At 72.1% G+C, this 112,063-nt stretch carries 103 protein-coding genes and 1 pseudogene (1 of these 104 cut by a window edge); 46 read left to right on the forward strand and 58 right to left on the reverse strand.

The annotated features are described in order from the left end of the window. Positions 1-213: 213 nt before the first annotated feature. Positions 214-1,830 (reverse strand): FAD-dependent oxidoreductase, encoded by a 1,617-nt coding sequence (locus ACLBYG_RS04170; RefSeq protein WP_447680690.1) that lies wholly within the window; start codon positions 1,828-1,830, stop codon positions 214-216. A gap of 127 nt (positions 1,831-1,957) precedes the next feature. Between ACLBYG_RS04170 and ACLBYG_RS04175 the strand changes: the two are divergent. Continuing rightward, a pseudogene (locus ACLBYG_RS04175) lies at positions 1,958-2,392 on the forward strand (IS481 family transposase); the annotation flags it as partial. A gap of 461 nt (positions 2,393-2,853) precedes the next feature. Here the strand turns inward: ACLBYG_RS04175 and ACLBYG_RS04180 are convergent. Next, complete coding sequence (locus tag ACLBYG_RS04180; protein ID WP_020091093.1) at positions 2,854-2,988, reverse strand: hypothetical protein; 135 nt, start codon at positions 2,986-2,988, stop codon at positions 2,854-2,856. A gap of 118 nt (positions 2,989-3,106) precedes the next feature. Beyond that, the gene (locus tag ACLBYG_RS04185) at positions 3,107-3,373 is read right to left on the reverse strand and encodes a hypothetical protein (RefSeq protein ID WP_056532273.1); all 267 of its coding nucleotides are present in this window, start codon (positions 3,371-3,373) and stop codon (positions 3,107-3,109) included. 984 nt (positions 3,374-4,357) lie between these two features. Between ACLBYG_RS04185 and ACLBYG_RS04190 the strand changes: the two genes are divergently transcribed. Continuing rightward, positions 4,358-4,582 (forward strand): hypothetical protein, encoded by a 225-nt coding sequence (locus ACLBYG_RS04190; protein ID WP_020091090.1) that lies wholly within the window; start codon positions 4,358-4,360, stop codon positions 4,580-4,582. A 488-nt stretch (positions 4,583-5,070) separates the two neighbouring features. Here ACLBYG_RS04190 and ACLBYG_RS04195 read toward each other — a convergent pair whose 3' ends face one another. The 3 genes from ACLBYG_RS04195 to ACLBYG_RS04205 all read right to left on the reverse strand — a co-directional run bounded on the left by ACLBYG_RS04195 (position 5,071) and on the right by ACLBYG_RS04205 (position 10,835). Further along, on the reverse strand, positions 5,071-6,399 hold the full coding sequence (locus ACLBYG_RS04195) for an HlyD family type I secretion periplasmic adaptor subunit (RefSeq protein ID WP_132368515.1): 1,329 nt from the start codon (positions 6,397-6,399) through the stop codon (positions 5,071-5,073). Beyond that, on the reverse strand, positions 6,396-8,120 hold the full coding sequence (locus ACLBYG_RS04200; RefSeq protein WP_100251533.1) for a type I secretion system permease/ATPase: 1,725 nt from the start codon (positions 8,118-8,120) through the stop codon (positions 6,396-6,398). Before ACLBYG_RS04200 ends, ACLBYG_RS04195 begins: the two co-directional genes overlap by 4 nt. 105 nt (positions 8,121-8,225) lie before the next feature. Further along, the gene (locus ACLBYG_RS04205) at positions 8,226-10,835 is read right to left on the reverse strand and encodes a beta strand repeat-containing protein (protein ID WP_447680691.1); all 2,610 of its coding nucleotides are present in this window, start codon (positions 10,833-10,835) and stop codon (positions 8,226-8,228) included. 483 nt (positions 10,836-11,318) lie between these two features. Between ACLBYG_RS04205 and ACLBYG_RS04210 the strand changes: the two genes are divergently transcribed. Then, positions 11,319-12,599, forward strand: a complete 1,281-nt coding sequence (locus ACLBYG_RS04210; RefSeq protein WP_447680692.1) for a family 16 glycosylhydrolase — start codon at positions 11,319-11,321, stop codon at positions 12,597-12,599. A gap of 179 nt (positions 12,600-12,778) precedes the next feature. On the opposite strand, the gene ACLBYG_RS04215 is transcribed toward ACLBYG_RS04210, so the two are convergent. The 7 genes from ACLBYG_RS04215 to ACLBYG_RS04245 all read right to left on the reverse strand — a co-directional run bounded on the left by ACLBYG_RS04215 (position 12,779) and on the right by ACLBYG_RS04245 (position 22,435). Then, positions 12,779-13,726 (reverse strand): hypothetical protein, encoded by a 948-nt coding sequence (locus ACLBYG_RS04215; protein WP_447680693.1) that lies wholly within the window; start codon positions 13,724-13,726, stop codon positions 12,779-12,781. 211 nt (positions 13,727-13,937) lie between these two features. Then, positions 13,938-17,126, reverse strand: a complete 3,189-nt coding sequence (locus tag ACLBYG_RS04220) for an efflux RND transporter permease subunit (RefSeq protein ID WP_447680694.1) — start codon at positions 17,124-17,126, stop codon at positions 13,938-13,940. A gap of 131 nt (positions 17,127-17,257) precedes the next feature. Then, positions 17,258-18,430: an efflux RND transporter periplasmic adaptor subunit gene (locus tag ACLBYG_RS04225; protein WP_042672342.1), complete on the reverse strand. Its 1,173-nt coding sequence runs from the start codon at positions 18,428-18,430 to the stop codon at positions 17,258-17,260. 64 nt (positions 18,431-18,494) lie between these two features. Then, positions 18,495-18,773, reverse strand: coding sequence for a hypothetical protein (locus ACLBYG_RS04230; RefSeq protein WP_234081793.1), 279 nt, complete (start codon positions 18,771-18,773; stop codon positions 18,495-18,497). Positions 18,774-19,340: 567 nt separating this feature from the next. Next, positions 19,341-19,616: a CsbD family protein gene (locus tag ACLBYG_RS04235; RefSeq protein WP_020091080.1), complete on the reverse strand. Its 276-nt coding sequence runs from the start codon at positions 19,614-19,616 to the stop codon at positions 19,341-19,343. 175 nt (positions 19,617-19,791) lie between these two features. Next, the gene (locus tag ACLBYG_RS04240) at positions 19,792-20,307 is read right to left on the reverse strand and encodes a hypothetical protein (RefSeq protein ID WP_091927770.1); all 516 of its coding nucleotides are present in this window, start codon (positions 20,305-20,307) and stop codon (positions 19,792-19,794) included. Positions 20,308-20,314: 7 nt separating this feature from the next. Continuing rightward, a complete protein-coding gene (locus tag ACLBYG_RS04245) occupies positions 20,315-22,435 on the reverse strand; it encodes a M48 family metalloprotease (RefSeq protein ID WP_447680695.1) in 2,121 nt (706 codons plus the stop codon). Positions 22,436-22,900: 465 nt separating this feature from the next. On the opposite strand from ACLBYG_RS04245, the gene ACLBYG_RS04250 reads away from it, so the two are divergent. Then, the gene (locus tag ACLBYG_RS04250) at positions 22,901-23,995 is read left to right on the forward strand and encodes a DUF4272 domain-containing protein (protein ID WP_447680696.1); all 1,095 of its coding nucleotides are present in this window, start codon (positions 22,901-22,903) and stop codon (positions 23,993-23,995) included. Between the two features lie 12 nt (positions 23,996-24,007). On the opposite strand, the gene ACLBYG_RS04255 is transcribed toward ACLBYG_RS04250, so the two are convergent. Then, positions 24,008-25,396 carry an FAD-binding oxidoreductase gene (locus ACLBYG_RS04255; RefSeq protein ID WP_447680697.1) on the reverse strand — a complete coding sequence of 463 codons (1,389 nt, stop codon included), beginning with the start codon at positions 25,394-25,396 and terminating at the stop codon, positions 24,008-24,010. Between the two features lie 87 nt (positions 25,397-25,483). Next, entirely contained in the window at positions 25,484-25,966 is a 483-nt protein-coding gene (locus tag ACLBYG_RS04260; RefSeq protein WP_012321704.1) for a nucleoside deaminase, read from the reverse strand. 1,150 nt (positions 25,967-27,116) lie between these two features. Here ACLBYG_RS04260 and ACLBYG_RS04265 point away from each other — a divergent pair. Together ACLBYG_RS04265 and ACLBYG_RS04270 are read left to right on the forward strand one after the other, a co-directional pair. Next, positions 27,117-28,073, forward strand: a complete 957-nt coding sequence (locus ACLBYG_RS04265) for an antibiotic biosynthesis monooxygenase (protein WP_020091074.1) — start codon at positions 27,117-27,119, stop codon at positions 28,071-28,073. 77 nt (positions 28,074-28,150) lie between these two features. After that, positions 28,151-29,275, forward strand: a complete 1,125-nt coding sequence (locus ACLBYG_RS04270) for a hypothetical protein (protein ID WP_447680698.1) — start codon at positions 28,151-28,153, stop codon at positions 29,273-29,275. Positions 29,276-29,350: 75 nt separating this feature from the next. On the opposite strand, the gene ACLBYG_RS04275 is transcribed toward ACLBYG_RS04270, so the two are convergent. Beyond that, positions 29,351-29,716: a response regulator gene (locus ACLBYG_RS04275; RefSeq protein WP_020091072.1), complete on the reverse strand. Its 366-nt coding sequence runs from the start codon at positions 29,714-29,716 to the stop codon at positions 29,351-29,353. Positions 29,717-29,749: 33 nt separating this feature from the next. Next, on the reverse strand, positions 29,750-30,031 hold the full coding sequence (locus tag ACLBYG_RS04280; protein ID WP_447680699.1) for an STAS domain-containing protein: 282 nt from the start codon (positions 30,029-30,031) through the stop codon (positions 29,750-29,752). 319 nt (positions 30,032-30,350) lie between these two features. Here ACLBYG_RS04280 and ACLBYG_RS04285 point away from each other — a divergent pair, with 319 nt between their 5' ends. The 7 genes from ACLBYG_RS04285 (at position 30,351) to ACLBYG_RS04315 (ending at position 39,619) form a co-directional block, all read left to right on the forward strand. Then, positions 30,351-31,598: a methyl-accepting chemotaxis protein gene (locus ACLBYG_RS04285; protein WP_447680700.1), complete on the forward strand. Its 1,248-nt coding sequence runs from the start codon at positions 30,351-30,353 to the stop codon at positions 31,596-31,598. Positions 31,599-32,208: 610 nt separating this feature from the next. After that, positions 32,209-34,308: a chemotaxis protein CheA gene (locus ACLBYG_RS04290; protein WP_447680701.1), complete on the forward strand. Its 2,100-nt coding sequence runs from the start codon at positions 32,209-32,211 to the stop codon at positions 34,306-34,308. Continuing rightward, complete coding sequence (locus ACLBYG_RS04295; RefSeq protein WP_020091068.1) at positions 34,308-34,817, forward strand: chemotaxis protein CheW; 510 nt, start codon at positions 34,308-34,310, stop codon at positions 34,815-34,817. Before ACLBYG_RS04290 ends, ACLBYG_RS04295 begins: the two co-directional genes overlap by 1 nt. Before the next feature lie 63 nt (positions 34,818-34,880). Beyond that, positions 34,881-37,073: a HAMP domain-containing methyl-accepting chemotaxis protein gene (locus tag ACLBYG_RS04300; RefSeq protein ID WP_447680702.1), complete on the forward strand. Its 2,193-nt coding sequence runs from the start codon at positions 34,881-34,883 to the stop codon at positions 37,071-37,073. A 128-nt stretch (positions 37,074-37,201) separates the two neighbouring features. Beyond that, a complete protein-coding gene (locus tag ACLBYG_RS04305; RefSeq protein WP_091927762.1) occupies positions 37,202-37,675 on the forward strand; it encodes a chemotaxis protein CheW in 474 nt (157 codons plus the stop codon). Between the two features lie 13 nt (positions 37,676-37,688). Beyond that, positions 37,689-38,537: a CheR family methyltransferase gene (locus ACLBYG_RS04310; RefSeq protein WP_354453730.1), complete on the forward strand. Its 849-nt coding sequence runs from the start codon at positions 37,689-37,691 to the stop codon at positions 38,535-38,537. Next, entirely contained in the window at positions 38,534-39,619 is a 1,086-nt protein-coding gene (locus ACLBYG_RS04315; protein ID WP_020091064.1) for a protein-glutamate methylesterase/protein-glutamine glutaminase, read from the forward strand. Before ACLBYG_RS04310 ends, ACLBYG_RS04315 begins: the two co-directional genes overlap by 4 nt. Positions 39,620-39,645: 26 nt before the next feature. Here ACLBYG_RS04315 and ACLBYG_RS04320 read toward each other — a convergent pair whose 3' ends face one another. From ACLBYG_RS04320 to alr, 3 genes are all read right to left on the reverse strand, one after another. Further along, on the reverse strand, positions 39,646-39,981 hold the full coding sequence (locus ACLBYG_RS04320) for a hypothetical protein (protein ID WP_447680703.1): 336 nt from the start codon (positions 39,979-39,981) through the stop codon (positions 39,646-39,648). 343 nt (positions 39,982-40,324) lie between these two features. Then, positions 40,325-41,584, reverse strand: a complete 1,260-nt coding sequence (locus ACLBYG_RS04325; protein WP_447680704.1) for a D-amino acid dehydrogenase — start codon at positions 41,582-41,584, stop codon at positions 40,325-40,327. Positions 41,585-41,592: 8 nt separating this feature from the next. Then, the gene (gene alr, locus ACLBYG_RS04330) at positions 41,593-42,726 is read right to left on the reverse strand and encodes an alanine racemase (RefSeq protein ID WP_447680705.1); all 1,134 of its coding nucleotides are present in this window, start codon (positions 42,724-42,726) and stop codon (positions 41,593-41,595) included. A gap of 147 nt (positions 42,727-42,873) precedes the next feature. Here alr and ACLBYG_RS04335 point away from each other — a divergent pair, with 147 nt between their 5' ends. The 7 genes from ACLBYG_RS04335 to ACLBYG_RS04365 all read left to right on the forward strand — a co-directional run bounded on the left by ACLBYG_RS04335 (position 42,874) and on the right by ACLBYG_RS04365 (position 50,948). Beyond that, positions 42,874-43,323 carry an Lrp/AsnC family transcriptional regulator gene (locus tag ACLBYG_RS04335; RefSeq protein ID WP_447680706.1) on the forward strand — a complete coding sequence of 150 codons (450 nt, stop codon included), beginning with the start codon at positions 42,874-42,876 and terminating at the stop codon, positions 43,321-43,323. Positions 43,324-43,336: 13 nt separating this feature from the next. Beyond that, positions 43,337-44,578 (forward strand): amidohydrolase, encoded by a 1,242-nt coding sequence (locus ACLBYG_RS04340; protein WP_447680707.1) that lies wholly within the window; start codon positions 43,337-43,339, stop codon positions 44,576-44,578. Further along, positions 44,575-45,486, forward strand: coding sequence for a LysR family transcriptional regulator (locus ACLBYG_RS04345; RefSeq protein ID WP_020091058.1), 912 nt, complete (start codon positions 44,575-44,577; stop codon positions 45,484-45,486). Before ACLBYG_RS04340 ends, ACLBYG_RS04345 begins: the two co-directional genes overlap by 4 nt. Before the next feature lie 101 nt (positions 45,487-45,587). Further along, positions 45,588-46,472 (forward strand): NAD(P)-dependent oxidoreductase, encoded by an 885-nt coding sequence (locus ACLBYG_RS04350; RefSeq protein WP_091977931.1) that lies wholly within the window; start codon positions 45,588-45,590, stop codon positions 46,470-46,472. Then, positions 46,472-48,010, forward strand: coding sequence for an aldehyde dehydrogenase family protein (locus tag ACLBYG_RS04355; RefSeq protein WP_447680708.1), 1,539 nt, complete (start codon positions 46,472-46,474; stop codon positions 48,008-48,010). The genes ACLBYG_RS04350 and ACLBYG_RS04355 overlap by 1 nt, the downstream gene beginning before the upstream one ends. 328 nt (positions 48,011-48,338) lie before the next feature. Then, entirely contained in the window at positions 48,339-49,715 is a 1,377-nt protein-coding gene (locus ACLBYG_RS04360; RefSeq protein ID WP_447680709.1) for a DUF3100 domain-containing protein, read from the forward strand. Positions 49,716-49,793: 78 nt separating this feature from the next. Continuing rightward, complete coding sequence (locus tag ACLBYG_RS04365) at positions 49,794-50,948, forward strand: M20 aminoacylase family protein (protein ID WP_020091054.1); 1,155 nt, start codon at positions 49,794-49,796, stop codon at positions 50,946-50,948. Positions 50,949-51,009: 61 nt separating this feature from the next. On the opposite strand, the gene katG is transcribed toward ACLBYG_RS04365, so the two are convergent. Both katG and ACLBYG_RS04375 read right to left on the reverse strand, forming a co-directional pair. Further along, on the reverse strand, positions 51,010-53,328 hold the full coding sequence (gene katG / locus ACLBYG_RS04370) for a catalase/peroxidase HPI (RefSeq protein ID WP_447680710.1): 2,319 nt from the start codon (positions 53,326-53,328) through the stop codon (positions 51,010-51,012). A 398-nt stretch (positions 53,329-53,726) separates the two neighbouring features. Further along, positions 53,727-53,906, reverse strand: a complete 180-nt coding sequence (locus ACLBYG_RS04375) for a hypothetical protein (protein ID WP_331300160.1) — start codon at positions 53,904-53,906, stop codon at positions 53,727-53,729. 223 nt (positions 53,907-54,129) lie between these two features. On the opposite strand from ACLBYG_RS04375, the gene ACLBYG_RS04380 reads away from it, so the two are divergent. From ACLBYG_RS04380 to ACLBYG_RS04395, 4 genes are all read left to right on the forward strand, one after another. Further along, on the forward strand, positions 54,130-54,870 hold the full coding sequence (locus ACLBYG_RS04380; RefSeq protein WP_447680711.1) for a GntR family transcriptional regulator: 741 nt from the start codon (positions 54,130-54,132) through the stop codon (positions 54,868-54,870). 86 nt (positions 54,871-54,956) lie between these two features. After that, positions 54,957-56,192 carry an MFS transporter gene (locus ACLBYG_RS04385; protein ID WP_447680712.1) on the forward strand — a complete coding sequence of 412 codons (1,236 nt, stop codon included), beginning with the start codon at positions 54,957-54,959 and terminating at the stop codon, positions 56,190-56,192. Between the two features lie 4 nt (positions 56,193-56,196). Further along, a complete protein-coding gene (locus ACLBYG_RS04390; protein ID WP_447680713.1) occupies positions 56,197-57,102 on the forward strand; it encodes an amidohydrolase family protein in 906 nt (301 codons plus the stop codon). A gap of 40 nt (positions 57,103-57,142) precedes the next feature. After that, positions 57,143-58,501 carry an MFS transporter gene (locus tag ACLBYG_RS04395; RefSeq protein ID WP_056522792.1) on the forward strand — a complete coding sequence of 453 codons (1,359 nt, stop codon included), beginning with the start codon at positions 57,143-57,145 and terminating at the stop codon, positions 58,499-58,501. 12 nt (positions 58,502-58,513) lie between these two features. Here ACLBYG_RS04395 and ACLBYG_RS04400 read toward each other — a convergent pair whose 3' ends face one another. The 3 genes from ACLBYG_RS04400 to ACLBYG_RS04410 are packed head-to-tail and all read right to left on the reverse strand — an operon-like array spanning position 58,514 to position 61,412. Then, a complete protein-coding gene (locus ACLBYG_RS04400) occupies positions 58,514-59,305 on the reverse strand; it encodes an ABC transporter ATP-binding protein (protein WP_447680714.1) in 792 nt (263 codons plus the stop codon). Then, complete coding sequence (locus ACLBYG_RS04405) at positions 59,299-60,303, reverse strand: ABC transporter permease (RefSeq protein ID WP_091977921.1); 1,005 nt, start codon at positions 60,301-60,303, stop codon at positions 59,299-59,301. Before ACLBYG_RS04405 ends, ACLBYG_RS04400 begins: the two co-directional genes overlap by 7 nt. A gap of 8 nt (positions 60,304-60,311) precedes the next feature. Next, positions 60,312-61,412, reverse strand: coding sequence for an ABC transporter substrate-binding protein (locus tag ACLBYG_RS04410; RefSeq protein WP_447680715.1), 1,101 nt, complete (start codon positions 61,410-61,412; stop codon positions 60,312-60,314). A gap of 488 nt (positions 61,413-61,900) precedes the next feature. Here ACLBYG_RS04410 and ACLBYG_RS04415 point away from each other — a divergent pair, with 488 nt between their 5' ends. The 6 genes from ACLBYG_RS04415 to ACLBYG_RS04440 all read left to right on the forward strand — a co-directional run bounded on the left by ACLBYG_RS04415 (position 61,901) and on the right by ACLBYG_RS04440 (position 67,543). After that, complete coding sequence (locus tag ACLBYG_RS04415) at positions 61,901-63,046, forward strand: acyl-CoA dehydrogenase family protein (RefSeq protein WP_447680716.1); 1,146 nt, start codon at positions 61,901-61,903, stop codon at positions 63,044-63,046. A 27-nt stretch (positions 63,047-63,073) separates the two neighbouring features. Beyond that, positions 63,074-64,168, forward strand: coding sequence for an LLM class flavin-dependent oxidoreductase (locus ACLBYG_RS04420; protein ID WP_447680717.1), 1,095 nt, complete (start codon positions 63,074-63,076; stop codon positions 64,166-64,168). Then, positions 64,168-65,106, forward strand: coding sequence for an ABC transporter substrate-binding protein (locus ACLBYG_RS04425; RefSeq protein WP_447680718.1), 939 nt, complete (start codon positions 64,168-64,170; stop codon positions 65,104-65,106). Before ACLBYG_RS04420 ends, ACLBYG_RS04425 begins: the two co-directional genes overlap by 1 nt. A 19-nt stretch (positions 65,107-65,125) precedes the next feature. Next, positions 65,126-65,650 carry a cupin domain-containing protein gene (locus tag ACLBYG_RS04430; protein WP_447680719.1) on the forward strand — a complete coding sequence of 175 codons (525 nt, stop codon included), beginning with the start codon at positions 65,126-65,128 and terminating at the stop codon, positions 65,648-65,650. Positions 65,651-65,669: 19 nt separating this feature from the next. Beyond that, entirely contained in the window at positions 65,670-67,034 is a 1,365-nt protein-coding gene (locus tag ACLBYG_RS04435; RefSeq protein WP_447680720.1) for an LLM class flavin-dependent oxidoreductase, read from the forward strand. Between the two features lie 128 nt (positions 67,035-67,162). Continuing rightward, positions 67,163-67,543, forward strand: a complete 381-nt coding sequence (locus tag ACLBYG_RS04440) for a response regulator (RefSeq protein ID WP_447680721.1) — start codon at positions 67,163-67,165, stop codon at positions 67,541-67,543. Between the two features lie 15 nt (positions 67,544-67,558). Here the strand turns inward: ACLBYG_RS04440 and ACLBYG_RS04445 are convergent, their stop codons facing one another. Then, on the reverse strand, positions 67,559-68,419 hold the full coding sequence (locus ACLBYG_RS04445) for a hypothetical protein (protein ID WP_020091038.1): 861 nt from the start codon (positions 68,417-68,419) through the stop codon (positions 67,559-67,561). 57 nt (positions 68,420-68,476) lie between these two features. Then, complete coding sequence (locus tag ACLBYG_RS04450) at positions 68,477-68,752, reverse strand: hypothetical protein (protein ID WP_447680722.1); 276 nt, start codon at positions 68,750-68,752, stop codon at positions 68,477-68,479. Between the two features lie 154 nt (positions 68,753-68,906). Here ACLBYG_RS04450 and ppk2 point away from each other — a divergent pair, with 154 nt between their 5' ends. The 4 genes from ppk2 (at position 68,907) to ACLBYG_RS04470 (ending at position 70,981) form a co-directional block, all read left to right on the forward strand. Further along, entirely contained in the window at positions 68,907-69,854 is a 948-nt protein-coding gene (gene ppk2, locus ACLBYG_RS04455) for a polyphosphate kinase 2 (RefSeq protein ID WP_447680723.1), read from the forward strand. A 78-nt stretch (positions 69,855-69,932) separates the two neighbouring features. Then, a complete protein-coding gene (locus ACLBYG_RS04460; RefSeq protein ID WP_128083267.1) occupies positions 69,933-70,181 on the forward strand; it encodes a hypothetical protein in 249 nt (82 codons plus the stop codon). A gap of 351 nt (positions 70,182-70,532) precedes the next feature. Further along, positions 70,533-70,679 carry a hypothetical protein gene (locus ACLBYG_RS04465; protein WP_447680724.1) on the forward strand — a complete coding sequence of 49 codons (147 nt, stop codon included), beginning with the start codon at positions 70,533-70,535 and terminating at the stop codon, positions 70,677-70,679. Positions 70,680-70,753: 74 nt separating this feature from the next. Then, complete coding sequence (locus tag ACLBYG_RS04470) at positions 70,754-70,981, forward strand: hypothetical protein (protein WP_020091033.1); 228 nt, start codon at positions 70,754-70,756, stop codon at positions 70,979-70,981. 7 nt (positions 70,982-70,988) lie between these two features. Here the strand turns inward: ACLBYG_RS04470 and ACLBYG_RS04475 are convergent, their stop codons facing one another. Then, the gene (locus tag ACLBYG_RS04475) at positions 70,989-71,957 is read right to left on the reverse strand and encodes a helix-turn-helix domain-containing protein (RefSeq protein WP_447680725.1); all 969 of its coding nucleotides are present in this window, start codon (positions 71,955-71,957) and stop codon (positions 70,989-70,991) included. A 121-nt stretch (positions 71,958-72,078) separates the two neighbouring features. Here ACLBYG_RS04475 and ACLBYG_RS04480 point away from each other — a divergent pair, with 121 nt between their 5' ends. Then, positions 72,079-72,522, forward strand: coding sequence for a MucR family transcriptional regulator (locus ACLBYG_RS04480; protein WP_447680726.1), 444 nt, complete (start codon positions 72,079-72,081; stop codon positions 72,520-72,522). 51 nt (positions 72,523-72,573) lie between these two features. Here the strand turns inward: ACLBYG_RS04480 and ACLBYG_RS04485 are convergent, their stop codons facing one another. The 14 genes from ACLBYG_RS04485 to ACLBYG_RS04550 all read right to left on the reverse strand — a co-directional run bounded on the left by ACLBYG_RS04485 (position 72,574) and on the right by ACLBYG_RS04550 (position 88,568). After that, positions 72,574-73,092, reverse strand: a complete 519-nt coding sequence (locus ACLBYG_RS04485) for a hypothetical protein (protein WP_447680727.1) — start codon at positions 73,090-73,092, stop codon at positions 72,574-72,576. Between the two features lie 31 nt (positions 73,093-73,123). Next, a complete protein-coding gene (locus tag ACLBYG_RS04490) occupies positions 73,124-73,660 on the reverse strand; it encodes a hypothetical protein (RefSeq protein ID WP_447680728.1) in 537 nt (178 codons plus the stop codon). A gap of 165 nt (positions 73,661-73,825) precedes the next feature. Continuing rightward, the gene (locus ACLBYG_RS04495) at positions 73,826-74,764 is read right to left on the reverse strand and encodes a pirin family protein (RefSeq protein WP_020091028.1); all 939 of its coding nucleotides are present in this window, start codon (positions 74,762-74,764) and stop codon (positions 73,826-73,828) included. A gap of 135 nt (positions 74,765-74,899) precedes the next feature. After that, on the reverse strand, positions 74,900-75,931 hold the full coding sequence (locus ACLBYG_RS04500; RefSeq protein WP_447680729.1) for an aldo/keto reductase: 1,032 nt from the start codon (positions 75,929-75,931) through the stop codon (positions 74,900-74,902). A 92-nt stretch (positions 75,932-76,023) separates the two neighbouring features. Then, positions 76,024-77,019, reverse strand: a complete 996-nt coding sequence (locus ACLBYG_RS04505) for an HlyD family secretion protein (protein ID WP_447680730.1) — start codon at positions 77,017-77,019, stop codon at positions 76,024-76,026. Between the two features lies 1 nt (position 77,020). Then, positions 77,021-77,245, reverse strand: a complete 225-nt coding sequence (locus ACLBYG_RS04510; RefSeq protein ID WP_020091025.1) for a DUF1656 domain-containing protein — start codon at positions 77,243-77,245, stop codon at positions 77,021-77,023. Beyond that, the gene (locus ACLBYG_RS04515) at positions 77,242-79,098 is read right to left on the reverse strand and encodes an FUSC family protein (protein WP_447680731.1); all 1,857 of its coding nucleotides are present in this window, start codon (positions 79,096-79,098) and stop codon (positions 77,242-77,244) included. The genes ACLBYG_RS04510 and ACLBYG_RS04515 overlap by 4 nt, the downstream gene beginning before the upstream one ends. A gap of 47 nt (positions 79,099-79,145) precedes the next feature. After that, entirely contained in the window at positions 79,146-80,132 is a 987-nt protein-coding gene (cydB, locus tag ACLBYG_RS04520; protein WP_447680732.1) for a cytochrome d ubiquinol oxidase subunit II, read from the reverse strand. A gap of 6 nt (positions 80,133-80,138) precedes the next feature. Further along, entirely contained in the window at positions 80,139-81,551 is a 1,413-nt protein-coding gene (locus tag ACLBYG_RS04525) for a cytochrome ubiquinol oxidase subunit I (protein WP_447680733.1), read from the reverse strand. A gap of 107 nt (positions 81,552-81,658) precedes the next feature. Then, positions 81,659-83,170, reverse strand: coding sequence for a malate dehydrogenase (quinone) (gene mqo / locus ACLBYG_RS04530; protein WP_447680734.1), 1,512 nt, complete (start codon positions 83,168-83,170; stop codon positions 81,659-81,661). Between the two features lie 11 nt (positions 83,171-83,181). Then, a complete protein-coding gene (locus tag ACLBYG_RS04535; RefSeq protein ID WP_020091020.1) occupies positions 83,182-83,580 on the reverse strand; it encodes a hypothetical protein in 399 nt (132 codons plus the stop codon). A 30-nt stretch (positions 83,581-83,610) separates the two neighbouring features. Next, positions 83,611-85,338 (reverse strand): ubiquinone-dependent pyruvate dehydrogenase, encoded by a 1,728-nt coding sequence (gene poxB, locus ACLBYG_RS04540; RefSeq protein ID WP_091676006.1) that lies wholly within the window; start codon positions 85,336-85,338, stop codon positions 83,611-83,613. Positions 85,339-85,386: 48 nt separating this feature from the next. After that, positions 85,387-86,844, reverse strand: a complete 1,458-nt coding sequence (gene fumC / locus ACLBYG_RS04545; RefSeq protein WP_447680735.1) for a class II fumarate hydratase — start codon at positions 86,842-86,844, stop codon at positions 85,387-85,389. A gap of 269 nt (positions 86,845-87,113) precedes the next feature. After that, positions 87,114-88,568, reverse strand: coding sequence for a CoA transferase (locus tag ACLBYG_RS04550; protein WP_447680736.1), 1,455 nt, complete (start codon positions 88,566-88,568; stop codon positions 87,114-87,116). Positions 88,569-88,643: 75 nt separating this feature from the next. Between ACLBYG_RS04550 and ACLBYG_RS04555 the strand changes: the two genes are divergently transcribed. Continuing rightward, positions 88,644-89,777, forward strand: a complete 1,134-nt coding sequence (locus ACLBYG_RS04555; protein ID WP_447681030.1) for a citrate/2-methylcitrate synthase — start codon at positions 88,644-88,646, stop codon at positions 89,775-89,777. Positions 89,778-89,844: 67 nt separating this feature from the next. Here the strand turns inward: ACLBYG_RS04555 and ACLBYG_RS04560 are convergent, their stop codons facing one another. Further along, a complete protein-coding gene (locus ACLBYG_RS04560; protein ID WP_091926402.1) occupies positions 89,845-90,708 on the reverse strand; it encodes a class II aldolase/adducin family protein in 864 nt (287 codons plus the stop codon). Positions 90,709-90,837: 129 nt separating this feature from the next. On the opposite strand from ACLBYG_RS04560, the gene ACLBYG_RS04565 reads away from it, so the two are divergent. Further along, the gene (locus tag ACLBYG_RS04565) at positions 90,838-91,746 is read left to right on the forward strand and encodes a LysR substrate-binding domain-containing protein (protein ID WP_447680737.1); all 909 of its coding nucleotides are present in this window, start codon (positions 90,838-90,840) and stop codon (positions 91,744-91,746) included. A 218-nt stretch (positions 91,747-91,964) separates the two neighbouring features. Continuing rightward, positions 91,965-93,326: an NAD(P)H-dependent oxidoreductase gene (locus ACLBYG_RS04570; RefSeq protein ID WP_447680738.1), complete on the forward strand. Its 1,362-nt coding sequence runs from the start codon at positions 91,965-91,967 to the stop codon at positions 93,324-93,326. A gap of 4 nt (positions 93,327-93,330) precedes the next feature. Here ACLBYG_RS04570 and ACLBYG_RS04575 read toward each other — a convergent pair whose 3' ends face one another. Together ACLBYG_RS04575 and ACLBYG_RS04580 are read right to left on the reverse strand one after the other, a co-directional pair. Then, positions 93,331-94,245, reverse strand: coding sequence for an AraC family transcriptional regulator (locus ACLBYG_RS04575; RefSeq protein WP_056522847.1), 915 nt, complete (start codon positions 94,243-94,245; stop codon positions 93,331-93,333). An 85-nt stretch (positions 94,246-94,330) separates the two neighbouring features. Beyond that, positions 94,331-94,561 (reverse strand): hypothetical protein, encoded by a 231-nt coding sequence (locus ACLBYG_RS04580; RefSeq protein ID WP_012321783.1) that lies wholly within the window; start codon positions 94,559-94,561, stop codon positions 94,331-94,333. 552 nt (positions 94,562-95,113) lie between these two features. Here ACLBYG_RS04580 and ACLBYG_RS04585 point away from each other — a divergent pair. Together ACLBYG_RS04585 and ACLBYG_RS04590 are read left to right on the forward strand one after the other, a co-directional pair. After that, positions 95,114-96,430, forward strand: coding sequence for an HlyD family secretion protein (locus tag ACLBYG_RS04585; RefSeq protein WP_427507194.1), 1,317 nt, complete (start codon positions 95,114-95,116; stop codon positions 96,428-96,430). After that, on the forward strand, positions 96,427-98,571 hold the full coding sequence (locus tag ACLBYG_RS04590; RefSeq protein ID WP_447680739.1) for a peptidase domain-containing ABC transporter: 2,145 nt from the start codon (positions 96,427-96,429) through the stop codon (positions 98,569-98,571). Before ACLBYG_RS04585 ends, ACLBYG_RS04590 begins: the two co-directional genes overlap by 4 nt. 19 nt (positions 98,572-98,590) lie before the next feature. Here ACLBYG_RS04590 and ACLBYG_RS04595 read toward each other — a convergent pair whose 3' ends face one another. Next, complete coding sequence (locus ACLBYG_RS04595; RefSeq protein ID WP_447680740.1) at positions 98,591-99,550, reverse strand: helix-turn-helix domain-containing protein; 960 nt, start codon at positions 99,548-99,550, stop codon at positions 98,591-98,593. A 134-nt stretch (positions 99,551-99,684) separates the two neighbouring features. Next, positions 99,685-101,082 (reverse strand): MFS transporter, encoded by a 1,398-nt coding sequence (locus ACLBYG_RS04600; protein ID WP_447680741.1) that lies wholly within the window; start codon positions 101,080-101,082, stop codon positions 99,685-99,687. A gap of 281 nt (positions 101,083-101,363) precedes the next feature. Here ACLBYG_RS04600 and ACLBYG_RS04605 point away from each other — a divergent pair, with 281 nt between their 5' ends. Beyond that, the gene (locus ACLBYG_RS04605; protein WP_447680742.1) at positions 101,364-101,825 is read left to right on the forward strand and encodes a GNAT family N-acetyltransferase; all 462 of its coding nucleotides are present in this window, start codon (positions 101,364-101,366) and stop codon (positions 101,823-101,825) included. Between the two features lie 160 nt (positions 101,826-101,985). Here the strand turns inward: ACLBYG_RS04605 and ACLBYG_RS04610 are convergent, their stop codons facing one another. From ACLBYG_RS04610 to ACLBYG_RS04625, 4 genes are all read right to left on the reverse strand, one after another. Then, positions 101,986-102,825 carry an alpha/beta fold hydrolase gene (locus ACLBYG_RS04610; RefSeq protein WP_447680743.1) on the reverse strand — a complete coding sequence of 280 codons (840 nt, stop codon included), beginning with the start codon at positions 102,823-102,825 and terminating at the stop codon, positions 101,986-101,988. Between the two features lie 223 nt (positions 102,826-103,048). Further along, entirely contained in the window at positions 103,049-103,291 is a 243-nt protein-coding gene (locus ACLBYG_RS04615) for a hypothetical protein (RefSeq protein ID WP_091676038.1), read from the reverse strand. A 151-nt stretch (positions 103,292-103,442) separates the two neighbouring features. Next, a complete protein-coding gene (locus tag ACLBYG_RS04620) occupies positions 103,443-103,856 on the reverse strand; it encodes a MucR family transcriptional regulator (protein ID WP_020091004.1) in 414 nt (137 codons plus the stop codon). A 70-nt stretch (positions 103,857-103,926) separates the two neighbouring features. After that, the gene (locus ACLBYG_RS04625) at positions 103,927-104,169 is read right to left on the reverse strand and encodes a hypothetical protein (protein WP_139257060.1); all 243 of its coding nucleotides are present in this window, start codon (positions 104,167-104,169) and stop codon (positions 103,927-103,929) included. A 73-nt stretch (positions 104,170-104,242) separates the two neighbouring features. On the opposite strand from ACLBYG_RS04625, the gene ACLBYG_RS04630 reads away from it, so the two are divergent. The 4 genes from ACLBYG_RS04630 (at position 104,243) to ACLBYG_RS04645 (ending at position 105,784) form a co-directional block, all read left to right on the forward strand. Beyond that, positions 104,243-104,593: a hypothetical protein gene (locus tag ACLBYG_RS04630; RefSeq protein WP_056522867.1), complete on the forward strand. Its 351-nt coding sequence runs from the start codon at positions 104,243-104,245 to the stop codon at positions 104,591-104,593. Positions 104,594-104,722: 129 nt separating this feature from the next. Continuing rightward, on the forward strand, positions 104,723-104,983 hold the full coding sequence (locus tag ACLBYG_RS04635; RefSeq protein ID WP_056523187.1) for a hypothetical protein: 261 nt from the start codon (positions 104,723-104,725) through the stop codon (positions 104,981-104,983). Next, positions 104,983-105,390 carry a hypothetical protein gene (locus tag ACLBYG_RS04640; protein WP_447680744.1) on the forward strand — a complete coding sequence of 136 codons (408 nt, stop codon included), beginning with the start codon at positions 104,983-104,985 and terminating at the stop codon, positions 105,388-105,390. Before ACLBYG_RS04635 ends, ACLBYG_RS04640 begins: the two co-directional genes overlap by 1 nt. An 82-nt stretch (positions 105,391-105,472) precedes the next feature. Then, positions 105,473-105,784, forward strand: a complete 312-nt coding sequence (locus ACLBYG_RS04645) for a hypothetical protein (RefSeq protein WP_447680745.1) — start codon at positions 105,473-105,475, stop codon at positions 105,782-105,784. Between the two features lie 16 nt (positions 105,785-105,800). On the opposite strand, the gene ACLBYG_RS04650 is transcribed toward ACLBYG_RS04645, so the two are convergent. The 6 genes from ACLBYG_RS04650 to osmF all read right to left on the reverse strand — a co-directional run bounded on the left by ACLBYG_RS04650 (position 105,801) and on the right by osmF (position 110,880). After that, positions 105,801-106,265 (reverse strand): hypothetical protein, encoded by a 465-nt coding sequence (locus ACLBYG_RS04650; RefSeq protein WP_020090999.1) that lies wholly within the window; start codon positions 106,263-106,265, stop codon positions 105,801-105,803. Positions 106,266-106,404: 139 nt separating this feature from the next. After that, positions 106,405-106,623 (reverse strand): hypothetical protein, encoded by a 219-nt coding sequence (locus ACLBYG_RS04655; RefSeq protein WP_020090998.1) that lies wholly within the window; start codon positions 106,621-106,623, stop codon positions 106,405-106,407. A gap of 257 nt (positions 106,624-106,880) precedes the next feature. Then, positions 106,881-107,624: an ABC transporter permease gene (locus ACLBYG_RS04660; protein ID WP_447680746.1), complete on the reverse strand. Its 744-nt coding sequence runs from the start codon at positions 107,622-107,624 to the stop codon at positions 106,881-106,883. Then, positions 107,621-108,553: an ABC transporter ATP-binding protein gene (locus ACLBYG_RS04665; protein WP_447680747.1), complete on the reverse strand. Its 933-nt coding sequence runs from the start codon at positions 108,551-108,553 to the stop codon at positions 107,621-107,623. The genes ACLBYG_RS04660 and ACLBYG_RS04665 overlap by 4 nt, the downstream gene beginning before the upstream one ends. Further along, positions 108,550-109,740 (reverse strand): ABC transporter permease, encoded by a 1,191-nt coding sequence (locus ACLBYG_RS04670; protein WP_447680748.1) that lies wholly within the window; start codon positions 109,738-109,740, stop codon positions 108,550-108,552. Before ACLBYG_RS04670 ends, ACLBYG_RS04665 begins: the two co-directional genes overlap by 4 nt. 207 nt (positions 109,741-109,947) lie before the next feature. Beyond that, positions 109,948-110,880, reverse strand: a complete 933-nt coding sequence (osmF, locus tag ACLBYG_RS04675) for a glycine betaine ABC transporter substrate-binding protein OsmF (RefSeq protein ID WP_091676054.1) — start codon at positions 110,878-110,880, stop codon at positions 109,948-109,950. Positions 110,881-111,323: 443 nt separating this feature from the next. On the opposite strand from osmF, the gene ACLBYG_RS04680 reads away from it, so the two are divergent. Further along, positions 111,324-111,539 (forward strand): hypothetical protein, encoded by a 216-nt coding sequence (locus ACLBYG_RS04680; protein ID WP_447680749.1) that lies wholly within the window; start codon positions 111,324-111,326, stop codon positions 111,537-111,539. Between the two features lie 16 nt (positions 111,540-111,555). Here ACLBYG_RS04680 and ACLBYG_RS04685 read toward each other — a convergent pair whose 3' ends face one another. Next, positions 111,556-112,063, reverse strand: the 3' end of a protein-coding gene (locus tag ACLBYG_RS04685; RefSeq protein WP_447680750.1) for a protein adenylyltransferase SelO. It continues 968 nt past the right edge of the window; 508 of the gene's 1,476 nt are visible here — the last part of the coding sequence; its start codon lies beyond the right edge, outside the window — the gene reads right to left on this strand; it ends in the stop codon at positions 111,556-111,558.

A 112,063-nucleotide genomic window follows, 5' to 3' on the forward strand; every position in this document is an offset into this window, starting at 1 on the left:
CGGCGATCCTCGGAACCGGAGCACTCCTCACCGCCCTGCGGGCGTGAGAGCACGCGACACCGCGCGCGCCATCACCGCTCAGCACCAACACACCAAACCACGTTCTCACACAGCCTCCACCCGAAACAGTCTGGCAGATAGTCAGCAGAGCTTCCCAGAAACGGCCGTTCGTCGATCCGGCGCTCCGATCGTGTGCGTCCCGGGCGGCGAACTCTACGACCGAACGTGCTCCCACACCTTGGAGATGACGACCGATCCCTCGCCGACCGAGGCTGCGACCCGCTTGACGGAGCTGGCGCGGACGTCGCCGACCGCGAAGATTCCCGGATGCGACGTCGCGTAAGGCGAATGCGCGCCGATCGCGTCTCCGGTCAGGACGAAGCCGTGTCCATCGAGCTCGACGAGCCCCGAGAGCCAGCCGGTATTGGGGGCGGCGCCCACCATGACGAACACGGCGCAGGTCGAGATCCTGCGCGTCGCTCCGTCGGCGACGGTGCGGATCGTCACCGCGTCGAGATGGTCGTCGCCGTGCAGGTCGGTGACTTCGGCCCCGTACTCGATCGTGATCGCCGGGTCTGCCTCGAGCCGGCTCGACAGGTACCTCGACATGGAGGTGGCGAGCGATTGCCCGCGCACCAGGAGGCGAACGTGTCGCGCTGAGCGGCTGAGATACATCGCAGCTTGGCCCGCCGAGTTGCCGCCGCCAATAATGATTGCCTCGGCATTCCGGCAGTAGCGCGCCTCGATCTCCGTCGCAGCGTAGTAGATGCCGGCGCCCTCGAACGCTTCGAGGCGGTCGATCGGCAACCTTCGGTACTGGACGCCGGTCGCGACGACGACGGCCTGTCCCCGAACGCGCCGGCCGTTGTCAAACGTCGCACAGAACGATCCGTCCTCGAGCTGCTCCAACTTCGCCACCCGTCGCGGCATCGCGAAGCGAGTGCCAAACTTCATCGCCTGGATCTCGCCGCGCCAGACGAGGTCGGCGCCCGAGATCCCGGTCGGGAAGCCCATGTAGTTCTCGATCCGGCTCGATGTGCCGGCCTGACCGCCGATCGCCACATCCTCGATGACCAACGCGCGCAGCCCCTCTGCACCCGCATAGACGCCCGCTGCCACCCCGGCCGGCCCGCCGCCCACGATGAGGACGTCGAAGGCCTCGTCGTCGACGAGGTTGTAGTCGAGGCCGAGCAGCCGCGCGACCTTGGCGGGCGTCGGCTCGGTCACGACCACGTCCCGGCCGAAGATGACCGCCGGTCGGTTTGCCGAGATCGAGCAGGCCGTTGCGACGCTTGCCGCCTCCGGGCTGCCCAACGGATAGGTCCTGTAGGGAAGCCGGTTGCGGCTCGCGAACTCGGCGATCCGCCGTACGCTCCGGTCGTCGTCCTCGCCGATGAGCACGAGCGTGCCGTCGTGCGAGTCGAGCTGCCGCCGCCGCCGTGCGGCGAGGACTGTGATGATGATGTCCGACATCTCCGGGATCTCGGACATCAGTCGCAGCATCTCGGGGCGCGGCACCTCGGTGACGACCGTATCTGCGCTCGCCCGCATGGGCATCGACCAAACGCCGCCGTTCAGGAACGAGATTTCGCCCATGAACTGGGTCGGACCGAGGGTGGATGGGAGATGGCGCTCGTCCGTGAAGGGATTCACGACTTCGATCTCGCCGGCCTCGACATACACGAAGCGATCGGCTGGATCACCGGCACGGACGAGAAAGACGCCTGCGGAGTAGTGCTTCTCGGCCCCGATCGCCCGCAATGCGGCGACATGCGATGCAGCGAGGGGTATGCGCTGCATCTCCCGCAGGTCACGGCCGATCGTTTCCAAGGGTCGCTCCCGTCGTAGGCCATCCGCTGCGGCGCAGCATCGATGGCTCGGCCGCTACAGGCAAGACCCTCGATGTTTGATCCCGCGGTGTGGTGGTACGGTCGATCGTCATGCTGCGAGGGATGCCCCGACGACAGTCCAGAAGTGGCGAACGCGGCAGATGACAGGTGATGCCGCTATGGGGCCGAAGCAGCCCCGTTCGACGGTTCTGACCCCAGCGGAGGAGGTCATCATCGTCGCCTTCCGCCGGCACACCCTGCTGCCGCTGGACGACTGCCTCTACGGCCTACAGCCCACGATCCCGCACCTGACCCGCTCGTCGCTGCACCGCTGCCTGGAGCGGCACGGCACCAGGCGCCTACCGGACGGAAGGCGACAAGCCCGAGAAGAAGCGCTTCGCCGATCACCCCATGGCTACATGCACATCGATATCGCCGAGGTCAGGACAGAAGAAGGCAAACTCGACCTGTTTGTGGCCATCGACCGAACCTCGAAGCTGGCTTTCGCCAAGCTGGAAGCAGAAGCGAACCGCTACACGGCATCGGACGTCCTGCGCGCGCTGACGAGACGGAGGGACTGGGTTGCCGCTGCGAAAGCGCAGCGATTCTGCTACCCTGCGCACAGCCGTCGCCGCTCGGTGGCGCACCTCAGCGCGAGGCAAGTCGATCATGCATAGCGCGGCGATCAGGTGGCTCGTTGTCGCGCTCGCGGGCTTCGTGAGCACCGAAGCTGTCGCGCGGCGTTCTCGAGCGAGCAGCCCCGCCCCGCGCGGCGCGACTGCGTTCTCCCCCTTCGCCTTCGCGCGGCCGCCCAATACCGCGCCGCGTCCCGCCGGCGACGGGATCATCCACTGGAACACGCCGAACAAGGACGGCAACCTCGGCGGACCCGGAACAGGGGGAGGGGGCGGCGGTGGAGGCTGACCCCGCTCAGCTTCGCCATCGGGCGCCCGTGGTCCCGCACCCCGTCGCGGAAGGGGCGGCTCGGAAGCAGTGGCGGCAAACCCTCAGGCAGGGACGCCTGTCAGACCGCACTCAGGCCCATCAGCACGACGGCCATTTGCCAGCCGACCACCAGCATCGCGGCGATCCACACCACCGTCGCCACGCCGCCCGCGACCATGATCATCGTGAGGAAGCGATCCATCCAGGGACGCATGGATTGATCCTGAACCGACACTGTCTCGATGTGAGCCATGATTCACCGTCGCATCAGCCTACCGAGGCGATGTTCGCAAGCTTGGTTCCTGCGGCGGAGCACACAGCCCGCCCGCCAGTCAGGCATACAGGAGGTAGAGCACGGTCGCCGGAGCGATCACGACATTGGCTGCGCCGAGGCACACGAGAATCGTCACGGCTGTCGCATGGAGGTTCGGCCTGTTCTTGAACATCCATTCCGCAGGGAACGCGAGTACTGTGATCGGCAGCATGCAGAGGACGATCGAGATCCACAGCAGTGCGCCCGGCACGAAAATGAGGAGACCGAGCCGGCTTCTGGGCAACCACTCCGTCCGTTGATCGCGTGCAAGGATGGCTTCCGACATCTGACGCGCCGCCCCCTCTTCCAGATGGCTAATGCAACTAAAAGTGGTATATGTCGGATTAGCGTCACCTCAACGGGAAATCCACCGGCGCCTCGGGTTCGGATTACGCAGAACCTGAGCAGCACCCGCTGTTGGGTTGCCCACCTGCCGATGGGCCTGTGAACACAGCAGGATGGCGGCGCCCGACAGAGTGACCGGTAACGCGTTCTCGCCTCAGCGGCGGCGTGCGACCCTCGCCGCGACCCAAGGTGAGGCGGGCGCGGGTCTCAGCAGCGCGTCTCCGGCCTCGAACCTCGCCACCTCATGGTCCGTGCCGCCCCCGGACCTGCTCTGAAGCGGGCTGTAGACCTCCTCAACACGGAGAAGCCCGATACCCGGAGACCGAAGACACGGAAGACCCGCGGAGGCCGCCTACGCTGCTGGGCACGAGGCCCGCGTCGGTGCTGAGCGGCAGACCGCTCCTTCAGCCTGTTCCGAGATGCGGCAGGGCTTGGCTGACGTCCCGGCGGTCGGCCTCTCGCGAAGGACCGCGATGAGAGCGATATCGCGAAGCGGGAGACCGGAATCCGAGCGCTCCGGCCGGCGCAGGTCGATCCTGCCAGCCTCATGCAACAATCGGAGCAATCCTCGCGACATCCAGCTTGACCATAAGGCCGCCTCGGAACAGCCGAGCTGACGGGGCCACGATGACCAAGCCGATCACCCTGACGAACCGTCTCGTCGACGCCGTCGTGACGGCCGCCATGGCGTTCAGTCTCGTCGTGCACGCCCAGGTCATGATCCTGCCGCCGCACTTCGTGTGACGGACGATCGAACGTGGAGGATGCCGAATGGTCTCACCCGCTGTCGCGCGCGTGAGAAGGGGCCGTCGGCCCCGGCTCGGCAGTGCCGAGCAGCTGATCCCTCGCGAACCCAGCAGTTTGCCACATTGAACCATCACCGTTTCATGCACGTATGCGTTGTATATGGAGCTTGGAGGTTGTGATGCAGGCATCCGAATGCTGCATCATCCGGGTATCTATCGCCGCGAGCCTCGGCTGGCTCATCGCGATTACCCTGATGTGGAAGCATGGCGTGCTGGCCGCGCTGATTGTCAGCCCCCTGTTCGGGACCGCGGCGGCGATCGCCGCCATGACCCTGTTCTGGTTCGTGAGCCTGTTCGTCTCCTGCGAACCCATCGGGCCGCGGGCGTCTGACACCAACCGGTAGCAGGATCGGAGAAGGTCGCAGCGCCGAGCCATGTGCACCGGGATCGGCACGGCGCCGGCCGGCGCCCGATCGGAGCCGGGCGCGTCGGGGCGTGTCAGGTCCGCATCCTGCGAGGAGCAGGCGCAGCTGCTAAGACGTGGCCATGAAGCGGAGACCGCCTGACCGACGCACGACGATCGCGATTCTCGCGGTCACCGCCGCGCTCGCAGCCGTGCTCGTTGTGAGGCTTCGTGACCCCACGCCTCCGCACCGTGGCCCCCTGCCCAGTGCGTCCGCCGCCAGGCGATGAAGCTCCACAGCCCGCGTTGAACAAATGCAGCGGGTGGAAGCGGAATACCTTTCCGCATGCGCGCCGCCCGCGAAGGCGGACGTGCGTTGCCCGTGCTCGGACCGGCGTTTCGCCGAGCGCGACACAGTCGGTCCTGTAGGGATCGGCTCCGCGATCTGGGCAGGTTCCGTGACCGTCCATGCGGGCGACCGGGCGGATCTCACTTCTCCCGGAACGCCCGCCGGGCTTGATCGACGAGCGGCTTGGTGAGGTAGGACAGCACCGTTCGGTCAGCCGTGCGGATGAAGGCCTCCACGGGCATGCCGGGCATCAACTTGGCCCCGTCCAGTCGCTTCATCTCCTCCTTCGTCACGCCCAGGCGAACGAGGTAGTAGAAGCTGCCGGTCCGCTTGTCCTCGCTCACATCGGCCGCGATCCGGGTCACGCGCGCGTTGAGCTCGGGTGTCGTCCGCTGGTCGAAGCTCGGGAAGCGCAACCCCGCGGCCTGACCGGTCTGCAACCGGTCGATGTCCTGCGGCGCCACACGAACCTCCGCGACGAGGGAATCCGCGGTCGGCACGATCAGCATGATCGGCTCGCCCGGGGAGATCACACCGCCGCGGGTGTGGACCGCGAGTTCGTGCACGTAGCCGGTCTGCGGCGCGCGGATCTCGATGCGCTGCAGCTGGTCGAAGGCCGTGATCCGCTGCTCGGTCAGCGTCGCCGCCTTGGCGCGGTTCTCGGCCAGCTCCTTCGCGACGTCGCTGCGGAGATTCTGCTCGAGCTGGATGATCTGCAGCTCGGTCTCCGAGACCTTGCCCTTGGTCTGCGCGATGTTGGCGACGAGGACGCCGCGCTCGCCTTTCAGGCGGGACATGTCGCGCTGGAGGCTCGTGAGCCGGGTCAGCTGGATGAGGTTCTTCCGCCAGAGATCCTCGACACCCTCGTACTCCCGCCCGATGATCGCGGTCTCCTGCTCCTTCGCGGCGGCCTGCTCGGACAGGCCTTTGATCTCCTCGTTCAGCTGCCCGACCCGCTCGCGGAGCTGCGCCTTCTGGCCCTGGAGCGCGTCCTGTCGGAAGCGGAACAGCTTGCGCTCGCCGTCGACGATCCGGGCCACATCCGGTCCGGCTCCCTCGAGTTCGGGGGCGATGGCGAGGCTCGCGCGGCCGTCGCGTTCGGCCTCCAGCCGGGCATTGCGCGCCGCGATCTCCCACAGGCTCTTGGTGACGCTGTCGTAGGTGGCCTTGGCGGTGGTCGCGTCCAGGCGGACCAGCAGGTCGCCCGCCTGGACGCGCGCGCCCTCCTGAACCGACAGTTCGGCGACGACGCCGCCGGTCGGATGCTGGACCTTCTTGATGTTGCTCTCGACCACCAGCGAGCCCGTGGCGATGATGGCGCCGGACAATTCCGTCGCCGCCGTCCAGGCCCCCGCGCCCGTGGCGACCACGATCACGGCGGCGACGCCGGCGACGTGCCGCCGCAAGGAGCGGCGCGTCTCGTAAGTCGGATCCGTAGCCGGCCCGTCAGGCGTGCGATCCGTCGTCATGCGACCCTCGTGGGCGTCTGCCGCGTCAGGGCGTTCAGCTTCGACAGAACTTCGTCGCGCGGGCCGTGCAGCTGCACGCGCCCGTCCCCGAGGACCAGGATGCGATCGACCGCCGCCAGGGCGCTCGGCCGGTGCGCGATCACCACGACGATGCCGCCGCGGGCGCGCACGCCCTGCACGGCGGCGGACAGGGCGCGATCGCCGTCGACGTCGAGATTCGAGTTCGGCTCGTCGAGGACCACGAGGAACGGATCGCCGTACAGCGCCCGCGCGAGCGCGATCCGCTGCCGCTGACCCCCGGAGAGGCCCAGGCCGCCGGTACCGACGCGGGCGTCGTAGCCGCCCGGCAGCCGGAGCACGACCTCGTGCACGCCGGCGGCCCGGGCAGCCGCCAGCAGGGCCTCGGGGTTGGGCTCGGGATCGAAGCGCGTGATGTTCTCGGTGATCGTGCCGTCGAACATCTCGATGTCCTGCGGCAGGTAGCCGACCGCGCGCCCGAGGGCATCGGGATCCCACTGATCGATCGCCGCGCCGTCGAGGCGGATCACGCCGCGGTTCGGGCGCGCCAGCCCGACGAGGGCACGGGCGAAGGTGGACTTGCCGGAGCCGCTGGCCCCGATCACCCCGAGGGCGCTTCCGGGCGCGAGGGCGACGTTGACGTCGTGGAGCACCAGGGTGTCGGTCCCGGGCGCCGCGATCGACAGGGCCGTCACGCGCACGCTCTCCCGCGGCGCCGGGAGCGGCGTGAGGGCGGCGGGCTCCCGCCGGGGCAGGAACGCGACGAGGCGGCCCCAGGCCTGCCGGGCGCCCGAGAACGACTTCCAGTTGGCGATCGCCAGGTCGACCGGGGCGAGGGCGCGCGCGGACAGGATCGTGGCGGCCAGCATCACGCCGGCCGTCGCCTCCTCGCGCACCACGAGGAAGGCGCCCAGGCCGAGGATGCCGGATTGCAGCACCGTGCGCAGCAGGCGCGCCGTCGTGCCGAAGCCGATGGCCAGGTCGTTCCCGTACGCCGCGACATCGAGGTTCCGCCGGGCCCGAACCTGCCAGAGCTCCGCGATGCGGGACCGCATCCCGAGCGCCGAGAGCAGCGGTGCCGTCCGGTGCGCCATGTCGGTGAAGGACCGGCGCTCACCGGCCGTTCGGACGGCCTCCTGGGTGGACGCGGACGAGGCCCAGTCCGTGAGGATCGTCAGCACGCACAGGAACAGGGCACCCCCGGCCACCGCCGCGCCGAGCCAGGGATGGAACAGGAAACAGACCGCGACGTAGAGCGGCACCCAGGGCAGGTCGAAGAAGGCGCTGACCGCCATGCTCGACACGAAGCCGCGGACGGTGTCGAGATCGCGCAGGGCCTGGGGCCCGTCATCGCTGCGCGGCATCTCGGCGCCGCGGACCAGCAGCGTCCGGAAGATCCGCGGACCGAGGCGCTCGTCGACGAGGCGCGCGAAGCGCGCCAGGATCCGGGCACGGAAGATCTCGAAGACGCTCTGGATCACGAGCAGCATCAGCGTGATGCCGGCGAGACCGACGAGTGTCGCGATGCTCCGGCTCGGCAGCACCCGGTCGTAGACCTGCAGCATGAAGATCGGGGCCGTGAGCATCAGCAGATTGATCAGACCGCTGACGATCATCACGGTGATCAGGCACGTGCGCCCGGCCCTGACGGCGGACCAGAACTCGCGCCGCTTCGCGACACGCAACACGCGTTCATCGGTCACAGGTCGATCCCTCGGCTTGGCACGTCAGCGGAGCGGTTCGGGCCGAAGCGGGTCGGGTCCCGGCGTCGCGGAAGCCCCCGCCGCGTCGGCGGCGGGGGCCGCGTTTCACAGGCCGAGCAGGTGCAGGCCGCTCGTGGCCGTGTGGGGAGTCGGGTCCGTGTGCTGGACCTCGGTGTGGCCGCCGAGATCGATCGTGGCGACGCCGAGATCGACGCTCACGCCCTGGGCGGCGCCCGCCTCGGCCGGCGCGGCGGAGGTTCCCGACACCGCGTCCACGAGGTGGCCGACGAGGGAGTCGGCACCGCCGCCCGTCTGCGGCAGGTGGATGCTGTCGCCGCTGAGCAGGTTCGCCGTGGCCAGACTCGGCTGATCGGCGCTCACCGCGACCGCGCTCACATCGACGGTGTGGGCCGGATCGGCGGCGGGCGTGAGCACGGCGACGTCCGCCACCGGCGTCGAGGTCGTCGGGCCCGCCGACACGTCGATCAACGGATGGGTCTCGGCTCCCGGCTCACCCGACGTGCCGCCGGTGAGCGTGCCGAGCAGGTTGCCGACGGCGCTCGCCGCCCCACCGGTCTCGCCCCCGCCCAGGACCGTGGTCACGGTCGCGACGACGCCGTCGACCGGGGAGCCCGCCTGATGGCCGTCCCCGCCGGCCGCGGGAAGGATCCCCGCCACCGAGCCCACGACGCCGCCGGCCGCCTCCGTCACGGACCCGAGATCGCTCGCGACCTGCGCCACCGCGGGACCTCCGTCGCCGTTCAGGACCGCGCCCGGCAGGTTGACGACATCGGTCACGAGATTGCTCGACCCGCCGAGCTCCCCCAGGCCGACCGTGGTTCCGAGGTTGATCACGGCGTGGAGCGGGTCGTTCAGGACCGGCACATCGTGGCCGACCTGTTCCAGGGCCGCATGGACGCCGTCGATCAGCGTATTGGCGACGTCTCCGACCGGCTGCAACGGCGCGTTCGTCCCGAGCAGCGCGCCGGCCGCGCCGGAACCCGGGCCTCCGTTCAGGCCGCCCAGGAGACCGTCGAGGGCTCCGGTACCCTGGTCCCCCGTCAAGCCGCCGAGGGCGGAGGTGACCGGTGCCAGGAGACCGCCGACCGGCAGGCCGGATCCGAGACCGCCGCCTGCCGAGTCGAGGAGGCCGGTCGCCGAGCCGACGACGCCGCCCAGCGCGCCCGCCACGTGCCCGAGGTCGTCGACGACCTGCGCCACGCCTCCGGGCGCGTTCCCGGTCAGGATCGCGCCGGGCAGGTTGATGGTGTCGGTGAGCAGGTTGTGGCTGTCGCCGAGTTCCCCCAGTCCGACCGTGTTGCCCAGCGCGATCACCGCGTGGAGCGGGTCGTTGAGGAGCGGCACGTCGTGTCCGACCTGCTCCAGCGCCCCGTGGACGGTGTCGATCAGCGTGTTGGCGACAGCGCCCACCGGCTGCAGCGGCGCGTTCGGCCCGAGCAGGGTGCCGGTTCCGTCCGGAGCGCCGCCGGTCACGGTGCCGAGCAGGCCATCCACCGCGGCGGTGACGGGGGTGAGGAGACTGCCCGCGCCCGGCGCGCCCGCTCCCCCCAGGTCGCCGACGATGCCGGTGACGCCGCCGAGCAGTCCGCCGGCCGCACCGGCCACCGCGCCGACATCGCCGAGGATCGGGGACAATGCGCCGAGCCCCTGGCCGCCCAGCAGGGCACCGGGCAGGGCCGCGGCGTCGGTCAGCAGGTTTCCGCCCTCGCCCAGATGGCCGAGACCGATGGTCTCGCCGAGATTGGTCAGGCCGTGGACAGCGCCGTTCAGCAGCGGGACCTCGTGCCCGAGATTCTCGAGGGTCATGTGGACGTCGAGGACGGCGGTGTTCGCGAGATTCGCGACCGGAGCGAGAAGGCCGCCCGACGCGAGCAGTCCGCCGGCCGTCGCGGCTCCGGTGACGGAGGTGATCAGCGTGTCGGTCGCTTCGAGGACGGAACCGAGATCCGCGAGGACCGGCGTGGCCGAGCCGAGGCCGCCGCCAGTGAGGAGCGATCCCGGCACGGCGAGCGTGTCGGTCAGGAGATTGCCCGCCTCGCCGATGCGACCGAGGCCGACCGTCTCGCCGAGGCCCGTGAGGGCGTGGATCGGCGCGTTGAGCACGGGGACCTGATGGCCGACATCCTCCAGCGTCGTGTGCAGGTCGAGGACGGCTTGGTTGAGAATCCCCACCGCCGGCGCGAGCGTGCCGCCGGAGCCGACAAGGCCGTTGCCGGCCACGGGCAATGCTGTGACAGTATTCAGCAAGGTTCCGGCAGCCTCGGCGACCTGCCCGGCATCGTTCAACACCGGGACGACGCTGCCGGCATCGGTCGGGTTGGCGACGGCGCCCGTCAGGTCCGTGATCAGGTTGCCGGCCTCGCCGATATGACCGAGCCCGACCGTCTCGCCGAGATTGGTCAGACCGTGGAGCGGGCCGTTCAGCGCCGCGACCTGATGACCCGCGTTCTCGAGCTGCGCATGGGTGTCGAGGACGATCTGGTTCGCGGTATCGGCCAGCGCGCCGGGAAGCAGTGATCCGCCCTCGTCCGCCGCACCGACGTCGACGGCACTCTCGATAAGCGAGGTAATCGGACCGAGACTCGTCAATTGGCCGGTCGACAGTGCGGTGGAGGACAGTAGCGCGCTGGACCCGACCAGCCACTCAAGCGAGCGTGACGACGGGTTGAGCGCGGCGAGAGGGGACGACGACATGGGCACCTCCGGTTTTGATGCGTAACCGGCAGTACAATTATGGGTTGCAGACCCGAGCGTCGGTAAAGAATACCGAGCCGGCGGCCTGCCGTTGCTGCGTGCGGCCGGTCACGACACCGCCGAGGGAGGAGGTCCAACCGCGTCGCGCTTCGGTCGCGGACAGCAATATGCGTCGCCGAAATGACGTGCTCGACGATCATTTGTATTAGTGTTGCGTATATAAAGTCAGCCAGAATGGCAATGTTCGTTGTAATCCTAAAATCTCGGAGGATGAAGGGAATATATTTTCAAATATTCGCTGTCGATCGGCTCCTCCGTATCGATCTGCTCGGATCGACGGCGGCATCCCGCGCGTCGTGCCATCGACCAGACGGTGCCCGGCAATCATCGTCGGGACCCAGGTGCCCTGTTTTCCGATGCAGCTTATGATTGTATCGTGCGGCGCGGCCACTTCAGTGCGTGGCGCGAATGGGCAGGTGATCCGTGGCCATTGATCCGAGGAATCTCGTCCAGACGGCGACACTCACCTACAGCCAGGACTTCGACACGCTGCAGCTCTGGGACGGCACTTCGGGTCTCGACACGTCCGGCGGCCCGCAGTGGAGCATCCACGTCACGTCGACCGGGACGCGGCCCTTCAATCAGGAGCAGCAATGGTATGTCCGCGCCGATCAACCCGACGGCAGCGCGCTCCCGAACCCGTTCCGCGTCCACGACGGCATCCTCACCATCACAGCCGCGCCGTCGGATCCGTCTCTGATCCAGGACCTGGGGGATCAGCCCTACACGTCGGGAATGGTCAATACCTTCCACAGTTTCAGCCAGACCTACGGCTATTTCGAGATGCGGGCCGAACTGCCCGCCGGTCAGGGCTTCTGGCCGGCGTTCTGGCTGCTCCCGGCGGACGGTTCCTGGCCGCCCGAGATCGACGTGATGGAGATGCTCGGGCACGATCCCGGCACGCTCTACACCACGGTGCACAGCCTGGCGCCCGGCCAGACACCCGGCAACCACACGATGAGCCAGGGGATCTCCGCAGTCGCCGACATGAGCGGCGGCTACCACACCTACGGCGTTGACTGGCAACCGGACACGCTGACCTTCTACTTCGACGGACAGGAGATCTATCGTACGCCGACGCCGGCCGGTCTGGACAAGCCCATGTACATGATCGCGAATCTCGCCGTCGGCGGCTCTTGGCCGGGCGACGCCGACGCGTCGACGCCATTTCCCGCGCAGATGAATATTGACTACATGCGGGCTTATCAGGCCAGTCCGGGTGCCGCGGCGCTTGAGCCGGTTTTTCACTTCTACGACGCCGCCTCAGGACGGCATTTCTACACGGCAAGCGCTGCAGAACGCGCGCAAATTGAGAGCACCCCGTCGGGCTACGCCTATCAGGGCGTGGGCTGGGCCGCGCCAGTGTCGTCGTCTGCCACGGCTGACGTCTTTCGATTCACCAACCCGACGACCGGCGACCACTTCTACACGACCAGCACCGCGGAGCGCGACGGGCTTCTCACGGGCGGTTCCGGCTACAACTATGACGGTGTTGCGTTCGACGCCTACGCGAGTTCGACCGCCGCGGGATCGCAAGCGTTGACCGTCGAGCGGTTCGTCAACACCGAGAGCGGACGGCACTACTACGCTTCCAGCGCCGATGAGATCAGCTACATCGAGCAAGGTCACGCCGGAAGCGGCTGGATTGATGAGGGTCATGCCTTCACGTTGCATGCTCCGACTGCGAACATGTTCGGCATGTAACGGCCTTTTCGGAAGACCTGCTCCGAGGCAGCCAGTCCCACTTCTCGTCTCGACCGGGCCGCTTCCCGCCCGTCGGCACCGGCGGTTCGGTCCCTCGACTGCTCCACCAGGGTCGCGTTCTCGGCGCCTGTCCGCCCACCCTGAGGCTCGCAGACCGCGGTGCGGCGACAGGGCCGCGATCAGAAGCTGTACCCGACGCGCAACCGCATCTGATGGCGGTCGAAGCTCGACAGGTCGAGCGGGCCGGGCTCGCCCGTGGCCTGGCCGGCGACCTGGAAGCTCCAGGTGAACGAGGCCCAGGCCTGTGGTGACAGGGTCATGTAGGCGGTCGGTCCGAGATACACGGCCTCGCCCGCGAGCCGGTCGAGCGCCACGCCGTCGTAGGTCCGGGCATAGCGTGCCTCGCCGCCGAGGAAGAGGCCGGGCCGGACGCAGTAGGCCAGCGCCCCCGCCACCTCGATCCCCGATCCGCGCACGGGCGCGTCCATCAGGGGCAGCCGCGTCGTCGAGAGCGCGAAGCCGACATTGACGGCGGCGATCAGCTTGCCGGGGATGATCTCGCGGTCCGCCAGCAGGCCGATCTCGGTGCCGAAGCTGCGCGCCGGCACGCCCGTCCCGCCGTCGACGGTTCCGTAGCCCGGCACGATGTTGAGGGTCAGGCCGAAGGGGGCCGTCCGGCGATCCATCAGGCGCACCCGGGTCTCGAGGAAGCCGCCGTTGAAGCCGCCCGTGGTCCGGGCCGGGGTTCCCGGCGCGCCAATGTCGTAGGCGTTGAAGGTGAGGCCCGGGGCCAGGCGGAAATCGTTGGTCAGCGGCACCTTCAGGGCCAGGGAACTGTCCACGGTCAGGAAGCGGGCGACGCGCCGGCCGAGGCGCCCGCTCGTCTCCCACTCCAACTCCGCCTCCCCGGGAACGCCGAGGTCGCTCCCCTCGGTGAAGCCGAACAGATGCTCGCTGTCGAGGTCGCCCGGCGTCAGGTTCTCGGCGGCGGTGGGCAGGGACTGGGCCAGTGCCGGCCCGAGCGCTGCGGCCACCCAGAGCGCGGCGGCCAACCCGAGCGCCGCGGCGAGGCCGCACAGGACCGATCCTGGAGCCGAGAGGCGACGCGGAGCGCCGATGTGCGTCATAGCCCTGACCCATCATTATAGCTAATGCTATATCTAATAGGATGGGCGATGTAAGGCCGTCAACGGTCGAGCATGCCGGACGCGTGGTCTTTGGAAGTCCGGTCGCGGATCCGGCGCCGCGCGTCGGAGGGAACGGCGTCGCGCGGTGACGGAGGCGCGGGGCGATACCCGCTGGGCGCGGAGCGGAACCGCGCCGCGTCCGCGCTCCGGCTCACGCCGGTCCGGTCTCGGGGGTTGGCCCGGCCGGGGGCGGGGACGCGACGGGCCCGGGCTGCCCCCGGCGCGCGCGGCGCTCCTCGATCCGCTGCAGGATCACGTAGAAGGACGGCACGAACAGGACCGCCAGGCAGGTCGAGGCGAGCATGCCGCTGAACACCGTGATGCCGATCGACTTGCGCGCCGCGGCCCCGGCCCCGGAGGCGGTGACGAGGGGCAGCACGCCGAGGATGAAGGCGAACGAGGTCATCAGGATCGGGCGGAAGCGCAGCCGCGCCGCCTCCACGGCGGCAGCCGCGATGTCGAGGCCGGCCTGCCGCTTCTCGCGGGCGACCTCGACGATCAGGATGGCGTTCTTGCTCGCCAGCGCGATCAGCAGGATCAGGCCGATCTGCGTGTAGAGGTTGTTGGCGACGCCGAGCAGCAGCAGCGCCCCGACCGTGCCCAGCAGCGCCAGCGGCACGCCGAGCAGGACCGCCAGCGGCAGGATCCAGCTCTCGTACTGGCCGGCCAGGACCAGGTAGACGAGGAGGATGGCGAGGGCGAACACGAGGTAGATCTGCGCGCCGACCGCCTTCTCCTGGTACGACATCGCCGTCCAGTCGTAGCCCGTGCCCGGCGGCAGCACCTTGGCGGCGATCTGCTGCATCAGGTCCAGCGCCTGCCCGGAGCTGAAGCCCGGCGCCGCCCCGCCCACGATCGTCGCCGTCGGGTAGAGGTTGTACAGGCTGATCAGGGACGGCCCCTGCACGGACTTGATCTCCACGACGGTGCCGAGCGGCACCATCACGCCGTTGCCGGCGCGCACCTTCAGGTTCTCGACGTCCTCGGGGCGGAGCCGGTAATCGGGCGCGGCCTGCACGTAGACCTGGAAGGTCCGGCCGAACTTGTTGAACTGCGTGACGTAGGACGACCCGACGTAGCTCGAGAGGGTCGAGAAGACCTGCCCGACCGTCACGCCGAGGGCCTCGGCCTTGACCCGGTCCACCGCGATCGCGATCTGCGGCACGCCGGCCCGGAACGAGGTGTTGAGCTTCCGCAGCCCGGATTGCGAGTTCCCGTCGGCGACGACCGTCCGGGCGAGGCTCTCCAGCAAGGGGTAGTCGAAGTCGCCGTTGCGCAGCTCGATCTGCATGGTGAAGCCGCTGGCGTTGCCGATACCCTGGATCGGCGGCGGGATCAGCACGAAGGTGTCGGCGTCCTCGACGCCCTCCAGCATCGTGTTGAAGCGCTCGTAGAGGCTGCGCAGATCCTGGCCTTTCTCCTTGGCCCGGACATCCCAGTTCTTGAGAACCACGTAGGCGACGCCGGCATTGGGCAGGCTGGCGCTCGAATCGAGGACCGAGATCCCGCTGATCGAGAGGACGTTGTCGACGCCCGGCGTCGCCTTCGCCTGGGCGCTGATCCGCTGCATCACCGCGTCGGTGCGCTCCTTCGAGGCCCCGTCCGGCAGCTGCGCACCGATGAGGACGTAGCCCTGGTCCTCGGTGGGCAGGAAGGCGGTCGGCAGGCGGGTCAGCCCCCATCCGGCGAGCCCGATCAGCAGGAGCGCCACGGCGACCATGAGGCCGCTGCGCCGGACCATGGTGGCGATCAGCCGGGCGTACCAGCCCTCGAGGACCCCGTAGACGCGGTTGAAGCCGCGGTAGAACACGTTCCGCTGCTCCGGCGGCACCGGCTTGCGCAGCCACAGGGCGCACTGGGTCGGCTTCAGGGTGGCGGCATTGATCGCGCTGATCAGCGCGGTGGCGGCGATCACCAGGGCGAACTGCTTGTAGAGCTGCCCGGTCAGGCCGGGCAGGAACGCGGCCGGCACGAACACCGACATGAGCACCAGGGTGATGCCGATGATCGGGCCGAACAGCTCCTCCATCGCCTTCTCGGCCGCCGCCCGGGGCGAGAGGCCCTCGTCGATGTGGTGGGAGACCCCCTCGACGATCACGATGGCGTCGTCCACCACGATGCCGATGGCCAGCACGATCGCGAACAGCGTCGAGAGGTTCACGCTGAAGCCCATCGCTGCCATGGCGGCGAAGGCGCCGATGATCGTCACCGGCACCGTCGTCGCCGGCACCAGCATGGCGCGCCAGTCCTGGACGAAGACCAGGATGACGATCAGGACCAGGACGGCCGCCTCGAACAGCGTCATGTAGACCTCGTGGATCGAGGCCTGCACGAACTCCGTCGTGTCGAACGGGATGGCGTAGACGAGGCCCGACGGGAAGGTCTTCGCGAGCTCGGCCATCCGGGTGCGGACCGCGTTCGCCACCGTCAGCGCGTTCGCCTCGGGCAGCTGGTAGATGCCGATGCCGGCGGCGGGCTGCCCGTTCAGCGTGAACGACTGGCTGTAGGTCTGCGCGCCGAGCTCGACGCGGCCGACGTCGCGCAGGCGGGTGATGCGGCCGCCGTCCTGCGCGTCCGCCTTGACGACGATGTTCTCGAAGTCCGGGGCATTGTTGAGCCGGCCGTTGACGTTGAGCGTGTACTGGAAATCCTGCCCGGCCGGGACCGGCGGCATCCCCACGGCGCCCGCGGTGACCTCCTGGCTCTGCTGCTGCACGATGTTGATGATGGCGTCGGGGGTGAGGCCCCGGGCCTGCACCAGGTCGGGATCCAGCCAGATCCGCATCGCGTACTGGCCGGCGCCGAAGACCGTGACGTTGCCGACGCCGGGCAGCCGGGCCAGCTCGTTCTGCACGTTGATGACGCCGTAATTCGACAGGAACAGGCTGTCGAACTTCCCATCGCTGGCCGACAGCGTGACGAATTGCAGGACCGCAGTGGATTTCTTCTGGGTCGTGACGCCCTGGACCTGGACCGCCTGCGGCAGCGACGACATCGCGATCGCGACCCGGTTCTGCACCAGCACCTGGGCCTGATCGCCGTCCGTCCCGATCGCGAAGGTGACCGTGAGGGTGTAGGTGCCGTCGCTCGCGCTGGTCGACTGCATGTAGAGCATGCCCTCGACGCCGTTGACCTGCTGCTCGATCGGGAGCGCCACCGTGTCGACCACCGTGCGGGCGCTCGCACCCGGGTAGCGGGTGGTGACCTGGACCGTCGGCGGCACGACGTTGGGATACTGCGACACCGGCAGGTTGAAGAGCGACACCGCGCCGATCAGTACCATGACCAGGGCCAGCACGTTGGCCAGGACCGGCCGCTCGATGAAGAAGCGCGAGATCATGCCGTTGGCCCTCGGTGCCGGCGTCTCAGGGGCGGCCCGCCGCCAGGGCGGGACGCGGGGTGGCGGAGATCACTGTCCGATCGTCGGGCGTGTCGGCCTCGTCGGCAGCGCCGGGACTTCCGGACGACGGCTCACCGCGGGAGTGGCGCCGGGTCGGGCAAGGCTTCGGCCACCGCCACCTTCTGGGGCGCGACCTTCGCCCCGGGGATTGCCCGCTGGATGCCGTCCGTGACGACCCAGTCGCCGGGTGCGAGCCCGGTCTCGATCACCCGGTAGCGCCCGTCCCGGGGCCCGAGCGTCACCACCCGCTGCGAGACCGTGTCGTCGGCGCCGACCGTGAGCACGTAGCTGCCCTGCTGGTTCGTCCCGATGGCGTCGTCGCGCACCAGCAGGGCCTTGTCCTGGCGCCCGACCGGGACCCGGACCCGAACGAACAGGCCCGGGAGGAGCGCGTGGTCGCCGTTCTCGATGAGCGCCCGCGCCATCAGCGTGCCGGTGGACGGGTCGACCTGCGGCGCGAGGTAGTCGAGCTTGCCGGCATGCGGATAGCCGGTCTCGGTCTGCAGGCCGATCTCCACGGGGATCCTGGATAGGTCGCCCAGCGTCCGATGCGTCGCGAGCAGGTGCTCCTTGACCAGCAGCACCTGCTGCTCGCTGATGTTGAAGTAGACGTAGAGCGGATCGATGCGCACGAGCTGCGCCAGCTTGGTCGGTCCGCTGATGCCGACGAGCGCCCCGACATCCGCGAGGTGGTTGGTGACCACGCCGTCGAACGGTGCGGAGACCTGCGTGTAGCCGAGATTGATGGCGGCGATGTCGAGGTTGGCCTGCGCCTCCATGACGGCGGCGCTGGCTTGGTCCTGCTTGGTCTTCGCGTCCTCGACGCGCGCCTGCGAGGCGAATTCCTGCCGGCCCAGCGTGGACTGGCGCTGATACTCGGACTGGGCATTCGCCAGGGCGGCCTGCTGCGCCGCCAGGGCGCCCTGCGCCTGCTTGAGCTGCGCCTCGTAGGTGTTGCGCTGGATCGAGAAGAGCGGCGTGCCCTTCTTCACGACGGCGCCGTCCTTGTAGGTGATCGCCTCTAGGAAGCCCTGGACCCGTGCCTCGAGCTCGACGGCCGCGAACGCCTTGGTGTTGCCGGTGAGCTCGAAGTAGCGCGTGACCGTGCGCACGAGCGGTTGCGCGACCGAGACCGTCGGCGGCGGTGGGGGAACGTACTGGTTCGCATCGCGGCAACCGGCGGCGAGGCCCGCGATGGCCGCCAAGGCGAGGAGACGGAGGGATCCGGGAAGCTGCAGCACGATCGGCACGGTCGACCCTCAACGTGAGAGCGTTACGGGACGGTCTTCGGTCACGGTCCTGACGTGGCTACTGATCGTCCTCGGCCTTGGCTTCCCGGGCGAGGGTCAGGCACTCCAGCAGATCGACGTAGCTGGGCAGGCCGTCGAGCTGGGCCTCCGCCGCGCAGCGCGTCCGGTCGACCGCCGGGAAGCTGGACCACTTCTTCGCCACCTCGGCACGGGCCGACCCCTCGTCCTGGAGGCAGAGCTTCTGCCGAACGGGATCGAGGGTCATCGCCGTCGTCGCCGCTCGGCAGCTGCCGTGAACGTCGAAGACCGGCATCTTGTCCGAGACCGGCGTCGTCAACGCCAGCTCCAACAGCAAGGCGGGGACAGCAAACATCATGATCGGCACACCCGCGCGTCGCGTCGACCGGACGGTCCGGTCGATCCTTGTTCTGGCGGCCCCGCACGGTTGCCGTGCCCTGCAGCAATACAGGTTCGATACTCAAGACCGGCCCGATTCGGTCGCCTATCCTGTATCGATAGCATATGTCGCGGTTAAGTTGTTGCAACAAAAATCGTTATCAACCACGGCGCACTACCTAAAGCGGTGGCGTCCGGCAGAGCGACCGTATGATTTCTGTGATGTCTGCCAAGTGAGTAAGATAGAATGAAAAATTGGAACGTTTGCTAAAATAATGAGAGCTTTCCCGCGTAATAGGTCGATTGAGCGAGTACGCAGGGCAACTGTACGATCGCTCGGGCCGCGGGCGCCGGCGCCAGCCTGGCGCTGTCCGTCGCGCCCGGCGCGGCCAGTGGCTCCGGCTCCGGGACAGGCCGAAGCGCTGACGGTGTCCGTCATGCCGGCCGGCGAGACCGTTTCGATCGGTGCGGCGGGCCCCGGCCGCGCCGCGGCCGGGGCCCCACCCGCCTACTTGTCGAGGGCGTTCTCGACGGCGTCCTTGGCCTTGCCGCGCTCCTGCTGGGCCTGGCCCCGGAGCTTCTGGTCGCGCCCCTCGGCCTTCAGCGCCTCGTCGTCCGTCAGGTTGCCGACGCCGCGCTTGGCGCCGCCGACCGCCTCGTTGGCGAGGCCCTTGAGCCGGTCGACCGCGCCCGCCGTCGTCGGCGTGTCGTCGGCCAGCGCCGGGCCTGCGAGGGCGAGGCCGAGGAGGGCGCCACGAAGCGCCGTCTTGCGGGTGCTGCTCATCCGGTTCTCCCGAGAGGTTCGAGGGAGCGCGGTCTGACCGACCGTCCGCGCCGGCGCAATGACGCACACGTACCGGATCGCCGGACCGGCAACCGGTACGGCACCGGTCCGCCGGTTCGGGCGTGTCCCGTGGCGCGGACGGCCCTGCGCGGCCGAGATCCCGGCGCGGGGCCGGTCAGGCGGCGGACCGGAACGCCGCGCGCCCGTTGCGGAGGATCGAGATCAGCGCACCGACGAGGCCGGCCAGGATCACCCCGTCGATCGTCAGGAGGGTGATCGCCCGGTTCCACAGCCGGTCGAGGCCGAGATCGGTGGTGACGGACTCGGGATGCGCCGGGTCGGCCATCACGCCGATCGTGTAGTCGCCCGCGTGCAGGCCGGTGAACACGTAGTTCACCCGGCGGGTCACGCTGCCCTGGGGCGTCCGCAGCGAGAGCGTCGCGTCGCAGATGTGGAACACGAGCTTGGTGCTGCACTTGCCGTCGCTCACGCGGGCGTTCGGGACGGGCCGGGCGGCCTCGCGGACCTGCCAATCCGAGATCAGCACGGGCGCCGTGTAGACGGCGCTGGCTGCCAGGAGGCCGCCGAACAGCACGAAGCCGAACAGCACGCCCAGGATGACGGTCCAGCTCGCTCGGTCGGGCGGCAGGCGCAGGGTCTCGGCGGTCTCGGGCTTGGCGGGCGATCCCATGCGATCCTCAAGCAGGCAGGGCTTCGGGAGAGGGGGTGTGGGCGGCGACGGTCGCGCGCGCGGCGCGCTCGGCCAGGGCGCGGCGGGCGTGGTGCGCGGCCTGGTAGCGGGCGATCAGGTCGGCGAAATCCTGCGGCTTCATCCCGCGCGGCAGTCCGACCGTGAGGGTCACGATGCGGCGCTTCGCGTCGAGCTTCACGGGGTGCCGCCCCGGGGCCCGCTCCGGCCAGTCCGCGCCCGGCGGCAGCAGCAGGCGGGTGACGATGCCGGCGCGGCTCAGCGACATGTCGAGATCGGCGACGGCCTCCCAGGGGATCACCCTGTCGAGACCGGGCGCCGTCAGCCCCGCGGGGCTCAGGATCAGGGCGATCGGCTCGCCCCGTGACAGGACGAAGGCGCCCGCCCCGCCGAAGGCGGCCGCGAGGGCCAGGGCCACGGCCGCCACGATCCGGGCCTCGTACGGCGACAGGCCCGGGATCCGGAACAGGGCGAGCGCGAGCGCCGCGGCGGCGAAGAGGCCGGCGCTGGCGGCCAGCGTGAGGCCGCGGGCGCGGTGGCTGGCGCGCAGCACCCGTTCCTCGGTTCCGATCTCCGCGGCGGTCGCCTCCAGATGTGCGCGGGCGGCGGTCTCCCGCGCGCGGACCGCGCCGAGGAAGTCCCGCGTCGCGGTCCGGCACAGGCCGTCGGGGTCGGCGAAGTAGGCGGCGAGCTGGTCGCGGGCCCGGGCCGGCGGCGCGGCTCCGGCCGCGGCCAGCAGGTCCGCGTCCATCGCCAGCCCGAGGGCGGCGACGCGGTCGCGGGTCGGCGGGTGGGTGTCGGTCGGGTGGGCCTGCTCGTCCTCGAGGCGCGCCGCGGGATCCTCGAGGCCGCGCGCGATCGCGCCGTCGAACGCCGCCGCCACGAGGTCGGCGGCGGCCGTCTCCGGCGCGTCGGTCGCGGCGTCCAGGGTCTCGACGACGCGCGGGCGCGCGGCGCCGTAGCGCAGGAGCGCCCGGGCCGAGGCGTCGGGGGAGGTCACGGCGGCGCCGGCCGCGTCGGCCGCGAACTCGCGCACCCGGCTCCAGTGGCGCACGGCGAGGTGGAACTGCTCCATCACGAACAGGCCGAGGCGGATCGACGGCCCGAGCACGCCGAGCGCGCCGCGCTCGCGCTCGGCCATCGCGTCGAGGGAGCGCCCGACGCCCGCGTAGATCGGCAGGAAGCGCTGGCTGTATGCGGTGTCCCCGCCGGCGTAGTGGGCGAGTTCGTGCCCGAGGATCGCCGCCGTCTCGTCGACGCGCAGCAGGGCGAGATAGGGCAGGGGCACGTAGAGGATCCGGCCGTCGAGCCGCGCGCCGCCGGGCTCGAGCACGGCCGGGCCGGCGCTGACGAAGAAGCCCTCGGTGAGGCCGACGACCAGGGCCTCGGGCTTCAGCGCGCCCATCCGGTCGGCGAGCGCCTCGACGAGGCGCCAGAGACCCGGCGCCTCGGCCGGCGCGATCCGCCGCCCGAGGATCGGCAGCGGGTCGGGCGCGAAGGCGACGAGGGCCCGGCGCAGGCCGATCAGGGCGCCGCACGCGGCGAGGATCGTGGCGCCGACCGCGCCGGCCGCGATCGCCAGGAGCTTCACGCCGCCGCCGCTGAGGCCGCCGTCGACGAGCAGCCCGGCCTCGAACAGGACCACCGCCACGAGGCCGGCGGTCGCCGCCACGATCTGGGCGGCGAGGGCGGGCGGAAGCAGCCGCCGCACCAGCGAGAAGCCGCGGACCAGGGCGTCGCGCGACCCGCGTCCCAGCTGCCCGAGCAGGCCGCCGACGAGCAGAACGAGCACGGAGAGCGCCGCCGCGATTCCGCCGCCCGCGACCGCGACCGCCGGCAGCCTGCGCCGCCAGTCCATCACGGCGGCGAGGGTCCCCGCGTGGTCGCGGATCTCGCGGGCCTTCACCGCGGCGTAGGGGCCGCCGTAGAGGCGGCCGTCGTGCCGGAACTGCAGGCTGAAATCGGGGCGCCCGTCCCGCGGAGACCGCGCCTCCAGATCCGCCACGACCGCGCCGAGGCGGTCGCGCTCGGCCGCGAAGGCCCGCCAGTCGTCGAGGCCGCGCTGGCCCTGCCAGAGCCCGATCAGCAGGATCGCGAGCGGCAGCAGCACGGTCGCTGCCAGGAGCCCGGCGAGGGCGCGCGGTCGCGAGCGGTCGCGCGGGGGCGCTGCTTCGGCGATGGTCGGCTCCTGATGGCGAGACGCGGGCGCGGCAGGGCGGGCGCGGCAGGATTGCGGTCGGGTCGGCGTCCCGGTATCGAGCCGGCGCAGCGAACAGTCTCGGTCCAGGAGGCTATAGATGCGGTCGAGCTACAGCTTCCGAGCGACAAAGATTGGGCGCAACCGGATCGATAACCGATTCGACGGCCGGTTTTCTAACCGGCCGAACGGCCACGTCAACCGAATGCTGCGATCCGGCCTCCGAGGGCTCCGGGCGCGGCGCGCCTTGCCCGGCCGGTGCGCCCGCCCCACTCTGGGCGCGCCCGCTTCCGCGCTCGCGCGCCCGGCGCGACCGGGCCCGGTGCGGATGCCGGCCTCGGAGGCGCCGCTCCGCGGGAAGACCGGAAGGGAGAGACCATGAATCTGCTGAAGCGGCTGTTCGGACGCGCCGATGCGGCACCGGCGGAGGCGGCGCCGGACGAACCGCTTCTCGTCAACGCCTACGCGACCGTGCGCGACCTGCCCGCGCTCCCCTTCGACCACGCGCTGAACGGCCGGCGGGACCTCTCCGACCCCGAATTGCAGCCGCATCTCGACGGGTTCATCGGCTACGTCATGGGACGGGGCGACGGGCAGATGACCGCCCTCCGCTACCATCTCTGGCGCCACTTGCAGCGCGTCCGCAACCACGTCAGCTTCGCGGTCGCCGCGTCCGACCTGCCGCGCGTGGAGACCTGGGCGCTCGCGGCGAACGCCGTCCTCTTCCTGCCCGACGGCTCCGTGCGCGCGCCCGACATGGCGCTCCTCCTGTCGGCCGCGGGCGAGACGGATCCGGCCGCGCGTCTGCCCTATCCGCCCGACGCCGTCGCGCGCCGCGCCCGGACCCTGGAGCGCCTGGAGGATCTGGACCCGAAGCCGCCGGCCGGCATGCCCCCCGCGCTCGGCGAGGCGGAACTCGCGCTGCGACCGCCGGCGGAGGTGCTCCGGCGGGCTCTGGCCCTGCTCTACATCGCGGCCTGGGGGCAGGCCTTCGGCGCCGGCACGACGCTGCGCGAGCCGGGGCAGAGGACGCTGAATCCCACCGGCTTCGCGGCCCTGTCGCCGGCCGAGCGCGCCCAGATCGAGGCGGCGGACCCGAAGGACGCCGCGGCGGCGTCCTGGCGCTACGAGGCCGCGAACACCCTGCTGTGGGCGCTCGGCGTGCGCGCGGCCCGGATCGCCGACAGCGACGCCACGGTCGACGTCGACGCGCTCTGGCGGGCGGTCGCGCCGCTCGCCCGGGACGCGGGCGCGGCCGACGCCGCGCGGCTGCGGCCGCCCGGCGAGATCCTGGAGGCGCTGGACCGCGCGTGGCGGGCGCACTGGGTCGTCCGGCAGGCGCGGCAGAAGGGGACAGCCCCCGCGGGGCTCAACGGCGACGTCGTGGCGGAGCGCCACGTCGCGCTGAACTGGCTGACCGGATTCCAGAACGACCGCGACACGCCCTGGGACGCGACCGACACGCCGACGTGACCGCGCCGCGGCTCAGCGGAGACCGTCGAAATAGTCGAAGAACACGCGGTCCGGATCGTGCGCGTCGCGCAGCGCGCACAGCCTCTGCCACTTCTCGGGCGTGAACGCCTGGGCGACGATCTCGGGCTGCTCGACCGTGTTGGTCTCGCCGATGTAGTAGCCGATGTTGAGCGGCTTCAGCGCGGCGATCACCGCCCGATGCCAGGCGGCGTTGGCCTGATCGTCGTCCGCCTCGTGCCACATGGTCCAGGGGCCGCCATAGACCTTCGAGGTCATGGAGCGGGCCATGTTCCGCTGCGGCCCCGGGACGTCGGGTCCGCAGAAGATCGTCGACAGGAACACCGAGGTCGCCGAAGGCGCCCGCTGCCACAGGGGCAGGATGGCCGCCATCACCGCGCCGGGGCTGTGATTGGAGAAGGTGGCCTCGACCCGGGATCGCACGCCCTCCGGGAAGAGCGCGCCGGACGCGTCGAACAGCTGCTCGAAGTCGAGGGGCGTCACCCGCGCGCTCGACAGGGGCGCGACCGGTGCGTCATCGAGCGGCGCCAGCGCGCGCCGGGCCGCCTCCGGGGTGTCCTCGAAGGCGGTGGCGGTGACCATGCAGACCCAGCCGTTCCGGTCCGCCGCCGCCTCGGCCAGCGCGGGCGGCGCCTTCACGAGGAACTGGGTCAGCTCGACGCTCGGCGCGATCGTGGGCGCCGCCTCGCCGAGCCACGTGCCGACGGCCGGCGCATCCTCGAGGCGATAGAAATACTCGCTCCCGTGAATGGCCTTCGGCAGCGCGTGGAGCTTGAGGAAATACTTCGTGACGATCCCGAAGAAGCCCGGGCCGGCGCCGCGCGCGGCCCAGAAGAAGTCCGGGTTCTCGGTCTCGCTGGCCCGGATCCGCTCGCCCTGGGCGGTGACGAGCTCGATCGCCTCGAGGCTCTCGGTGCCGTAGCCCCAGACCGTGGGGTTCCAGGCCATGCCGCCGCCGAGGAAGTAGCCGCTCGCCTTGACCTGGGGGCAGTGGCCGGTCGGGAAGGCGAGTCCGTGGGCGTTGAGCGCCTTCTGGATGTCGCGGTTGCTGACGATCGGCTGGATGACGGCCCGGCGCTGCGCGACATCGATCGCCAGGATTTTGTCGAGGCTCCCGAGGTCGATCAGGATCCCGCCGTTGCGCAGGGTCGGCTGGCACCAGTTGTGGCCTCCGCCGCGGACGACGACCTTGAGGCCGTGCGCGCGGGCGAACTTCACGGTGGCGACGATGTCGTCCTCGTCGGCGGCCCTGACGATCATCTGCGGCGCCCGGTCGGGGATCAGCCTGTTCCACAGGTTCCCGTGAAGCGCCTCCCGGAACTGCGGGTCGCCCGCGTCGATGACCGGGCCCTTGCAGGCCGTCCTCAAGGTCTCAGCATTCATGACTGGGCACTGCGCGGGCGTGGAGGCCCGCTCGGGCGACGCGGCCTGAGCGGGCGGAGCAGGACGGCCGGTCTCGCGATCCGACCCTCAGTAGGGGACGCGGTCCGCCTTCTGGGCGTACTTCTTCCAGACCTCGACGGCCTCCTCGCGCATGATCTGCTGGGTCGGGATGGAGCGCTCGCCGACGTCCTTCTTGAGCTCGGCGTAGATCATGCTGTCGTCGAAGCCGCCGTATTCCAGCGCGTCCTCGACCTGCGCCGCGTAGTAGACGTTCTTGACGCCGGCCCAGTAGGCGGCCGCCATGCACATCGGGCAGGGTTCGGCGCTGGTGTAGAGCGTCGCGTTCCGGAGCTTGAAGCTGCCCTGCGCCTTGCAGGCCTTCCGGATCGCCTCGATCTCGCCGTGCCAGGTCGGGTCGTTCTCGGCGACGACCCGGTTGGCGCCCTCGGCGATGATCTCGCCGTCCTGGACGATCACGCAGCCGAACACGCCGCCGGCACTGTCGACCAGCGACGTCTTCTCCGACAGGGCGATCGCCCGGGCCATGAATTTTTCGTGGTTGTCAGACATTGGAACCTCTGTCGTCGCGAAAAGGGTCGGTTGGTCGAGACTATGAACCGCGGAGATTTCTTAATCGAGGGGCGGTCCCGATTGTTGTGTCGGACCGCACTAGACTTCGCGCGGCGTGCTTAACAACTCCGGGTCGGACGACCGGCATTGGCTTCGAGTTGAGCGATGTCGCCGCGCGGTCCGGCCGAGCGGTGCGGGGTGTCACGGAGCGCGACCGCCGTCGAGCCGCGCGGGCAGGATCGGCGACGGGGCCGCGCGCGGATCGGGACGTTCCGCTGAAACCGTGCGTCCTGCGAACGCATGTTCGTCAGCCAGTAACGAGCGGCTACCCGCGGCTTGGCGACAGAATAGACAGGGGCGGAAGTGCCGCGTCAACGCCGGCCCGCGATCGTCGGCAGTCGAATTGTAAATATAGGGAAATGCAATAAAACGACCGTGAAGAGATGATCGATCAGGCTCTCCGGCCCGATCCGAGCAGCACATATGGCGTGTCGCGGTCTCGGCGGCGGCTCCTGATCGGGACGGCGGCGCCCCGCCTGAGACGGACGGACAAGAAATAATCCGTCCCGTCATGGCAGGGCGCCCCGACCCTGCGCCCCGACCCTGCGCCACACCCGGCGCCACACCCTCCGCCGCGCCCGGCGACGATCGTCTCCGCCCCGTCTTTTCATTGTCGCTCCGTCCCAGCTCGGCGGGGCTCGGGCGGAGCGGGCGCCGAAAAAGTCCGGCCTTCCGGGCCGCGCGCGCGGAAGATAAATATCGTGCAAGCGTTTCCGCTAAAAAGACGATCGCCGTAGAGAACGTGCTGTATTTACAATTAAAATATTCGACCTCCGCGCCGAGGTCTTGACTCCGGTCGTAGATTGCCCGCTGATACAGGCATGCAGAGCAGTGCTGCCAATGGAGTGGCGGGCGCTCGATGCAAGATCAATTTTCGGTTGTTTATCCTCGTGTTCCGCGGCGCGGCAGATCCCTGCGGGTCCGCCGCCGCCTCGGTGCCGCGGTCCACGGACCGGCCGTCCGGGTCGCCGGAGGTGGCGCCTCTCGGCACCGCCCCGGACCCGCCGGGCGGTGACCGGGCGCGGCGCCGGGGGCCGGGCGAAGCCAACGCGCGAGTGCAGGCAGCCGTGCAACGGAAGCGCGTCGGTTCATGAGCGGTGCCACATCGTCCGTCAGCATCGTGACGCAGACGACCATCCGGCCGGAGAGCGCGGACGCCTTCGCCCGCTGGCAGGTCGACACCAGCGCCGTCGTCGCGGCCTTCCCGGGCTTCATCGAGCAGCAGCTGATCCCGCCGCGCCCGCCGCTGCAGGTGGACTGGGTGATCGTGCAGCGGTTCCACAGCCTGGAGCAGGCCAAGACCTGGATGGCCTCCCCCGAGCGGCAGGCCCGCATCCAGGGCGCCACGCCGATGCTCGTCGGCCGCGACGACGTCCACATCGTCAAGGACGACGCCGGCGCGGCCCGGACCTCGCCGGTCAGCGCGGTGATCAGCACCCGCGTGAAGCCCGGCATGGAGGCCGCCTACCTCCGGTGGGAGCAGAAGATCGCGGCCGCGCAGTCGCGGGCGCCCGGCATGCAGGGCTACCGGTTCGAGCCGGCCGTGCCGGGGGTGCAGGAGGACTACGTCGCGATCCTGCGCTTCGACAGCGAGGCGAACCTGCGCACCTGGATGGACTCGCCCGAGCGGCGGGCCCTGGTCGCCGAGGCGGCGCCGATGACCGCGGAATTCCACACGCGGACGGTGCAGAGCGGCTTCGAGCAGTGGTTCCGCAACGTCGCGCCGCCCGGAGAGGGCGCGCCCGCGGCGTGGAAGATGAACATGATCGTCGTGCTGACCCTCTACCCGACCGTGTTCCTGTGGGGCGTCCTGGTCGGCGCGCCGATCCTGGCCGGCATGCTGAAGGTGGATTTCCCGGTCGCCCTGTTCATCGGCAACGTGTTCAGCGTCCTGCTCACCTCGGTGATGGTGCCCTGGACGGCCAAGCGGCTGGGCTGGTGGCTGACGCCGGATCCGGCGCGGCGGACCCGGGTTAACCTGCAGGGCGCCGCGCTGCTGATCGCCGCCTACGGGCTCATGATCCTCGTGTTCTGGAAGCTGTTTTGACCGGCGGCGCGCCCGGGCGGTCGCGGCCCGCGCGGCGCCGTCGCGGGCAGGGGCCGGGCGCGGGGACAGGGCGCGCGATGCTCCGGTCGGTGTCCCGGGCGAGCCCGCGCCCGGCGGCCGGCCTGCTGATCCTGGCCTGCGGGGTCGGTCTGGCCGGGTTCGCCCGCGCCGAGCCGGCGCCCGCTCCGGCCACGGCCGCGGCCAGTTCCTCGACCACGTCGGGGGCGGGTGCGGCCGACGGGACGCCCGTCGCGGCCGCGGCCCGCGCGCGGCGCCAGGAGGCCGCCGTTGCCGTCGCGGCCGCCACCGTGATGGCGGCGCCGCCGCCGTCCTTCTTCAACTTCTCCGACACTGTGGTGAGCTACCGCTTCCAGGGACCCTCGGCGGAGCCCGGCCTCCGGGTCCAGCGTCCCGACGGCCAGTTCGTGGGGCGCGAGGTCCCCAAGACCGTCATCAACCTGTTCCACGCCAACGCGTGGGCCTACGGCACCAACCTGCTCTCCCTCGACATCCTCCGGTCCGGATCCCAGGATCCGGCCGGCAATCAGGTTGGCCGGTTCGAGGGCGTCGGCGCCACCGAGTTCTACCTGATCTACCGGGGCGTCCTGAGCCTCAACAAGGTCTTCGACACGCAGGCTCTGGCCATCCCCGGCTTCGTGAAGGATGTCGGCCTGTCGTTCGGGGCCGACGTCAACACCAAGGACACGACCTTCGATTCCGAGAAGCGCGCGGGGACCTTCGGGCTGAGCTTCGCCTTCGACGTGCCGGCCGGGTTCGTGAACCTGAAGGTCCAGGGCTACAAGGAGTTCTCCCGCAACGGCTTCGCCGGATACGGGCCGGTGCCGGGCTTCGACTACGCGCACTTCCGCAGCGTCGAGTTCAAGATGACGCCGGAATTCGAGATCACCTACACGATCCCGCTGCCGTTCACCGGGCTGCCGCTGTCGCTCGCCGGCTTCAACACGATCGTGCTGCCCAAGGGGCGCTACGGTCGATTCAACGAGAACGACACCCAGCTGGAATTCGTCTCCCAGACCAACCTCGTGCTCGATGTCGGGCAGCTCGTCGCCGGCACGCCCAACCGGGTCGAGGTCTTCGCCGGGTTCCAGTACTGGCACAACAAGTTCGGGGGCGACCCGCGGCGCACGCTCAACACCGAGGAGAAGGCGCTGATCGCCGGGGTGGCCTACCACCTGAAATGAGCCCGCCGGATCGGCGCGGTCGGGGACATGACGGGCCCGGTGTCGGGCCCGACGAAGGCGGCCTCAGGCGCGGCCTCAGGCGCGGACGAGCTTGCCCACGACGGCGAGCAGCTGCTCGGGCTTGAACGGCTTGGTGATCCAGCCGGTCGCCCCGGCCGCCTTCGCCTGCTGCTTGATCGCCTCGTCGGATTCCGTGCTCAGGAAGAGGATCGGCACGCCGGTGCAGCTCGGCAGCGTCCGCAGCTGCTTGATCATCTCCAGCCCGTTCATCACCGGCATGTTGAGATCGGTGATGACGAGGTTGACGCTCTCGCTCCTGGCCTTCGCGAGGCCTTCGGCGCCGTCGCCGGCCTCGATCACCGTGTGGCCGGCCGGGCCGAGCACCACCTTGATCATCTGCCGGATGCTGGGCGAATCGTCGACGGCGAGGACAGTGGCCATGACACGGATTCCGTTCTTGTGCCTGACGCGCGCCTAGAGGTGCGGCGCGCTGGGGTGTTCGATCGCGGCGCGCCGGAACGCGGCCTCGACCGCCGGGGGGACGTTGACCAGCGCGATCCCGGCGGCCCGACCCCGCGCCGTCCGGTCGGCCGCGAGAACGATCTGGACGAAGGTGACGTCCGCGCGCTCGACCGCCGCGCAGTCGAGGGTGAGGCGCGCCCCGCCGGCGAGCGCCGCCGCCAGCGTGTCCTGCAGCGCCCGGACGGTCCGGATGGTGCAGTCGGGACCGAGCGTGAGGACGGGAGCCTCGGACATGCGGGTTCGTGACCTCGACGACGGACGTGCGGGGCGACGCGCCGCCGCGCCCGAGTCAACACCGCGGCGGGTAAATTCTTCCTGAAGGTTCGGCCAATCGCGGACGGACGACGCGGCCGCGGGCCCAGCACAGGACGGAGGTCTGCCCGGCCTCGGACAGTGTTGATTGGCTAATACTGTGATCTGTGCCGGCCGTTGCGGCCATCGGCCGGGCGATAACGTTTTCTTCAACGGCGTTCCTTAGCCTCGGTCGGGTGCCGACCGTGGGATTGTTGCATGACCCGCGCGCGTCGGACGACGCCGAGAGACCCGCCCGCCGATGGCCTTCCAAGTCGCCCACGACATCCTCAGGCAGGTCCCGGACCGGTTCCGCCGGCCCGGGATGCGGCCCGAGGTGGGGTCCGAGGTGGGGCTCGATGACCGGCGCGGATCGGGCGCGGCGATCCCGGCCGCGCCGCTCCCGGAGGCGGCCGCGTCGTCCAGCGAGCCCGCGCCGCTGCCCGCCGCGATCGTGGCCGAGCCGGCGCCCGCCGCGCAGGCGGCCGACCTGCTCCAGGCCTGGCTCGGCCTCTCGGCGCAGCAGCGGACGCTGCTCGACGCCCTCGTCGCCGAGCTCGGGATCGTCTCCACCGACGTGGAGGCCAACGTCCACGGCCTGTCCAACCGCTTCCAGAGCATCGCCGCCACGACCTGCGAGCAGTCGGAGATCGTCCGGGGGCTCGTCGCCTCGGTCCAGACCGTCCGGATCGACGACCGGACCCTGCAGCTCGGCGACGTCGCCGCCGGTCTCGGCGAGACGCTCACCGCCCTGATCGAGCGGATCACCCTGATGTCGTCCCGCGGGTCGACCCTCGCGCAGGGTCTGGCCGGGGTGCTCGAGGGCCTGTCGTCGGTCGAGGGGAGCGTCGCGCAGATCGAGCGGATCAACCGACAGACCAACCTGCTCGCCCTGAACGCCAAGATCGAGGCGGCCCGGGCCGGCGCCAGCGGCGCGGCCTTCGCGGTGGTCGCCGACGAGGTGCGCGGCCTCGCCACGACGATCAACGCCCTGTCGGACGTGATCAAGCAGCAGATCGGCACGATGGCGGCCGGCCTGCGCGGCAGCCATGCCCTGCTGGGCGACATCGCGGCGATCGACATGTCCGAGGAGAGCCGGACCGCCGAGACGCGCGTCCGCATGGTGATGCGGGCGCTGGTCGAGCAGAACGCGCAGGTCGCGGGCATCCTGCAGCAGACCGCCGAGACCACGCAGGCCATCACGCAGGACGTGTCGGCGGCGATCGTGGCGATGCAGTTCCAGGACCGGGCCAAGCAGCGCGTCCAGAACGTCGAGGGCCTGCTGCGCTCGGCCGGCGCGGAGCTCGGGCGGCTCGCCGACCACAGCGCGGACCGCGTCGCGGCGCCGGATGCCGCGGCCGATCCGGCCTGGATCGCGGCGGCGATCGCCGGCTGCACCCTGGGGGAGGTTCGCGCGCGCCTGACCGAGCGCCTGCTCGGGGGGGCTCCGGCCTCCGAGACGCCGGCCGCCGACGCCGCCGACGATCCGGACGGCATCGACCTGTTCTGAGCGCGCCGGCGCGCGCCGAGGGCAGCCCGTTCGGGCCCGGTCGGCGGTCGCGCCGCGGCCGGGCCTTCCCGCGCCGGACCGGCCGCGTCCGGCCCCGTTCCCGGTTCCAGTCCCGTCGCGATCCGCGCGCCGCCCGCAGGGACCTGCCGTGGCCCGCATCCGCGCGGCTGCGCGCCGGTGGACGTCGATGTCCGCACACGTCCGTTCACGTCCGACCGAGTCCATCGACGTTCGGCGACGCGCGTCGATGCGCCGTGATGGCCGGAGCCGTGCCGCACCGCGCGCCCGAGATCCTGTGATCCGCGTGTCACACGATCGCAGTATCCGATAATCAATATCTTCGAACCCGATGTAGATATACTTCCCGTTCAGGGCTCAAATCTGTTCGTTAACCGAAAATTTCTGGTCCGATTATATACAACACACGAAGTCAGGCGGTGGCTTCGCGTCGTGTCCCGTCACCGCGCGGTCGCCGCGCGCCGGGACAGTCTGTTCGACTGCCTGATCGCGAAGGGCGCGGCCGGTCTCCGGTATCGGCGCGTCCGTTCGCGCTCGGGATCGGGCGGTTGGTTCTGTATCTGCGTTCTGTGTCCGGGGGTCCGTTCGTCCCATGACTGCTCTCGATCCCGCGGAGATCTTCCGCGCCGAGGCCGCCGAGCTGCTCGCCCGCCTGGAGACGACGCTGCTCGATCTCGGCGACCGGCCCGAGGACCGGGCCCTGATCGACACGGCCTTCCGGGCCCTGCACACCATCAAGGGCTCGGGCGCCATGTTCGGCTTCGAGCAGGTCGCCGCCTTCACCCACGATTTCGAGACCGCCTTCGACCGCGTCCGGCGCGGCGAGGTCCCGGTCGGCCGCGACCTCGTCAACGTCTCCCTCTCGGCCAAGGACTACATCCGCGGCCTCATCGAGGAGCCCGAGGCGAGCGCCCCGATCATCGGCGAGGCCATCCTGGCCGAACTCGAGCAGCTGCTCGGCGCCGCGTCCCGCCCGGCCACCCCGTCCGCGCTCCTCCCGGAGCCGGCCGCCGAGCCCGCTGCGGCGGGGGAGGGCGGCTGGCAGATCGGCATCGCGTTCGCGCCCGAGATCCTCCGCAACGGGACCAATCCCCTGGCGCTCCTCGACGAGCTGCGCGACCTCGGCGCCTGCACGATCGTGCCGCGCCTCGACGCGCTGCCCGAGCTGCCGGCCCTCGACCCCGAGAGCCTCGCCATCGGCTGGGACGTCACGCTGCGCGCGGCCGTGCCCCGCGAGGCGATCGAGGACGTCTTCCTGTTCGTGCGGGACGAGATGACCCTGACGCTCGTCCCGGTCTCGGCCGCGCCACCGGTGGCCGCGCCCGAGCCGGCCGGGGCCGCACCGCCGCCGTCGGGGCCGCCGTCGGAGCCGCCGTCGGGGCTGCCGTCCGGCGCGGTTCCGGCCGCCGGCCTCGCCGTTCGCGCGTCCGGCGAGACCGGACCGGCCGGGCCGGGGGCGGTCGAGCCCGCGGCCCGGGCCGCCGAGCGCGTCCCGGCCCGGCGGGCCGAGGAGCGGCCGGCCAGCAGCGTCCGGGTCGAGGCCGAGCGGCTCGACGAGCTGATGGACCGGGTCGGCGAGCTGGTCATCGCCCAGGCGCGGCTCAGCCAGCTCGCCGGCCTGCATGCCGATCCCGGCCTCAAGGCCATCGCCGAGGAGATCGAGCGCCTGTCCGCGCGGCTGCGCGACACCACGATGAGCATCCGCATGGTCGCCATCGGCGCCCTGTTCGGCCGCTTCCGCCGCCTCGTCCACGACCTCTCGCGCGATCTCGGCAAGCCGGTCGAGTTCGTCACCGCCGGCGAGGAGACCGAGCTCGACAAGACCGTGATCGAGCGCCTGGCCGACCCGCTCGTCCACCTGATCCGCAACGCGATCGACCACGGCATCGAGGCGCCCGAGCGCCGCGCGGCCGGCGGCAAGGCCGCCACCGGGCGGATCACGCTCACCGCCGAGCATGTCGGCGCGCAGGTGCTGGTGAGCGTGCGCGACGACGGCGCCGGGCTCGACGCGGCCCGCATCCGCGCCAAGGCCGAGGAGAAGGGCCTGTGCGCGCCGGGCGCGGTGCTCACCGACCAGCAGATCTACCAGTTCCTGTTCGCGCCGGGCTTCTCGACCGCGCAGGAGATCTCGGCCCTGTCGGGGCGCGGGGTCGGCATGGACGTCGTCAAGAAGACGATCGAGAGCCTGCGCGGCACGATCGACATCGCGACCGAGCCGGGCGGCGGCACCTGCGTGGCGCTGCGCCTGCCGCTGACGCTGGCGATCATCGAGGGGCTGCTGATCCGGGTGGGGGAGGGACGCTACGTCATCCCGCTGGCCGCGGTGGAGGAATGCGTCGAGCTGCCCGCCAGCGAGCGCGGCGGCCGCGGGCGGGACTTCCTCAACATCCGCGGCGCGCTGGTGCCGTTCCTGCGGCTGCGCAGCCTGTTCGGGGCCGCGGGCGAGCCGGACCTGCACCAGAAGGTGATCGTGGTGGCCGCCGGTGAGGCGCGGGTCGGCCTGGTGGCGGACCAGATCATCGGCAACCACCAGACCGTCATCAAGTCGCTGTCGAAGCTGCACGCGGACGTGGCGACCTTCTCCGGGGCGACGATCCTGGGTGACGGCACGGCCGCGCTGATCATCGATGTCGGCCGCCTCGTGAGCGGCGGGCGCGCCGAGGGCGTGCGCGAGTACCAGGAGGTGGCGTGATGAGCGGCGGCGTGGCGCGCGGAGTCGTCGAGCCCGGCCCGCAGGCGGCCGCCGACGGCGGCCAGCGGGACGGTCGGCAGGGCGGCCAGCAGGTGGTGATGTTCCGGATCGGCTCGGAGAGCTTCGCGCTGGAGGCCGGGATGGTGCGCGAGATCATCGATCCGATCCCGGCGACGCGGGTGGCGGGGGCGCGCCCGCATATCGATCGGATCGTGAACGTGCGCGGCAACGTCGTGCCTCTGGCCGACATCCGCGAGCGGTTCGGGATGCCGGCGGCGTCGGCGAGCCCGGACACGCGCTTCCTCGTCCTGGAGGTGCCGGTGGCGGGCGACCCCGTGGTCGTCGCGCTGGTGGCCGACAAGGTGTTCGCGGTCACGGAGGTCGATCCGGCGCAGTGCGAGGCGGTGCCGCCCGTCGGCACGACCTGGCGCCCGGAATACATCCGCTCGATCGTCAAGGCGGGGGACGAATTCATCATCGTCCCCGAACTCGAGCAGATCCTCGACTGAAGTCTTTCCGAAGTCTTTCCGAAGTCCCGTCAGAATCTCGTGTTTGCGTAGGGGTAAAGGGCGATGCGTTTCTCGATCAAGGCCAAGCTCGGGGTCGGCTTCGGCGCGATCCTCGTTCTCCTGGGGACGGCCAGCGGGGTCGGCTACCAGAGGCTCACGGCCGCCGACGCGACGATGAAGTACGTCCTGAGCCGCGCCGAGATCCAGAAGCAGGTCCTCGAGGGCAAGGCGCACGCCATCCGCAGCGCGTTCAACGTCCGCGGAGCCCTGATCAGCCCGGACGAGACGCAGATGACGGAGTTCGCCAAGCGCTCGGCGACCAACCACGGTGACGCCATGGCATCGCTGGCCAAGGTGAAGCCCCTGCTCATGACCGACGAGGGCAAGCGGCTCTACGAGGACCTGTCGGCCAAGTACGAGAAGCAGAACGCGCTGGGGAACCGGGCTCTGGAGCTGACCCGCGACAATTCCAACGGGAAGACCTGGGCCGAGATCAATGCGGCGGGTCGCCCGGCGCTGGCCGCCCTGCGCACGGACCTCGACGCCCTGATCAACACGGCGACCGACGCCCAGAGCCCCGCCGGAGAGCGGCTCGCCCGGGTCGCCGCGGTGTTCAAGAGCCGGGTCGAGCGGGCCTGGGGGCAGCTGACCTCGGCCACCGGGACCACGAGCGTCGACGCGCTCCAGCAGCGCGTGGCCCTCGCCAAGCAGTCGCGCGAGGAGATCAACCGGTCGGTCGACGAGCTCGCGGCGGCGGCCCAGGCGGCGGGAATCGCTGTGACGGCCGTCCGCGAGCGGTTCGGGACCTGGGCGTCCTCCTTCCAGCGGGCGCTCGCCCTCGTCGAGATCGGCAGCTCGGTGAAGGCGGCCGAAGTCGCCTCGGGCGAGTACGCGACGGTGAGCACGACGGCGATCAACGCGTTCGAGGCGCTGGCGGATCGGCAGAAACGGTTCATGGACGACGCCGCGGCCCAGGCCAACGCGGAATCCGCCCAGGGTCAGACGATCCTGCTGAGCGTGGCGGCGGCCGCGCTCCTCATGGGCCTCGGCATCGCGACCTGGCTCGCGCTGTCGATCTCCCGCGGCCTCGGTCGTGCCGTCTCGCTCGCCGACGCGGTGTCGATGGGCGACCTGAGCCAGACCGCGACGGTCACGACCAACGACGAGCTCGGCGACCTCGTCGGCGCCATGGGCCGCATGACCGAGAACCTGAACGCGACCGCGGCGCTCGCCAACGCGATCGCCCAGGGCGACCTCACCGTGGAGGCCCGGCCGCTCTCCGACAAGGACACGATGGGCCTCGCCCTGCAGACCATGCTGTCGAAGCTGCGCACCGTCGTGGCCGAGGCGACCGCGGCGGCCGGCAACGTCTCGGCGGGGTCCCAGGAGCTCTCGGCCTCGGCCGAGCAGCTGTCGCAGGGTTCGACCGAGCAGGCCTCGTCGACCGAGGAAGCCTCGGCCTCCATGGAGGAGATGGCCGCCAACGTGAAGCAGAACGCCGAGAACGCCAGCCAGACCGAGACGATCGCCCGGCAATCGGCCCAGGATGCCGAGGCGAGCGGCATCGCCGTCGGCCGCGCCGTCGAGGCCATGCAGACCATCGCCCAGAAGATCACCATCGTGCAGGAGATCGCCCGCCAGACCGACCTGCTGGCGCTCAACGCCGCCGTGGAGGCGGCCCGGGCCGGTGAGCACGGTCGCGGGTTCGCGGTGGTCGCCAGCGAGGTGCGCAAGCTCGCCGAGCGCAGCCAGGCGGCCGCGGCCGAGATCGGCACGCTCTCGTCCGACACCGTCAAGGCCGCACAGCAGGCCGGCGACATGCTCGGCAAGCTCGTGCCCGACATCAAGAAGACCGCCAGCCTGGTCGAGGAGATCACCGCCGCCTGCCGCGAGCAGGATGTCGGCTCGGGCCAGATCAACCAGGCGATCCAGCAGCTCGACAAGGTGACCCAGCAGAACGCCAGCGCCTCCGAGCAGGTCTCGGCCACCTCCGAGGAGCTGGCCACCCAGGCCGAGAAGCTGCAGGCGACGATCGCCTACTTCCGGATCACCGAGGCGGCCGCGCCGGTGGCCGGTGTCGACCAGGCGGTGACGCGGCTGCGCGCGACCGCGGCGCGGATGGGCACGCCCTCGGCGGCGATCCGCTCCCCGAGCCCGAAGCGGGCGGGCGCGCGCGGCCCGGCCGGGGGCGGCGGCTTCGCCCTCGACATGGGCGAGGGCGACGCGCAGGACGCCGCCTTCACCCGGGTCGCCTGACACCTCGCCCGAGGCCCGGATCCGCGCGGTGCTCGTGCCCGCGCGGATCCCGCCGTCGTCGTCAGCCGTCGTCGTCAGCCGTCGTCGCGAGCCGCCGTCGCGCGCCGCGCTCCAGCCGGAGACCCTGCATGTCCAGTGTGTGGCAGTACCTGACCCTCGGCCTCGGGGCCGAGACCTTCGGGATCGACGTCGAGCACGTCCACGAGATCCTCGACTACCGGGTCCCGGCCGCGCTGCCGCAGGCGCCGGCCTTCCTGCTCGGCATGATCGACGTGCGCGGGCAGAGCTACCCGGTGGTGGACCTGCGGACCAAGCTCGGACTGCCGCCGGTGGCGCGCACGCCGGCCACCCGGATCATCCTGCTCAACGTGCCGATGCCCGGCCGGCCGCTGCGGGTCGGGTTCGTGGCCGACCGGGTGATCGAGGTGACCGAACTCGACCGGGCCGAGATGGAGGCGGCGCCCGAGGTCGGCGGGCGCTGGAACGCCCGCTACATCGCGGGGATCGGTCGCCGGGGCGAGGCCTTCGTGGTGGTGTTCGACCTCGTCGCGCTCATGGACGGCGACGGCCCGGCCCTGGTCGCGACCCCGCAGGCCGCCTGAAGGATCCGCCACCATGGAGGCCGATCCGGGTCACCTGAGCGACCGGCACTTCCGCTCGGTCGCCGACCTCGTCCAGCAGCATGCCGGCATCCAGCTCCCGCCGGCCAAGCGCACCATGGTCGAGGGGCGGCTGCGCAAGCGCATGCGCGCCCTCGATCTCCCGACCCTGGAGGCCTACGGCCGCCACCTGTTCGAGGCCGGCCACCTCGCGGACGAGTTCCCGCACCTCGTCGACTGCGTGACGACGAACAAGACCGATTTCTTCCGCGAGCCCGCGCATTTCGATCTGCTGCGCGAGACGATCGTGCCGCGGCTGGCGGCGCGGGGCGACCGGCCGCTGCTCAAGGTCTGGAGCGCGGCGGCCTCGACCGGGGCCGAAGCCTACACGCTGGCGATGGTCCTGCACGACATGGCCGCCGACCGGTTCCGCTACGCCATCCTCGGGACCGACATCTCCTCGGAGGTGCTCGACCGTGCCCGGACGGCGATCTACCCGGCCGAGATGCTCGACGCGGTGCCGGCGGACCTGCGCCGCCGCTACGTGATGGTCGCGCGCGATCCGGCCCGGCGCGAGGGGCGGATCGTGCCGGAGCTGCGCGCCCGGGTGCGGTTCCAGCGGCTCAACCTGATGGACGAGACCTACCCGATCGACCGGGACGTCGACCTCATCTTCTGCCGCAACGTGCTGATCTACTTCGACAAGCCGACCCAGAGGGCGGTGGTCGCGCGCCTGGCCGGGCACCTGCGCCCCGGCGGCTACCTGATCGTCGGCCATTCCGAATCCATGGCGGGCGTCGGCGTGGCCGGCCTCGACCAGATCTCCTCGACCGTCTTCGGCAAGCTGCGGGATTCCGGCCGGTGAGCGCGTCCAGACCGATCCGCGTCCTGATCGTCGACGACTCGGCCTCCGTCCGCCAGACGCTGTGCAGCATCCTGGGGACGGCGCCCGACATCGAGATCCTGGGCACCGCCGCCGATCCGTTCATCGCGGCGCGCCGCATCCAGGAGGAGATCCCGGACGTCATCATCCTCGATCTCGAGATGCCGCGCATGGACGGCCTGACCTTCCTGCGCAAGATCATGGCGCAGAAGCCGCTCCCGGTGATCGTCTGCTCGACCCTGACCGAGGCCGGGTCCCGGATCCTGTTCGAGGTGCTGGAGGCGGGCGCCGTCGACGTGCTGCCGAAACCGCGCGTCGACACCCGCCAGTTCCTGCTTGAATCCACGGTCCGGGTCTGCGACGCGGTCCGGGCCGCCGCCCGGGCCAAGCTGCGCGGGAGCCGGCCGTCCCGGCCGCTGGTGGAGGCGAAGCTCTCGGCCGACGTCGTCCTGCCGCCGCCCGTGCCCGGGCGCGTCGTGGCCGGGACCGACCGGATCGTCTGCATCGGCGCGTCGACGGGCGGCACGGAGGCGCTGCGCGACGTGCTCGAGGTGCTGCCCGCCGAGTCCCCCGGTCTCGTCATCGTGCAGCACATGCCGGAGCACTTCACGGCGGCGTTCGCCAAGCGGCTGAACGGCCTCTGCGCGATCGCCGTCAAGGAGGCGGAGGACGGCGATCCCGTGGTGCGGGGCCGCGCCCTGATCGCCCCGGGCGGGCGGCACCTCATGGTCGAGCGCCGGGGCGGCAGCTACGCGGTATCGGTGAAGGACGGTCCCCTCGTCGCGCGCCACCGCCCGTCGGTCGACGTCCTGTTCCGGTCGGCCGCCCGGGCCGCGGCCGCGAACGCGCTCGGCATCCTGCTGACCGGCATGGGCGACGACGGCGCCAACGGCCTGCTGGAGATGCGCCGCGCCGGGGCGCAGACGGTCGCCCAGGACGAGGCGAGCTGCGTCGTGTTCGGGATGCCCAAGGAGGCGATCGACCGCGGTGCGGCCGCCAAGATCCTGCCGCTGGAGCAGATGCACCTGGAGATCCGGCGCTTCGGCCTGCCCGCGGCGCGCTGAGGCCGGGGCGGGCGCCGGGGCCGGGTTCAGGACTGGTCGCGTTGCCCGGGCTGCGCCTCGGCCACCGCCCGGCGCCCTCGCGTGCGGCTGGACGGCTGGTCCGCTGCGCGCCGCGTCCGGCCGGTACCCGTCTTCACCGACCGGCCTCGAGGAAGCTTCTTGCTTCCGCCGCGCCGCGCGCTGCGCTGCGTGATCTGTTCAGGGTGGGGGCCCTGTTCCTGCGTCCCGGAATCCAGCAGGTGCTGAACACCGGGCGGATGCTCGGGCACGCGGAACAGGCGGGCCAGCCCGTCGGCGACGCCCCGGAGAACGGCATCGGCCTGCTCGTGATCTTCCTGGCCCTGTACGACGATGAAACTCATCTGCGCACCCAGATCGTTCGTTCAGATCCTAAACTCGACTCGGTGCGAAGGGTTGCCTGGGCCTGTCGGAAGTCATCCAACGATTATGCGAATCCGCACGTCATGAACGTCATGTAATCAACTGGTGGTCGTATCTCGGTGAATCATGAATGATTGTGCCCGGTGGTGACGGCGACTCGCCACGATTCCCGGAGTCTTGCTCAACGCACGGTCGGATCGCGTTCGGGGCGATACCGGGCAGAGTTGTGCTGGTGCGCCACGGCACGCGCTGCGCAGCGCGACGGCGGTTCAGTGACCGGGCGTCGGGGAGTCGGACCGGTCAGGGCCGATCCGGCCGGCCGGCTCACGCGGCGTAGCGGTCGAGGGCCAGATCGTCGCTCGCGATCTCCGGCGCCCGTCCGGACACGAGGTCGGCGAGCAGGCGGCCCGATCCGCAGGCCATCGTCCAGCCCAGCGTGCCGTGACCGGTGTTGGTGAACAGGTTCCCGACCCGCGTGCCCCCGACGATCGGCGTGCCGTCCGGCGTCATCGGCCGCAGGCCGGTCCAGAACGCGGCTCGGTCGAGGTCGCCGCCGGCCGGGAACAGGTCCTGCACCGAGCGCGCGAGGGTCTCGCGGCGCGGCAGGCGCAGGGCGCTGCTGAACCCGGCGAGCTCGGCGGTGCCGCCGACGCGGATGCGGTCGCCGAGCCGGGTGATCGCGACCTTGTAGGTCTCGTCCATCACCGTCGAGACCGGCGCGGCCGCCGGATCGGTGATGGGGAGCGTGAGCGAGTAGCCCTTCACCGGGTAGACCGGCAGGGCGATCCCGAGGGGGCGCAGCAGGGCCGGCGTGTAGCTGCCCAGCGCCGCCACGTAGGCATCCGCCCGCAGGAGGTCGCCGTCGGCGGTCTCGACCGCCGTCACCCGGTCCCCGGCGTGATGCAGGCGCGCGATCGCCGTGCGGTAGCGGAAGGTGACGCCGAGGCCCTCGCAGATCACGGCGAGGCGCTGCGTGAACAGGTGCGCGTCGCCGGTCTCGTCGCCCGGCAGCCGCAGGCCGCCGACGAAGACGTCGCGCACGGCGGCGAGCGCCGGCTCGGCACTGACGCAGCCGGCCGGGTCCAGCACCGTGTAGGGCACGCCGTAGGCGTCGAGGACGCGGGTGTCGTCGCCGACATGGTCGAGCTGTTTCTGCGTCCGGAAGAGCTGGAGCGTGCCCTTCTCCCGGTGGTCGTAGGCGATGCCGGTCTCGGTGCGCAGGTCGCGCAGCGCGTCGCGGCTGTACTCGGCGAGTCGGACCATGCGGCCCTTGTTCCGCTGGTAGGCCTCCTCGGTGCAGTTCGCGAGCATGCGCGTGAGCCACGCGTAGAGGCGGGGCTCGAGCCGCGGCCACAGCACCAGGGGGCGGTGCCGCATCATCAGCCACTTGAGCGCCTTCACGGGGATCCCGGGCGCCGCCCAGGGGGCCGAGTAGCCGGGCGAGACCTGCCCGGCATTGGCGAAGCTGGTCTCCAGGCCGGAGCCCGGCTGGCGCTCCAGCACGGTGACCTGATGGCCGGCCCGGGCGAGGTAGTAGGCCGAGGTGACGCCGACGACGCCGCCGCCGAGGATGATCACGTGCATGGCGGGCCTCAGGCTCCGAGATAGATGCGGTGGAAGCGGTGGCCGAGGCTGGTCAGGACCTCGTAGCCGATCGTGCCGGCCGCCGCGGCGACGGCGTCGACGTCGCGCTCCGGCCCGACGATGTCGACGAGCGCCCCCGGCCCGAGGGTGCCGGGCGCCACGTCGGTGACGTCGAGGACGAGGCTGTCCATCGAGACGCGCCCGACCACGGGCAGCCGGACGCCGCCGAACCACGCCGCGCCGCCCGCCGTGCTGCGGAAGAATCCGTCCGCGTAGCCGATCGCGACCGTGGCGAGGCGGCTGTCCCTGTCGACTCGGGCCGCGTGCCCGTAGCCGACCGGCGTCCCCGCCGGGACGCTGCGCGTCTGCATCACCCGGGCCCGCAGGCCGATCACCGGCCGCATCGGGTTCTGCGCGCCCGCCTGCGGGGCGATCCCGTAGAGGGCGGCGCCGGGGCGCACGAGGTCGAAGTGGAAGTCCGGACCGAGGAAGATCCCCGACGAGGCCGCGAGGCTCGCCGGCACCGTCGGCAGGCGCCGCCGGACCGCCCGGAAGACGGCGCGCTGCGCCGCGTTGACCGGGCTGTCGGGCTCGCCCGCGCAGGCGAGGTGGCTCATCACCAGCCGCAGGTCGAGGCCCGCGAGGGCGTCCGGGTCGTCGAGCAGCGCGCCGACCTCCTCCGGCGCGAAGCCGAAGCGGGCCATGCCGGTGTCGATCTGGAGGATCGCCGGCAGGCGCCGCGCGCGCCGCCGGGCCAGGCCCTGCCAGCCGCCGAGCTGGGACAGGTCGTTGAGGACGGGCACGAGGTCGTGGTCCGCGCAGGTCGCCTCGCTGCCCGGGGCGGCGCCGTTGAGCACGGCGATCGCCGCCCCGGGCCCGACGATGGACCGGAGGGAGACGCCCTCGCCGACCTGGGCGACGAAGAAGTGCCGGCAGCCCGCGGCGGCCAGGACCGGCGCGACCCGGTCGGCGCCGAGGCCGTAGGCGTCCGCCTTGACGACGGCCGCGCAGGCGGCCGTCCCGGCTCGCGCGGCGAGCAGGCGGTAATTCTCCGCGATGGCCGCGAGATCGATCGTGAGGAGGGCGGAGGCCGTCCCGGCCGGGCCCGCATCGGGCCGGAGCTCGCGGTCGATCATGCTCATGGCGGCCCTCGGAGCGGCGCTCGGATGCAGTGCCAAAAGGCTACACGAAGGATCGTCGAACGAGCGTGCATCCTGTCGAAGAGATTTGAGTTTCGAGCTTGGCCGTGGAAATATCTGCGGACAGTTCGAAGATCCTGCGAGGCGCGCGTGGACGCGATCGACCGCCGCATCATCCAGGCCCTGCGCGGCGACGGCCGGATCAGCAACACGGATCTCGCCGCAGCGGTCGGCCTGTCGGCGTCCGCCTGCCATCGCCGCGTGCGGCTGCTGGAGGAATCCGGAATCATCCGGGGCTACACCGCGCTGATCGGCGGCGCGGTCGACGGGCCGGGCCTCGTGGTCCTCACGCAGTTCACCCTGGACCGCCAGACCGAGGACTATCTCAACCGGTTCGAGGCGGCCGTCCGGCGCTGTCCCGAGGTGCAGGATTGCTATCTGATGACCGGGACGGCCGATTACCTCGTGAAGCTCAAGGTGATCGACGCGGCCGACTACGAGCGGCTGCACAAGGATGTCCTGTCGCGGCTGCCGGGGGTCGCCCGGCTGCAATCGAGCTTCGCGATCCGGACCGTCGTGGCCGCCGGCCGGCCGCTCTGAAGGAAGCCCCGCCATGACGCCGAGCACCGAACCGCGCTGGGACGCCCCCTGCGACCTGCGCCTCCACGACGCCGCGCTCGCCGAGGGAAGCCGGGCGACGATCGACATCCGGGGCGACCGCGTGGCGGCGCTGCGGGATCCCGGCGCGCCGCTCCCGCCCGCCGGCCGCACGATCGATCTCGGCGGTGCCCTGGTGCTGCCGGGCCTGTCGGACGGGCACGTCCACCTCGACAAATGCCTGCTCGGCCTGCCGTGGCGCCCGCACGCGGCGGCGGGGTCCGTCCGCGCGATCATCGATGACGAGAAGGCGTTCCGCCGCGCCACGCGGATCCCGCTCGCCGAGCAGGGCGCCGAGGCGCTGCTCGAACGCATGCTCCGCGGCGGCACGACGAGCCTGCGGACCCATGTCGACGTCGACGACGTCACGCGGCTCGACCACCTCGCCCAGATCCTCGACCTGCGGGCGCGCTGGGCCGACCGCCTGCAGATCCAGATCGTCGCCTTCCCGCAGAGCGGGATCCTGGGCTGCCCTGCGGTAGCCGACGACCTAGACGCGGCCCTGCGGATGGGCGCGGACCTCGTCGGCGGCCTCGATCCCGTCGGCATCGACGGAGACCGCGACGGTCACCTGGACATCGTCTTCGCCCTGGCCGAGCGGCACGGGCGGGGCATCGACATTCATCTCCACGAGGGCGGCGCGGCCGGACTCGCCACGATCGCGGCGATCGCGGCCCGGACAGCGGCAGCCGGGCTCGGCGGGCAGGTCACGATCAGCCACGCCTTCGCCCTCGCGGAGGCCGACGACCTGGAACTCGGCCGGATCGCCGAGGCCCTGAACCGGGCCGGCGTCGCGATCCTCAGCAGCGTGCCGGGCGGGGCCCGATGCCCGCCGATCCCGCGGCTGCGCGAACTCGGCGTCCCAGTCTGCCTCGGCACCGACAACGTCCGCGACTGCTGGAACCCCGCCACGGTCACCGGCATGGTCGCCCGCGCCCAGCTCGCCGCCTACCGGTTCGACCTGCGCACCGACGCGGACCTCGCGGCGTTGCTGGCGCCGATCACCGCCGTCCCGGCGCGGGTGCTGGGCCTCGGTCCGGGCGCGGTGGCGCCCGGCGCGCGGGCCGACCTGATCGCCTTCGCGGCCGGCGGCGTGCCGCAGGTGATCGTGGAGCGCCAGGAGCCCGTGCTGGTCGTGGCGCGGGGCGCCGTCGCGGTCGACCGGCGCGACGCGGCCGCCGGGGACCCGCCGCCGTGAACGACCGCGCGCTGCGCTACCTGCTGGCCGTCGTGCGCGCGGGCTCGGTCCGGGCGGCCGCCGATGTCCTGAACGTCGCCGCCTCGGCGGTGAGCCGGCAGATCATCGAGCTGGAGGCGCAGGTCGGCGAGACCCTGCTCGAGCGCCTGCCCCGGGGCGTGGTGCCCACCGAGGCCGGCCGCCTCGTCGCCGAGCACGCGCAGCGGCAAGCCGACGAGGCGGCCCTGCTGGAGGACCAGCTGAAGCGCCTGCGCGGGGTGCAGCGGGGCACGGTCAGCCTGCGCTGCGGCGCCGGCTTCCTGATCGACCTCCTCGACAACGCCCTGGCCGGCTTCGCCCAGGACCATCCGGGCATCGCCTATCAGGTCGAGATCGGCACGACCGACGGGATCCTCGCGGCGATCGCCCGGGGGGACGCGGATATCGGCCTTGTCTACAACCCGCCCGCGCACCCGGACGTCCGCGGGATCGTCTCCGCCCGGCAGCCGCTCCTCGCCGTCCTGCCGATGGGGCATCCCCTCGCCGACGGGGCGGCGCCGGTCCCGCTGCGCAGCTTCGCCACCGAGCCCGCCGCCCTCCTGCCCCCCGACCACGGGGTCCGGCAGCTGATCGGCCGCGTCGAGGCCGACGGCGGATTCCGGCTGGTGCCGCGGCTGGAGACGGCGTCCTTCGAGTTGCACCGCCGCTTCGTGATGGCCGCCATGGGCGTCGCGTTCCTGCCCCGCTTCGTGGTCGCGGCCGAGCTGCGCGACGGCCTCCTCGCGGCTTTGCCGCTGCGCGACGCCATCCTGTCGGAGGCGAGCGCCCACCTCGTCGTCCGCGCGGGGCGGCGCCTGCCGGAGGGCGCGGCGCGGCTGCTCGGCTGGCTGGCCGACCACATGGTGGCGTTCCGGCCGCCGCCGGCGTGACGCGAGCGTGCGGATTTTCCGCACGCCTCGTGCAGAAATCGGTTGTTGTCGCAACGCTCGTTTGCCGGAACTATCGTGCCGCTTCGTGAGGACGGATCGGCATGACCATCGCAACGGTAGGCGTCGTCGGGCTCGGCAACATGGGTCTGGGCATGGCCGCGACCCTGGCCCGCAAGGGCTTCGCGGTCCTGGGCTACGACCTCAGTCCGGCCCGGCGCCCCGCCGCCGAGGCGGCCGGCGTGACCGTCCTCGACGCCCTCAACGACGTGCTCGGCCGGGCCGACGCCCTGGTGTTCTCGCTGCCGCTGGCGCGGGACGTGGAGGCGGTGGTCACCGCGGAGGGCGGGCTCCTGTCCCGGACCGACCGGAAGGTGGTGGTGATCGACACCTCGACCTCGGATCCCGGCACGACCCGGCGCCTCGCCGAGCGCCTCGCCGCGGCCGGTCACGCGCTCCTCGACGCCCCGGTCAGCGGCGGCCCGTCCGGCGCCGCCGAGGGCACCCTGACCATGATGATCGGCGGCGCCGAGGCGGATTACGAGCTGGCCCGGCCGGTCTTGGAGGCGATGTCGGCCCGCGCGCCGCATGTCGGGCCGTCGGGCGCCGGCAACATCGTCAAGCTCGTCAACAACCTGCTGGTGGCGGCCCATCTCGTGACCACCGGCGAGGCCCTGCGCCTCTCCGAGGCGGCGGGCCTCTCGGCCGAGGAGGCCGTCAAGGTCGTCAACACCGCGACCGGCCGCAGCGCGATCAGCGAGGTCATGGTCCCGCGCTGGGTCCAGTCCGGCACGTTCGACAGCGGCTTCTCGGCCGGCCTGATGCGCAAGGACGTGCGCCTCGCCCTCGAACTCGCCGCCGAATGCGGGATCGACCTGCCGCTCTCCGCCGAGGTGAAGCGGATCTGGCAGGCGACGCAACCCGCCATCCCCGACACGGCCGACTTCACCCGCATGGCCGATTACCGCGATCCCAAGGGAGCCCACTGATGTCCGGCACGCCGCACTCGCCCGCCGCCGACCGGGTCGCCGCCCTCCTGGCCGACCTGCTGCCGGGCGGCCGCATCGGCAGCGTCGTGGCCGGCGAGATCCTCGCCGGGACCGGCGCCGCCCTCGATCTCACCAACCCCGCCGACGGCGGCGTGCTCGCGACCTTCGCCGATGCCGGCCCGTCGGTCGTCGAGGCCGCCATGGCGGCGGCCCGCGACGCCCAGCGCGCGTGGTGGGGCATGAGCGCCGCCGCCCGCGGCCGCGCGCTGTGGGCGGTCGCCGCCCTGGTCCGGCAGCATGCCGGCGCGCTCGCCGAGCTGGAGACCCTCTCGGCCGGCAAGCCGATCCGCGACACCCGCGGCGAGGTCGCCAAGGTCGCCGAGATGTTCGAGTACTACGCCGGCTGGTGCGACAAGCTGCACGGCGACGTCATCCCGGTCCCGACCTCGCACCTGAACTACACCCGCCACGAGCCCTTCGGCACCGTGGTGCAGATCACCCCCTGGAACGCGCCGATCTTCACCGCGGGCTGGCAGATCGCGCCGGCGATCTGCGCCGGCAACGCCGTGGTGCTGAAGCCCTCCGAGCTGACGCCCCTGACCTCGCTCGTTCTCGGCCTGCTCTGCGACCGCGCCGAGGGGATGCCCCGCGGCCTCGTCTCGGTGCTGGCCGGTGCCGGCCCGACCACCGGCGCCGCCGCGGTCGCCCATCCCGAGACGCGGCTCGTCGTGTTCGTCGGCTCGGCCGAGGCGGGCGCGCAGATCGCCGCCGCGGCGGCCCGCGCCATCGTGCCGAGCGTGCTGGAGCTCGGCGGCAAGTCGGCCAACATCGTGTTCGCCGACGCCGACCTCGACCGGGCGCTGATCGGCGCGCAGGCCGCGATCTTCGGCGGCGCCGGCCAGAGCTGCGTGGCGGGCTCCCGGCTCCTCGTGCACCGCTCGATCCACGCGTCCTTCGTCGAGCGCCTGTCCCGCGCCGCCGCGCGCATCCCGGTGGGCGCGCCGACCGACCCGGAGACGCAGATCGGCCCGATCAACAACCGGCGCCAGCGGGACAAGATCGCCGACATGGTCGAGGCCGCCGCGGGGGCGGGCGCCACGATCGCGGCGGGCGGGGCCTGCCCCGCCGCCTTACGCGACACGGGCGGCTTCTACTACGGCCCGACCATCGTGGACGGCGTCGCGCCGGACGCGGCGATCGCCCGGGAGGAGGTGTTCGGCCCGGTCCTGACGGTCCTGCCGTTCGACGGCGAGGACGAGGCGGTCGCGCTGGCCAACGGCACGCCCTACGGCCTCGCCGGCGCGGTCTGGACCGGCGACGGCGGGCGCGGCCACCGGGTCGCGGCGGCCCTGCGGGCCGGCACCGTCTGGGTCAACGGCTACAAGACCATCAACGTGGCCTCGCCGTTCGGCGGCTTCGGCCGCTCGGGCTTCGGCCGCTCCTCGGGCCGCGAGGCGCTGATGGCCTACACCCAGACCAAGAGCGTCTGGGTCGAGACCGCCGCCGCGCCGGCCGTGACCTTCGGCTACGTGGGCTAGCGCTGTGCCCGATCGCGTCGCGACAGACTGAGAAGCGAGCGACGCGGGTTCCGACAGCGCGACGGTTCCCCCTCTCCCGTGCGGGAGAGGGTCGGGGTGAGGGACGAGAAGGTTCAGAATCGAGCGCACCATCGCGGCGGGTACAGGTCACGCCTCATCCGGAAAGACCTCGATCCCTCTTCTGTCCCTCTCCCGCACGGGAGAGGGGACCCGCGCTCCATCCGGCTCGGGCACGCCCCGCGGCGGCGTCCGCGCAGCGATCTACCGACAAGCCGGCGATCAAGATCGGCACGCACAGCAACGAGCAGCCCCGAGGGGGCCAAGGAGGATGACGATGGCGGGGGAACTGTTTGCGACGAACACGCGGCCGGCCGCGCCGCCCGTCTCGGGCGGGGGCAAGCTGACGCTGTTCCTGCTCGCCCTCGTCATCGTCGTCATCGCGGAGGCGATCGGCAACGTCAGCATCCCGGTGGGCGCCGGCAAGATCGTGCTGCTCCCGCTGCTGTGGGCCCTGCTGCTGGGCGGCGCGCTGGGGCTGATGAGCCCGCGCCTGCCCGCGCCGCTGCGGCTGTCGGGCGCCCTGCAGAACGCGGCCGGCGCCTACCTGCAGCCGGCGCTCCTGATCTTCATCGCCAAGCTCGGCCTGCTCGTCGGCGGGTCGCTGCCGAAGATCCTCGCCTCGGGCTGGGCCCTGGCCTTCCAGGAATTCGGCCACTTCTTCGGCACGATGGTGTTCGGCCTGCCGGTGGCGCTCCTGCTCGGCATCAAGCGCGAGGCGATCGGCGCGACCTTCTCGGTCGGCCGCGAGCCCAGCCTCGCCATCATCGGCGAGCGCTACGGCATGGACTCGCCGGAGGGGCGCGGCGTGCTGGCCGAGTACCTGACCGGCACGGTGTTCGGCGCGGTGTTCATCGCCCTGCTGGCCGGGCTGATCACCAGCCTCGGCATCTTCAACCCGCTGGCGCTGGCGATGGGGGCCGGGGTCGGCTCCGGCAGCATGATGGCCGCGGCCTCGGGGGCGATCGCGGCCCAGCAGACGCCCGAGGTCGCCAAGGACGTCGCCACCTTCGCGGCCGCCAGCAACCTCGTGACCACCACGATCGGCACGTACTTCACCCTGTTCCTCTCGCTCCCCTTCACGATCTGGGCCTACGGCAAGCTGGAGCCGATCCTCGGCCGCAACCGGCCGGACGCCGCCCGCCCGGCGGCCGCCGACCCGCAGGCGCCCGCCCATCAGCCGGCCCACGAGGAGGTGCGGATCGGCCTCGGCGAGACCGTGCTCGCCTGGATCCTGATCGGCGCCTACGGGCTCATCGGCAACTGGCTGACCTACGGAATCGTCCCCGACGCGAGCGTCGTGGCCGGGATGGCGATCATCATCGGCACCGTGCTCGCCGGCTGGGGCCTCTACCTGCTCCTCGGCCGGCGCCTGCCCGCCGTCCTCTGGGTGTCGATCATCGGCATGGCGCTGACCTATCCCGGGACCCCCTTCGCCGCCGAGATCGCCGCCCTGACCGGCAAGCTCAACTTCCTGGCGCTCGCCACGCCGATCCTGACCTTCGCGGGGCTCTCGGTCGCCAAGGACGTGCCCGCCTTCCGCCGCCTCGGCTGGCGGATCGTCGTGGTCTCGTTCATGGCCAATGCCGGGACCTTCCTCGGCGCGGCCCTCATCGCGCAGTTCTTCATGCACCCGCCGCTGGGGTGAACCGCCGCGCCGATCGGCGTAGGGTCCGGGCGGGGGATCGAGGCGCTCCGGCAGCCTCCCGTATCTGAGAGAGATCGCATGCGCATCGAGGCGGAGACCGTGGAGCGGATGGTCGCGTGGCGGCGCGACCTGCACGCCCATCCCGAGTTGGCCTTCCAGGAGGTCCGCACGGCGGACCTCGTCGCCCGGGAACTGGCCGCCTGCGGCCTGTCGGTGAAGACCGGGCTCGGGCGCACCGGCGTGGTCGGGACCCTGAGCCGGGGCGACGGCCCGACCATCGGCCTGCGCGCCGACATGGACGCCCTGCCGATCCAGGAGGCGACGGGCGCTGCTCACGCCTCCCGGACGCCCGGCGTGATGCATGCCTGCGGCCATGACGGCCACGTGGCGATGCTGCTCGGCGCGGCCCGGCACCTCGCGTCGCGCACCGACCTGTCCGGGACGGTCCACTTCATCTTCCAGCCGGCGGAGGAGTGCGAGGGCGGCGGGCGCGCCATGGTCGAGGACGGCCTGTTCCGGCTGTTCCCGTGCGATTCCGTCTACGGCCTGCACAACTGGCCGGGCCTGCCGCTGGGGACCTTCGCGACCCGGGTCGGCGCCATCATGGCCTCCCTCGACACGTTCGAGATCGCGGTCGCCGGGTTCGGCACCCACGCGGCCATGCCGGAGCGCGGCACCGACACGCTCGTGGTCGCCTCCGAGATCGTCCTCGCTCTGCAGACCATCGTGAGCCGCCGGATCGCCCCCACGGACCCGGTCGTGCTCAGCGTCACGCAGATCCACGGCGGCGACGCCTACAACGTCATCCCCGAGCGCGCGGTCATCCGCGGCACGGTCCGCTGCCTGGACGAGGCCGTGCGCAAGCGCGTGGCCGAACTCGTCGAGGCGATCGCGGGCGGGACGGCCGCCACGCACGGCGCCCGCGCGGAGGTGGACTACCGGTTCGGCTACCCCGCCACCGTCAACACCGCCGACGCCGTCGGCACCGCCCTGGAGGCGGCCGGGGCCGTCCCGGACATCACCGCGCGCCGGGGCGAGGTCGGACCCTCCATGGCGTCGGAGGATTTCGCCTACATGCTGGAGGCCTGCCCCGGCGCCTACGCGTGGATCGGGACCGACGGGACGCGCAAGAGCTTGCCGCTCCACAATCCGGGCTACGATTTCAACGACGAGGCCCTGCCGGTCGGCGCCGCCTACTGGGCCGCGCTGGGGGCGCACAGCCTCAGGCCGTGACGCGGCGCGCACCCTGAGAGATCGCCCGCGCCGGAGGCGCGGGCGATCCCGATGGCGGGCGTCAGGCCGCCATCGGCCCGTAACGCCGGTGACCCTTCACGTCGAAGCGGTCGAGCATCATGACCTTGTCCCAGGCCTTGACGAAGTCCGCCACGAAGCGCCGCTGGCCGTCGCTGCCCGCGTAGGCGTCGGCGATGGACCGGAGCTGCGCGTTCGACCCGAAGACGAGGTCGCTGCGGGTCGCCTCGAACTTCGTCTGCCCGCTCGCGCGGTCCTTGAGCGCGAAGGTCATCCCCTCCGCATCCGCCTTCTCCCAGATCAGATCGACGTCGGTCAGGTTGCGGAAGAAGTCGGTCGTCAGCGCCCCGACCCGGTCGGTCAGGACGCCCCGGCTCGACCCGTCGTGGTTGGCGTTGAGTGCGCGCAGGCCGCCGGTCAGGACGGTCCATTCCGGGGCCGTCAGCGTCAGCAGGTTCGCCTTGTCGAGGAACATCTCCTCCGGCGAGACGCTGCGCGTCATCTGCCCGAAGCCGTCGTCGACGTAGTTGCGGAACCCGTCCACCACCGGCTTCAGCCACTCGAACATCTCGAGGTCGGTGAGCGCCTGGGTCGTGTCCACCCGGCCCGGCGTGAACGGGACCGGCGTCTCGACCCCGGCATCGCGAGCCGCCTTCTCCACGGCGACGCAGCCGCCCAGCACGATCAGGTCCGCCAGCGAGATCTTCTTGCCGTCGCTGCGGCCGCCGTTGAAGGTCGCCATCACGCCGCGCAGGGCCTCGATCACGGGCGCGGCCCGCCGGTTGACGGCCCAGTCCTTCTGCGGCGCGAGGGCGAGGCGGCCGCCGTTGGCCCCGCCGCGCTTGTCGCTATCGCGGTAGGTCGAGGCCGCCGAGAAGGCCGTGAAGGCGAGATCCGAGACCGACAGGCCCGTGCCGGAGATCGCCTGCTTCAGCGCGGCGATCTCCGCCTCGCCGACGAGGTCGTAGTCCTGCTCGGGCAGCGGGTCCTGCCACAGGAGCCCGTCCTCGATCACGACCTCCGGGCCGAGGTAGCGGTGCTTCGGACCCATGTCGCGGTGGGTAAGCTTGTACCACGCCTTGGAGAAGGCCTGGGTGAAGGCGTCGAAGTCGTTGAGGAACTTCTCGCAGACCTTGCGGTAGTCCGGGTCGACCTTCAGGGCGATGTCGGACGTCATCATCATCAGCGGGTGCATCTGCCCCGCGACGTGGGCGTCCGGCGTCTTCGGCGCGGCGGGATCCTTCGGCGTCCACTGCAGGGCGCCCGCCGGGCTCTTGGTCTGCTCCCACTCGAACTTGAAGAGGTTCTCCAGGTAGGCGTTGTCCCACTGCGTCGGATCCGGGGTCCAGCTGCCCTCGATGCCGTTGGTCATCGTGTCCTTGCCGGAGCCGGTGCCCTTCGGGTTGTGCCAGCCCAGCCCCATCGCCTCCATCGGCGCCATCTCGGGCGGCGGCCCGATCTCCTTGGCCGGCACCATGCCGTGGCTCTTGCCGAAGGCGTGGCCGCCCGCGATCAGCGCCACGGTCTCCTCGTCGTTCATCGCCATGCGGGTGAAGGTGATACGGATGTCGCGCGCGGAGGCCAGCGGATCGCCGCTGGCGTAGGGGCCCTCCGGGTTCACGTAGATCAGCGCCTGGTGCGAGGCGGCCAGCGGGTTCTCCAGGTCGTAATCGGCGTCGCCGTTCTTGCCCCGCCAGCGCTTGTCGCGGTTGACCATGTCGTCGAAGCTCGAGACCGAGCCCATCTCGACGACCTCCGGTCCCCAGTAGGTCGCGTCGTCCGCCTCCCAGGCGTCGAGGCGGCCGGCGGCGAAGCCGTAGGTCGGCAGGCCCATGATCTCGAGGGCGCAGTTGCCGGTGAGCACCATGAGGTCGGCCCACGACAGGGCGTTGCCGTACTTGTGCTTGATCGGCTGCAGGAGGCGCCGCGACTTGTCGGTGTTGCCGTTGTCCCACCAGCTCGAGATCGGGGCGAAGCGCTGCATGCCGGTGCCGGCGCCGCCGCGCCCGTCGGCGATCCGGTAGGTGCCGGCCGAGTGCCAGGCCATGCGGATCATCTGCGGGCCGTAATTGCCGTAGTCGGACGGCCACCACTCCACGGACGAGGTCAGGAACTGCTTGATGTCGCGCTTGAGCGCGTCGAAGTCGATCTTGGCGAACTCGGCCGCGTAGTCGAAATCCGGGCCCAGGGGATCGGCCGCCAGCCCGTTCTGGTGGAGCACTTCCACCCGCAGGCGATGGGGATACCAGTTCTCCAGTGTCGGCCGGTTGCCGTGGGCGCCGCCGATCCGGTCGCCGCCGAACGGACACTGGCCTGCCATGTGAAACGACGTCGTGTCCGTCTTGTCGATCGTCTCGCTCATCGGGTGGTCCCCCTTGGTGTTGCGCGACGGCCGGGCGCGCGGGGCCCGGACGTCGAAGGCGGTGGGCGGTGCAGGCGGTCCGAACCCTCAGGCGATTCCCGTCGCGCTCGAGACTCGTGACGAAATGAGGCGGTCTCCGGCTGGATCAAGCGCGGGGCGTCGAAGTCTTGCCGGGCTTGCGGTGGAGGCTCCCGCAGAGACCGCGATGACGTTGTCGCGATCTGCCCTGTCGCCGCCGTCGCGGAGAGCCGGCATCGACTCGACGTCGACAACGGCCCGCGCCCGGGCATTGCCCCTCGTCTTGGAGCTGTGGGCCGACCGTCATGATGGTCGTCTCGCGGGGGGAGGTCCTGTCCCCGCGCGGACCGATCGAAACGGCCGGCGCCGGTCGATGTCGGTCAGGGCGCGGATCGCGTCCCGGCCGGCGGGGCGCTGATTGACCCGCTCTCGGAGCCGGTGACGACCTTGCGGGCGGCGGCCTGACTCTGGCTGGCGTAGTCGGGCGGCGCGGTCTCACCCTGCCAGATCATCAGGCCGGCCAGGGCGGCGACCATCAACCCCACACTGACGAGGAGCATGATAAGAACCGGCCTGCCGCGCCGACCCTGACGGGTCTCTCGAGACTTACGATATTCGACCATCCGCGCCTCGCTGGACCATGATCCCGGGAAATCCCGGCGGAAACCCGCGGCCCGGCGAATGGGTCCTGTACTGCGACGCTGTGGACCACGGGATCGGCGCGCGCCGGCACCGCTCCTTCGCCCATTGGCGCCTGCCGGCGATAGTCATACAGTCATACACATGACCGTCGTGACCGCACCCCAGCCCGATCTCCGCTTGCCGCTCTACCAGCGCCTGCGGGACGAGATCGCCTTCCAGATCGCCCGCAACGTCTGGCGGTCGGGCGAACCGATCCCCACGGAGGCGGAACTGGCGGCGACCCACCGCGTCGCCATCGGCACCGTGCGCAAGGCGATCGACGTCCTCGTCGCCGACGGCCTCGTCGAGCGGCAGCAGGGCCGCGGCACCTTCGTGCGGCGGCCGCGCTTCGACCGGTCCCTGTTCCGGTTCTTCCGGCATCTCGGCCCGGACGGCACGCAGGCCGTGCCGGAGGGGCGGATCCTGTCGCGCGAGGCCTGTCCGGCCCCCGCGACCGTCCGCGAGGCCCTCGGCCTGGACGCGCGCGGCGACGCGATCCGGCTGATCCGGACACGCCACCTCCAGGGCCGCCCGATCCTGTCCGAGACGATCTGGCTGCCGGCCGCGCGGTTCGCGCCGCTCCTCGAAGCCCCGCTGACGCAGATCGGCGACCTCCTCTACCCCGCCTACGAGCGTCTCTGCGGCGAGATCGTCGCCCGCGCCGAGGAGACCCTGACCGTCGGCATCGCCGACGCGACCGACGCGGGGCGCCTCGCGATCGCCGACGGGGATCCGGTCGTCGTCATCGAGCGCCTCGCCTTCGGCTTCGATGCCCGCCCGATCGAGTGGCGGGTGACGCGCGGCGCCGCCCGGGACTTCCGGTATCAGGTCGACATACGCTGAAAGGCGGGCGCCTTGACGTGCCAGCCCTCGCGTGCTCATCTATTCATATAAATGACTAGTCCTCTTCGGAGGACGGAGGAAAGCCCGTGTTCCGCTGGTACCGAGAGGTCGGTCCGGTCGAGCGTCGCACCTTCTGGGCCTGTCTGGGCGGGTGGTCGCTCGACGCCCTGGACGTGCAGATGTTCAGCCTCGCCATTCCCGCGCTGGTCGCGAGCTTCGGCCTGAGCCGCTCGGAGGCCGGCCTGATCGGCGCGGTCACGCTCGTGGCGGCGGCGATCGGCGGCTGGCTCGGCGGCCTCGCGGCGGACCGGATCGGCCGCGTCCGGGCCCTTCAGATCACGGTGCTGTGGTTCGCGGTCGCGACCTTCCTGGCGGCCTTCGCGCAGAGCTTCGCCCAGCTGCTGACCCTGAAGGCGCTGCAGGGGATCGGCTTCGGCGCCGAGTGGGCGGCCGGCGCCGTGCTCATGGCGGACGCGATCCGGCCCGAGCACCGCGGCCGGGCGCTGGGCGCCGTCCAGGGCGGCTGGGCGCTCGGCTGGGGCGCGGCCGTGCTCCTGTCCACGGCGGCGTTCTCGGTGCTGGATCAGGAGACGGCCTGGCGAGCCCTGTTCGCCTGCGGCCTCGCGCCGGCACTCCTCCTGCTCTACCTCCGCCGCTCCGTCCCGGAACCCGCGCGGCCGGTCGGAAGGACGGCCGGGCCGCCGGCCGGATCGCTCGCGATCTTCGCGCCCGGCCTGCGCCGGATCACGGTGCTCGCGACGCTGCTCGGCCTCGGCGCCCACGGGGGCTTCCACGCCCTGTTCACGTGGCTGCCCACCTACCTGAGCGTCGAGCGCGGCGCCTCGGTCCTCGGGACCGGGCTCTACCTCGCCATCATCATCGCGGCCTTCGGTCTGGGATGCCTCGTCGCCGGCGGCCTCGTGGACCGGCTCGGCCGCCGCCGGACCGTGGCGCTCTACGCCGCCGGCTGCATGGCCCTGGTCGTCCTCTACCTGCTGCTGCCGGTCGGCGGCACGGGCCTGCTCCTCCTCGGGGCGCCCCTCGGCTTCTGCACGGCCGGAATCCCCGCGAGTCTCGCGGCGCTGTTCAGCGAGCTCTTCCCGGACGGGCTGCGCGGGACCGGGATGGGCTTCTGCTACAACGCCGGCCGCCTCGCCTCCGGCCTGCTGCCCCTCGGCGTCGGCCTGCTCAGCGAGATCTGCGGCCTCGGCCCGGCGATCGGCCTGTCGGCCCTCGGCGCCTACGGGCTCGTCCTCCTCGCCGTCGCGCTCCTGCCGGATCGGCAGCCCGGCGGCGCGCTGATCCCCCAGACCGTGAGATGATCCGATGAACCGGCGCCACTTCTGCCGCACCCTGCTCGCGGGCGGCGTCACGCTCGCGCTTCCCGCCCGCGGCCGCGCGGCCGGGACCGCCGACGACGGCGTCGCTGCGGTGGACACCCACGCCCACGTCTTCACCCGCTCTCTCACCCTCACGGGCGACCGGCGCTACGCCCCCGACTACGACGCGAGCATCGCCGATTACCGCGCCATGCTGGACCGGAACGGCATGGCCCGCGGCGTGCTGATCCAGCCGAGCTTCCTCGGCACCGACAACGGCTACATGGTCTCGGCCCTGCGCTCCGCGCCGGAGCGGCTGCGCGGCATCGCCGTGCTGGCCCCGGAGGCCGAGACCGCGACCCTGCGCGACCTCGCCGGGCAGGGCGTCGTCGGCCTGCGCCTCAACCTGATCGGCCGGCCGGACCCGGATTTCGCCGGCCCGGTCTGGCGCGCCCACCTCGCGCGCGTGGCGGATCTCGGCTGGCAGATCGAGGTCCAGGCCGAGGCGCGGCGCCTCGCGCGGCTGCTGCCGCCGCTGGTCGCGGCGGGCGTCCCCGTGGTGGTCGATCATTTCGGCCGGATCGACCCGGCCCTCGGCATCGCCGATCCGGGCTTCGCCGACCTGCTCGGCTTCGGACGCGCCGGCCGCGTCTGGGTCAAGCTCTCGGGCGCCTACCGCATCGGCAGCGGCGAGGCCGGCCGGCAGACGGCGGTGCAGGCCGCCGAGCGCTTGCGCGGCGCCTTCGGGGCGCGGCGCCTGCTCTGGGGCAGCGACTGGCCGCACACGCAGTTCGAGACCCAGGCCAGCCCCGCCGAGGCCCGGCGCGACCTCGACGCCTGGGTGCCGGACCCGGCCGAGCGCCGGATCGTCCTGGCCGAGACGCCCGCCGAACTCTTCCGCTTCGACCGCTAGGCCGAGGCGGGCCCGCCCGAATTCCAGCGAGGACAGGACCATGGCAACACCGACCACGCCACACGCGGCGGACGCGGCCGCCTTCGAGAGCCGAACGATGCGGAAGGTCGGCCTGCGCCTGATCCCCTTCCTCGTGCTCTGCTACTTCATCGCCTACGTCGACCGGGTGAATGTCGGCTTCGCGGCGCTGACCATGAACCACGATCTCGGCCTCTCCGCCGCGGCCTTCGGCCTGGGCGGCGGCCTGTTCTTCGTCGCCTACGTCCTGTTCGAGGTGCCGAGCAACCTCGCCATGGAGCGCGTCGGCGCGCGGATCTGGATCGCGCGGATCATGATCACCTGGGGGCTCGTCGGCATCGGCTCGGCCTTCGTCACCGGTCCGCTGAGCTTCGCCACCGCCCGCTTCCTGCTCGGCGCGGCCGAGGCCGGGTTCTTCCCCGGCGTGATCCTGTACCTGACCTACTGGTTCCCCAAGGCCTACCGGGCGCGGATCGTGGCGATGTTCATGGTCGCGATCCCGCTCTCCAGCTTCTTCGGCTCGCCGCTCTCGGCGGCGCTCCTCACCCTCGATGGCGCCGCGTCCCTGCGCGGCTGGCAGTGGCTGCTGATCATGGAGGCGGTCCCGGCCGTCCTGCTCGGCGTCGCCGCCCTCGCGCTGCTTCCGAGCCGGCCGGCCGAGGCGACCTTCCTGAGCCCGGCGGAGCGCGGCTGGCTGACGGACCGGCTGGAGACCGAGCGGCGCGCCGCAGAGGCGAGCGCCGGGCACCACGCTCACGGCCTCGCGGCGGTCTGGGCGGTGCTCGCGAGCCGGCAAGTCTGGCTGCTCGCCGTGATCTACGCGGGCAGTTCCGCCACCAGCAACACGCTGTCGCTGTGGATGCCGCAGATCCTCAAGGGGTTCGGCCTCAGCAACCTGCAGACCGGCCTGCTGAACATGATCCCGTTCGGCATCGCCTCGGTCTTCATGATCGTCTGGGGCCTGCGGGCGGACCGCAGCGGCGAGCGGATCTGGAGCACGGCCCTGCCGCTGGCGCTGACCTCGGTGAGCTTCGCCCTGACGCTGCTGACGGGCTCGCTCTGGATGACGCTGGTCCTGCTCTCGCTGGTTCTGCTCGGCAACTACGCGATCAAGGGCCCGTTCTTCGCCCTCGCCACGGAGACGCTGCCGCCGGCCCAGACGGCCGCCGGCATCGCGGCCATCAACACCCTGGCGCATCTCGGCACCGGGGCGATCACCTCGCTGATCGGCGTGCTGCGCGAGCAGACCGGCAGCTTCCCCGTCGCCCTGCTGCCGCTTTGCGCGCTCACCGGCGTCGGCTGCGCCCTGGTCTTCTGGATCGGACGGCACCAGCCGCGGGCGGCGACCGTCGGGGCGACCCCGTCGATCGCCCGGGGCTGAGGCGGCGACCCGTCAGGTCGGCTGGCCGAGGATCCCCAGGATCTCCCGGCGCAGCCGCACGATCTCGGCATCGTCGCGGTGGCGCGGATAGGGCGCCGCGACGGGCAGCTCGGCCCGGATCGCGGCCGGGCGGTCGGAGAGCACGATCACGCGCTCGGCCAGCACCAGCGCCTCCTCGACGTCGTGGGTGACGAGGAGCGCGGTGAAGCGCTTCTCCTGCCAGAGCCGCAGGATCTCGGCCTGCATGGCGAGCCGCGTCAGGGCGTCGAGCTTGCCCAGCGGCTCGTCGAGGAGCAGCAGCCGCGGCGCGTTGACGAGCGCCCGGGCGAGGGCCGCCCGCTGCGCCATGCCGCCGGAGAGCTGGTGCGGGTAGACGTCGGCGAAGCCCGTGAGGCCGACGAGCCCGAGCGCCTGGTCGACGAGGGCCGCCCGCGACCGCCCGACACCGCGGGCCTCCAGCCCCAGGGCGACGTTGCCGCGCACGGTCCGCCACGGATAGAGCGTCGGGTCCTGGAAGACGAGGAGCCGGGACGGGTCCGGCCCCTCGACGAGGTCGCCGTCGACCCGGATCGCGCCCTGGTCGGGCGGCTCCAGGCCGGCGACGAGCCGCAGCAGGGTGGACTTGCCGCAGCCCGAGGGGCCGAGCAGCGCCACGAAGCCGCCGGGCTCCACGTCCAGGCTCACCCGGTCGAGGACCGGCAGGGGCGCCCCGCAGATCGCGAAGGCGTGGCTGACGGCCTCGACCGCCAGGCGGGCCCCGGCGCTCTGGGCGGCGGGGCGCTCGAGGGTCGCGGCGGTTACCATTGCACCAGCCCCTTCTGCCACGCGAGCAGGCGGTCGCGCAGGCGGAACAGCAGCGTGATCAGGGAGGAGCACATCAGCGCCATCACGATCAGCGCCGCGTACATGTTGGCGTAGGCGGCCCAGCCCTGCGCCCACTGGAGGTACCAGCCGAGGCCGGACTTCACGCCGAGCATCTCGGCGACGACCAGCACCGCGAAGGAGCCGCCGAGGCCCATGAACAGCCCGACGAAGACGTGGGGCAGCGCCGCCGGGATCGCCACGCGCAGGATCAGGAAGCCGCGCGAGGCGCCGAGCGTCCGCGCCACGTCGAAATAGGCCTTGTTGACGCCCGCCACCCCCGACCAGGTCAGCACCGTGACCGGGAAGCCGGTCGCCAGCGCCACCAGGAAGGTGCTGGCCGACCACGAGGACGGGAAGACGAAGAAGGCGAGGGGCAGCCACGCCGTGGCCGGCAGCGGCCCGACGAAGCGCAGCACCGGGTGGGCCCAGTAGCCCACCGCCCGGAAGGTGCCGATGGCGACGCCCAGGACGAAGCCGGTCGCCGCCCCGATGGCGTAGCCGCCGGAGAGGAGGATCAGGGAGTTGAGGATGCTGCCGCCGAGCTTCGGCCAGTCGTCGAGGAAGACCTCCAGGATCGCCTGGGGCGACGGGAAGAACGGCATCGGCAGCAGGGCGAACTTCGCCGTGACCGCCTCCCAGACCAGCAGCGCCACCGCCAGCACCGTGAGCCAGGGGCTCCAGTACCGTAGCCGCGACCCGAGAGGGCCGAGGCGGGTCGCCAGGGGCGCGAGCGTCAGGAGGGCGAGGCCGAGCGCCGCCGCGCCGGACGCGAAGGCCGCGGTCTCGGGCAGGTCGTCCGCCTCGGGCAGGCCGAGGGTCACGCCGGCCAGTGCGAGCCAGGCGCCCCCCGCGAGGACGATCCGCCAGGGCGGCCGCGGCAGCCTTCGGGACGGGGCGGCGGCCCGCGGGGCGACGCCGGCGGTGATGCTTCCGGACATGGCGCGCCTCAGCTCAGCACGTCGGCGTAGATCCGCTCGGCGAACTTCGCCGTGTCGGTGGACCGCCGCAGGACGTTCACCTGCTTCAGCTCGTCCCCGTAGAGCGCGAGCTGCTGCTTGAGATCGCCGCCGACCGGGCTGTCGCCGTGCTGCTGGCTGCGCAGCATCGCGGCGAGATCCGCGATCGAGCCCTTGCCGCCGTAGCCGGAGAAGGCCCGGGCGGCGGCCTCGGGATCCCGGTGGACGGCGTGGCCGCCCTCCAGGATCGCCCGGGTTAGCGCGGCCGCCACCGCGCGGTCGTTCCGGATCAGGCTGCCGCGGGCGGCCACGACGCAGCAGGTGCGGGTGGCGAACTCGCCCGACAGGTTGGTGGCGACCTCGGTGAAGCGCGGGTCCTTCAGCCAGATCCAGGTCCGCGGGTCGGAATCGGCCAGCGCCTGCGCCTCGCCCTTCTCCACCGCGAGGTTGAGCAGGTCGGCCGGGTACTGCCGCCACTCGACCCCGCTCTCCGGGTCGATCCCCGCCTTGGCGAGCAGCAGGCCGAAGAAGTTCTTGGCCGGGCTCGCCTGGTCGCTGATCGCGATCGTCTTGCCCTTCAGCCCGGCGATGTCGGCGATGCCGGAGGATTTGGCGCTGAGCAGCCGCAGGCAGCCGCCGTGCAGCCCCGCGGTGATCTTCACGTCGAAGCCCTGTTCCAGGGGCTTGAGCCAGCGCAGGGCCATGCCGATCCCGGCATCGGCCTTGCCCGTGGCGATCGCCTCCAGCAGGGCCTCGGTCGAGCCGCCGAAATTGACGAACTCCACGTCGAGGCCGTGCCGGGCGAAGATCCCCTGCTCCTTGGCGAGCGGCGCGGCCGCCGTGCAGATGGCCGTGGCGTTCCAGGCCAGCTTGACTGTCCGGAGCGGGCCCGCGGGCGCCTCCGCGGCGGCGGGTCGGCAGAGCGGGCCGGGGTCGAACGGCGCCCCCGGTCCGGGTGCCCAGGCGCGGCCGGTGCCCATGCCGAGGCCGAGCGGCAGAGCGGCCGCCGCGGCGCCGACCTGCAGCAGGCGCCGCCGGGAGGGCGAGGGATCGGAGGAGGGGCTGCCCGGTCGGGAGCGCGCGTCGGTCATCTCGGGTCTCCGGGCCGCGCGACCGCGCGGCGGGAACGGCGCGCGTCACCGCACCGGTGGCGCGACCGGGCGGATCTGGCGTCCTCGTCTTCGGGAATGATCCGTCGAAGGATCAGGGTGCCGAGTATTCGATCGCTGCAAGACCGAGTCAACGAAAGCGTTTCCTCTATTTTCGCGCGATCGGGTAAGATCATTCACGGATCGGCGCCGTCGCACAGCGCAAGGCGCCCCGTCTCATCGGCGAGGGGCGTCGTTCGTCTGTCTCTCGATGAGGGGATCCCGAACGATGACCGGGTAACGATCGATTCCGGTTTCCGGCGGGCGGAAACACGTTCTCCTTCGCCGTCCGACGACGCGGCAACATCCTCCTGCCGATCCATGAATATTCGGAACGGCATTCCGTTGACGCGACCCGGGTCCGGGCGGACCATCGCGGCTCCCGGGATGGCGCCGCGCGGCCGCCCGCCGATCACGTCGCCGAACACCCCATGACCGTCGCCGTCCCGCCCCCCGACATCGTCAGCAGCCTCGCCGGACGGCTCGCCGCCCGCGCGGCCGACCACGACCGCGCGGGGACCTTCCCGCACGACTCCCTCGCGGCGCTCCGGGAGGCCGGGCTCCTGGCCGTCACCGTGCCGCGGCGTCTCGGCGGCGGCGGTGCGGGTCTCGCGCGGGCCGCCGCTCTGGTGCGCGCGCTCGGCGCCGCCGACCCGGCGACCGCCCTGGTCGTGGCGATGCAGTACCTCCAGCACGGGCTGATCCACCGGCCCGACACCCCGTGGCCGCGCGCGCTCGCCGACGCGGTCGGCGCGGCGGCGGTGGCGCGGGGGGCGCTGATCAACGCCCTGCGGGTCGAGCCCGAACTCGGGACGCCCTCGCGGGGCGGCCTGCCGGCCACGGTCGCCCGCCGCGACGGCGCGGGCTGGCTGATCTCCGGGCACAAGATCTACGCGACCGGGGCGCCGGGGCTCGCCTACGGCCTCGTCTTCGTCCGCACCGACGAGGCGGAGCCGCGCACCGGCACCGTCCTGGTGCCGTTCGACGCGCCGGGCATCCGCATCGCGGAGACCTGGGACCATCTCGGCCTGCGCGCCTCCGGCAGCCACGACGTCCACTTCACGGACGTGCCGATCCCCGGGGACCACGCCGTCGACCTGCGGCCGCCGGGCGGCTGGTCGGGGCCCGATCCCTGGCAGCAGGCCTGGAGCTGCACCCTGCTCGCCGCCCTCTACGACGGCGTGGCCCGGGCGGCGCAGGACTGGTTCACCGGCTTCCTGCGGGCGCGCCGGCCCGGCAGCCTCGGGGCGCCGCTGGCGAGCCTGCCGCGCTTCCACGAGGCGGTCGGCGAGAACGAGCGGCTGCTCGCCGTCAACGCGCGCCTCGTCGCCGGGCTCGCCGCCGAGGTCGATGCGGGACATCCCCCGCCGCCGCGCGAGTCCGGCTTCGTGAAGCTCACCGCCACGGAGAACGCCGTCGCGGCGGTCCAGCGCGCCGCGGAGCTGTCCGGCAACGCCGGCCTGTCCCGGGCGAACCCGCTGGAGCGGCACCTGCGCGACGTCCTGTGCGCGCGCATCCACTGGCCGCAAGGGGACGCCGTCCGCGCCGCCGCCGGCAGGGCCGCCCTCGGCGCCTGAACCCGCCCTCGACCCGGAGATCGCACCGTGAGCCTGCTTCCCCCCGATGCCGTCGAGTTCATCGGCTTCGTCGCCCCCCGCCACACCTCCGAGATCCACCCGGCGGCGGGGCCGTCCATCGACCGCGACTACCTGAAGCTCCTGGCGCAGGCGCACGAATGGGGCGGGTTCGACCGTGTGCTGGTGGCCTTCCACGCGACCACGCCGGACGCGCTCCTGCTCGCCGGGCAGGTCGCCGCCGTGACCGAGCGGCTGGGACTGATGATCGCCCACCGCACCGGATTCACGGCGCCCACCGTGGCGGCGCGGCAATTCGCGACCCTCGACCAGCTCACCGGCGGCCGGGTCGCGATCCACGTGATCAGCGGCGGCGACGACCGGGAACTCGCCCAGGACGGCGACCACCTCACCAAGGACGCGCGCTACGCCCGCACCCGGGAGTTCCTCGACATCGTCCGGCAGAGCTGGACCGCCGCGGAGCCGTTCGACTACGCGGGCGATCACTACCGGGTGGAGCGCGGCTTCTCCGAGGTGAAGCCGGTCAACGCGATCCCGGTCTATTTCGGCGGCGCCTCGCCGGCGGCGCTGGCGGTGGCCGGCCGCCACGCCGACACCTACGCCCTCTGGGGCGAGACCCACGCCCAGGTCGCCGAGCTGATCGGCCGGGTGCGGGCGGCGGCCGCGGCCCACGGGCGGGCGCCGCGCTTCAGCCTGTCGATCCGGCCGATCCTCGCCGAGACCGAGGCGCGGGCCTGGGAGCGCGCCGAGGACATCCTGGCCCGGACCCGGGCCGTCCGGGCCGCCAAGGGCCTCGGCCCGGCGGCGACGCCGCAGAACGAGGGCTCCCGGCGGCTCCTCGCGGCCGCCGCCGCGGGGCCGCGCCACGACAAGCGCCTGTTCACCGCCATCGCGGCCGAGACCGGGGCGGCGGGCAACTCGACCGCCCTGGTCGGCACCCCCGAGCAGGTCGCCGACGCCCTGCTCGACTATCACGACCTGGGCGTGCGGACCTTCCTGATCCGCGGCTTCGACCCGCTGGAGGACGCGCTCCAGTACGGCCGGGCGCTGCTGCCCGCCGTCCGGGCCGCCCTCGGGCGCCGCGACGCCGCCGAGGCCGCCTGATGCGCGCCGTCATCCTCGCCCTGCTGGCGCTCCTGGCGGTCCGGCCGGCGCACGCGCAGGAGGTTCTGCGGGTCGGCGACCAGCGCGGCAACGCCCGCGCGCTGATGGAGGCGGCCGGCGTGCTCGACGGGCTGCCCTACCGGCTCGACTGGAGTGAGTTCCCGGCGGCCGCGCCCCTGCTCGAGGCGCTGAACGCCGGCGCGATCGACGCGGGCGGCGTCGGCGACGCGCCCTTCACCTTCGCGGCGGCCGCCGGGGTGCCGGTGAAGGCGTTCCTGGCCTTCCGCAACCGGCAGGACGGGCTGGCGATCCTGGTGCTCAAGGAATCGCCCCTCCGCACCGTGGCGGACCTGAAGGGCAAGCGCGTCGCGACGAACCGCGGCTCGATCGGCCATCAGGTGGTCCTGGCGGCGCTGGAGGAGGCGGGCCTGCCCGCCGACAGCGTGACCTTCAGCTTCCTGACGCCGGCCGACGCCAAGATCGCGCTGGCCTCCGGGGCGGTCGACGCCTGGGCGACCTGGGAGCCCTACACCTCCACGGCGGAGCTCGCCGGCCTCGTCCGGGTGATCCGCGACGGCAACGGCATCACCCCGGGCCTGACCTTCGCGGTGGCGAGCGACGACGCGATCCGGACCAAGCGGGCGCTGCTCGCCGATTTCGGCGCGCGCCTCGCCCGCGCCCGGGCCTGGGCCCTGAAGGATCCGGCGCCCTACGCGTCCGTCTGGTCGAAGCTCATCGGCCTGCCGGAGGCGGTGCCGCTGCGCTGGTTCGGCCGCGCCGCCTACCGGGCCGTCCCGATCGACGCGTCCGTGATCGCCGACGAGCAGCGCAACATCGATCTCTACGTCCGCGCCGGGCTGATCCCGAAGGCCCGCGCGCCGCGGGCCGAGGCGATCCTCGACACGAACGTCTCGCAAACCGCCGCCGCCGTGCAATGATGGCGCGGGAGGACCCGACATGCACGACCACGGCGACGACCACGGCCACAGCCACGATCATGGCCACGCCCACGATCACGGGGCGTCCGAGCGCTGGAAGCACGACGGCGTTCGGGTGATCCCCGGCGACCGGCTCGACGCCAACACCGCGCAGACGCCCGGCATGTACCGGCAGGCCGCGATCAACGCCGCCCGGGTCGGCGCCCAGAAGATCTGGGCCGGCACGGTGGCGATCCAGCCCGACGCCAAGACCGGCGTGCACCATCACGGCGCATTGGAGAGCGTGATCTACGTGGTCTCGGGCCGCGCCCGGATGCGCTGGGGCGACCGGCTCGAATACGTCGCCGAGGCCGGGCCGGGCGACTTCATCTTCGTGCCGCCCTTCGTGCCGCACCAGGAGATCAACGCCTCGACCGACGAGCCGCTGCACTGCGTGCTGGTGCGCTCCGACAACGAGGCGGTGGTGGTCAACCTGCCCGACGTCGAGGCCGCCGAGGCGCCCGAGACGGTGTACTGGGTCGACCCGATCCACAAGCATCCGTGAGAGACCGGAGACGGCAGCGATGAGCCGGGACCGCCAGCTGCATCTCGGCGCCTTCATGCGCCCGGTCGGCATCCACACCGCGTGGTGGCGCTATCCGGGCGGCTATCCGGACGCGAACTTCAACTTCGAGCACCTAGCGCACTTCGCCCGGCGGCTGGAGGCCGCGAAGTTCGACGCGTTCTTCATGGCCGACCACCTCGCGGTGATGAACATGCCGGTGGCGGCGCTCCGCCGCTCGGCCACCGTGACGTCGTTCGACCCGCTGACCCTGCTGCCGGCGCTCGCCGTGCTCACCGATCGGATCGGCCTGATCGCCACCGCGTCGACAACCTACAACGAGCCCTACCACGTCGCCCGCAAGTTCGCCTCGCTCGACCATATCTCGAAGGGGCGGGCCGGCTGGAACCTCGTCACCTCCGGCAACCCGGACGAGGCCCTGAACTTCGGCCGCGACGCGCATCTGGAGCACGCCACCCGCTACGCCCGGGCGCGCGAGTTCTTCGACGTAGTGACCGGCCTGTGGGATTCCTTCGCCGACGACGCCTTCACGATGGATCCGGCGAGCGGCCTGTTCTTCGACCCGGCGAAGATGCGCGTCCTCGACCACCGCGGCGACTTCCTGAAGGTGAAGGGCCCGCTCAACGTCGCCCGGCCGGTGCAGGGCTGGCCGGTGATCGTCCAGGCCGGCGCCTCCGAGGCCGGCAAGCAGATCGCCGCCGAGACCGCCGAGATGGTGTTCGGCGCGGCCTCGACCCTGGAGGCGGCGCGTGCCTTCTACGCCGACGTGAAGGGCCGGATGCCGGCGGCGGGGCGCGACCCGGACCAGCTCAAGATCCTGCCCGGCTGCTTCATCGTCCTGGGCGAGACGGAGGACGAGGCGCAGGCCAAGAAGGCGCGCCTCGACGACCTCGTCCATCCCGACAGCGGCCTCGCCAACCTCTCGGTCCGCCTCGGCGTCGACGCGACCGGCTTCGCCCTCGACGCGCCGCTCCCGGAGCTCCCCGAGAGCAACGCCAGCAAGAGCGGGCAGGCCCAGATCGTGGACTACGCCCGGCGCACCGGCGCGACCGTGCGGGAACTCGCCCGCAAGGTCGGCGGCTACGGCGGCCTGCAGATGGTCGGCACGCCCGCGCAGGTGGCCGACCGGATGGAGGAGTGGCTGGAGACCCGCGCCTGCGACGGCTTCAACGTGATGTTCCCGTTCGTGCCCGAGGGTCTCGACGACGTGGTCGACCGGCTGGTGCCGGAGCTGCAGCGGCGCGGGCTGTTCCGCCGGGACTACGCGGGGACGACGCTGCGCGACCATCTCGGCCTCGCGCGGCCGGCCAACCGCTTCTTCCCGCCCGACGCCCCGCCCGACGCCCCGGCTCGGCCAGGGGGCTGATCGACCCGCCGCGCGGGCCGGCGCGGTCCCGCGCCGTCGGGGTGCGTGGCGGATCATGCGAACGGCGCGAACCTCCGGTCGTGTCGCGCGGTTATTCTCGGATCGTCGCGCGCCGATGGGAGGGGATCGTGCCCGAGGCTGTTCCGCCCCTGTCCGGGTGCCGCGTCCTCGTCGTCGAGGACGAGTATCTCATCGCCAGCGAGGTCAAGCGCTGGTTGCACAGCGCCGGGGCCGAGGTGATCGGCCCGGTCCCGCGCGCGGATCTCGCCCTGGACCTGATCGCCGAGCAGACGCCCCACGCCGCGGTGCTCGACGTGAATCTGGGCGACGGGAACAGCGTCTATCCGGTCGCTGAGCGTCTCGGCGTCCTCGGCGTGCCGTACCTGTTCGCCACCGGCGACGTGCGGGTCACCGGCGCCACGGCCGAGGCGAGCCGGCCCATCTTGGAGAAGCCCTTCGTGGCGGCGGAGCTGGTCCGGGCCGTGACCAGGCTCGTCGCGGCCGCCTGAGGCCGCCGCGCCGCCTCAGAGGGGGCCCGGCCCGGGATGCGGGCCCATGCGCCGGCGGTCGTGCTCGATGGCGAAGACGTGGGCGTAGAGATTCGCGACCCAGCCCCGCCCCTCGACCGTGAGGTCGAGGAACCGGATCGCGTCCCCGATCACGGGCTCGATCTTGCCCCAGAAGAACGACGGGTAGCGCTCCGCGAGGTCGGCCGGGCTGTCGTAGCCGAGTTCCGCGTTGACGCCGATCTCGGCGAATTCGTGGAACAGGGCGTTCAATTTGCGCGGGTAGAGCGGGTCGCCGAGCTGACCGATCAGGTCGGCCGCCCGCAGCAGGCCGGCCTCGGTCCCGGTCTCGCGATGGGAATCGTCCTCGGGGACCGGGAAGCGGGTCAGCTCGATCGCCCGGATGACCCGGGACGCGTCGACGAGATCGTGCGTGCCGAAGCGCTCCTGCACGGCCAGCTTCGAGCGCTCCACGTGGTAGGGTGCCAGCGCCGCGTCAGAGGCGCCCCGGGGCAGGCTGACGGTCGTGCCCTGCGCGTCGATGACGAAGGCCTGCAGCCGGTCTCCGGCGCAGACGCCGCGCACGTAGCCGATGTCGTGGTAGAGGGCGGCCAGGATCATGTGCAGCCAGTCCTCGGGCGTGATGCCCTGCTGCAGGAAGCGGCCGCGGAGGATGTCCTGGGCGACCAGGGTGACGAGGGCCGTGTGGTCGCCGTCATGGTAGAGGGCGTCGCTCCCGACGATCCGCTCGATCGTCAGGCGCGCCGCGGCCTCGATGATCTCGGCGTAGCGCGGCTCCCGGCTGCCGAAGGTCCGCTGGTAGGTCAGGGCCAGGTGCTCGCCGAGGGCGTCGGCGAGCATCTTGGTCGCGTCGAACATGGGATCCTCGCCGTCAGCTGCGTCGGGCGGCGCCGCGCCCGGCCGGGTCGATGGAGATCACGCGGATCGCCCCCCGCGATCGACGAGCCGCTCCTCGAGATAGGCCGCCGCGTCCGCGTAGAGTTCGTAGCGGCGCAGCAGCACCGCCCGCTTCTCGGCCTTCGTCGCCGCGTCGAGCTTGGCGCGGGCCCTGTCGGCGCGGGCGCGCAGCTTCCCGGCGAGCTTCTCGAAGGCGGCATCGATGCGCGCGCCGACCTTCTCGCCCTCGGCGCGCGCCGGATCGGGGTCGTCCTGCCGGCGCTTCGGCGCGGCCCTCTTCGCTTCTCCAGCCATGACGCATCTCCGGTCGCCCCGATCGGTGGCGGAACCGTATGACGGAACGATCACGGGCGCGACATGGGATCGGCCGCCGCGGGCGCGGCGCTTTCTCAGGCGTGTCACGGAACGCTGCTCTAGCTCGACCCCGCGACGCGCAGGAGAACCGGCGATGCGGCCCGACGACAGCTCTGCCCCGGATGCCACCTTGAACGCCAACTCGGATGCCACCCTGGAGGCGATCCGGCGTGACCTCGCCGACAGCTACGACGAGGAGCTGGAACTCGGGCTCGAGGAGGATCGCCTCGACCGGCTCGCGGCCGAGCTCGGCGGCGCGCCGCCCGATCATCTCGACCGCAAGGTCTATTTCCGCGCGCTGCTCCGGCTCCAGCACGAGCTGGTCCGGCTCCAGGACTGGGTGCAGGACCGGAAACTGCGCGTGGTCGTGCTGTTCGAGGGCCGCGACTCGGCCGGCAAGGGCGGCGTGATCAAGCGGATCACCCAGCGCCTCAATCCCCGCGTCTGCCGCGTCGCCGCCTTGCCCGCCCCGAGCGAGCGCGAGCGGACGCAATGGTATTTCCAGCGCTACGTCTCCCATCTGCCCGCCGGCGGCGAGATCGTGCTGTTCGACCGATCCTGGTACAACCGCGCCGGCGTCGAGCGGGTCATGGGCTTCTGCACCGAGGCGGAGGTCGAGGAGTTCTTCCGGTCGGTCCCCGAGTTCGAGCGCATGCTGGTGCGCTCCGGCATCGTCCTGGTAAAATACTGGTTCTCGATCACCGATGCCGAGCAGGAATTCCGCTTCCGGATGCGGATCCACGATCCGCTCAAGCAATGGAAGCTGTCGCCCATGGACGTCGAGTCGCGGCGCCGCTGGGAGGACTACACCCGGGCCAAGGAGGACATGCTGGCGCGGACCCATATCCCCGAGGCGCCCTGGTGGGTGGTCGAGGCGGTCGACAAGCGACGGGCCCGCCTGAACTGTATCAGCCACCTGCTCGACCAGATCCCCTACGGCAGCGTGGAGCACCCGGCGGTCCATCTGCCCGAGCGCCTGCGGCACGCGGACTACGTGCGCGGCCCGGTCCCCGCCGCGATGATCGTTCCGGCCGCGTACTGATCGCGGCGCGGTGACGGCGCGGGAGTCGTGATCCTGTCGCGGTGGCGCGGCTATAGCGCCGCCATGGCGAAGCGCCCCATGACTCTCGACCTGTTCACGACCCTGGATATCGTCGATGACGACGTCTCGGCCGTCGTCGACGCCTATCTGGCCGATCCCACGCCCGGTTCGGTGGCGTTCGGGGACGGCTTCCGCATCGACCCCGCGGCCGCGGTGGCCTCGCATCCCTTCGCCCGGACGCTGATCGATCAGCCCTGGGCCGATGCCGGGCTGCGCCGGGCCGCCATCCGCGCCGCCATCCTGCTGGCGGAGCCGGAGCGGGTCTGACCGGATCGGCCACCTTTCGCGCGACGGTCGCGCGATATTCGTGGGGCTGGCATGCGGCTGTCATCGCGCTGGCATACCGCTGTCATGCGGCCGTCATGGGCGGGATGGCAGGTCGCCGCCACGGCGAACCTCCCGACCCTATGCCGCCACTCCGCCCGCCCGGTCCTGCCGTGGCGGGCTTTTGTATGCCCGCGGCTCGGCCATCGCGACGACGCGCGTCGGATCCTACGCCTAAAACGGTAGGTGTGCCGACCTCCGACCACACGACGCCCGGTTGTAATCTGGGGCGGAGACGGCGCGGATGAACGGCGCGCCTTCACGGTGAACGATCGGTTTACCCAAACCGCACAATTGCGCCGACCGCTCCGATCCGGGCGCGATCGGCGGGCGTTCTACGGGCAGGTCCACCGGAGACGTGCTGACATGCTGATCCTCAACCCGATGACCGGCCAGATGGTCGAGGTGCGCGTGCCCCGGCCGAAGCCGAAGGCCGCCTGAGCGCGCCAGCTCTCCGTCCGCTTCCCCGCACGCCCGCGGCCCAGGCGGCGTGCCCCTCCAGCCCCGCACGACCCATGCTGCCGACCGATCTCGACCGACCCGCCGAACTGACCCTCTGGCCGGGCTACGCGCCGGCCCGGGTGGCCGTGTCGCACAGTTTCCCGACGCTGCGGGCCGCCCTCGCCGCCGCGGTCGCGGCGATCGATGCCGAGGATGCCAATCCCTGGATCATCACCGAGGGCGGCGACATCCTCGCTCCGGGATGGATCCGCGCGAACACCGCGGGCGCCGTCCTGCAGTAGCCGGACGTCAGCCGGCGAGCTGGTCCGCGCCGCGGTTGCGCCACCGGTACTCGCTCGGCGAGATCCCGTAGCTGTCCTTGAAGCGGCGGCTGAAATGGCTCTGGGTGCAGAAGCCGCAGCTGTAGGCCAGCTCTCCGACGGCCAGATGGGCGAAGCCGGGATCGGCGAGACGCTGCGCGGCGGTCTCCAGCCGCCGCCGCCAGATCCAGTCGGCGATGTTGCGATCCTGCTCGCGGAACAGGGCCTGGAGGTGGCGCAGCGACACGCCGACGGCCGCCGCGAGCCGGGCGGGGTCGAGGTTCAGGTCGCCGAGATGGGCCTCGATGTGGGCCAGCGCGCGCTGGAAGATCAGGACGCCCTGGATGTTCTTGGGGGTCTCGTGCGCGAGGCGTTCCGCGATGCTCGCGACGATGAGATCGACGCCGACCGACGCCATGCGGTTCGACATGTCCGGCGTCAGGCGCTCCGCGTTGCGGACCAGTTCCTGGAAAAAGGTCGTCACCATCGACGTGCCGACTTGATCCGCGCCGATCGTGAGGCACGTGAACCGGCGCGTCGAGCCGAGGGCGCGCTCCAGGGCCGCGCGCGGCAGCTCGACGAACAGCGTCTGCGTGTCGACGTCGGAGGCCATCGTCGCCGGCCGACGGTCCATCACGACGATGTCGCCGGGATTCTGGATCGCGGTGCGGTCGTCCTGCGCGCTGAACACGCGGCCCTTGAGCGTGATGGCGACGTTCAGGGTCTCGTACTTGCCGTGCCGGCGGATCGTGTCCGGGGTCGCGACGGTGGTGACGGCGCTCTGCGTCACGCGCGTGATCAGCAGCGGCCCGACCTCCGCGGCCTCCAGTGTGCCGGTGAAAGCGTGCGCCGCGGCAGGCGTAAGTTCGACCGGCACGATCCGCTCGAAGATCGTCTCACGCCAGAGGCGGAAACTGTCTTTCGGCTTGAAATCCGCCGTAGAGAACAAAGTCCTCATCGTAAATTCTTGTATTCATGCTTCGCCGCGCGCGCTCGGGAAAACGGTAGCACGCTTTCAGGCAAGCGCAACGGCACCGACCAACCTAAGAGGGTTCTCGACCTTGTCAGGAGCCCATAACGTGTCCGATTCGTCCCTCGTCAGCGCTCAATCCAATATCGTGCTGACGGCAGGGCTCGTCGCTGCCTACGTATCGAACAATCGGGTTCCGACCGCCGACCTCCCGACCCTCATCGCGCAGTGTCACGACGCGATCACCGCGCTGGCCGCCAACGGGGCGGCGTCGATCGAGGCGGCTGGGGACACGGACGCGCTGCGCGACCGGCCTACCGCCGCGCAGATCCGCAGCTCGATCCGGCCCGACGGCATCGTGAGCTTCATCGACGGGCGCCGGTACAAGACGCTCAAGCGCCATCTCACGGCCCACGGCCTGCACCCGCAGAGCTACCGCGAGCGCTACGGTCTGCCGGCCGACTATCCGATGGTCGCGCAGGAATATGCCGAGCGCCGGTCCGCGCTGGCGCGCTCCATCGGCCTCGGCGTGCCGGGCGAGCGCGCCGCCTGAGCCGACCCGCCTCGGCAGGCCGCGGCCGATTCGCGGCTGGCGCTCCCGGCCTCAGGCGGCCGCGTGCCGCCCGTCGGGCAGCAGATCCCGGCTCGCCTGCTCGATCCGTTTGAGCCAGTCCTCGGCCGCCGCCGCCCGCAGGGTCGCGGCCTCGGCCCGCGCCTCGGCCTCCCGGACGCGCCGGTCGGCTTCCGCCTCGCGTTCGTGGACCTGCCGCGCCGCCTGCGCCCGCGCCTCCTCCAGGAGCGCCCGCAGGGTCCGGATCTCCTGCTGGGCGGCCTCCAGATCCGCGGCCAGGGTCTCGCAGGCGGTCGATTGCTGGTGCAGGCGCTGATCCTGCGCCTGCTTCGCGACGGTCGCGGCCGACAGGGTGTCGAGGATCTGGCTCCAGTCCGCCACCGGCCGCGACAGCGTCTCCGAATCGGGTTCGGGGGACGCTTCGGAACGCGCCGCCGGGCTCGGCGCGTCGGCCGTGCGGGTGCCGTCGGCGATCCCCGGAACCGGCTCCGTCGGTTCTCCGCGCTCGCGCGCGATGCGGGCGTCGAGCTGGGCCCAGAACGTCGCGTTCATCGCCGTGGCGGTTCCGCCGGGTCCGCGCCGGTCACGAAGCCGCCCGCGTCGCGGAAGCCCGAGCGCTGCCCGCCGGGCCGGTCACCTGTCCGCCCGGCTGCATCACGAATTCCGCGTCGATCGTCTCGGCGATGCGCTGGAGCATCTGCTCCGCCGCCGCGGCCCGCTCCTCGGCGGCCGCGGCCCGGTCCTCGGCGGCCTGGATCAGCTTGATCGCCTGCGCGTGGACCTCGTGGGTCTCCCGCTCGGCCGCCAGCACCTGGGCGCGGGCCGCGTCCATGTCGGCGCGCACCTGCCGCAGCAGGTCCTGGACGTGCGTCTCCTGCTCCTGTGCCCGGTCCTCGACGTCCCGGATGTAGCGCGCCGCGCCCTGCACCCGCTCCAGCAGGTCGGGCCACCGCTCGACCGGCGACGGGTTCTGGTTGCGCCCCTGCGCCGAGACGCGCTCGTCCGCGGCGAGCAGGACGAGGTTGCCGGTGCGGATCCGGGTCGTCGGCTCGCGGGCGTCGCGCGCGACGGCATCGATCTGGTCCAGCGCCTCGGCCTTGGGGTGCTTCGTCTGTTCCATCACGCGTCCTGCCGACAGGGTGCAGCGCAAGCCTTCGGTGAGGCATCGGCGTCCGCCTCACACCGACGGAAAATGGTTAACAACTCCTTAATGTTCGCGCTAGGGTTGCGCTGCCGCGGCGATACCCGCGCGACGTAGCGCGGGACCGCCGGATTGCGGGCCGTCTCACGGGTAGCGGACGGGCTGCGGGTCCTCCGGCAGCGGGATGAACTCGGCGTCGTTCGGCACGGTGTCGAACCGGCCCTGGCGCCAATCCTCCTTGGCCTGCGCGATCCGCTCGGGCCGGGACGAGACGAAGTTCCACCACAGGTGGCGCGGGCCGTCCATTGGCTCGCCGCCCAGCACCATGAACCGGGCCGATTCCGTGGCGCGCACGCTGATGCGGTCGCCGGGGCGGAACACCAGCAGCTGGCCGGGGCCGAAGCCGTCGCCGGCGATCTCGATGGCGCCCGCGACCGTGTAGATCGCCCGCTCGTCGTAGGTCGGATCGAGGGGCAGGACGGCGCCGGCCTCGAGGGCCACGTCGGCGTAGACCATCGGGCTCGAGGTCCGGACCGGCGAGCGCGCGCCGAAGGCCTCGCCGGCGATCAGCCGGACGGTCTTGCCCTCGCCGGTGAGGACCGGCAGCGCGGCGGCGTCGTAGTGCTCGAAGGCGGGGGCGTTCTCCTCGTCCCGGTCCGTCAGCGCGACCCAGCTCTGGATGCCGAACAGCCGGGAGCCGGTCTGACGCAGCGTCGGCGCGGTGCGCTCCGAGTGCGTGATGCCGCGGCCGGCGGTCATCCAGTTCAGCTCGCCCGGCCGGATCGGCAGCTCCGTGCCGAGGCTGTCGCGGTGCATGATCTCGCCGTCGAACAGGTAGGTGACGGTGGAGAGGCCGATATGCGGGTGCGGCCGCACGTCCATGCCCTGCCCAAGGAGAAACTCTGAGGGGCCCATCTGGTCGAAGAAGATGAAGGGGCCGACCATCCGGCACTCGGTGGAGGGCAGCGCCCGGCGCACCGCGAAGGAGCCGAGATCGCGCGAGCGGGGCACGATCAGGGTCTGGATCGCGTCGCAGCTGAAATGGTCGCCCGGGATCGGGTCATCGGCACTGTGCCAGCTCATCGCCTTGCTCCTCCGCGCGGGGATCGGCCCCCCATCCGCAGGCATCCTGGACCGGGAGCGGCCGGGTTGGAACAGAAACGATCGAAACGCATCGTTTCCGAAAAATCGCCCGATCGTCCCGGCCGGGGCGACGGCCTACCAGGGTGTCGGCTTGGGGTTGCGCTCGTCGAAGCCGCGCTGGTGCCAGTACGGGTAGATCGGGGTCTCCTGACTCGCCGCGTCGAGCCGGGCGACCTGCTCGGCCGTCAGGGTCCAGCCGAGGGCGCCGAGGTTCTGCTTCAACTGCTCCTCGTTGCGGGCGCCGACCACGATGTTGCACACGGTCGGCCGGGTCAGCAGCCAGTTGAGCGCCACCTGCGCCACCGTCCTGCCGGTCTCGGCCGCCACTGCGTCGAGGGCGTCGACCACGCCGAACAGGTAGTCGTCGGAGACCGGCGGCCCGCCCTCGGCGCCGCCGGCGGCGATGCGGCCGCTCTGGTTGGCCTGTCCGCGGCGGATCTTGCCGGTGAGGCGGCCCCAGCCCAGCGGGCTCCAGACCATCAGGCCGACGCCCTGGTCGAGGCCGAGCGGCATCAGCTCCCACTCGTAGTGGCGGCCGATCAGCGCGTAGTAGCCCTGGTAGGCGACGTAGCGGGCGAGCCCGTGGCGCTCGGAGGTCGCGAGCGCCTTCATCAGCTGCCAGCCCGAGAAGTTGGAGGCGCCGATATAGCCGATCTTGCCCGCGCGGGTGAGGTCGTCGAGCGCCCGCAGCGTCTCGTCCACGGGGGTGAGGGCGTCGAAGCCGTGCATGAAGTAGACGTCGATATGGTCGGTGTCGAGCCGCTTCAGGCTGGCCTCGCAGGCGCGGACCAGGTGGTAGCGCGAGGAGCCGACCTGGTTCAGCTCGTCGTTGAACCGGAAGGTCGCCTTGGTGGAGATCAGCGCCCGGTCGCGCTTGCCCTTCAGGGCCTGGCCCAGGATCTCCTCCGAGGCGCCGCCCGAGTAGATGTCGGCCGTGTCGAAGAAGTTGACGCCGGAGTCGAGGCAGAGATCGACCATGCGGGTCGCCTCGGCGACGTCCGTCTGCCCCCAGCGCTGGAAGAATTCGTTCGTGCCGCCGAAGGTGCCGGTGCCGAAGCTGAGCACCGGCACGGTGAGGCCGGAGCGTCCGAACTGCCTGTAGTCCATCGGGTCCTCGTCGCGATCGCGGCCGCCGCGCGGCGGCGCGCCTGCCGGATCAACGCGCCGCGCCGCCCGGTTTTCCCGGCCGGCGCGGGCCGTCAGCGCCGCGACTCGACGACCGGCGCCCCGTCGCAGCGCTGGCCGGCGTTCGCGCCCGTGCGCCGGCCGGGCGGCAGGGCGTCCGGCGACCCGGCCTTCTCGGCCAGGATCGCGACGTTCGCCGTCATCCCGGCCGCCAGCACGATCGGGCAGGGCACGTCGTCGAGGTCGATCCGGATCGGCACCCGCTGCGCCAGCCGGACCCAGGTGAAGATCGGGTTGACCGTCGGCAGCCCCTGGACGCCCGGGGCGGCGTCGGCGACGCTGATCCCGCGGCCGAGGCCGGTGACGCGCCCCCGGATCGGACGGTCCGGCCACGCCATCAGCGACACGCGCGCGGCGTCGCCCGCGCCGATGCGCGGGAGCTGCGTCTCCTCGAAATAGCCCTCGATCCAGAAGCTGTCGCCGTTGACCAGCGTAAGCGCCGGCTGCCCCGTGGCGGCGAACCCGCCCTCCTGCAGCAGCAGGTTGGTGACCCAGCCGTTCACGGTCGCCCGCAGGGTCGTGCGCTCCAGGTTGAGCCGCGCCTGCGCCAGCGCACCCTCCGCCTGGACCACGTCGGCCTGGGCGGCCTGCGCCTGGCCGCTGGTCGTCTGCTTCTGCTGCGGCGTTGTGGCGAGGTCGTCGAGGTCGGCGGTGCGCTGCGCGATCCCCGCGAGGTACCCGGCCCGCGCCCGGGCGCTGGCGAGGGCGCCCTCGGCCTGGGTCACGGCGTTCCTGAACGTGCCGGGGTCGATCGTGAACAGCACGTCGCCCTTGCGGACGAACTGGTTGTCGTGGACGCGGACCGCCACCACCGTACCGGAGACCTCGGGCGCCACCTGCACGGTGTAGACGCGCACGCGCCCGTCCCGGGTCCAGGGCGTGTAGGCGTAGTAGAGGAAGGCGAGGTAGGCGAGGCCCACGGCCGCCGCCAGCGCCAGCAGGGTGGCGGCGACGTTGTAGGCGGGCGGCGGCTGCCAGTCGCGCAGCGACGGTCGCGGTTTCAGGGCCATCTCACGGGCCCTGGACGCGCAGGGACAGGATCAGCAGCGCCGTCACGGCGGTCAGGAGGCTGAAGTCGAACAGGGCGCGGTTCCAGACAAGGTGGTTGATGCCGATCCAGTCCAGGATCCAGCGCAGGGCCCAGGTGATCACCAGGGCGGCGAGCAGGCAGATCACCGCGGGCTCGACGAAGAGCCCGAGCACATCGACCGCCCGCAATCCGACCACGCCGATCACGCCCGCCCTCCCGGATCGAGGTTCGGCCAGCCCGCGCGGTCGAGATCCGACACGAGGGCGGCCAGCGCCCCGATGCGCTCCGCCTGGAGGGGTAGGGTCGCCCGGTCGGCGAGCGCGCGCAAGGGATCCGGCGCCGTCTCCGGCCCCGCCGGACGGGACGCGGCGAGCCGCGCCCAGACCGCCCGGCCGACGCGGCGGCCCTCCCGGTCGTCCGTCTCCCGCAGGGCGAGCAGCAGGAGCCCGATCACGAGCAGGCGCTCGCCGCTCCGGGCCGCCGCGTCGTCCGCGCCGATGAGGGCGAGCCGGCCGAAGCCCCGGGCGAGGTAGCGGTCGAGCGGCGGCAGCAGGAGCGCCGGGTCGAGGGCCGCGCCCCGCACCGACCGGACCAGCCGGCGTCGGGCCCGCAGGCGCAGGGTCGCGGCGCTCACCGGCGGCGGCAGGGCGGCGAACGCGATCGCCGCCACCGCCATGCCGAGCAGCTCGGCCAGCACGGTGTTGAGCGAGTCGGCGAGGTCGTAGGTCATCGGGTTCTTGGGATCGAGCACGCCGAAGACGAAGAACCCGAAGCCGATCCCGTAGATCGCGCGCTTGTCGGCGCGGCCGACCACCGCCAGCATCGCCACCGGCAGCAGCACCGCGGCCAGGAGCGCGAAGCTCCCGGTGGTCGTCAGCAGGGTGTAGCGGACGGTGAGCCCGACCACGCCGGCGAGCAGCGCGCCGACCAGGAAGGCGCGGGATTCCGCCCGCGGGTCGGCATGGGCGGCGAGCAGGACGCAGACGAGGCTCGCCCAGGTCGCGGCGCCGGCCCCGTGCGACCAGCCGGTGACGTACCAGAAGCCGTTGACCAGCAGGACGGCGGCGGCGGTGCGCAGGGCGTTGTCGAAGGCGTGCCAGCCGTCCCAGTCCAGGTCGTTCCACAGGAGCAGGTGCGGGCGGAACGGGACGCGCCGCCGGCCCACGCGCCCGCCGGCCCGCAGGAGCCGCGCCGAGACCCGGACGCGCCCGACCTGCCGGACGGCGATCGCCCCGCCGGCCCCGATCAGGTCGGTCGAGCGCGATCCCGGCCGGTCCGGCAGCAGCGCCCGCAGCAGGCCCGCGGCGAGCACCCGCCGCAGCCGGGGGGCGGCGTTGCGGATGCCGCGGCCGCCGGAGCGCAGGGAGGGCTGCTCGGTGAACGTGTCGGTGACCTCCTCGCCCAGGGTCATGACCGCGGCGATCGGCATCGGGCCGGGCCGCTCGTTCCGCCGCAGGGCGTCCATCCAGGCGTCGCAGGCCTCCGCGGCCGCCTCGAGCCGCCCCGCCAGGGCGCGGCTGACGGCGGGGACGCCCGGCGCCACGAACACGTTCGACGCGTAGGCGCAGCCGATCCCGAGCAGGATCGTCGAGCAGCGGTCGACGCCGATCTGGAACACCGCCTCCGGGTTCTGCACGTCGGCCAGCGCGATGATCGGCACGGTGAAGCCCATCGAGGCGAAGCCGTAGGCGCGCTGGCCGCTCTCGACGCTGGAGGCCGCGGTTAGCAGGCCCATCCACAGGGCCAGCGCGAGGTCGAAGGCCAGGGTCGCCTGGGCGAAATTGGCCACCAGCACCATCGCGACGGTGACGCCCACCAGCGTGCTGCCGGCGCGCCACAGGCTCTTGCGCAGGGAGGCCGCGCGGGTGGCGAGCGTCACCGAGATGACCGTCCAGCCGGCCCAGTGCGGTAGCGCCAGCTCGAGCCACATGGCGAGCCAGACCGCCGCGATGGCGGTGAGCGCGATGCGCACGGCCTCGGCCGCCTCGCGCGGCCACCACGCCGCGAGGCGCTGCAGGAGGCCCGGCGCGTCCTCGGAGAGCGCGACCTCACCGGCCATCGCGCGGCCTCGCCGGCCGGGGCGGGTCCGGGAACCCGGCTGCAGGCTCAGTCATAGTGCTCGGCGATGTCGACCTTCCCCTTGAACACCCGGTAGACCACCAGGGTGTAGATCAGGGTGATCGGCAGGACCACGATCCCCGCTCCCCAGAACATGAAGGACAGGCTCGCCTCCGGCGCCGCCGCCTCGGTCACCGTCACGCTGAACGGCACCATGTAGGGCAGGAACGAGGCGGCGAGCGTCGCGAAGGCGGCGGCGAAGATCAGCGCCACCAGCGGAAAGGGCAGGGCATCGATCCGGCGCCGCGCCGCGTAGAGGAGCCCGGCGCAGGCCGCGGCCCCCACGAGCGGCAGGACCAGCATCTCGGGCCGCTCGACCCAGCGGTGCAGCACCCGCAGGTTCATCGCCAGCGCGTACGCGAAGGCCGCGCCGAGGAAGACCAGGACGCCCAGCAGGAGCCGCGGCAGCAGCCGGAAGCCGAGGTCGCGCACGTCGGACTCGGTCTTGCCGCACAGCCACGCGGCGCCGAGCAGCGCGTAGCCGAGGCACAGGCCGACCCCGCAGAGCAGCGAGAACGGCGTGAGCCACGTGAACGCCCCGCCGGCATAGAGCCCGCCCTGCACCGGCAGCTCCTGCACGAGCGCCCCGACCGTCACGCCCTGCACGAAGGCCGCGCAGTAGGAGCCGCCGACGAAGCCCGCGTCCCAGACCCGCCGCAGCCGCCGGGACTTGTAGCGGAACTCGAAGGCGACGCCGCGCAGGATCAGGGCGGCGAGCATGAGGAGGAGCGGCAGGTAGAAGGCCGAGAGCAGCAGCGCGTAGACCATCGGGAAGGCGCCGAACAGGATCGTGGCGGCGAGCACCAGCCAGGTCTCGTTGCCGTCCCAGACGGGGGCGATCGCCTGCATCATGTGCCGGCGCGCCGTCTCGTCCGGGGCGATCCCGAACAGCATGCCGACGCCGAGGTCGAACCCGTCGAGCAGCACGTAGAGCATCAGGGTGAGGGCGAGGGCGGCGGCCCAGAATTCGATCACGGCCGCTCACTCCGCCGGATTGCTGCTGGGGGTGCCGGGACTGTCGCCCGGCACGGCGAGCGGCCGCTTGGGGTTGGCGGCGCTCCCCGCACGGGCCGGGGTCGGCAGGATGCCGGCCTTGAGCATGCGGTAGATGTAGACGGTGCCGGCCGCGAAGATCAGCGCGTAGACCGCGCCGAACACGGCGAGCGAGGTCGCCACCTGCGGCGCGGCCAGGAACGGCGTCGCCGCGTCGGCGGTGCGCAGCTGGCCGTAGACCGTCCAGGGCTGGCGCCCGACCTCGGCGGTGAACCATCCGGTCAGGGTCGCGACGAAGCCGAGCGGGAACGACAGGAAGATCGCCCATTGCAGCCAGCGCGCCCGCTCCAGCCGCCCGGTAGCGTAGAAGGCCATCCCGCCCCAGGCCAGCGCCAGCATCAGCAGCCCGCAGCCGACCATGATGCGGAAGGCGAAGAACGGGATCAGCACCGGCGGCCGGTCGGCCTTGGGGATGTCCTTGATGCCGATCACCGTGCCGGTGAGGGTGCCGTCGTCGATCAGGCTGCCGATCGGGGCGGGCAGCGCGATGACGAAGTGGTTCTTCTCCTGCGCCTCGTCGGGCCACGCGAACAGGATCTCGCCGGCCGGCGCCTGGCTCTCCCAGTGGCCCTCGATCGCGGCGATCTTCGAGGGCTGGTGCTTGACGACGTAGTCGCCGGTGAGGTGGCCGAAGAACAGCTGCAGCGGCACCAGGATCGCGGCGAGGCCGAGCCCCATCCGGATCATGGCGCGGGCCTCGATCCGGTCGCTGCCGCGCAGCATGTACCACGCCCCCGTCGCGGCCACGCAGAAGCTGGTGGTGACGTAGGCGGCCAGGACCATGTGGGGGAAGCGGACCCAGACGACCCCGTTGAAGATGATCGCCCACCAGTCCGTCGGCACGAACACGCCGTCCGGGCGCTGGGCGAAGCCGGTCGGGTACTGCATCCACGAATTGTTCACGAGGATCCAGAACGACGACAGGCTGGTGCCGAGGCAGACCATCAGGCAGGCGAACAGGTAGAACCAGCGCGGCACCCGCCTGCGGCCGAACATCAGCACCCCGAAGAACGAGGCCTCGAGCGCGAAGGCCGTGAAGCTCTCGTAGCCGAGGAGCGGCCCCTGGATCGGGCCGGTGCGGCGGGCGAGCTCGCTCCAGTTGGTGCCGAACTGGAACGCCATGACGATGCCGGAGACCACGCCGAGCCCGAAGGCAACGGCGAAGATCTTGAGCCAGAAGGCGAACAGGCGGTCGTAGACCGGGTCGCGCGAGATCATCGCCCGCGCCTGCAGGAAGGCGAGCCAGGCCGCCAGCCCGACCGTGAAGGCCGGGAAGATGATGTGGAACGACACCGTGAAGGCGAACTGGATGCGCGAGAGCATCAGGGCGGAGATGTCCATCGTTCCTCTCTCCGGCCGAAGCTAGCCGGTCCGCCGCCGCGGGCCGGGCGCGCCGCACCCTCAGATGTCCGCCAACGGGGCGCGGGGAACCGCGCCTCGCGAACCTGTCAGACGTTCTCGATCCTCAGGACCGGCGCCGTCTCGGCCCGGGTGCGGCGGCAGGCCTCGGCGTCCCGCTTGAGGTCGATGCCGTAGGTCGGGATCACCGCCTTGAGGCGGGGCAGCCAGGCGTCCGGCGTGAGCCGGTCGGCGAAGCACTTCTCCAGCACCTCGACCGCGATGAAGGCCGCCGTCGAGGCGCCGGGCGAGGCGCCGAGCAGGGCGCAGATCGAGTTGTCGGCCGCGGCCACCAGCTCCGTGCCGAATTCGAGGTAGCCTTCCTCCAGCGGGTTCGCCTTGCCGGTCGGCTTGATCGTCTGCACCCGCTGGCCGGCCACCGCCGAGGTCCAGTCCTGCTTCAGCGCCTTGGGGAAGAAGTCCTTGAGGGTCGCGAACTGGTGGTCGGAGCTCTGGAGCACCTGGCCCACGAGGTACTCGGTGAGCGCGACGTTGTCCTTGGCGACGTCGAGCAGCGGCACGATGTTGTGCGGCGTCAGCGCGGTGAACAGGTCGGTGAGCGACCCGTGCTTCAGGAAGCGCGACGAGAAGCCCGCGTAGGGCCCGAACAGCAGCGAGCGCTTGCCGCCGATGATGCGGGTGTCGAGGTGGGGCACCGACATCGGCGGCGAGCCGGAGGCGGCCTTGCCGTAGACCTTGGCGTGGTGGCGCGCGCTGACCGCGTCGACGTCGCAGCGCAGCCAGATCCCCGAGACCGGGAAGCCGCCGTAGCCGCGCCCCTCCGGGATCTTCGAGGCCTGCAGCAGCGGCAGCGAGCCGCCGCCCGCGCCGATGAACACGAACTTGGCCGTCACGGTCTGGCGCGTGCCGTCGTAGGTGTCCTCGACGGTCACGGCCCAGCGGCCGTCGTCGACCCGGTCGAGGGCGACGACCTTGCGGTTGTAGTGGACGGCGAAGCCGGGCTGCGCCGCGAGCTGCTTCACCAGCAGGTGCGTCAGGGCGCCGTAATCGACGTCCGTCCCGGTGACGATCCGGGTGGCGGCGATCGGCTCGCCGGGATCGCGGCCCTCGATGATCAGCGGCGCCCAGCCGGCGATGACCTGCGGGTCCTCGCTGTACTCCATGCCGTGGTAGCAGTGGTGGGCCGACATCGCGGCGTAGCGCGCCTTGAGGAAGGCGACGTTCTCGGCCCCCCAGACGAAGCTCATGTGCGGGCAGGGATGGATGAAGGCGCGGGGGTCCGGGATCGCGCCCTTCCTCACCAGATGCGCCCAGAGCTGGCGCGAGATGTCGAACTCGGTGTTCACCTCCAGGGCCTTGGCGATGTCGACGCTGCCGTCGGGGCGCTGGGGGGTGTAGTTCAGCTCGCAATTGGCCGCGTGGCCGGTGCCGGCGTTGTTCCAGCCCTCCGAGCTCTCCTGCGCGCAGTCGTGCAGCGTCTCGAACATCGCGATCCTGAGCGTCGGCTCCAGCTCCTTCAGCATCGTGCCGAAGGTCGCGCTCATGATCCCGGCGCCGATCAGCACCACGTCGGGAGCGTCGTCGAAGCTCATCTCGGCCATCGGGCCCCTCCTCAGGCGGTCTTGTTCGGAACGAAGGGGAGCCGGGCCTCGGCGCCGGGGGCGAGGATCACGTAGGCCCGGCACCAGGGCTCGTCGTCGACGAGGCGCCAGGAATGGCCGGAGCCGGCCGTGTCCTCGGCGATGAGGATGTCACCGGGGCGGATCGTGAAGTGCGCGCCGGCCCTCGTCTGGAAGTCGAGGGTGCCGCGCAGGGTGATGACGAACTGCCGGGTCGGCGCCGCGTGCCACGCGTAGGTCCCGCCGGCCTGGGTCTCGCGGAAGGAGATCGAGACCACGTCGGTCGTGCCGCTGAGGATGTCGCCGCGCTCGCCGTGGGGCAGGTCGATGACGCCTTCCTCGAAGTAGGAATTGTCGTCGTCACCGGTCCAGATGCGTACGCAGCGGATCATCGGGCAGAGCTCCGGCTTCGGAAGGGCGCCTCAGCGCCAGAGGTTGGTCTTGGCGAGGTCGATGATCTCGGTGCCGCGCCCGTCGATGACCGCCCGGGCGAGCCACATCCCGAAGCCCGTCACCTGCTCGAGGCCGACCTTCGGCGGCATCGACAGCTCCTGGCGGGCCGAGACGACGTCGAGCAGCGCCGGGCCGTCATGGGCGAGCATCGCGGCCATCGCGTCCGGCAGCGCGGCCGGGTCCTCCACGCGCCGGGCGAAGATGCCGGCCCCGCTCGCCATGGCGGCGAAGTCCGGGTTCACCAGCTCGACGCCGGTCTCGAGGAAGCCCGCCGCCTTCATCTCCATCTCGACGAAGCCCAGCGTGCCGTTGTTCAGCACCACGATCTTCACCGGCAGCTTGTGCTGGTTGAGGGTCAGCAGGTCGCCCATCAGCATGGCGAAGCCGCCGTCGCCGGAGAACGAGATGATCTGCCGCCCGGGATAGGCCGCCTGCGCGCCGATCGCCTGCGGCAGGGCGTTGGCCATCGAGCCGTGGTTCAGCGAGCCGATCAGCCGGCGCTTGCCGTTCATGGCGAGGTAGCGCGCCGCCCAGATCGTCGGCGTGCCGACGTCGAAGGTGAAGACCGCGTCCTCGGAGGCCGCCTCGCTGAGCGTCCGGGCGACGTATTGCGGGTGGATCTTGCCGCCGGGCTTGCCCACCGCCAGCGCGTCGAGCCCGGCGCGGGCCTTGCGGTAATGGGCGAGGCTGTCGTCGAGATGCGCCCGGTCGGTCTTGGCCTGCAGCTTCGGGAGCAGCGCCGCGATCGTCTCCCCGACGTCGCCGATCAGGCCGAGATCGATCCGGCAGTGGCGCCCGAGGCTCCCGGCCCGCAGGTCGACTTGCGCGACCTTGGCGTCGTCCGGGTAGAACTGGCGGTAGGGGAAGCCGGTGCCGAGCAGCAGCAGGGTGTCGCAGTCGAGCATCGCCCGGTAGCCCGACGAGAAACCGATCAGGCCGGTCATGCCGACGTCGTAGGGATTGTCCCACTCGACGTGCTCCTTGCCGCCGAGCGCGTGGACGACAGGCGCCTTCAGTGCCTCGGCGAGTTGCAGCAGCTCCGCGTGGGCGCCGGCGCAGCCGCGGCCGCAGAACAGGGTCACGCGCCCGGCCGCGTTGAGCATCCCGGCGAGCGCGTCGAGGTCGGCCTCGCGCGGGCGCACCACGGGCGGGGGCGGCACGAGGGCGGCGGAGAGCTCGGGCGCGTTCCCCGGCATGGCCATGAGGCCGACATCGCCGGGGATCACCACGACGGCGACCCCGCGCTCGGCGATGGCGACGCGCATCGCGGTCTCGATCACGCCGGGCAGCTGGGCCGGCGAGGAGACCAGCTCGCAGTAGTGGCTGCATTCCTGGAACAGGTTCTGCGGGTGCGTCTCCTGGAAGTAGCCCCGGCCGATCTCCGCCGAGGGGATCTGGGCCGCGATGGCCAGCACGGGCACGCGGGAGCGGTGCGCGTCGAACAGGCCGTTGATCAGGTGCAGGTTGCCCGGCCCGCAGGATCCGGCGCAGACCGCGAGTTCGCCGGTCAGGTGCGCCTCTGCGCCGGCCGCGAAGGCGGCGCTCTCCTCGTGGCGCGTGTGGATCCAGGCGATCGAGCCGTCCTGGCGCAGGGCCTCGGTCAGGCCGTTGAGGCTGTCACCGACCACGCCGTAGATGCGCTTCACGCCGGCCTGCGCCAGCGCCCGGACGAACAGATCGGCGACCTTCGTGCTCATGGTGTCTCGCTCAGCTGAGGGGGGGCGGACGGACGGTCCCGGCGCGCTTCAGGCGCCGGCCAGCCCGTGGCCGATCATCGTCCTGGGATCGCACACCGCGTCGAAGCGCTCGGCCGGGACGCCCTCGGCCAGGGCGGCCGCGCGCAGGGTCGTGCCCTCGTCGTTGGCGCGGTGGGCGATCTTCGAGGCGAGGTCGTAGCCGATCACCGGCGACAGGGCCGTGACCAGCATCAGCGACTGGTTCACGGTCTCGTCGATCCGCGTCCGGTTGAGTTCGGTGCCCTCGACCGAGTAGGTCCGGAACTTCTCACAGGCGTCGCCCAGCACGCGGATCGAATGCAGCGTGTTGTTGATGATGATCGGGCGCATCGCGTTGAGCTCGAAGTTGCCCTGCGAGCCCGCGAAGGCGACCGCGTTGTCCTCGCCGATCACCTGGATGCAGACCATCACCAGGGCCTCGCACTGGGTCGGGTTGACCTTGCCGGGCATGATCGAGGAGCCCGGCTCGTTGGCCGGCAGCAGCAGCTCGCCGAGGCCGCAGCGGGGCCCCGAGGCGAGCCAGCGCATGTCGTTGGCGATCTTCATCAGTGCGACCGCGAGCCCGCGCACCGCCGCCATGGCGGCGACCATGGCGTCCAGCGACCCCTGCGCGGCGAACTTGTTGGGCGCCGTGACGAACGGCTTGCCGGTGAGATCGGCGATCTTGGCGGCGATCTCCGCGCTGAACCCCTCCGGAGCGTTGAGGCCGGTGCCGACCGCGGTGCCGCCGGCCGCCAGCTTGTACAGCCCGGCGCGCGACGCCTCGACGAGGGCCAGCGCGTCGCGCATCTGCGCCACGTAGCCCGACCATTCCTGGCCGACGGTGAGCGGCGTCGCGTCCTGCAGGTGGGTCCGGCCGGTCTTGACCACGTCCATCCAGGCCCGCGCCTTGGCGTCGATCGCGTCGGCCAGCGCCCGCGCCTTGGGGAGCAGGACCTCGTCGAGTTCGAGCACCGTGGCGACGTGCATCGCGGTCGGGAAGGTGTCGTTCGACGACTGGCCCATGTTGACGTGGTCGTTCGGGTGGACCGGGCTCTTGGAGCCGAGCACACCGCCGAGGAGCTGGATCGCGCGGTTCGACAGCACCTCGTTGACGTTCATGTTGGACTGGGTGCCGGAGCCGGTCTGCCAGACGTAGAGCGGATAGTGCGCGTCGAGCTTGCCCGCGATCGTCTCGTCGGCGGCCTGGACGATGGCCTGCGCGCGCCAGTCCTCCAGGCGGCCGGCGGCGGCGTTGACCAGGGCGGCGGCCTTCTTGACGTAGCCGTAGGCGTGGTAGACCCGCTTGGGCATGCGATCGTCGCCGATCGAGAAGTGCTGGAGCGAGCGCTGCGTCTGCGCGCCCCAGTAGCGGTCCGCCGGCACGTCGATCCCGCCCATCGAGTCCGTCTCGTGCCGCATCCCGGTGGCGGCGATGCCGATCGGAACGTCGCGCAGGATGGGGTGGCCCGGGGCAGACTCGTTCATCGTCATCCTTCTCGGTGTCGGACCGTCTGGCACAGTGCGAGACGGGTTCGGCGAACCGGGTGCGCTTTGACGTAAACGGTGGTATTATTTTCGGTCTTCGGTCGATATGTGCAGATTTTAAGAAAACTGGCTATTAAATCTTCACTTAAACCTAGTATTAAAAACGCCGACAAAACGCATTACAGATCATGAAGGCGAATTGCCAGATAACATAGATCGGTGTCAAGCGTTCCGCCGCGCGGAGGCTGCAAAAACATTCCCGCGATTGGTCAATTTATAGCGCTTCTGCTCCCCGGAGCGGCTTTCGAGCCGGACCAGCGCGCGCTGCCGAAATGTCTGACTTGTGCGGCCTCCGTCGTGCCGAGATCGCAGGCCGGGCGATCCCACCGCAGCGGCGCGCCCTCGATCCGCACGGGCGCGTGCAGCCGGAGGGCAGGTCCCCACGCCGTGTCCTCGATCTCCGGGGCGTAATCCGCGTCCCGATATCCGCCGAAGGCGGGCCCCGGCGCGCTGCCGGGATGGTCCGTGAGCAGGCGCGCGGTCCGGGCCAGGGAGAGCCGCGCGGTGACGGCGTGCCCGTCGCGCTGCCGGGCGATCAGGCCTCGCACGGCCGCCGCCGCCATCAGGTAGCCGGTGGCGTGGTCGAGCGCCTGGACGGGCAGCGGCACCGGCCGGTCGGCCTGTTTCCACCGCTGCCCGGCCGCCGCGATGCCCGTCGCCATCTGGACGAGGCTGTCGAAGCCGCGCCGTCCGGCCCAGGGTCCGGTCCAGCCGTAGGCGCAGAGCGCGACGTCGATCAGGTCCGGGTTGAGTGCCCGGCGTCGCGCCGCGCCGTAGCCGAGCCGCTCCAGGGCGTCCGGGCGGTACCCGTGCACGAGGATGTCGGCCTCGGCGAGCAGGGTCTCGAAGTGCCGGCGGTCGTCGACCTGCCGGAGGTCGAGGCGCGTGCAGACCTTGCCCAGGGTGATGTCGGGCGCCAGGGACGGCTCATCCCAGCCGGGCGGGTCGATCCGCAGGACGTCGGCCCCGAGGCCGGCCAGGACGCGCGTGGCCACCGGCCCGGCCAGGATGCGGGTCAGGTCGAGGACCCGGATCCCCGCGAGGGGACGGGCCGGGTCCGGGCGCCACGGCACCCGGTGCTGGACGGGCCGTTCCGCGAGCGCCACGAGGGGCTCGGCCCGGACCGCCCGGCCCTGGTCCAGGCCCTCCCAGGCGTCCGGACCGCGCATCGCCGCGGCGCAGCCGCCGGCGCGCAGGATCGCCCCTTCCAGGTCCTCGGCCGCCGCGCGGGCCACGGCGGCCGCCACCGCCTCCCGCTCGCCCGGACAGTCGAGAACCGCCAGGGCGGCGGCGCGGTGACGGGGCGCGTTGGTGTGCAGCCGGATCCAGCCATCCGCCGCCCGGTAGTCGCCGGCGATCGGGTCCCAGGCGGCCGGCAGCATCCAGCCCTGCGGCCGCACGGAGGTGCCGAACCACGCCGAGGCCAGGTGTCGGTCGACCGCGACGGCGGGCGCGGGGCCGGACAGGCCGAGGAGTTCGGAGACGGCGAGGCCGGCGGCGCCGATCGACGCCGTCGCCAGCGCGGTGACCGGGAAGCAGGAGGGCAGGCTCCCGGTGCCGGTCACCGCCAGCCGGTCTCCGGCCTCGGGCGGCAGCGCCAGGGCGGCCTGCGCCTCCGCGAGGATCGGCGCCAGGGCGTCGTGGTCGGCGTGTCGTTCGCGCATGGTCGCGGCCCTCGATCGGTTCGCGCAGGCTGCCGGCCGTCGACGGATCGATCAATCTTGATACATCTGATCAACATGACGGAATGGCTGGACCGCGCCGAAGCCCTCGACGCCCTCGGGATCCGGGCCCAGACGCTCTACGCCTATGTCAGCCGCGGGCTGATCGAGGCGCGGCGGGCGCCGGGCCGGCGCCACAGCCAGTACCGGGCCGCCGACGTCGCGACGCTCGCCGACCGGCGCGGCCGGAGCCGCGCCAGCGCGGCGATCGCCGCGGGGGCCATGGCCTGGGGCGAGCCGTCGGTCGTCACCGCGATCAGCACCGTCCACCGGGGCAGCCTGATCTACCGCGGCCGCGACGCCGTGGCGTTCGCCCGCGACGCGAGCCTGGAGGCGACCGCCGACCTCCTGTGGGACAGCCCGGAGGCGACGCTGTTCGACGTTCCGGCCGACGCGGCCGCGACGCCGTTCCTGGCGCTGGCCGGGCTTCTGCAGGAGGCCGAAGTCGCGCTGGGCCGCGGGCACCACCGCCTGTGCCGCGACGCGCGCCGCGCCGTCGCGCATCTCGCCGCGTCCTGCGGCATCCCCGAAGGCCGGGCGCCCCTGCATCAGGGCCTCGCGCGGCTCTGGTCCCTCGACGCCGCGACCGCCGACCGGGTCCGTCAGGCGCTGGTGCTGCTGGCCGATCACGAGCTGAACGCCTCGACCTTCGCGACCCGCGTCGCCGCCTCCACCGGCGCGCCGATCGCGGCCTGCCTCATGGCCGGGTTGAGCGCCCTGTCGGGACCGCGCCACGGCGGCGCCGCGGCGGCGGTGCTGCGGCTCGTCGACGAGGCCGCCGCGACGGGCCCGAGGGCGGCCGTGCGCGCCTGCCTGGATCGGAGCGGGGCGCTGCCGGGCTTCGGCCACCCGCTCTACCCGGACGGCGACGCCCGCGCCGCGGCCCTGGGCGCGGTCCTGCCCGCCGACCCCCTGCTGGACGCCGTCCGGGACTGCGCCGCGGAGGCGACGGGGGCGCGGCCGAACATCGACTTCGCGCTGACGGCGCTCGTCCGGACGGCGGGCCTGCCGCGGAGCGCGCCGTTCACGATCTTCCTGCTCGGCCGGAGCCTCGGCTGGGCGGCGCACGCCATGGAGCAGGGCCGCCAGGGGACGCTGATCCGGCCGCGGGCCCGGTACGAGGGGCAGCGGCGCCCGGCGGACCGCCCATAGCGAGAGGGCCGGCCTCGCGGCCGGCCCTCGATCTGTCGCGGTCCCCCGTGCGGGGCGGGCGCCGGCCTCAGGCGAACATGTCGGGCTGGGTCTCGGCGATGTGGTTGTACAGCGTCTGGAAGTGCAGCCAGCCGATGTAGTCGCTGCCGACGTGCTCGCGGCTGTAGCGGGCGGTCTTCTCCGAGAGGAGCTGCGGCTTGATGCCGGAGGCCTCGACCAGGAGCTGCTGCTGGCAGGCCCGCTCGAGGGCGATGAACCAGAAGGCCGCGTCGTCGATGCTGTGCTGCGAGCAGGTCAGCAGGCCGTGATTCTGGTGCAGCACGCCGCGGTTGCGGCCGATCTGCTGGGCGACCGACAGGCCGCTCTCCTTCTCCACCGCCACGGCGCCCGCCGAGGCGCCGATCACCGCGTGGCTGTTGTAGAAGGCCGCCGCGTCCTGGCTGATCATCTCCAGCGGCCGGCCGGTGGCGCACCACGCGGTGCCGTAGGTGGTGTGCGCGTGGCACATCGCCATGACCTCCGGGTACTCCTCGTGCACGGCGGCGTGGAGGACGAAGCCCGCGCGGTTGATGGCGTGGCGCCCCTCGACCACGCGGCCCTTGTGGTCGGCCAGGATCAGGTTCGACATCCGCACCTGCGAGAAGTGCACGCACATCGGGTTGGTCCAGTACAGCTCCGGACGCTCCGGGTCGCGGATCGTCAGGTGGCCGGCGAAGCCGTAGTCGAAGCCGTGCATCGCGAAGGCGCGGCAGGCGGCCACGAGGTGCTTCTTGCGGTAGTCCCGCTCCTCGGCGTGGTCGGCGAAGTCCGGGATCTCCGGGAAGATCAGGCCGGCCTGCTCGGGCTGGTAGATCGAGGTCCGCCTGCGGCCGGCATCGTCGTTCGGCAGGTCGAGGGCGACGGCCGCCTCGTGGGCGTGATCATCGAGCATGGCGTCTCCTTTCGTCGGGGTACGGACCGGGCCGCCGATCGCGTCGTGGTCGGCACTATCCTGCCGGATCCGCGCGTTGACAAACGACGATTTTTCACGCTTTCCATGAATTCAATTCACGGATTGCACATGCGCCGGATCCCGAGCTTCTCCGCCCTGCGGGCCTTCGAGGCGGCCGCGCGCCTGGGCAGCTTCGCCCGCGCCAGCGCGGAGCTGCACCTCACACCCTCGGCGGTGAGCCACCAGATCCGGGCGCTGGAGCGCTGGTTCGGGCGCGCCCTGTTCCGGAGGGCGAACCGCCAAGCGCTCCTCACCGCCGACGGCCAGTGCCTGCTGGCGGGGCTCTCGAGCGCCTTCGACGCGATCGAGGCGGTCTGCGCCGACCTCAGCCCGCCGTCGCCCGCGTCGCTGGCCGTGCACTGCACACCGAGCTTCGCGGCGAAGTGGCTCGGGCCGCGGCTCCCCGCCTTCGTGGAGGCGCATCCCGGCATCGCCATCCGCCTCTCCACCAGCGCCGACCCGGTGGATCTCGGGCGGCACGAGGAGATCGACATCCTGATCGCCTACGGCCGGCCGCCGCACGGGCCCGGCCTGACCGTCGAATCCCTCGGCCCAGAGGAGATCGCCGCCCTCTGCGCGCCGGAGGTCGCCCGGGCCGCGCAGCCGGACGCGGCCGGATCGATCGGGCCCTTCACCCGGCTCGACTCGTCCTTCAGCCCCGTCCGCTGGCCGGACTGGTTCGCCCATAACGGTCTGCCGGTCCCGGCCGGGGCGGCGGGCGCGGCCTTCGACCGGGGCTCGCTGGTGATCTCGGCGGCCGTTCAGGGGCTCGGCGTGGCGCTGGAGACCCTGCGGTTCGCCCGGGACGAGCTCGCCGCCGGGCAGCTGGTGCGCCTCGGCGGCGATCGGGTCGCGAGCCTGACCCGCGACCTCCACTTCATCTGCTACCGCGAGCGCGACGGGGCCCTGGAGAAGATCCGGGCCTTCCGGCACTGGCTCCTCGACGTGGAGGCGCAGAGCCGGGCCGAGGCGGCCTGAGGCGGCCCGAGGCGGCCCGAGGCGGAGAGACCCGATCCCTCACCCCGCCCCGCTCCCGCACGGGAGAAGGGGGCGGCGCGTCGCCCGAACAGACCCCCCGTCTTTTCATCCGGCGGGCCTCAACGGCATCGGGAACCGCGCTAGGTCCCCGTCCAACGACGCGGCGAGCGCGGCGGGGCCCGGTCCCGACCGCGCGCCACCCAGGGAGAGAACGCCCCATGTCCCTTTCCGCCAAGCTGCAGCGGCGCGCCGACGAGGGCCGGCCCGTCCGGGTCGGCCTGATCGGCGCCGGCAAGTTCGGCTCGATGTACCTGTCGCAGGCGCCGCGCACGCCCGGCATCCACCTCGTCGCGGTGGCCGACCTGTCGCCCGACCGGGCGCGCGAATCGCTGCGCCGGGTCGGCTGGGACGATTCGCGGTTCGCCGCGCGGGGGCTGGAGGAGGCCGCGCGCGGCGGCACGACCCTCGTGACCGAGGATGCCGACGCGATGATCGCGAGCCCGTTCGTGGACATCGTCATCGACGCCACCGGCAGCCCGGCCGCCGGCATCCGCCACGCGCTGAAGGCCTTCGCGCACGGCAAGCACATCGTCATGGTCAACGTCGAGGCCGACGTGCTGGCCGGGCCGCTGCTGGCGCGCCGGGCGGCCGAGGCCGGGGTGATCTACTCCATGGCCTCGGGCGACCAGCCGGCGCTCATCGCGGAGCTGGTCGACTGGGCCCGCACCATCGGGCTGGAGGTGATCTGCGCCGGCAAGGGCACCAAGTACCTCCCGGCCTACCACGCCTCCACGCCCGACACGGTCTGGGGCCATTACGGCTTCAGCGAGAGCCAGGTCGCCGGCGGCGACTTCAACCCGCAGATGTTCAACTCCTTCCTCGACGGCACCAAGTCGGCGCTGGAGATGGCCGCGGTGGCCAATGCCTGCGGGCTCACCCCGCCGCGCGACGGCCTCGCCTTCCCGCCCTGCGGCGTCGACGACCTGCCGAGCGTCCTGAAGCCCGCGGCGGATGGCGGCCTCCTCACCGAGCGCGGCACCGTCGAGGTGGTCTCGTCGGTGGAGCGGGACGGGCGGCCGGTCTTCCGGGACCTGCGCTGGGGCGTCTACGCGGTGTTCGAGGCGCCGAGCCCCTACGTGCGCGACTGCTTCGCGCAGTACGGTCTCAGGACCGATTCGAGCGGCCGGTTCGCCGCGACCTACAAGCCCTATCACCTGATCGGGCTCGAGCTCGGCATCTCGGTCGCCTCCATCGCGGTCCGCGGCGAGGCGACGGGGGCGACAGGCGACTGGCGCGGCGACGTCGCCGCCACGGCCAAGCGCGCGCTGCGGGCCGGGGAGCGGCTCGACGGCGAGGGCGGGTTCACCGTCTACGGCAAGCTGATGCCGGCGGCGGATTCCCTGGCGCAGGACGCCCTGCCGATCGGCCTCGCCCACAACATGGTCCTGAAGAACGACGTGCCCGCGGGCCGGGCCGTGCGCTGGAGCGACGTCGCCTTCGACGCCGATCAGGAGGCGATCCGCGTCCGGCGCGAGATGGAGGCCCTGTTCCGCGGGGGAGCGGGGAGGGCTGCCGGGTAGCGCCTCAGGCGCGCCGGCCGGCCGTGCGCCCGGTCGGCGAGCGCCCGACGAGCTTCCGGAACGTGCGGCTCATGGCGCTGGCGCTCGTGAAGCCCGATCGCGCGGCGACCTCCGCCATCGATCCCGCGCCGGAGCGGATCAGGGCCTCGGCCCGGCCGACGCGCTCGCGCATGATGTACTGGTAGGGCGTGACCCCGGTGGTCTGGCGGAAGGCTCGGATGAAGTAGCCCTCGCTGAGCCCGACGATGCCGGCCAAGGCGGAGACGGTGATCTCCCGGTCCAGGTGCTCCCGGATATACGCGCAGGCCCGCCCGGCCTGCGACGCCGAGAGGTCGGGCGCCGCCGACCGGCCCGGAGCGCGCGCGGCGACGACCGAGCGCAGGATCGCCAGGTGGAGGCTCTCGATCAGCAGCGCGTCGGGCGACGGGTCGTCCCGGTGCGCGCAAGCCAGCGCGTCGAGGATGTGCCAGGTGCTGCGGCAGGCGCGGAGATCGCGCCCGTCCGCCGCGAAGGCGATCTTGCCGATCGGCGCCTCGGCCAGCCGCTCGACGGCGGCGGCCGAGAAGGAGAGGACGCGGCCGGCATACGGGCCCGCCCAACGGGTCGTGCCGTTCAGGCCGGGACGCCGGACCAGCAGGCCTTCGCGCTCGGTCAGCCGGGCCGCGATCTCGTAATCGACCGCGTGGTGCGCCCCCGCGGGCTGCGTGCTGGCGGCGACCTCGAGGCCCGTGACCGCGTGCGTGCTCCACCCGCCGGTGGGGAAGCGGAAATCGATGAAGGTGACCTCCGGGAGGCCGCGGTCGCTCGGCGCGTAGCAGGTCAGCTCGGGGCGGCCGGAGAGATGCCCGGCGCTGCCGCTGGTGGCGTAGGCGAACGTCTCGGCCGAACTCTCGCCTGAACTCTCGGCTGTTCTGTCCATGCGGGCCCGTGATTCCGGTGTCGTCGCGGTCACGCCCCGCGACGGAGGAGGGCGGCCCCGCGGCCGCCCTCCCGGTGTCAGACCGTCAGCGCAGGGAGCCGGTCACGCCGCCGACGACACCGCCGACCGCGCCGAGCACGCTGCCCACCAGGCCGCTCACCAGACCGCCGACCTGGCCCACGACCCCCGAGACCGCACCGAGCTCCTGGCTCGCGTCGACCCCGAGGCCGACAGTGAGGCCGACCCCGAGGCCGCCGCCGACCTGGTCCAGCTCGGCGGCGCTCAGCTCGCGGACGGTATCGATGCTGTCCTGCATGATCGTTCTCCAGATTGAGATTCAGGTAGAAGGTTATTTGCTTCGATCTATTGCCTGATCGTAGCGTCTAGGCGCCTTGGACGTCGGCACCTGCCTTTAGGATTACAGAGATGTGCTTCGTGTCAATCGGTCATGGCCAGCCGATAATGCTCGCGGACGATCGAGCCCGGCCAATGCGCAAAAACTGACAGGCCTTGTCTTTCCCGGGCCGTGCTCCAGACGCTGTCGGCACTGCGGCCGCCTGCGCTGCGAAGCGGCGCGTCTCAGCGCGTCTCCCGCCGTCGGGTTTTCGCAACGCAGCACGCGATGATGCAAAAACTGACGTCCTGCTGCGCTGCAACGCAAGCTCGACGGCGAATTGAAATAAGCCTTTGAAAAATGAACGTTTTTCGACGTATGCGCGACGTTCTGACGCGGGCAGGATAATTCAAAATTCGCCGTTTCGGCAAGTGTTGACATGAAACTCCCGTGATGCGACCGAGTAAGGTGGCAGATGCGCTGAGCATTGTCCTCAAATACGGCTGTCTCCTTCAGGAAGGTTGCTTTCTCCGGGTGCCAAGTCCGCTCTTTCGACTTGAGGTTATCGAGGCGCGACGCAACGCGTGGCTGGGCGAGGCGCAGATCATCCAGCCTCTGCCGGTCCGCATCGTGGCCGTGGCCTGCGTGATCATGGTGGCGGCGGTCGGCCTGTATGCCTGGCAGGGCACCTACACGCGCCGCATCCACGCCGTCGGCCTGCTCGCGCCCGATATCGGGCTGATCAGCCTCGCCAGCCCGGTGGCGGGGCGCGTGGGCTCGACCGGCGTCCGCGAGGGCGACAAGGTCGCGCGCGGGCAGCTCCTGTACACGATCGACCTCGACGCCGTGTCGGCGAGCGGCCCCACGCAGGAGCGCGTGATCGCCGAGCTGGAGCGCCAGCGCCAGAGCGTCGAGCGGCAGCGGACCGCCCGTGCCGATCTGGCCGGGACGGAGCGGCAGGCGCTGCGCGAGCAGGTGGCGAATCTGAGCGAGCAGTCGGCCCAGCTCGCCAAGCAGATCGACCTGCAGGACAAGCTGGTTCCGCCGCTCCGGGCGCGGGTCGAGGAACTCGCGGACGCCGTGGCGCGCGGCTACGCCCGCGCCGCCGACTTCCAGAGCCAGAACTACCTCTACATGCAGGCGAGCGCGCAGCTCGCCCAGTTCCAGCAGAGCCGCCTCCAGATCGACGGCAAGCTCGCCGAGACGAAGTCCCAGCTCGCCGCCTACGACGACCGGTTGGCCCGCGACCTCGCCGACCTCGACCGGACCGCCGCCCAGCTGGCGCAGCAGAAGGCCGAGAGCGAGGCGCGCCGCGCCATCGAGGTCCGGGCGCCCGAGGCCGGGACCCTGACGTCGATCCGCGCGCAGGTCGGCCAGACCGTGGCGGCCGGGGCGACGCTCCTGACCCTGCTGCCGAGCGCCGGGCGCCTCCAGGCCAACCTGTTCGTCGATTCGTCGGCCATCGGCTTCGCCGAAGCCGGCGCGCCCGTGATGCTGCGCTACGCCGCCTTCCCCTTCCAGCGCTTCGGCCTGCACCGCGGCGTCGTCACCGAGGTCACCCGGGCGCCGCTGGGCAGCGACGACGCGCCCGATTTCGCGCGGCGCGCCGCCGCCCGGGGGGAGGGGACCGACCTCTACCGCATCGTGGTCCGGCCCGATTCCGACACCGTGCTGGCCTACGGCGAGCGGCGCAGCCTCGAGGCGGGCATGCGCGTCGAGGCCGACATCGCCCTGGAGAAGCGGTCGCTCTACCGCTGGCTGCTCGATCCCGTGACGCATGTCCGGGAGAGCCTCGCCCTCGTCACGCGCGGCGGCCTCGACGCCCTGCCGGTCCGGAAGGCCGCCCCGTGACGGCGTCGTCCCTCGCCGCCCGGCTGGATTTCGGGCTCCGCCGCCGGGTGCCGGTCGTCCTCCAGGCCGAGGCCGCCGAGTGCGGCATGGCCTGCCTCGCCATGGTCCTGGCCTATCACGGGCGCCAGATCGACCTCGCGACGCTGCGGCGGCGCCATCCCCTGTCCCTCAAGGGCATGACCCTGCGCAACCTGATCGACCTCTGCGGCGCCCAGGGCCTGACCGCCCGCGCGCTCCGGGTCGAGCTCACGGACCTGCCCCGGCTCCGGCTGCCCTGCATCCTGCACTGGGGCCTCAACCACTTCGTGGTTCTGACCCGGGTCGAGCGCGGCGGCCTCGTCATCAACGATCCGGGCCGCGGCCGGCGGCGGATCAGCCTCGCGGAGGCCTCGCGGGAATTCACCGGCGTCGCCCTGGAGGCGGTGCCCAACCCGGGCTTCCGGCGGGAGCGGGCCGCCCCAGGCCTGCGGCTGCGCGACCTGTTCCGCAACATGGCCGGCATCCGCGCCGCCCTGGCCCAGGTCCTGGCCCTCTCCCTCGGGATCGAACTCGTCGCCCTCCTGATGCCCATCGCCTCGCAGGTCGTCATCGACGAGGTGATCGTGAACGCCGACCACGATCTGCTCCTCGTGGTGGCGATCGGCCTCGCGCTGCTGCTGCTGCTCCAGCTCGGCCTCAGCATCGCCCGCACCTGGGCGATCATGCTGGCCGGAACCCGGCTGAACTACCAGTGGTCGGCCGGCCTGTTCGACCACCTGTCGCGCCTGCCCCTCGACTACTTCGAGAAGCGCCATGTCGGCGACGTGATCTCGCGGTTCGGCTCCCTCGCCACCATCCAGAAGGGCCTGACGACCGATCTCGTCCAGGCCATGCTCGACGGGCTCATGGCGGTCGGCATGCTGGTGATGCTGACGGTCTACGGCGGCTGGCTGGTCGCCGTGGTCCTGGCCTCGACGGCGCTCAACGCGGTCCTGCGGGTCTTCGCCTACGGCGCCTACCGGGAGGGGAGCGAGGAGGCCCTCGTGGCCGAGGCCCGCCAGCAGACGCACTTCATCGAGACGGTCCGCGGCATGGCGAGCGTCAAGCTCCTCGACCTGCGCGAGCGGCGCGGCGGCGCCTGGATGAACCACTTCGTCACGGCCCTGAACGCCCGGCTGCGGCTGCAGCGCCTCGACCTCGTGTTCGGCCGCGCGAACGAGTTCCTGTTCGGCCTCGACCGGCTGATCCTGCTGGTGCTCGGCGCCCGCGCGGTCATCGGCGGGTCCCTGTCGCTCGGCATGCTGGTGGCGTTCCTGGCCTATCGCGACCAGTTCGCCACCCGGATCGGCAGCCTGATCGACGCGTGGTTCAAGCTGCGCATGCTCGACGTGCAGACCGACCGGCTCGCCGACATCGTGCTGTGCGAGCCGGAGGAGCAGGATCTCGCCGTCGGGGCGCAGCCGGGGGCGCCCCCGGTCGTCGCCCTGAAGGCCGGAACGCTCGCCGGCGCGGGCCTAGCGCTGCGCTACGGGGCCGACGAGCCCTGGATCTTCCGCGGCGTCTCGCTGTCCGTCCGGGCCGGTGCCTGCTTCGCGATCACCGGTCCCTCGGGATGCGGCAAGACCTCGCTCATGAAGGTGATGATGGGGCTGACGCCGCCCAGCGAGGGGATCGTCACCGCCGACGGCCAGGACATCCGCACCGCCGCCGGGTCATACAGGCGCCGGATCGCCGGCGTGATGCAGAGCGACGGCCTGTTCGCCGGCTCGATCGCCGAGAACATCGCGGCCTTCGACGAGCATCCGGACGCGGGCTGGATCGCCGAGTGCGCCGCCCGGGCGGCGATCCTGGACGACATCCGCCGCATGCCCATGGGCTTCGAGAGCCTCGTCGGCGACATGGGCTCGACCCTGTCGGGCGGCCAGAAGCAGCGCATCGTGCTGGCGCGCGCCCTCTACCGGCGGCCCGAGATCCTGTTCCTCGACGAGGCCACGAGCCACCTCGACGAGGCCACCGAGGCGGTGATCGCCCAGGCCCTGCGCGACCTGCGGATGACGCGGGTCATCGTCGCCCATCGCCCGGCCACGATCGCCCACGCGGACGCGGTGTTCGATTTCCCCGCCCAGGTCCGTGGCCGGGCGGATCTCGCCGCCGCGGGCTGACGCGCCCGACGCGCTTCGCCTAGGGGAGCGCGGGCCGGAGGTCGCCCGGGGCCAAGCCGAAGCGCTTGCGGAAGCCGCGGTTGAAGGTCGGCACGTCGGTGAAGCCGCACGCGTAGGCGATCGAGGCGATCCGCAGCTTGTCGTCGCGGCGGGCCTCGAGGCGTCGGCGCGCGAGGTCGAGGCGCGCGTCGCGGATCGCCGCCGCGATGCCGCCGGTCTCCGCGAAGGCGCGGTACAGGCTGGTCCGGGAGAGACCGAGCGCGCGCTGGATGTCCTGCGGGTTCAGGTCGGGATCGTGCATCCGCCGCGCGATATGGGCGCGGGCGAGCGAGACGACGGCCGCCTGCGAGACCGCCTCCGGATCGCCGCGCCGGGCCGCGCCGTCGACGAGGTGGCCGAGGAGGTGGAGTACGCCCTCGACGGCCGCCTGCGCCTCGTCGGCGGACATCCAGGCGACCGAGCCGGCCACCCCGCGCAGCCGCGCCCGGACCTCCGCCCCGGCCGGGAGCGGGCCGAGGCTGCGGCCCGCGAAGGCGTCGGCGTCGCCGACGAAAGCCTCGAACATCTTGCGCGGGACGGCGAGGCGGATCTCGCCGTAGGCGCTCTGGGTGCCGGCCACGAAGGGCCGGTTCCGCGTCAGGAAGCTGATGTCGCCGGGGGTCAGCTGGGCCCCGCGGCCGTTCTGCTCCTGGTAGCCGACGCCGTCGAGCGCGAGGCCGATCACCACCATCCCGCGGGCGTTCCGGTCGACGTGGCGGGAGCGGAACTCCACCGCGACCGGGCTGCTCACCGTGTGGGTCAGCGCCCAGCCGGCCGAGGCCACGCTCAGGCGCTTGGCCGCGAACCGCTCCCGGGGGTGCCGCCGGCCGATGTCGCCGAACCTGGCCAGGGCCGTGCAGCGCCAGAACTCGAAGGCCTGCTTGGGGTCGACGTGGCTGGTCGTCTCGACGAGGCTCGGGACGAGCACCGGGCTAGACACGTGTGACACCCCCGGCGTGCCCGGCGGTTCCGTCCGGCCGCCTGCGCAACTTTATCGTGTGAATCTTGCCGGATTGGCAACCGACGCCATCCGGCGCGGCGCCGCGGGTCGGAGACCCGCGTCTCCGGGTTTCCCTAAGCAACGGCCCGACCGGACAGGCCGCGCGGTCCGGCGAGGAGCAGGGCCGCGCTCGCCGCGAGGACGAGCGTGATCACCGCGAACATCGCGTGCGGCCCGTAGGCCGAGAGGATCGGCAGGAGGATGATCGGCGCCAGCGCGGCCGCGACCCGGCCGCCGGCCCAGGCGCAGGTCATGGCCGAGGCCCGCAGCGGCGTCGGGAGCAACTCCGTCGCGTAGACGGCGAGGATGCTGCCGTAGGTCGCCGCCGCGGTGTTGAAGGCGATGCCGACCAGGACCAGGGTCAGGAACGTGCCGCTCGCGGCGAAGGCCGTGCCGAGGGCCGCCATCGCCGCCGCCAGGGCCGTCAGGACGGCGCGCCGCTCGAGCCGGTCGATCGCCAGCGCGGTCAGCAGGGTACCCAGGGGCGGGCCGAGCATCGACAGCGCGGCGAAGACGAGGGATTGATCGACCTTGAAGCCCTTCTCCACCATCACGACGGCGCTGAGCAGCGGGAAGGCGATCGTCGCTAGGGGGGCGAGGGTGTAGAGGCCGACGAACAGGGCCGTCCGGCGCAGCTGGCGCGTCTCGGCGAACAGGCCCCGGAACCCCGCGAGCCCGGTCGCGGGCGGGTCCGTGTCCGGGTCGGTGGGGGCGGCGACCCGGACCCGGCCGGCCGCGCGCTCGAACCGGCGGCAGGCGGCGTCGGCCTCGGCGGAGCGCCCGACCGAGGCGAGCCACCGCGGCGATTCCGGCAGCCGCGCGAACAGGACGCCGCCGAGCGCCGCCAGGGCGCCCCCGATGATCAGCGCCCAGCGCCACGGCTCGATCCCGAGCGGCGCGGCCGGGGCCATAATCTGGACCACGCCGATGGCGGCCAGGCCGCCGAGGAGCCCGAGTCCGGCGCAGACCAGCAGCGTCGCGCCGCGTCGGCGCGCGGGCGTCACCTCGGCGAGGTAGGTGGCGACCAGGGGCGGGAACCCGCCGATCGCGAACCCCGAGACCGTCCGGGCGATCGTCAGCGCCGTGAGCCCCTGGCTCGCGGCGGCCGCCAGCGATCCGGCGGCCATCAGCGCGAGGGAGGCCTGGAGCGCGCGCCTGCGGCCGAGGCGATCCCCCAGCATCCCGAAGACGGGCGCGCCCACGGCGCCGCCGGCGAACACGGAGGCGAGGAGCAGCGAGAGGCTGCCCCGCGGCATATTGTAGGGCGGCGCGAGGAAGATGGCCGCCAGGGCGTTGCTCAGGGCGACCTCGGCGATGTCGGTGAACAGGCCCAGCGTGCAGACGGCGAGCGCCGCCGCGTGAAGCCGCGTCATCGGCAGGGAATCGAGCCGCCGCGTGACGGCCGCGATCGACCCGGCGACCGATGCGGCGGCATCGGAGGCACTCGCGGTCTGGCTTCCGGCGGCGATCAAGCGTGTGAGTCCTCTCCGGCCGGAGCGTGCCCGCAACCGGTGACGCACCGCCACGGCAGCGTGTTCCCCACCGGGGAACGTGACGGCGTTCACAAATGCACCATGCGCGCCATGGTTGCGGGTCGCAGGGAGGTCGGCGGTCCGCGGATCTTGCTGAGCTGTCGATCCGCCCTCCGCCGGGAGCCTCGGCGCGGGGGCCGCACCGCCGTTCCGCGCCTTGCTGATCGTCGATCGGGAGGACATCCTGCGCGGGGGATGTCGGGGCGGATGGCCGGGGCACGATGTTCGAGATCGCGCGGGACGACCTGTCCCATACGCAGACACGGGCGCTGCTGGCGCTCCATCTCGCCGGCATGCACGCATCCTCGCCGCCGGGCAGCGTGTTCGCTCTCGACCTGTCAGGCCTGCAGGCACCGGACGTGACCGTCTGGACGGCGCGCCGCGGCGGGCGGGTGGCGAGCGTCGGGGCGCTCAGGATGGCGACGGACGGCACCGCGGAGGTGAAGTCCATGCGGACGCACCCCGACTTCCTCCGCCTGGGAGCCGGCGCGGCGATCCTCGACACCATCATCGCGGCCGCCGCCGCCCGCGGCGCGCGACGCCTCAGCCTCGAGACCGGATGCGGGCCCGCATTCGCACCCGCGCTCGAACTCTACCGGCGTCGCGGCTTCGTGAGCGGCCCCGCCTTCGGGACCTACGTGCCGAGCGAATTCAACCAGTTCCTCCATCTCGAGATCGCCTGACGGGTCGGGTCGGCGTCCTCGTCGCGCCGCCGTTCCCGAAGCGGCCCGCGCCGCGCGTCCGCGATCCGTACGTCAAGGCGCAGAGGCCGACTGGGTTAGGGTCAGCAAGGCTGGCTGTCGGCCCGGTGAGTCGCGCGCGTCAGGGGGCCGCCCAGGACCCTCAAGGCCCGTCCAGGAAGCCGAGGAGCGCCGCGTTGAAGAGCGCCGGATCCTGGAGGAACGCGAAGTGGCTGGCATTGGGCAGGATCAGCAGCCCAGCCCCGGGAATCGTGGCAGCGAGGTATTCGGTGTGCGCGCGCTTGATACCCTCGTCGTGGTCGCCGTCCGCGATGAGGACCGGCGCGCGGATCCGCTTCAGATCGGCTTCGGTCCAGCGCGGCTGCCCGCCCCACATCCGGCCGACCGCGTCGACGAAGGCGGCGTAGTCCTTCGGGGTCGGCGAGAGGGCCTCGTACTCCTTGCCGGCCCGGTCGATGAAGGCGGCGAAGGTCGGGTTCGTCTCCACACCCTCGATCAGGCCCGACGGGTCGGCGTTGGCGCCGAACGCGAACACCTTGCCGACGCGGTCGGGGTGGCGCATCGCCATGTCGAGACCGAGGATCGCGCCGTCGCTCCACCCGACGATGTCGGCGCGCGGGATCTTCAGCACGTCGAGCAGCCCGACCACGTCGTCGGTCATCAGGTCGTAGCCGAATGGCCGATCGTCCCGGGTGCTGCGGCCGTGCCCGCGGCTGTCCACGAGGATGACCGTGCGGCGGGCGGCGAGCGCCGCGACTTGGTGGCCCCAGTAATCGGAGTTCGACAGGCCGCCGTGCAGCAGGACGACCGGCGGACCGTTGCCGATCGTGGCGTAATACAGCCGAATGCCGTTGACGGCGGCGCGCCCGGAAACCTTGCCGGCGACCGGCGCGGGGGTCGGCGGCAGGTCCTGCCAGCGCGGTCCGGCCCAGGCCGGGGCTCCGGCCAGCAGAAGCGTCAGGGCGATCGCAGTCCGAAGCATCGAACACCTGTCGTCGTTGCCGGGGCCGGGCTGCCGGGTCGATCCGGTCCAGCGCGACCCGCCGCGACCGCGATCTGCGGTCGACCTGCGCGCGGACCGTGACCGGCTCGGATTACAGAACGATTTCAGGCCGTGGCCCGCGGGCGGCGAGCGCGGAGTCCGGCCGGCGCCCGGGCGCCGAAGGCCGGCGCGCAGCACGGCGCTCGCGCGAGGAGCGGGGCCTCTAGAAGCGCGGGCTCGTGCGGCGGGGCCGGTCCGGCCGGGGCGCGGGGGCGGCTGGCGCATGCCGATGGCCGACCACGTCGCCGTTGCGGTAGGCCTCCTGGATGTTGCGTCGCGCGGCCCGCCCCGCCGTCCCACCGGGCTGCGTCACGGCCGAGTCTCCGGACGGGGCCAGGACGGTCTGCGCCGAGGCCGGTCCGATCCCGAGGAGAAGGAGGGCGACGCAGCCAGACAGACCCTTCATGGCCAGATCCCTCTCACCCGATCGCGTTGCCAGACGGGCCGACCCGCAGTGCCGGCACGCGCGCGCCGCCCCGCCCAGCGCATCTACGTCCGTGCCGGCCATCGGTTCACGGGGGCTCGGCGGCCGGGCTGCGTCGGTCAGGCGGCGTCGATCAGGCAGCCTTGCTGCCGAGCCGGATCGCCTTGGCGATCTCTGACCGGCGCTCGGCGTAGCCCGGCGCGGTCATCGGGTAATCGTCCGGCAGCCCGTAGCGCGCGCGGTAGAGTTCCGGCGTCAGCCCGTGCGCCGTGAGGTGCCGCTTCATGGTCTTGTACGACCGGCCGTCGATGAAGCTGACGATGCCGTCCTGGCGGACCGAGCCGCGGATCTGAGCGGCGTCGGGCTGCTCGGGCGGCGCCTCGACGACCGCGGGCCGGTCGGTGAGCGCGGAGAGCGCGCCGTGCACGGTGAGCAGGAGCGGCGGTATGCTGGTGTGCGGCAGCGCGTTGTTCGACAGATAGGCGGTCACGACGCGCAGGGCCACGTCGCTGATGGTCGGCTCGAGCTGATCCTGGTTCTTGCGCAAAGCGATCGACCCCTTCTTCGACCCTGCCGACACCTATTATAGACCAGGAATACTCGGACATTATCGTCTGTCAATGCAGAATGACATGCTTGGCAAGTAACGAATTTTGAATGCAGAATTTCGATGCGACGCGCGCCGTCCGGTTGGTCAATGATATGGCCATGGTCCTGTCCGAGATTGGGAGAGCGCCGTCGGATTTTTCGGGTCGCGCCTGCCGGACAATTCGCCGGCGCGGTTCCGACGCTTCCACTTCGCAGATCTTCGTGATCCAATACGCTTCGAGCGCATCGCGAAGTCCCTTCATGGCCGCCACACGCCGCCCGTCCGTTCCGAGGTCGAGGGCCCGGAAGTCCCGCACCGTGCCTGGGGCGGGATGGGGGCGCGCGATGCTGGCGGCGCTCCTCGGAGGCCTGCTCGCGGCGCCGTTCGCCCACGGGCAGGGCGCCGACGATCTGGAGGCCGAGATGCGGGCGCGGGTCGCCGCGGCCTTCCCTGACGCGGGCCTCGTGAGATTCCGCAAGATCCGACCGATCCCCGCCGAGGCGGAGTCCGCCGTGGCGTTCTGCGGCCAGGTCAGCAGCGGACCCGTCGGGCAGGGGCGGTCGGATTTCCAGGTGTTCCTGTACGACCGCACCGCGTCGGCCGAGACCGTCCGCATCCTCGGGTCGGAATCCCTCAACGGCTACCGCGTCGGCCGGAAGCTGATCGGCGCCCTGCGGCGGGTCGGCTGCCTGTGAGGCGTGCGGCCGGGGCGGTCTGTCTCACACGTGACGAAAATGTGGCAGAAGCTTGACTATTGCCCCAGGGTCGGTTTATAGCTTGACCGTGGCGTTGCGGTTACACCCCCGAGTCCCATGGAGGTTCGGATGTGCGCGCGGAAGACCTTCTACATTTTCATCTCGGCCTCGGACGGGGAGCAGTTCTGCGCCGTTCGACAGGACCAGCCCATCCCGTCGCTCATCGACGGTGTCCGATGGATGTATGTCGGCTGCATCGATACGACCCGGGACAGGCCGTACGGATTCGACGTGGACGCGGCGCACGCGGCGATGCGCCACCGCGGCGTCTACTTCTACCGGCGCGAATTGATGTTCCGCCGGGCCAACTTCCTCCTCGAAGCCGCCTGATGGTGGCTGCCCCCGGACCGATCCTGGCCGGCGCCCTCGTGGTCGCCGGTCTCGGGTTCGCGTCCGCCGCCGAGGCGCAGGTGCCGACGCGGGTCGGCACCTGCGCGGCGACCACCATCGCGCGGATCGGGACCCGGTTCAGCGACACGCTCGTGAAGCCGAAGGGCGACGGGATCGGCGACGGGACGAGCGTCGATCTCAAGAACGGCGTCTACGGCGTCTCCTACGCGTATGTCGAAGCGGTCGCGCGGTCGCGGGTCGGCGACCGGGTCATGACCTGCCTCGTACTTCTGCCGACGGGCTGCCCCAAGGGCGACGATCGCGGCACGATGTACACGACGACCAACCTGCGCACGCTGGATTCCTGGACTTTGCCCGACTCCCAGCACATGTGCGGCGGGGCCTGATCGGGCGTCCGTGAACCCGCCGCCCGGAGGGGCGTGCTGCCTCAGGGGGGGATCCGGGTCTCGGTGGAGAGGAGAGGGATCCGTGTCGCTCAGGAACGGTCTTGCCGCCCTCGCGCTGGCGGTGGCGGGCTCCGCGCCGGTCCCCGCCTGGGCGTGGGGCGTCCCCGGATGCATCAACCTTCCCGAGTACAACCGCGCCCTGGGCGCCCTGCAGGGCATGACGAGCGCCTGCGACATGAGCGTCGAGGAAGCCCGCCGGATCGTCGCCGCCCGTGACGGCGTCGCGCCCGGGCCTCCGGTCGCCGCCGCGGAGCCGCCGACGCCGCCGCGGGTCGCGCCGCCGCACCGCAGGGCGCGGGCGCACCGGAGCGCGCGGCCGCGGCATCACCGCTGAGCCGGCCGACCGGCGCTCAGGTCCCGTCCTCCGGCGCCCCCGGGGGATCCGCGCGGGTGCGCGCCCAGTCCCGGTCGCGCTCCGCCTGCCGGGCGCGCTGCTCCGCCACGTAGGCCTCCTGGTCGGCGCGCTCCCGCTTCCGGCGGCGGTCGGCGGCGGCCGCGCTGCGCTTGCGCCACGCCTCCGTCTCGGCCTTCTGGCGCAGCAATTCCTCGACCGTGACGGGTGTCACCGGTTCCTTGGGTTGCGCCCAGGGATAGGACCGCCGGGGCGGGGGCGGGCGGGCCGCCCGATCGGCGGAGGCCTGTCCGCTCCGCCGGAGCGCCTCGGCCGCCGCCGCGAGGGTCAGCCCGGCGCCCCGGGCGATGCGCTCGGCGGCCGCCCGGGCGGCCGCGCGCTCGCCCGCCGTGGCCCCCTGGTCGGCGAGCGCGAGGCACTTCTCGAACCGGTCCCGGTCGGCGGGCGTCATGGGCGACGTCATGGGCAGCGTCTTATCGCCGAGTCGACCCGCCTGTCCCGTCGCACCGGATCCGTCGATCCGGTTTCGCGCCAGCCTCCGTGCCGGTCAGGCCGCCGCGGCCGCGCGTCTCGCCGGCCGTCCGGCGCCGCGACCCGCGCGGCTACGTCTGGGCGCGTCCGTTCCCGCCCGGACCGATCGCCGGCAGTCCGGCCCCGTCCGGCAGGCCGCCGAGCACCACGAGGATCCGTCCCAGGAGCACCCGCGAGTGCCGCGCACCGCTGCCGATGGCCGTGAGGTCCGGCCGGCCCGCGCGGGCCTCGTAGGCCGCGCGCAGCCGGTCGAGCTGCCGCCTGCGCGTCTCGGGATCGCTGGAACCCATGGCCCATCCTCCCGGCGGGCCCTGGCTCGCGGTGCGCCCCCGCGAGCGAGCCTTCGACCATCCCGAGTCGGGGAGTTGGAAAACCGTGTCTGAACGGTCCCTACGACCTTTAGCGCCGGAACGCCTGGACATACGCCGCAGGCTCCCCGACCGTGTGGCCAAGGATACGGGTGCCGTTGTGGTCGGCACCGACCATCAGACAGGGGGTTCCACGCCCCAGGGCCGCGCGTACGGCCCCGCTGGCTTTCTAGTCGCCTCTAGGAAGGAAATCCAGCCCGGCGTGCCGCGCCGCGCTCGAGTCGGCGGAAACCGCCGTCGATCAGGAGCGCCAGCGCGGACACGACGAGGCCGCCCTGCAGGACGTAGGCGGTGTTGCCGGTCAGCAGGCCGGAGATGATCACCTCGCCGAGGGTGCTGGCGGCGACCGTGGAGCCGATGGTCGCCGTCGCCAGCCCGATGATCGCGGCGAGGCGGATCCCCGACAGGATCATGGGCAGCGCCAGGGGCAGCTCGACGCGGACGAGTCGCTGCCGGTCGGTCAGCCCCATGCCGCGGGCGGCCTCCATCAGCGCCGGGTCGAGATCCTCGAGCCCGGTGAGCGCGGTCTCGAAGATCGGCAGCAGCCCGTAGAGGACGAGGGCGATCAGGGTCGGGACCGCGCCGAACCCGAGGATCGGCACGGCCAGGGCCAGGACCGCGACGGGCGGGAAGGTCTGCCCGATTCGGGCCACCGACCGGGCGAAGGGCAGCACGTCGCGGCCGGCCGGCCGCGTGGCCGCGACCGCGAGGCCGAGGGCGATCACGGCCGCGGTCACGGTCGCGGCGGCGACGAGCAGGAGGTGGTTGACGGCGAGCGTCAGAAGCGGCGTCTGGGCGTAGATCGGCGGCGTGTCGCCGGGGGCGAAGGGCCGGAACAGGGGCGCGAACCACCCCGGGGCGACCAGGAACGCCCCGAGCAGGGCGAGAAGCGCGGCCCGGGCGATCTGCGGGGCGCGGATCACGGCCGGGCGCCCCGCGCCTCGAGGGCCTCCCGCGTCACCCGGCCCAGGACGACGCCGTCGCGGCTGACCGGCAGGGCCGGGCGCCGGGACCACAGGCTCTCGGCGAGGGCGGCCCGCACCGTGGTCCCGGCCGGGATGGGCGGGCCCGGCGCCGGGCCGGGCTCGATCAGATCGTCCACGGCGCGCAGGGCCATGAGCTGGAAGGCCCGGTCGCCGCTGCCGAGGAGGGCGCCGACGAAGGCGGTGGCGGGCGCGCCGACGAGGTCCGCCGGCGCGGCCTCCTGCACGAGGCGCCCGCCATCCATCACGGCGACCCGGTCGCCGAGATGCAGGGCCTCGGTCATGTCGTGGGTCACCAGCACGATCGTGGTGCCGTAGCGCGCCTGGATCGCCAGCAGATCCGCCTGCGCCCGCCCGCGGATGATCGGATCGAGGGCGCCGAAGGGCTCGTCCATGAGCAGGATCGGCGGCTCGGCCGCGAGCGCGCGGGCGACGCCGATCCGCTGCTGCTCGCCGCCGGAGAGCGCCGCCGGCAGGCGGTCCCGGTAGATCGCCGGATCGAGGTTGAACAGGCCGAGGAGCTCGTCGACCCGCGCGGCGATCCGCCGGCGGTCCCAGCCGACGAGCTTCGGCACCACCGCGATGTTCTCCGCGACCGTGCGGTGGGGGAACAGCCCGTGGCCCTGGATGGCGTAGCCGATCCCGCGCCGCAGCAGGTGCGGCGGCACCTCCCGGACGTCCCGGCCGGCGATCCGGACCGTCCCGGCGCTCGGCTCGATCAGGCGGTTGATCATCCGCAGCAGGGTGGTCTTGCCCGATCCCGAGGTGCCGACCACCGTCAGGATCGCCCCGGTCTCGACCCGCAGGGTGACGTCCGCCACCACCGTGCGCCCCTCGAAGACGCGGCTCACCCCGGCGAGGTCGATCATGGGATCCGCTCCGCCGCGCGGCCGCGGCTCAGGTCGATGACGGCGTCGAGCAGCACCGCGGCGCCGGTCGCCATGGCGACGGTCGGCAGCGCGCCGAGCAGGACGAGGTCGCCCGCGTTCTGGCTGATGCCCTGGAAGACGAACACGCCGAGGCCGCCGCCGCCCACGAGCCCCGCGATCACCGCGAGGCCGATATTCTGGACGAGGACGATCCGGATCCCGGTCAAGATCGCCGGCAGGGCGAGGGGCAGGTCGACCTGGAACAGCCGCTGGCGCGCGGTCATGCCGACGCCCCGGGCGGCGTCGCGCACCGGCCAGGGCACCGCGTCGAGGCCCGCGACGGTCGCGGCGGCCACGGGCAGGAGCGCGTAGGCGAACAGCGCCACGAAGGCCGGCGCGGCGCCGATCCCCGCGATGCCGAGGGCGGCCGCACCCGGCACCTCCCGGCCGATCCAGGCCAGGGGCGCGATCAGCATGCCGAACAGCGCCATGGACGGGACGGTCTGCACGACGTTGAGGCCCGTGAGCAGGCCCGTCCGCGCGGGCGCGACCGGGCGGGCCAGCACGGCCGCCGGGATCCCGACCAGGGCGGCGGCCGCCACCGAGGAGAGGGCGAGGGCGGCGTGGGTCCTCAGCTCCCGGCCGAACGTGTCGGAGCGACTGGCATATTCCCGCAGGACCGAGAGGTTGTCCCAGAAGCCGGTGCGCAGGGCGAGCCCCGTCGCGGCGACCAGCAGGGCGAGCGCGGCGATCCGCATGACCGGTCCCGGCCGCAGCCGCGCCAGCCCGTCGCCGGCCGCGAGGGCCGCCGTGACGAAGGCGAGCCACCAGCCCGCGTCCGGCGAGACCCGGCCGTACCGGTCGCCCGGCGCGGTCAGGTGATCGGCCGCCCAGCCGGCCGCGAGGCCGAGCAGCAGCAGGATCGCGGCGGCGGCGGCCAGCCGCAGGATCGGCGCCGACCGCAGGACCAGCGGCGGTAGCGCGAGGGCGACGACGCCCCCGAGGAGGAGCGCTGCGCCGGGGGGAAGCGCCGACCACGCCGTCAGCGCGGTGCCGGCCGCGATCCGGTTCGGCCGGGTCGTCATCAGCGGCAGGGCGAGCAGGCTCAGTGCCAGGACGGCCGCGAAGGCCGCGCCCAGCGGATCGACGCCCGGGCGAGACCGCCCGGTCGCGAGGGATTCCCCCATCCTCACGCTGCGGCGGCGCCCGAGGGCGCGACGATGGACGGAAATGCGGCGGGTCTCATGAGGCGGGTCACCGGCGTCGCGACGCTCTCGGGCGCCCCGCCGGGCATCCTTGCCGGCGGAGCCCCGGATTGTCGACGCGGGATCCCGCGGGCGGCGGACGGCTCCGCCTTTGCGGGCGCGTCGCGCCGCGCTGTCCGCGCGGCCGGCTCACCGCACGAACCCGTTTTGCCGGAGGAAGTCCGCCGCGACCGCGGAGGCCGGCTCGCCGCCGATCTGGACCCTGCCGTTGAGATCCCGGAGCGTGGCCAGATCGAGCTTGCGGAAGATCGGGTCGAGCACCGCGGCGATCTCCGGATGGGCCTTGAGGACCGCGCCGCGGACCACCGGCGCCGGCTGGTAGACCGGCTGGACGCCCTTGTCGTCGTCCAGCATGACGAGGCGCGCGACTGCCATGCTGCCGTCGGTGCCGAACACCATGGCGGCGTTCGTGCCGGAGGTGCCCCGCGCCGCCGCCGCGATCGTCGCGGCCGTGTCGCCGCCGGCCAGGATGACGAGTTGGTCCGGCCGGAGGGTGAAGCCGTAGGCCCGGCCGAAGGCCGGCAGCGCCCCCGGGCTGGTCACGAATTCCGAGGAGGCGGCGAGCTTGATCGCGCCGCCGCCCGCCACGTAGCGGCCGAAGTCGCTCATGGTCCTCAGGCCTGCGGCCCGCGCGATCTCCTCGCGCACCGCGATCGCCCAGGTGTTGTTGGCCGAGGCGGGCGTCAGCCAGACGAGGTCGTTGGCCGCGCGATCCAGGTCCCGGGCCGTGCGGTAGGCCGCCTCCGGGTCCTTCCAGACCGGGAGATCGGCCTTCCCGAAGAAGAACGCCGCGTTGCCGGTGTATTCGGGATAGATGTCGATCTGCCCCTCGATCAGGGCCTGGCGGACGATCGCGGTCGCGCCGAGCTGGATCTTGTCGACGGTCGGCAGGCCCCGGGCCTGGAGCGCCTGCAGGATGATGTTCCCGAGCACCCCGCCCTCCGTGTCGAGCTTGGAGGCGACGACGATCCCGGCCGCCGGCGCGCCGGGCGTGGGCGCGCACTGGGCTGTCAGCAGCGCGAGCCCTGCCGCGACGAGCCCCGCCCGGATCCGCTTCACCATGGCCTCCGGCTCTGCCCTGCGCCCCGTCGGTCCGGTCGGGCGCCCGCCTTCCGACATCTAGGGCCGGTCCCGGTCAAGTTGAGGCGGAGGCGCGCCGAGCCTGTGCCGCACGGGAGAGGGGGCATGGCGCGACTGACTCCGCCCGAATCGTCGTCCGTCCAGACCGCTGCGACACGATCGGGAGCAGCTCTCGGGCCGGCGCCGCGGCGTGATTCGGCGCCCGAACCCGGTCGACAGCCGCGTCTCCCGCGCCGGACCGCTCCGGCGTCGCGGGCCGCGCGACCCCCGCGAAGACCTGCGCGCCCGGCGAGTCCAACCGGGGCCGTATCAAATCAACACATTCCCGTTAACGTTGTTTAACCTTTACGCGATCCTTCCGCGAACGATCCTGGCTTTGACGATATAATCTTGAGTACATGCTTTGTGTCGAAAGGAGGGGGGATATGTCGTATTCGATTCTGGTTCGCGATCTCACCCGCGAGACCGACGGTACTCCCAAACTTCTGGCCTACGACATTCACGACCGCTCGGCGGCCGAGATTCTCGTGTCGGTGATCGCCACTTCGTACCAGGATCACGGTTTCAATCCAGCGACCCGCGTCCACTGGTTTCGCCACGCGGGCGGGCTGCGCGAGATCTTCACGTGGCCGCGGTCCTGACCGGCGGCGCGCGGGCTCAGGTGCCGCAGAAGGTCCGGTAGCCGACGCCGCCGCCCGCGGGCGCCTCCGCGAAGGCGGCATGGTCCGGCTGGTCGTCGTAGGGGCGGGCCAGGACGGCGAGGAGCGTCGCGAACGGCGCGAAGTCGTCCCGCTCCACGGCGGCCTCGATCATCGCCTCGACCCGGTGGTTGCGCGGGATGAAGACCGGGTTCTCCCGGCGCATCGCGGCGGCGGTCTCGCCAGGGTCGCGCGCCTCCTGCGCCAGCCGCGCGCGCCACGCTGCCGCCCAGGCATCGTAGCGCGTCGGGTCGACGAACAGGTCGCGCACGGCCGCGTCGGCCTCAGGCCGCGCCGCCGCGTCGCAGAGCCGGCGGAACGTCAGGGTGAAGTCGGCCTGGTTCTCGGCCATGCCCTTGAGGAGGTCGCCCGCTAGCTCGGCGTCGCCGTCGCGAGTCTCGGCGAGGCCGAGCTTGCGGGCGAGGCCGCCGTGATAGGCCGCCTCGAAGCGCGGCGCGAAGGTGGCC

It is taken from the genome of Methylobacterium sp. D53M (assembly GCF_053345625.1).

What these genes read in the sequence shown, in the direction of transcription:
- ACLBYG_RS04615 (WP_091676038.1), bottom strand. Translation starts at nt 103,291, where the DNA reads ATGAAGGGTCTGTCTGGCTGCGTCGCCCTCCTTCTCCTCGGGATCGGA.
- ACLBYG_RS04395 (WP_056522792.1), top strand. Translation starts at nt 57,143, where the DNA reads ATGGCAACACCGACCACGCCACACGCGGCGGACGCGGCCGCCTTCGAG.
- ACLBYG_RS04340 (WP_447680707.1), top strand. Translation starts at nt 43,337, where the DNA reads ATGACGCCGAGCACCGAACCGCGCTGGGACGCCCCCTGCGACCTGCGC.
- katG (WP_447680710.1), bottom strand. Translation starts at nt 53,328, where the DNA reads ATGAGCGAGACGATCGACAAGACGGACACGACGTCGTTTCACATGGCA.
- ACLBYG_RS04490 (WP_447680728.1), bottom strand. Translation starts at nt 73,660, where the DNA reads ATGGAACAGACGAAGCACCCCAAGGCCGAGGCGCTGGACCAGATCGAT.
- ACLBYG_RS04610 (WP_447680743.1), bottom strand. Translation starts at nt 102,825, where the DNA reads ATGCTTCGGACTGCGATCGCCCTGACGCTTCTGCTGGCCGGAGCCCCG.
- ACLBYG_RS04505 (WP_447680730.1), bottom strand. Translation starts at nt 77,019, where the DNA reads ATGGCCCTGAAACCGCGACCGTCGCTGCGCGACTGGCAGCCGCCGCCC.
- ACLBYG_RS04580 (WP_012321783.1), bottom strand. Translation starts at nt 94,561, where the DNA reads ATGCAGGACAGCATCGATACCGTCCGCGAGCTGAGCGCCGCCGAGCTG.
- alr (WP_447680705.1), bottom strand. Translation starts at nt 42,726, where the DNA reads ATGAGCATGATCGACCGCGAGCTCCGGCCCGATGCGGGCCCGGCCGGG.
- ACLBYG_RS04445 (WP_020091038.1), bottom strand. Translation starts at nt 68,419, where the DNA reads ATGTTCGACGCGACCAAGATGCTCGCCGACGCCCTCGGCGAGCACCTG.
- ACLBYG_RS04320 (WP_447680703.1), bottom strand. Translation starts at nt 39,981, where the DNA reads ATGAGTTTCATCGTCGTACAGGGCCAGGAAGATCACGAGCAGGCCGAT.
- ACLBYG_RS04180 (WP_020091093.1), bottom strand. Translation starts at nt 2,988, where the DNA reads ATGCGTCCCTGGATGGATCGCTTCCTCACGATGATCATGGTCGCGGGC.
- ACLBYG_RS04390 (WP_447680713.1), top strand. Translation starts at nt 56,197, where the DNA reads ATGAACCGGCGCCACTTCTGCCGCACCCTGCTCGCGGGCGGCGTCACG.
- ACLBYG_RS04535 (WP_020091020.1), bottom strand. Translation starts at nt 83,580, where the DNA reads ATGATCCGCTGCGTACGCATCTGGACCGGTGACGACGACAATTCCTAC.
- ACLBYG_RS04515 (WP_447680731.1), bottom strand. Translation starts at nt 79,098, where the DNA reads ATGGCCGGTGAGGTCGCGCTCTCCGAGGACGCGCCGGGCCTCCTGCAG.
- ACLBYG_RS04285 (WP_447680700.1), top strand. Translation starts at nt 30,351, where the DNA reads ATGGCCTTCCAAGTCGCCCACGACATCCTCAGGCAGGTCCCGGACCGG.
- ACLBYG_RS04415 (WP_447680716.1), top strand. Translation starts at nt 61,901, where the DNA reads ATGACCGTCGCCGTCCCGCCCCCCGACATCGTCAGCAGCCTCGCCGGA.
- ACLBYG_RS04205 (WP_447680691.1), bottom strand. Translation starts at nt 10,835, where the DNA reads ATGTCGTCGTCCCCTCTCGCCGCGCTCAACCCGTCGTCACGCTCGCTT.
- ACLBYG_RS04190 (WP_020091090.1), top strand. Translation starts at nt 4,358, where the DNA reads ATGCAGGCATCCGAATGCTGCATCATCCGGGTATCTATCGCCGCGAGC.
- ACLBYG_RS04310 (WP_354453730.1), top strand. Translation starts at nt 37,689, where the DNA reads ATGGAGGCCGATCCGGGTCACCTGAGCGACCGGCACTTCCGCTCGGTC.
- ACLBYG_RS04630 (WP_056522867.1), top strand. Translation starts at nt 104,243, where the DNA reads ATGCTGGCGGCGCTCCTCGGAGGCCTGCTCGCGGCGCCGTTCGCCCAC.
- ACLBYG_RS04550 (WP_447680736.1), bottom strand. Translation starts at nt 88,568, where the DNA reads ATGCGCGAACGACACGCCGACCACGACGCCCTGGCGCCGATCCTCGCG.
- ACLBYG_RS04635 (WP_056523187.1), top strand. Translation starts at nt 104,723, where the DNA reads ATGTGCGCGCGGAAGACCTTCTACATTTTCATCTCGGCCTCGGACGGG.
- ACLBYG_RS04400 (WP_447680714.1), bottom strand. Translation starts at nt 59,305, where the DNA reads ATGGTAACCGCCGCGACCCTCGAGCGCCCCGCCGCCCAGAGCGCCGGG.
- ACLBYG_RS04260 (WP_012321704.1), bottom strand. Translation starts at nt 25,966, where the DNA reads ATGTCTGACAACCACGAAAAATTCATGGCCCGGGCGATCGCCCTGTCG.
- ACLBYG_RS04275 (WP_020091072.1), bottom strand. Translation starts at nt 29,716, where the DNA reads ATGGCCACTGTCCTCGCCGTCGACGATTCGCCCAGCATCCGGCAGATG.
- ACLBYG_RS04250 (WP_447680696.1), top strand. Translation starts at nt 22,901, where the DNA reads ATGAATCTGCTGAAGCGGCTGTTCGGACGCGCCGATGCGGCACCGGCG.
- ACLBYG_RS04305 (WP_091927762.1), top strand. Translation starts at nt 37,202, where the DNA reads ATGTCCAGTGTGTGGCAGTACCTGACCCTCGGCCTCGGGGCCGAGACC.
- ACLBYG_RS04380 (WP_447680711.1), top strand. Translation starts at nt 54,130, where the DNA reads ATGACCGTCGTGACCGCACCCCAGCCCGATCTCCGCTTGCCGCTCTAC.
- mqo (WP_447680734.1), bottom strand. Translation starts at nt 83,170, where the DNA reads ATGGCCGAGATGAGCTTCGACGACGCTCCCGACGTGGTGCTGATCGGC.
- ACLBYG_RS04405 (WP_091977921.1), bottom strand. Translation starts at nt 60,303, where the DNA reads ATGTCCGGAAGCATCACCGCCGGCGTCGCCCCGCGGGCCGCCGCCCCG.
- poxB (WP_091676006.1), bottom strand. Translation starts at nt 85,338, where the DNA reads ATGAGCACGAAGGTCGCCGATCTGTTCGTCCGGGCGCTGGCGCAGGCC.
- ACLBYG_RS04240 (WP_091927770.1), bottom strand. Translation starts at nt 20,307, where the DNA reads ATGGGATCGCCCGCCAAGCCCGAGACCGCCGAGACCCTGCGCCTGCCG.
- fumC (WP_447680735.1), bottom strand. Translation starts at nt 86,844, where the DNA reads ATGAACGAGTCTGCCCCGGGCCACCCCATCCTGCGCGACGTTCCGATC.
- ACLBYG_RS04565 (WP_447680737.1), top strand. Translation starts at nt 90,838, where the DNA reads ATGCGCCGGATCCCGAGCTTCTCCGCCCTGCGGGCCTTCGAGGCGGCC.
- ACLBYG_RS04295 (WP_020091068.1), top strand. Translation starts at nt 34,308, where the DNA reads ATGAGCGGCGGCGTGGCGCGCGGAGTCGTCGAGCCCGGCCCGCAGGCG.
- ACLBYG_RS04355 (WP_447680708.1), top strand. Translation starts at nt 46,472, where the DNA reads ATGTCCGGCACGCCGCACTCGCCCGCCGCCGACCGGGTCGCCGCCCTC.
- ACLBYG_RS04450 (WP_447680722.1), bottom strand. Translation starts at nt 68,752, where the DNA reads ATGGCTGGAGAAGCGAAGAGGGCCGCGCCGAAGCGCCGGCAGGACGAC.
- ACLBYG_RS04575 (WP_056522847.1), bottom strand. Translation starts at nt 94,245, where the DNA reads ATGGACAGAACAGCCGAGAGTTCAGGCGAGAGTTCGGCCGAGACGTTC.
- ACLBYG_RS04475 (WP_447680725.1), bottom strand. Translation starts at nt 71,957, where the DNA reads ATGAGGACTTTGTTCTCTACGGCGGATTTCAAGCCGAAAGACAGTTTC.
- ACLBYG_RS04500 (WP_447680729.1), bottom strand. Translation starts at nt 75,931, where the DNA reads ATGGACTACAGGCAGTTCGGACGCTCCGGCCTCACCGTGCCGGTGCTC.
- ACLBYG_RS04470 (WP_020091033.1), top strand. Translation starts at nt 70,754, where the DNA reads ATGCTGCCGACCGATCTCGACCGACCCGCCGAACTGACCCTCTGGCCG.
- ACLBYG_RS04360 (WP_447680709.1), top strand. Translation starts at nt 48,339, where the DNA reads ATGACGATGGCGGGGGAACTGTTTGCGACGAACACGCGGCCGGCCGCG.
- ACLBYG_RS04195 (WP_132368515.1), bottom strand. Translation starts at nt 6,399, where the DNA reads ATGACGACGGATCGCACGCCTGACGGGCCGGCTACGGATCCGACTTAC.
- ACLBYG_RS04485 (WP_447680727.1), bottom strand. Translation starts at nt 73,092, where the DNA reads ATGAACGCGACGTTCTGGGCCCAGCTCGACGCCCGCATCGCGCGCGAG.
- ACLBYG_RS04460 (WP_128083267.1), top strand. Translation starts at nt 69,933, where the DNA reads ATGACTCTCGACCTGTTCACGACCCTGGATATCGTCGATGACGACGTC.
- ACLBYG_RS04680 (WP_447680749.1), top strand. Translation starts at nt 111,324, where the DNA reads ATGTCGTATTCGATTCTGGTTCGCGATCTCACCCGCGAGACCGACGGT.
- ACLBYG_RS04215 (WP_447680693.1), bottom strand. Translation starts at nt 13,726, where the DNA reads ATGACGCACATCGGCGCTCCGCGTCGCCTCTCGGCTCCAGGATCGGTC.
- ACLBYG_RS04665 (WP_447680747.1), bottom strand. Translation starts at nt 108,553, where the DNA reads ATGATCGACCTCGCCGGGGTGAGCCGCGTCTTCGAGGGGCGCACGGTG.
- ACLBYG_RS04605 (WP_447680742.1), top strand. Translation starts at nt 101,364, where the DNA reads ATGTTCGAGATCGCGCGGGACGACCTGTCCCATACGCAGACACGGGCG.
- ACLBYG_RS04525 (WP_447680733.1), bottom strand. Translation starts at nt 81,551, where the DNA reads ATGGACATCTCCGCCCTGATGCTCTCGCGCATCCAGTTCGCCTTCACG.
- ACLBYG_RS04430 (WP_447680719.1), top strand. Translation starts at nt 65,126, where the DNA reads ATGCACGACCACGGCGACGACCACGGCCACAGCCACGATCATGGCCAC.
- ACLBYG_RS04655 (WP_020090998.1), bottom strand. Translation starts at nt 106,623, where the DNA reads ATGGGTTCCAGCGATCCCGAGACGCGCAGGCGGCAGCTCGACCGGCTG.
- ACLBYG_RS04280 (WP_447680699.1), bottom strand. Translation starts at nt 30,031, where the DNA reads ATGTCCGAGGCTCCCGTCCTCACGCTCGGTCCCGACTGCACCATCCGG.
- ACLBYG_RS04185 (WP_056532273.1), bottom strand. Translation starts at nt 3,373, where the DNA reads ATGTCGGAAGCCATCCTTGCACGCGATCAACGGACGGAGTGGTTGCCC.
- ACLBYG_RS04265 (WP_020091074.1), top strand. Translation starts at nt 27,117, where the DNA reads ATGAGCGGTGCCACATCGTCCGTCAGCATCGTGACGCAGACGACCATC.
- ACLBYG_RS04670 (WP_447680748.1), bottom strand. Translation starts at nt 109,740, where the DNA reads ATGGGGGAATCCCTCGCGACCGGGCGGTCTCGCCCGGGCGTCGATCCG.
- ACLBYG_RS04235 (WP_020091080.1), bottom strand. Translation starts at nt 19,616, where the DNA reads ATGAGCAGCACCCGCAAGACGGCGCTTCGTGGCGCCCTCCTCGGCCTC.
- ACLBYG_RS04425 (WP_447680718.1), top strand. Translation starts at nt 64,168, where the DNA reads ATGCGCGCCGTCATCCTCGCCCTGCTGGCGCTCCTGGCGGTCCGGCCG.
- ACLBYG_RS04325 (WP_447680704.1), bottom strand. Translation starts at nt 41,584, where the DNA reads ATGCACGTGATCATCCTCGGCGGCGGCGTCGTCGGCGTCACCTCGGCC.
- ACLBYG_RS04640 (WP_447680744.1), top strand. Translation starts at nt 104,983, where the DNA reads ATGGTGGCTGCCCCCGGACCGATCCTGGCCGGCGCCCTCGTGGTCGCC.
- ACLBYG_RS04375 (WP_331300160.1), bottom strand. Translation starts at nt 53,906, where the DNA reads ATGCTCCTCGTCAGTGTGGGGTTGATGGTCGCCGCCCTGGCCGGCCTG.
- ACLBYG_RS04255 (WP_447680697.1), bottom strand. Translation starts at nt 25,396, where the DNA reads ATGAATGCTGAGACCTTGAGGACGGCCTGCAAGGGCCCGGTCATCGAC.
- ppk2 (WP_447680723.1), top strand. Translation starts at nt 68,907, where the DNA reads ATGCGGCCCGACGACAGCTCTGCCCCGGATGCCACCTTGAACGCCAAC.
- ACLBYG_RS04560 (WP_091926402.1), bottom strand. Translation starts at nt 90,708, where the DNA reads ATGCTCGATGATCACGCCCACGAGGCGGCCGTCGCCCTCGACCTGCCG.
- ACLBYG_RS04365 (WP_020091054.1), top strand. Translation starts at nt 49,794, where the DNA reads ATGCGCATCGAGGCGGAGACCGTGGAGCGGATGGTCGCGTGGCGGCGC.
- ACLBYG_RS04555 (WP_447681030.1), top strand. Translation starts at nt 88,644, where the DNA reads ATGACGGAATGGCTGGACCGCGCCGAAGCCCTCGACGCCCTCGGGATC.
- ACLBYG_RS04220 (WP_447680694.1), bottom strand. Translation starts at nt 17,126, where the DNA reads ATGATCTCGCGCTTCTTCATCGAGCGGCCGGTCCTGGCCAACGTGCTG.
- ACLBYG_RS04495 (WP_020091028.1), bottom strand. Translation starts at nt 74,764, where the DNA reads ATGAGCTGGCACAGTGCCGATGACCCGATCCCGGGCGACCATTTCAGC.
- ACLBYG_RS04410 (WP_447680715.1), bottom strand. Translation starts at nt 61,412, where the DNA reads ATGACCGACGCGCGCTCCCGACCGGGCAGCCCCTCCTCCGATCCCTCG.
- ACLBYG_RS04350 (WP_091977931.1), top strand. Translation starts at nt 45,588, where the DNA reads ATGACCATCGCAACGGTAGGCGTCGTCGGGCTCGGCAACATGGGTCTG.
- ACLBYG_RS04300 (WP_447680702.1), top strand. Translation starts at nt 34,881, where the DNA reads ATGCGTTTCTCGATCAAGGCCAAGCTCGGGGTCGGCTTCGGCGCGATC.
- osmF (WP_091676054.1), bottom strand. Translation starts at nt 110,880, where the DNA reads ATGGTGAAGCGGATCCGGGCGGGGCTCGTCGCGGCAGGGCTCGCGCTG.
- ACLBYG_RS04570 (WP_447680738.1), top strand. Translation starts at nt 91,965, where the DNA reads ATGTCCCTTTCCGCCAAGCTGCAGCGGCGCGCCGACGAGGGCCGGCCC.
- ACLBYG_RS04650 (WP_020090999.1), bottom strand. Translation starts at nt 106,265, where the DNA reads ATGACGTCGCCCATGACGCCCGCCGACCGGGACCGGTTCGAGAAGTGC.
- ACLBYG_RS04290 (WP_447680701.1), top strand. Translation starts at nt 32,209, where the DNA reads ATGACTGCTCTCGATCCCGCGGAGATCTTCCGCGCCGAGGCCGCCGAG.
- ACLBYG_RS04270 (WP_447680698.1), top strand. Translation starts at nt 28,151, where the DNA reads ATGCTCCGGTCGGTGTCCCGGGCGAGCCCGCGCCCGGCGGCCGGCCTG.
- ACLBYG_RS04435 (WP_447680720.1), top strand. Translation starts at nt 65,670, where the DNA reads ATGAGCCGGGACCGCCAGCTGCATCTCGGCGCCTTCATGCGCCCGGTC.